The organism is Alcaligenes sp. Me129, from assembly GCF_050487245.1.
Lineage (GTDB): Bacteria > Pseudomonadota > Gammaproteobacteria > Burkholderiales > Burkholderiaceae_B > Alcaligenes > Alcaligenes phenolicus.
In genome coordinates this window covers 1-115,343 of record NZ_JBKQGX010000004.1, presented here as the reverse complement: position 1 = coordinate 115,343, position 115,343 = coordinate 1, and the positions used below count along the sequence as shown (strand labels likewise).

94 protein-coding genes, 1 tRNA gene and 3 riboswitches (1 of these 98 running past the window's edge) are annotated in these 115,343 nt (G+C 55.4%); of the genes, 42 read left to right on the top strand and 53 right to left on the bottom strand.

Annotated features, from left to right (window positions below; translation table 11 throughout):
* The 4 genes from rdgB to ACLPGZ_RS05985 form a co-directional block, all read right to left on the bottom strand.
* Positions 1 to 20: the beginning of an RdgB/HAM1 family non-canonical purine NTP pyrophosphatase gene (rdgB, locus tag ACLPGZ_RS06000; protein WP_009453909.1), read on the bottom strand. It extends 592 nt beyond the left edge of the window; 20 of the gene's 612 nt are visible here — the first part of the coding sequence; its start codon is at positions 18 to 20; its stop codon lies off the left edge, out of view.
* 153 nt (positions 21 to 173) lie between these two features.
* Entirely contained in the window at positions 174 to 911 is a 738-nt protein-coding gene (rph, locus tag ACLPGZ_RS05995; protein WP_026482596.1) for a ribonuclease PH, read from the bottom strand.
* A 29-nt stretch (positions 912 to 940) separates the two neighbouring features.
* Positions 941 to 3,562 (bottom strand): AAA family ATPase, encoded by a 2,622-nt coding sequence (locus ACLPGZ_RS05990; protein ID WP_427975074.1) that lies wholly within the window; start codon positions 3,560 to 3,562, stop codon positions 941 to 943.
* The gene (locus ACLPGZ_RS05985) at positions 3,552 to 4,670 is read right to left on the bottom strand and encodes a metallophosphoesterase family protein (RefSeq protein WP_035271529.1); all 1,119 of its coding nucleotides are present in this window, start codon (positions 4,668 to 4,670) and stop codon (positions 3,552 to 3,554) included. Before ACLPGZ_RS05985 ends, ACLPGZ_RS05990 begins: the two co-directional genes overlap by 11 nt.
* 147 nt (positions 4,671 to 4,817) lie before the next feature.
* Between ACLPGZ_RS05985 and ACLPGZ_RS05980 the strand changes: the two genes are divergently transcribed.
* Both ACLPGZ_RS05980 and nudC read left to right on the top strand, forming a co-directional pair.
* Positions 4,818 to 5,750: a YicC/YloC family endoribonuclease gene (locus tag ACLPGZ_RS05980; protein WP_035271528.1), complete on the top strand. Its 933-nt coding sequence runs from the start codon at positions 4,818 to 4,820 to the stop codon at positions 5,748 to 5,750.
* A gap of 609 nt (positions 5,751 to 6,359) precedes the next feature.
* A complete protein-coding gene (nudC, locus tag ACLPGZ_RS05975) occupies positions 6,360 to 7,121 on the top strand; it encodes an NAD(+) diphosphatase (protein ID WP_429641066.1) in 762 nt (253 codons plus the stop codon).
* Between the two features lie 8 nt (positions 7,122 to 7,129).
* On the opposite strand, the gene ACLPGZ_RS05970 is transcribed toward nudC, so the two are convergent.
* From ACLPGZ_RS05970 to ACLPGZ_RS05945, 6 genes are all read right to left on the bottom strand, one after another.
* Positions 7,130 to 7,585, bottom strand: coding sequence for a MarR family winged helix-turn-helix transcriptional regulator (locus ACLPGZ_RS05970; protein WP_009453901.1), 456 nt, complete (start codon positions 7,583 to 7,585; stop codon positions 7,130 to 7,132).
* 71 nt (positions 7,586 to 7,656) lie between these two features.
* Entirely contained in the window at positions 7,657 to 8,814 is a 1,158-nt protein-coding gene (locus ACLPGZ_RS05965) for an FAD-dependent oxidoreductase (RefSeq protein ID WP_429641065.1), read from the bottom strand.
* A gap of 10 nt (positions 8,815 to 8,824) precedes the next feature.
* Complete coding sequence (locus tag ACLPGZ_RS05960) at positions 8,825 to 9,817, bottom strand: VOC family protein (protein ID WP_429641064.1); 993 nt, start codon at positions 9,815 to 9,817, stop codon at positions 8,825 to 8,827.
* Positions 9,814 to 10,677 (bottom strand): alpha/beta hydrolase, encoded by an 864-nt coding sequence (locus ACLPGZ_RS05955; RefSeq protein WP_429641063.1) that lies wholly within the window; start codon positions 10,675 to 10,677, stop codon positions 9,814 to 9,816. The genes ACLPGZ_RS05960 and ACLPGZ_RS05955 overlap by 4 nt, the downstream gene beginning before the upstream one ends.
* A gap of 3 nt (positions 10,678 to 10,680) precedes the next feature.
* Positions 10,681 to 11,919, bottom strand: coding sequence for an MFS transporter (locus tag ACLPGZ_RS05950; RefSeq protein ID WP_429641062.1), 1,239 nt, complete (start codon positions 11,917 to 11,919; stop codon positions 10,681 to 10,683).
* 170 nt (positions 11,920 to 12,089) lie between these two features.
* Positions 12,090 to 13,214: an MFS transporter gene (locus ACLPGZ_RS05945; RefSeq protein WP_429641061.1), complete on the bottom strand. Its 1,125-nt coding sequence runs from the start codon at positions 13,212 to 13,214 to the stop codon at positions 12,090 to 12,092.
* A gap of 98 nt (positions 13,215 to 13,312) precedes the next feature.
* Here ACLPGZ_RS05945 and ACLPGZ_RS05940 point away from each other — a divergent pair, with 98 nt between their 5' ends.
* From ACLPGZ_RS05940 to ACLPGZ_RS05920, 5 genes are all read left to right on the top strand, one after another.
* Positions 13,313 to 14,080 carry an AraC family transcriptional regulator gene (locus ACLPGZ_RS05940; RefSeq protein WP_429641060.1) on the top strand — a complete coding sequence of 256 codons (768 nt, stop codon included), beginning with the start codon at positions 13,313 to 13,315 and terminating at the stop codon, positions 14,078 to 14,080.
* 83 nt (positions 14,081 to 14,163) lie between these two features.
* Complete coding sequence (locus ACLPGZ_RS05935; protein ID WP_429641059.1) at positions 14,164 to 15,480, top strand: M20 metallopeptidase family protein; 1,317 nt, start codon at positions 14,164 to 14,166, stop codon at positions 15,478 to 15,480.
* Between the two features lie 330 nt (positions 15,481 to 15,810).
* Entirely contained in the window at positions 15,811 to 16,068 is a 258-nt protein-coding gene (locus ACLPGZ_RS05930) for a hypothetical protein (protein WP_429641058.1), read from the top strand.
* A 9-nt stretch (positions 16,069 to 16,077) separates the two neighbouring features.
* Entirely contained in the window at positions 16,078 to 17,136 is a 1,059-nt protein-coding gene (locus tag ACLPGZ_RS05925; protein ID WP_429641103.1) for a M20 metallopeptidase family protein, read from the top strand.
* Between the two features lie 123 nt (positions 17,137 to 17,259).
* Positions 17,260 to 18,300 carry a methyltransferase gene (locus ACLPGZ_RS05920; protein WP_429641057.1) on the top strand — a complete coding sequence of 347 codons (1,041 nt, stop codon included), beginning with the start codon at positions 17,260 to 17,262 and terminating at the stop codon, positions 18,298 to 18,300.
* A gap of 58 nt (positions 18,301 to 18,358) precedes the next feature.
* Here ACLPGZ_RS05920 and ACLPGZ_RS05915 read toward each other — a convergent pair whose 3' ends face one another.
* From ACLPGZ_RS05915 to ACLPGZ_RS05905, 3 genes are all read right to left on the bottom strand, one after another.
* On the bottom strand, positions 18,359 to 18,808 hold the full coding sequence (locus tag ACLPGZ_RS05915) for an Hsp20/alpha crystallin family protein (protein WP_035273170.1): 450 nt from the start codon (positions 18,806 to 18,808) through the stop codon (positions 18,359 to 18,361).
* A gap of 192 nt (positions 18,809 to 19,000) precedes the next feature.
* Positions 19,001 to 20,533, bottom strand: a complete 1,533-nt coding sequence (locus ACLPGZ_RS05910) for a nucleobase:cation symporter-2 family protein (protein ID WP_115633641.1) — start codon at positions 20,531 to 20,533, stop codon at positions 19,001 to 19,003.
* Positions 20,534 to 20,588: 55 nt separating this feature from the next.
* On the bottom strand, positions 20,589 to 21,965 hold the full coding sequence (locus tag ACLPGZ_RS05905) for an 8-oxoguanine deaminase (RefSeq protein WP_060185046.1): 1,377 nt from the start codon (positions 21,963 to 21,965) through the stop codon (positions 20,589 to 20,591).
* Positions 21,966 to 22,418: 453 nt separating this feature from the next.
* Here ACLPGZ_RS05905 and fmdA point away from each other — a divergent pair, with 453 nt between their 5' ends.
* The 6 genes from fmdA to ACLPGZ_RS05875 all read left to right on the top strand — a co-directional run bounded on the left by fmdA (position 22,419) and on the right by ACLPGZ_RS05875 (position 31,613).
* Positions 22,419 to 23,618, top strand: a complete 1,200-nt coding sequence (gene fmdA, locus ACLPGZ_RS05900; RefSeq protein WP_021446607.1) for a formamidase — start codon at positions 22,419 to 22,421, stop codon at positions 23,616 to 23,618.
* Between the two features lie 57 nt (positions 23,619 to 23,675).
* Positions 23,676 to 23,963, top strand: a complete 288-nt coding sequence (locus ACLPGZ_RS05895; RefSeq protein WP_009453884.1) for an FmdB family zinc ribbon protein — start codon at positions 23,676 to 23,678, stop codon at positions 23,961 to 23,963.
* 241 nt (positions 23,964 to 24,204) lie between these two features.
* On the top strand, positions 24,205 to 26,442 hold the full coding sequence (locus ACLPGZ_RS05890) for a TonB-dependent siderophore receptor (protein ID WP_275424347.1): 2,238 nt from the start codon (positions 24,205 to 24,207) through the stop codon (positions 26,440 to 26,442).
* A 208-nt stretch (positions 26,443 to 26,650) separates the two neighbouring features.
* The gene (gene dsrO / locus ACLPGZ_RS05885; protein WP_035273177.1) at positions 26,651 to 27,409 is read left to right on the top strand and encodes a sulfate reduction electron transfer complex DsrMKJOP subunit DsrO; all 759 of its coding nucleotides are present in this window, start codon (positions 26,651 to 26,653) and stop codon (positions 27,407 to 27,409) included.
* A 9-nt stretch (positions 27,410 to 27,418) separates the two neighbouring features.
* Positions 27,419 to 28,450 (top strand): NrfD/PsrC family molybdoenzyme membrane anchor subunit, encoded by a 1,032-nt coding sequence (gene nrfD / locus ACLPGZ_RS05880; protein ID WP_088452847.1) that lies wholly within the window; start codon positions 27,419 to 27,421, stop codon positions 28,448 to 28,450.
* Positions 28,451 to 28,487: 37 nt separating this feature from the next.
* Positions 28,488 to 31,613, top strand: coding sequence for a tetrathionate reductase subunit A (locus tag ACLPGZ_RS05875; protein WP_239055658.1), 3,126 nt, complete (start codon positions 28,488 to 28,490; stop codon positions 31,611 to 31,613).
* A gap of 238 nt (positions 31,614 to 31,851) precedes the next feature.
* Here the strand turns inward: ACLPGZ_RS05875 and ACLPGZ_RS05870 are convergent, their stop codons facing one another.
* The 8 genes from ACLPGZ_RS05870 to ACLPGZ_RS05835 all read right to left on the bottom strand — a co-directional run bounded on the left by ACLPGZ_RS05870 (position 31,852) and on the right by ACLPGZ_RS05835 (position 42,832).
* Complete coding sequence (locus ACLPGZ_RS05870; RefSeq protein WP_115633637.1) at positions 31,852 to 32,829, bottom strand: Bug family tripartite tricarboxylate transporter substrate binding protein; 978 nt, start codon at positions 32,827 to 32,829, stop codon at positions 31,852 to 31,854.
* Between the two features lie 70 nt (positions 32,830 to 32,899).
* Positions 32,900 to 34,090 (bottom strand): tricarballylate utilization 4Fe-4S protein TcuB, encoded by a 1,191-nt coding sequence (tcuB, locus tag ACLPGZ_RS05865; RefSeq protein WP_429641102.1) that lies wholly within the window; start codon positions 34,088 to 34,090, stop codon positions 32,900 to 32,902.
* Between the two features lie 32 nt (positions 34,091 to 34,122).
* Positions 34,123 to 35,508 carry an FAD-dependent tricarballylate dehydrogenase TcuA gene (gene tcuA / locus ACLPGZ_RS05860; protein ID WP_429641056.1) on the bottom strand — a complete coding sequence of 462 codons (1,386 nt, stop codon included), beginning with the start codon at positions 35,506 to 35,508 and terminating at the stop codon, positions 34,123 to 34,125.
* A 267-nt stretch (positions 35,509 to 35,775) separates the two neighbouring features.
* Positions 35,776 to 36,699, bottom strand: a complete 924-nt coding sequence (locus ACLPGZ_RS05855; RefSeq protein WP_429641055.1) for a LysR family transcriptional regulator — start codon at positions 36,697 to 36,699, stop codon at positions 35,776 to 35,778.
* A 119-nt stretch (positions 36,700 to 36,818) separates the two neighbouring features.
* Complete coding sequence (locus ACLPGZ_RS05850; protein ID WP_429641054.1) at positions 36,819 to 38,153, bottom strand: sigma-54-dependent transcriptional regulator; 1,335 nt, start codon at positions 38,151 to 38,153, stop codon at positions 36,819 to 36,821.
* Positions 38,138 to 39,949, bottom strand: coding sequence for a sensor histidine kinase (locus ACLPGZ_RS05845; RefSeq protein WP_170978539.1), 1,812 nt, complete (start codon positions 39,947 to 39,949; stop codon positions 38,138 to 38,140). The genes ACLPGZ_RS05850 and ACLPGZ_RS05845 overlap by 16 nt, the downstream gene beginning before the upstream one ends.
* Before the next feature lie 71 nt (positions 39,950 to 40,020).
* Complete coding sequence (locus ACLPGZ_RS05840; RefSeq protein WP_060185035.1) at positions 40,021 to 41,343, bottom strand: dicarboxylate/amino acid:cation symporter; 1,323 nt, start codon at positions 41,341 to 41,343, stop codon at positions 40,021 to 40,023.
* A gap of 49 nt (positions 41,344 to 41,392) precedes the next feature.
* Positions 41,393 to 42,832 (bottom strand): aspartate ammonia-lyase, encoded by a 1,440-nt coding sequence (locus ACLPGZ_RS05835; RefSeq protein ID WP_115633633.1) that lies wholly within the window; start codon positions 42,830 to 42,832, stop codon positions 41,393 to 41,395.
* Positions 42,833 to 43,313: 481 nt separating this feature from the next.
* On the opposite strand from ACLPGZ_RS05835, the gene ACLPGZ_RS05830 reads away from it, so the two are divergent.
* Entirely contained in the window at positions 43,314 to 43,847 is a 534-nt protein-coding gene (locus tag ACLPGZ_RS05830) for an AAA family ATPase (RefSeq protein ID WP_115633632.1), read from the top strand.
* A 208-nt stretch (positions 43,848 to 44,055) separates the two neighbouring features.
* On the opposite strand, the gene ACLPGZ_RS05825 is transcribed toward ACLPGZ_RS05830, so the two are convergent.
* From ACLPGZ_RS05825 to ACLPGZ_RS05805, 5 genes are all read right to left on the bottom strand, one after another.
* Entirely contained in the window at positions 44,056 to 44,691 is a 636-nt protein-coding gene (locus ACLPGZ_RS05825) for a riboflavin synthase subunit alpha (protein WP_115633631.1), read from the bottom strand.
* A complete protein-coding gene (locus tag ACLPGZ_RS05820; protein ID WP_181900152.1) occupies positions 44,691 to 44,858 on the bottom strand; it encodes a hypothetical protein in 168 nt (55 codons plus the stop codon). Before ACLPGZ_RS05820 ends, ACLPGZ_RS05825 begins: the two co-directional genes overlap by 1 nt.
* Positions 44,843 to 44,987: riboswitch (FMN riboswitch) on the bottom strand. Its footprint overlaps the gene before it by 16 nt.
* A 58-nt stretch (positions 44,988 to 45,045) precedes the next feature.
* Entirely contained in the window at positions 45,046 to 45,795 is a 750-nt protein-coding gene (locus ACLPGZ_RS05815) for an SDR family NAD(P)-dependent oxidoreductase (protein WP_009458283.1), read from the bottom strand.
* 152 nt (positions 45,796 to 45,947) lie between these two features.
* Positions 45,948 to 47,240 (bottom strand): LLM class flavin-dependent oxidoreductase, encoded by a 1,293-nt coding sequence (locus ACLPGZ_RS05810; protein WP_035273191.1) that lies wholly within the window; start codon positions 47,238 to 47,240, stop codon positions 45,948 to 45,950.
* The gene (locus ACLPGZ_RS05805) at positions 47,237 to 48,019 is read right to left on the bottom strand and encodes a 3-oxoacyl-ACP reductase (protein WP_035273194.1); all 783 of its coding nucleotides are present in this window, start codon (positions 48,017 to 48,019) and stop codon (positions 47,237 to 47,239) included. The genes ACLPGZ_RS05810 and ACLPGZ_RS05805 overlap by 4 nt, the downstream gene beginning before the upstream one ends.
* A 50-nt stretch (positions 48,020 to 48,069) precedes the next feature.
* A riboswitch (TPP riboswitch) is annotated at positions 48,070 to 48,167 on the bottom strand.
* Between the two features lie 66 nt (positions 48,168 to 48,233).
* Positions 48,234 to 48,340, top strand: a riboswitch (TPP riboswitch).
* Between the two features lie 141 nt (positions 48,341 to 48,481).
* Between ACLPGZ_RS05805 and ACLPGZ_RS05800 the strand changes: the two genes are divergently transcribed.
* A complete protein-coding gene (locus tag ACLPGZ_RS05800; RefSeq protein ID WP_115633630.1) occupies positions 48,482 to 49,921 on the top strand; it encodes a sodium:solute symporter family protein in 1,440 nt (479 codons plus the stop codon).
* Positions 49,922 to 49,997: 76 nt separating this feature from the next.
* Here ACLPGZ_RS05800 and ACLPGZ_RS05795 read toward each other — a convergent pair whose 3' ends face one another.
* From ACLPGZ_RS05795 to ACLPGZ_RS05785, 3 genes are all read right to left on the bottom strand, one after another.
* On the bottom strand, positions 49,998 to 50,843 hold the full coding sequence (locus ACLPGZ_RS05795; protein ID WP_115633629.1) for an OmpA/MotB family protein: 846 nt from the start codon (positions 50,841 to 50,843) through the stop codon (positions 49,998 to 50,000).
* Positions 50,844 to 50,847: 4 nt separating this feature from the next.
* Positions 50,848 to 51,663, bottom strand: coding sequence for a motility protein A (locus ACLPGZ_RS05790; RefSeq protein WP_009454185.1), 816 nt, complete (start codon positions 51,661 to 51,663; stop codon positions 50,848 to 50,850).
* A 138-nt stretch (positions 51,664 to 51,801) separates the two neighbouring features.
* Positions 51,802 to 52,182 carry a flagellar protein FlhE gene (locus ACLPGZ_RS05785; protein WP_009454187.1) on the bottom strand — a complete coding sequence of 127 codons (381 nt, stop codon included), beginning with the start codon at positions 52,180 to 52,182 and terminating at the stop codon, positions 51,802 to 51,804.
* A 247-nt stretch (positions 52,183 to 52,429) separates the two neighbouring features.
* Here ACLPGZ_RS05785 and pbpG point away from each other — a divergent pair, with 247 nt between their 5' ends.
* The 6 genes from pbpG to ACLPGZ_RS05755 all read left to right on the top strand — a co-directional run bounded on the left by pbpG (position 52,430) and on the right by ACLPGZ_RS05755 (position 57,940).
* Positions 52,430 to 53,434, top strand: a complete 1,005-nt coding sequence (pbpG, locus tag ACLPGZ_RS05780; RefSeq protein WP_088452837.1) for a D-alanyl-D-alanine endopeptidase — start codon at positions 52,430 to 52,432, stop codon at positions 53,432 to 53,434.
* Between the two features lie 10 nt (positions 53,435 to 53,444).
* Positions 53,445 to 54,359: a LysR family transcriptional regulator gene (locus ACLPGZ_RS05775; RefSeq protein ID WP_035273204.1), complete on the top strand. Its 915-nt coding sequence runs from the start codon at positions 53,445 to 53,447 to the stop codon at positions 54,357 to 54,359.
* Between the two features lie 158 nt (positions 54,360 to 54,517).
* Positions 54,518 to 55,507: a Bug family tripartite tricarboxylate transporter substrate binding protein gene (locus ACLPGZ_RS05770; protein ID WP_021446611.1), complete on the top strand. Its 990-nt coding sequence runs from the start codon at positions 54,518 to 54,520 to the stop codon at positions 55,505 to 55,507.
* Between the two features lie 44 nt (positions 55,508 to 55,551).
* Entirely contained in the window at positions 55,552 to 56,511 is a 960-nt protein-coding gene (locus ACLPGZ_RS05765; protein ID WP_115633628.1) for a M14 family metallopeptidase, read from the top strand.
* A gap of 119 nt (positions 56,512 to 56,630) precedes the next feature.
* On the top strand, positions 56,631 to 57,524 hold the full coding sequence (locus ACLPGZ_RS05760; RefSeq protein ID WP_239055649.1) for an NRDE family protein: 894 nt from the start codon (positions 56,631 to 56,633) through the stop codon (positions 57,522 to 57,524).
* The gene (locus tag ACLPGZ_RS05755; protein ID WP_239055648.1) at positions 57,521 to 57,940 is read left to right on the top strand and encodes a carboxypeptidase-like regulatory domain-containing protein; all 420 of its coding nucleotides are present in this window, start codon (positions 57,521 to 57,523) and stop codon (positions 57,938 to 57,940) included. The genes ACLPGZ_RS05760 and ACLPGZ_RS05755 overlap by 4 nt, the downstream gene beginning before the upstream one ends.
* Here ACLPGZ_RS05755 and ACLPGZ_RS05750 read toward each other — a convergent pair.
* Positions 57,927 to 58,541 carry a tRNA-uridine aminocarboxypropyltransferase gene (locus tag ACLPGZ_RS05750; RefSeq protein WP_429641053.1) on the bottom strand — a complete coding sequence of 205 codons (615 nt, stop codon included), beginning with the start codon at positions 58,539 to 58,541 and terminating at the stop codon, positions 57,927 to 57,929. The genes ACLPGZ_RS05755 and ACLPGZ_RS05750 overlap by 14 nt on opposite strands.
* A 114-nt stretch (positions 58,542 to 58,655) precedes the next feature.
* Between ACLPGZ_RS05750 and imuA the strand changes: the two genes are divergently transcribed.
* The 5 genes from imuA to ACLPGZ_RS05725 all read left to right on the top strand — a co-directional run bounded on the left by imuA (position 58,656) and on the right by ACLPGZ_RS05725 (position 64,770).
* Positions 58,656 to 59,393: a translesion DNA synthesis-associated protein ImuA gene (imuA, locus tag ACLPGZ_RS05745; protein WP_239055647.1), complete on the top strand. Its 738-nt coding sequence runs from the start codon at positions 58,656 to 58,658 to the stop codon at positions 59,391 to 59,393.
* Positions 59,350 to 60,633 (top strand): Y-family DNA polymerase, encoded by a 1,284-nt coding sequence (locus ACLPGZ_RS05740; RefSeq protein WP_239055646.1) that lies wholly within the window; start codon positions 59,350 to 59,352, stop codon positions 60,631 to 60,633. Before imuA ends, ACLPGZ_RS05740 begins: the two co-directional genes overlap by 44 nt.
* On the top strand, positions 60,630 to 63,827 hold the full coding sequence (locus ACLPGZ_RS05735) for an error-prone DNA polymerase (RefSeq protein ID WP_239055645.1): 3,198 nt from the start codon (positions 60,630 to 60,632) through the stop codon (positions 63,825 to 63,827). Before ACLPGZ_RS05740 ends, ACLPGZ_RS05735 begins: the two co-directional genes overlap by 4 nt.
* Before the next feature lie 65 nt (positions 63,828 to 63,892).
* A complete protein-coding gene (locus tag ACLPGZ_RS05730) occupies positions 63,893 to 64,354 on the top strand; it encodes a GatB/YqeY domain-containing protein (RefSeq protein WP_009454206.1) in 462 nt (153 codons plus the stop codon).
* The gene (locus ACLPGZ_RS05725) at positions 64,351 to 64,770 is read left to right on the top strand and encodes a PaaI family thioesterase (RefSeq protein WP_009454207.1); all 420 of its coding nucleotides are present in this window, start codon (positions 64,351 to 64,353) and stop codon (positions 64,768 to 64,770) included. The genes ACLPGZ_RS05730 and ACLPGZ_RS05725 overlap by 4 nt, the downstream gene beginning before the upstream one ends.
* Before the next feature lie 129 nt (positions 64,771 to 64,899).
* On the opposite strand, the gene ACLPGZ_RS05720 is transcribed toward ACLPGZ_RS05725, so the two are convergent.
* Positions 64,900 to 66,000: an alkene reductase gene (locus ACLPGZ_RS05720; protein ID WP_009454209.1), complete on the bottom strand. Its 1,101-nt coding sequence runs from the start codon at positions 65,998 to 66,000 to the stop codon at positions 64,900 to 64,902.
* Between the two features lie 156 nt (positions 66,001 to 66,156).
* Between ACLPGZ_RS05720 and ACLPGZ_RS05715 the strand changes: the two genes are divergently transcribed.
* The 5 genes from ACLPGZ_RS05715 to ACLPGZ_RS05695 all read left to right on the top strand — a co-directional run bounded on the left by ACLPGZ_RS05715 (position 66,157) and on the right by ACLPGZ_RS05695 (position 70,297).
* Positions 66,157 to 66,810: a potassium channel family protein gene (locus ACLPGZ_RS05715; protein ID WP_239055644.1), complete on the top strand. Its 654-nt coding sequence runs from the start codon at positions 66,157 to 66,159 to the stop codon at positions 66,808 to 66,810.
* 3 nt (positions 66,811 to 66,813) lie between these two features.
* Entirely contained in the window at positions 66,814 to 68,181 is a 1,368-nt protein-coding gene (locus ACLPGZ_RS05710) for a TrkH family potassium uptake protein (protein WP_009454213.1), read from the top strand.
* Between the two features lie 132 nt (positions 68,182 to 68,313).
* Positions 68,314 to 68,514, top strand: coding sequence for a hypothetical protein (locus tag ACLPGZ_RS05705; RefSeq protein WP_223254031.1), 201 nt, complete (start codon positions 68,314 to 68,316; stop codon positions 68,512 to 68,514).
* A gap of 12 nt (positions 68,515 to 68,526) precedes the next feature.
* On the top strand, positions 68,527 to 69,201 hold the full coding sequence (locus ACLPGZ_RS05700; RefSeq protein WP_035273213.1) for a hypothetical protein: 675 nt from the start codon (positions 68,527 to 68,529) through the stop codon (positions 69,199 to 69,201).
* A gap of 154 nt (positions 69,202 to 69,355) precedes the next feature.
* On the top strand, positions 69,356 to 70,297 hold the full coding sequence (locus ACLPGZ_RS05695) for a formylglycine-generating enzyme family protein (protein ID WP_115633623.1): 942 nt from the start codon (positions 69,356 to 69,358) through the stop codon (positions 70,295 to 70,297).
* Here ACLPGZ_RS05695 and ACLPGZ_RS05690 read toward each other — a convergent pair.
* Genes ACLPGZ_RS05690 through ACLPGZ_RS05680 form a run of 3 tightly spaced genes read right to left on the bottom strand, consistent with a single transcriptional unit; the run spans position 70,294 to position 73,137 of the window.
* Positions 70,294 to 70,908, bottom strand: coding sequence for a helix-turn-helix domain-containing protein (locus ACLPGZ_RS05690; RefSeq protein ID WP_115633622.1), 615 nt, complete (start codon positions 70,906 to 70,908; stop codon positions 70,294 to 70,296). The genes ACLPGZ_RS05695 and ACLPGZ_RS05690 overlap by 4 nt on opposite strands.
* On the bottom strand, positions 70,898 to 71,971 hold the full coding sequence (locus tag ACLPGZ_RS05685; protein ID WP_035273217.1) for a YkvI family membrane protein: 1,074 nt from the start codon (positions 71,969 to 71,971) through the stop codon (positions 70,898 to 70,900). Before ACLPGZ_RS05685 ends, ACLPGZ_RS05690 begins: the two co-directional genes overlap by 11 nt.
* A 35-nt stretch (positions 71,972 to 72,006) precedes the next feature.
* Entirely contained in the window at positions 72,007 to 73,137 is a 1,131-nt protein-coding gene (locus ACLPGZ_RS05680) for an NAD(P)/FAD-dependent oxidoreductase (protein WP_035273219.1), read from the bottom strand.
* 452 nt (positions 73,138 to 73,589) lie between these two features.
* On the opposite strand from ACLPGZ_RS05680, the gene ACLPGZ_RS05675 reads away from it, so the two are divergent.
* The 3 genes from ACLPGZ_RS05675 to ACLPGZ_RS05665 all read left to right on the top strand — a co-directional run bounded on the left by ACLPGZ_RS05675 (position 73,590) and on the right by ACLPGZ_RS05665 (position 77,534).
* The gene (locus tag ACLPGZ_RS05675) at positions 73,590 to 74,948 is read left to right on the top strand and encodes a cytochrome c (RefSeq protein ID WP_115633621.1); all 1,359 of its coding nucleotides are present in this window, start codon (positions 73,590 to 73,592) and stop codon (positions 74,946 to 74,948) included.
* Entirely contained in the window at positions 74,941 to 75,855 is a 915-nt protein-coding gene (locus tag ACLPGZ_RS05670; RefSeq protein WP_115633620.1) for a c-type cytochrome, read from the top strand. The genes ACLPGZ_RS05675 and ACLPGZ_RS05670 overlap by 8 nt, the downstream gene beginning before the upstream one ends.
* Positions 75,856 to 76,196: 341 nt before the next feature.
* Positions 76,197 to 77,534: a D-serine ammonia-lyase gene (locus ACLPGZ_RS05665; RefSeq protein WP_115633618.1), complete on the top strand. Its 1,338-nt coding sequence runs from the start codon at positions 76,197 to 76,199 to the stop codon at positions 77,532 to 77,534.
* Between the two features lie 69 nt (positions 77,535 to 77,603).
* Here the strand turns inward: ACLPGZ_RS05665 and ACLPGZ_RS05660 are convergent, their stop codons facing one another.
* Positions 77,604 to 78,521: a cupin domain-containing protein gene (locus ACLPGZ_RS05660; protein ID WP_429641052.1), complete on the bottom strand. Its 918-nt coding sequence runs from the start codon at positions 78,519 to 78,521 to the stop codon at positions 77,604 to 77,606.
* A gap of 99 nt (positions 78,522 to 78,620) precedes the next feature.
* Here ACLPGZ_RS05660 and ACLPGZ_RS05655 point away from each other — a divergent pair, with 99 nt between their 5' ends.
* The 4 genes from ACLPGZ_RS05655 (at position 78,621) to ACLPGZ_RS05640 (ending at position 82,966) form a co-directional block, all read left to right on the top strand.
* Positions 78,621 to 79,616: a zinc-dependent alcohol dehydrogenase family protein gene (locus ACLPGZ_RS05655; RefSeq protein ID WP_429641051.1), complete on the top strand. Its 996-nt coding sequence runs from the start codon at positions 78,621 to 78,623 to the stop codon at positions 79,614 to 79,616.
* Positions 79,617 to 79,680: 64 nt separating this feature from the next.
* Complete coding sequence (locus ACLPGZ_RS05650; RefSeq protein ID WP_083053567.1) at positions 79,681 to 80,109, top strand: DUF2946 family protein; 429 nt, start codon at positions 79,681 to 79,683, stop codon at positions 80,107 to 80,109.
* A gap of 62 nt (positions 80,110 to 80,171) precedes the next feature.
* Positions 80,172 to 82,319 carry a TonB-dependent receptor family protein gene (locus ACLPGZ_RS05645; protein ID WP_429641050.1) on the top strand — a complete coding sequence of 716 codons (2,148 nt, stop codon included), beginning with the start codon at positions 80,172 to 80,174 and terminating at the stop codon, positions 82,317 to 82,319.
* Between the two features lie 170 nt (positions 82,320 to 82,489).
* Positions 82,490 to 82,966, top strand: a complete 477-nt coding sequence (locus ACLPGZ_RS05640; RefSeq protein WP_429641049.1) for a copper uptake system-associated protein — start codon at positions 82,490 to 82,492, stop codon at positions 82,964 to 82,966.
* Positions 82,967 to 83,065: 99 nt separating this feature from the next.
* Here ACLPGZ_RS05640 and ACLPGZ_RS05635 read toward each other — a convergent pair whose 3' ends face one another.
* Complete coding sequence (locus tag ACLPGZ_RS05635) at positions 83,066 to 83,350, bottom strand: hypothetical protein (protein WP_009454242.1); 285 nt, start codon at positions 83,348 to 83,350, stop codon at positions 83,066 to 83,068.
* 242 nt (positions 83,351 to 83,592) lie between these two features.
* Here ACLPGZ_RS05635 and ACLPGZ_RS05630 point away from each other — a divergent pair, with 242 nt between their 5' ends.
* From ACLPGZ_RS05630 to ACLPGZ_RS05615, 4 genes are all read left to right on the top strand, one after another.
* A complete protein-coding gene (locus ACLPGZ_RS05630; RefSeq protein ID WP_429641048.1) occupies positions 83,593 to 84,903 on the top strand; it encodes a ParB/Srx family N-terminal domain-containing protein in 1,311 nt (436 codons plus the stop codon).
* Positions 84,904 to 85,381: 478 nt separating this feature from the next.
* Positions 85,382 to 85,939 (top strand): hypothetical protein, encoded by a 558-nt coding sequence (locus ACLPGZ_RS05625; protein ID WP_429641047.1) that lies wholly within the window; start codon positions 85,382 to 85,384, stop codon positions 85,937 to 85,939.
* A gap of 296 nt (positions 85,940 to 86,235) precedes the next feature.
* On the top strand, positions 86,236 to 86,433 hold the full coding sequence (locus ACLPGZ_RS05620) for a hypothetical protein (protein WP_302356788.1): 198 nt from the start codon (positions 86,236 to 86,238) through the stop codon (positions 86,431 to 86,433).
* A gap of 36 nt (positions 86,434 to 86,469) precedes the next feature.
* Positions 86,470 to 87,192 (top strand): zinc ribbon domain-containing protein, encoded by a 723-nt coding sequence (locus tag ACLPGZ_RS05615; protein WP_009454248.1) that lies wholly within the window; start codon positions 86,470 to 86,472, stop codon positions 87,190 to 87,192.
* 95 nt (positions 87,193 to 87,287) lie between these two features.
* Here the strand turns inward: ACLPGZ_RS05615 and ACLPGZ_RS05610 are convergent.
* The 17 genes from ACLPGZ_RS05610 to ACLPGZ_RS05530 all read right to left on the bottom strand — a co-directional run.
* Positions 87,288 to 87,364: transfer RNA gene (locus tag ACLPGZ_RS05610), tRNA-Pro, on the bottom strand.
* A 213-nt stretch (positions 87,365 to 87,577) separates the two neighbouring features.
* On the bottom strand, positions 87,578 to 89,110 hold the full coding sequence (locus ACLPGZ_RS05605; protein WP_429641046.1) for a M81 family metallopeptidase: 1,533 nt from the start codon (positions 89,108 to 89,110) through the stop codon (positions 87,578 to 87,580).
* Positions 89,111 to 89,129: 19 nt separating this feature from the next.
* On the bottom strand, positions 89,130 to 90,311 hold the full coding sequence (locus tag ACLPGZ_RS05600) for a YgeY family selenium metabolism-linked hydrolase (RefSeq protein WP_429641045.1): 1,182 nt from the start codon (positions 90,309 to 90,311) through the stop codon (positions 89,130 to 89,132).
* Positions 90,302 to 91,237, bottom strand: coding sequence for an N-carbamoyl-D-amino-acid hydrolase (locus tag ACLPGZ_RS05595; RefSeq protein ID WP_060185009.1), 936 nt, complete (start codon positions 91,235 to 91,237; stop codon positions 90,302 to 90,304). The genes ACLPGZ_RS05600 and ACLPGZ_RS05595 overlap by 10 nt, the downstream gene beginning before the upstream one ends.
* A 150-nt stretch (positions 91,238 to 91,387) precedes the next feature.
* Positions 91,388 to 93,031 (bottom strand): dipeptide ABC transporter ATP-binding protein, encoded by a 1,644-nt coding sequence (locus ACLPGZ_RS05590; protein ID WP_429641044.1) that lies wholly within the window; start codon positions 93,029 to 93,031, stop codon positions 91,388 to 91,390.
* A gap of 24 nt (positions 93,032 to 93,055) precedes the next feature.
* The gene (locus ACLPGZ_RS05585) at positions 93,056 to 93,895 is read right to left on the bottom strand and encodes an ABC transporter permease (RefSeq protein ID WP_009454332.1); all 840 of its coding nucleotides are present in this window, start codon (positions 93,893 to 93,895) and stop codon (positions 93,056 to 93,058) included.
* Between the two features lie 27 nt (positions 93,896 to 93,922).
* Complete coding sequence (locus ACLPGZ_RS05580; RefSeq protein ID WP_009454334.1) at positions 93,923 to 94,864, bottom strand: ABC transporter permease; 942 nt, start codon at positions 94,862 to 94,864, stop codon at positions 93,923 to 93,925.
* Positions 94,861 to 96,459, bottom strand: a complete 1,599-nt coding sequence (locus tag ACLPGZ_RS05575; RefSeq protein WP_429641043.1) for an ABC transporter substrate-binding protein — start codon at positions 96,457 to 96,459, stop codon at positions 94,861 to 94,863. The genes ACLPGZ_RS05580 and ACLPGZ_RS05575 overlap by 4 nt, the downstream gene beginning before the upstream one ends.
* A 78-nt stretch (positions 96,460 to 96,537) precedes the next feature.
* Positions 96,538 to 97,782, bottom strand: a complete 1,245-nt coding sequence (locus ACLPGZ_RS05570) for a Zn-dependent hydrolase (protein ID WP_115633608.1) — start codon at positions 97,780 to 97,782, stop codon at positions 96,538 to 96,540.
* The gene (locus ACLPGZ_RS05565) at positions 97,779 to 99,026 is read right to left on the bottom strand and encodes a diaminopropionate ammonia-lyase (RefSeq protein ID WP_429641042.1); all 1,248 of its coding nucleotides are present in this window, start codon (positions 99,024 to 99,026) and stop codon (positions 97,779 to 97,781) included. The genes ACLPGZ_RS05570 and ACLPGZ_RS05565 overlap by 4 nt, the downstream gene beginning before the upstream one ends.
* Before the next feature lie 21 nt (positions 99,027 to 99,047).
* A complete protein-coding gene (locus ACLPGZ_RS05560; protein ID WP_009454338.1) occupies positions 99,048 to 99,893 on the bottom strand; it encodes a MurR/RpiR family transcriptional regulator in 846 nt (281 codons plus the stop codon).
* Positions 99,894 to 100,218: 325 nt separating this feature from the next.
* Positions 100,219 to 101,898 carry a hypothetical protein gene (locus tag ACLPGZ_RS05555; protein ID WP_429641041.1) on the bottom strand — a complete coding sequence of 560 codons (1,680 nt, stop codon included), beginning with the start codon at positions 101,896 to 101,898 and terminating at the stop codon, positions 100,219 to 100,221.
* Between the two features lie 3 nt (positions 101,899 to 101,901).
* The gene (locus tag ACLPGZ_RS05550) at positions 101,902 to 102,828 is read right to left on the bottom strand and encodes an alpha/beta hydrolase family protein (protein ID WP_427975188.1); all 927 of its coding nucleotides are present in this window, start codon (positions 102,826 to 102,828) and stop codon (positions 101,902 to 101,904) included.
* Positions 102,825 to 109,451, bottom strand: a complete 6,627-nt coding sequence (locus ACLPGZ_RS05545; protein ID WP_429641040.1) for a CapA family protein — start codon at positions 109,449 to 109,451, stop codon at positions 102,825 to 102,827. Before ACLPGZ_RS05545 ends, ACLPGZ_RS05550 begins: the two co-directional genes overlap by 4 nt.
* 1 nt (position 109,452) lies before the next feature.
* On the bottom strand, positions 109,453 to 110,712 hold the full coding sequence (locus ACLPGZ_RS05540; protein WP_080748105.1) for an HlyD family type I secretion periplasmic adaptor subunit: 1,260 nt from the start codon (positions 110,710 to 110,712) through the stop codon (positions 109,453 to 109,455).
* Positions 110,702 to 112,891, bottom strand: coding sequence for a type I secretion system permease/ATPase (locus ACLPGZ_RS05535; RefSeq protein WP_429641039.1), 2,190 nt, complete (start codon positions 112,889 to 112,891; stop codon positions 110,702 to 110,704). Before ACLPGZ_RS05535 ends, ACLPGZ_RS05540 begins: the two co-directional genes overlap by 11 nt.
* A 151-nt stretch (positions 112,892 to 113,042) precedes the next feature.
* The coding region (locus ACLPGZ_RS05530) for a BapA/Bap/LapF family large adhesin (protein ID WP_429641038.1) at positions 113,043 to 115,343 on the bottom strand (2,301 nt) is incomplete at its 5' end.

Genomic DNA, 115,343 nt, shown 5'->3' with positions numbered 1-115,343 from the left:
CGCTTGGATTCAGTGTTCATAAGTCGCAGCAGGCGGCAAAGCGCCCTGTTCAGTAAAAATGGCAAGGCGCCGTGCCAGGCAGTGTGTGCTGCATGGGACGGCGTCCCAATAGCGGTTTGTCTCGCTACCTGGCAGTGTCGCGCAGGGAGCAGGACAGACCCATTTCATCGCGATCAGCCCTGCAAGGCTTGTTTCTGGGCTTGCATCAGCTCGGCAATGCCCTGCTCGGCCAGATCCAGCAAGCGGTTCAAGGTGGGGCGTGCAAAGGTCTGGCCTTCGGCGGTGCCCTGCACTTCCACCAGATTGCCGCTGCCTGTCATGACGATATTCATGTCCACGCCGCAGGCGGAGTCTTCCAGGTAGTCCAGGTCCAGGACGGGGTTGGATTCGAACACGCCGACCGAGACGGCCGCCAGTTGATCCAGAATGGGCGAGGCTTGCAGCTTGCCCTGCTCTTGCAGGCTGCGTACGGCCAGGCTGGCTGCGACCCAGGCCCCAGTGATGCTGGCGCAGCGGGTGCCGCCGTCGGCTTGCAGAACATCACAGTCAATGTGAATGGTGCGCTCGCCCAGGGCTTTCAGATCAAAGACAGCGCGCAGGCTGCGGCCGATCAGACGCTGGATTTCCTGGGTACGGCCATTTTGCTTGCCACGGGCCGCTTCACGGTCCGAGCGAGTGTGCGTGGAGCGAGGCAGCATGCCGTATTCCGCCGTTACCCAGCCCTGCTCCTTGCCTTTCAGAAAGGGAGGGACTTTGTCGAGCACGCTGGCATTGCACAGAACATGGGTTTCACCCAGACGGATCAGTACCGAGCCTTCGGCGTGACGGGTAAAGCCGGTCACCAGTTCGATAGGACGGCATTGTGCAGCAGATCGACCCGAGGGACGTGCAATCGTAGCGTTTTCAGACAAGGCTAGGCTCCGGACAAAATTCAAAACGCCTATTGTACGCCTTGCGGGACGGGCCGTAGCGCAACACCCATGTCCATCCACTTATCGGCCTGGCAGGTGAAAAGCAGGATCTGATGGCGTTGGGCGGCGTCGTGAATAATGCGCTTCATCGCCCCCAGGCGATCGTTGTCGCTGTGGACCAGCACGTCATCCAGAATCAGCAAGGTGGGACGGCCTGCCTGTTGCAGCAAATCTGCATAGGCAAGACGGGCGATCAGGCCGATTTGCTCGCGTGCGCCAAAGCTCAAGCCGTCAATGTCGTCGGCCAGCCCTTGTCCGCTATCGCGTTGCAGCCAGCGTGGGGCCAGGTATTCGTCCAGCTCCACCCGTGCCTTGCCCAAAAGCAGACGCAGATAGTGGTTGATGTGCTTTTGCAAAGGCTCGTGCAATTGCTGGGTCAAGGCGTTGCGCTGCTCTCTTAGTACAGACAGCAACAGGCGCAAGGCCGCGACACGGCGCTCGTAGGTGGCGCAACGGCGCTGGCAGTCGTGCAGACGTAGCGAGGTCTGGTCGATCTGCTCTTCCAGGCCTTGCGCTCCGTGGGTTTCCAGCTTGGTTTGCACCAACTGCGCGGCCAGTCGGGCCTCGTTATAGCTTTGCTCCTGTTGTTGAGCGCTGCGCTCCAGACGTTGCAGGTCCTGCTCCAGAACCGAGACGGGCAAGGCGGCCAGCTCGGCTTCCAACGCCTTCTGATCGGCCAGTTGCTGCTCGCGTTGCAAGCGCAGTTGTCCCCATTGCTGCTCGCGCTCCTGCTGCGCTTGCTGGCGTTGCGGGTCAGCCCATTGTTGTTCCAGGCTATTGGCTTCAGCCTGGGCCTGCTCCAGACGAGCCTGGGTGCGGGCAAGGGCTTCGCGGGCATCATGCCAGTCGCTTTCCAGTGCGCGGTACTGCTGCTCGGCCATGGAGGCGGCTTGGGCGATACGGCCCAGTTCCGAGGCCTCGATGGCCTCGCCTTGCGGGCGTTGCGGGGCGATGCGTTGTTGAGCCGCCTGAACCAGACCTTGCAAGTGTGCTTTGCCTTGCGGGGCCAGCGCTTTCATGGAGCTGCGTAACAGCCGGTCCTGCTGCTCTTGTTCCCGATATTGCTCGCGGCGGCGTTCCAGCTCTTCCAGGCTTTTTCCGCCCAGTTGGCCAAGCGCCTGTGCGTATTCCTGCTGGGTTTGCGCCAATTGCTGCTGCACCTTGCCCAGATCGCGGCCGCCGGGAATGATGCGCAACTGGCCCATTCCGGGAAGCTCAATCAGGGTGCTGGCGCTAAGGTGGGCGCGGTGCTGGCCCTGAATGGATGCCCCATCCAGCAACAGGCTGGCGCCGTCTTGCAGTTCGATCTGCAATTCGGTGGAAATCGTCTCAAGTTGGTGTTGCAAACGCTGAATAAGCTGGTGCTGCTGGCGTAATTGGTCCAGGGCCTCGTCGCTGATTTTCAGCTGCACCAAGGCGGCCCCGCATTGCGCCAGTTGGGTTTCCAACTTGCCCAGTTCTTCCAGTTGCCCTTGCACCTGCTGCAATTGCTGCTGCGTGCCTTCAAAGCTGGCTTGATCTTGAAACCATTGCTGCCAGGTACGGGCGCGTTCCTGCTCCTGCAGGCTGGCGTCTTTATGGCTGCGCGCCTGCTCCAGACGCTGGTTCAAGCTGTTGAGCGTGCCCTGCTCTTGCTCCAGCTTGGCACTCAAGGATTTGACCTGCTCGGCGCGCCGGCTGCGTTGGCGAGCCCACTCCAGGTCGCGTTCCCCAGCTTGTTGGTAGAGCTTTTCTCGCTCGGCCAACATGTTCAGCGCCTGTTGCAGTTCCTTGGCCCGTTCCTGCAATTGGCGGGCTTGAAGTAACTGAACCTGCACTTGTTTGGCTTGCTCACGTAGCTGCTCCCACGGGCGCTTAGCCTCGGCATGGGCAATTTGCCTACGGGCCTGCGCCAGTTCGTCCACCCATTGCTGGTACTGCTGCAAGGCGGCTTGCTGGCTCTGTAACTGCTCTTCCAGCTCCTTGGCTTCTTTCTGCGCTGCCAGCCAGACGCCGCGTGGTTGTCCTTGAGCCTGGGTCACATATTGGTCCAGCTGTTGCTGGGCCTGTTCGATCAGATAATCCCCGTCTGCACTAGTCAAATCAGCGATTTCGCTACCCAAAGCCTGCTGCAAGGTGCCGGTGGCGTGCTCGACCGAGCTGCGCAAGTCCTGGCCCTGCCCTTGTTCAATCCACAAAAGGCCCGGCACGCCCCAGTTACGGGCCTGGCTGCTGCCTTTAGCGGCATACTCAAAGCCCATTTGCTGGGCCAGGTATTGTTCGGCCTCGTCATTGTCCAGATGCTGGTTACCGATGTATAAATCGCAGCGTTTGCGCTTCAGGAAACGCTTGCTCAGTCGCATGTCCTGGCCGTTCAGGCTGAAATCCAGCTCGATTTCCGGTGCGGCTGAAGAATCACCCCAAGGCAGGATTTTTGTCAGACTACCTGTGCCATAACGTTCGAAAAACACCGTGCGCAGGGCTTCGGCCAAGGTGCTTTTACCGGCCTCGTTCGGGGCGCTGATGATGTTCAGGCCCGGCTCCAGCTGGTCCAGTGAGACGGGCTGGCGAAAGCGCTTGAACTGCTCGACGCGCAGGGACTTAATGTGCATGACCACCTTCCTTATCGCGCAGCAAACCGGCCAGAATCAGCAAGGCATCTTCAGCGGCTTGCTGCTGGCTGCCGTGACGCAGTTCCTGCAACTGTTTCAACGCGGCCTGCAAGTAGCCATCGGCTTGCAAGGCGTCCAGATCCTCTTCAGAAGGTGCCAGACGCAAGGCCTCGCGCTGGCAGTCCCAGGCGCGGCAACGGGCTTGGGACTGCCCCAAAATATTTTCCAGACGCTCAAAACCGCTCAGGCTTAACTGACCTGATAGCTCCAGTTCCACCACGCTCTGATCCGCTAAGGCGTTCAGTTCCCGCTCCAGCAGGTCCAGATCCGTGTCGTCATTCAAATGGTGCTGGATACTGCGCCAAGGGTGTTGGGCAACCGGCAAGGCTTGAACCACAGGTGTTGCGCCCGGTTCGCTGATTTCCACCAGCAGAGCCTGGCCAGAGTCGTTATCCCGAAAGCGGTCCGGCTCGGGCGTGCCGCTGTAGTAGCAGCGCTCGTTAATTTTGACGGTGCCGTGCCAGTCCCCCAGTGCCAGATAGTCCAGTTTGGCGCGTTGTACGCGGTTTTGATCGATCAGGTTATGGCTGTCCAAATGCTCCAGCACCCCACTGACGCTGCCATGCGCCAAGCCCAGACGCCAGTAACCCGCCGGACTTTCGGCCTGATCGAACCAGTCGCTCAAGTCCTGATAAGTCTGGCGTTGTGTCAACGGCGCTGGCAGGACCGCAAGCTTGAGCTCGTCCAGCAGAAAAAGCTCCGGTGTATCAAGTACATGCACATAATCTGGAATGCAGTTCAAGCGGCGCGCGCGTGTCCAGACACTTTCGCTCAAGGCCGCGTCATGGTTGCCGGGCAGGAGCAGCCAGGGGCCGGTGAAACCCGCCATGGCATTGAAACTGCGGCGCAGATTGCGATCGCTCAGGGTTTGCGAATCAAAGACATCGCCCGCTACCACAAGCAGATCGGCGCGATGTTCGGTAGCCAGCGTTGCCAGCTTCTCAATGGCCTTGAAACGTGCCTCAGCCAGGGCGGCCGCGTCCTCCAGCTCGAAACGCGAATACTGGCGACCTATTTGCCAATCGGCTGTATGCAGGATTCGTAGCATGACTGCCCTTAGATTTGGTAAAAAAATCGGCCCTTACAGGCCTTGAATGCCTAAAGTATAGAGCTTTGTCGCGGCAAGAGGCGCGGCCAAAGCCGGGACCTGAGAGTACAATTGGCGGCTTTACTCCATTCTTAAAGTGACCCACCCATGATCCGTAGCATGACCGCGTTTGGCAGCGCCAAGGCCGAGTCCGAAGCAGGCACCATCAATATCGAGATGCGCAGCGTCAACAACCGCTTTCTGGACCTGAATCTGCGTTTGCCCGAGGAACTGCGTTTTGCGGAGAATCTGCTGCGCGAGCTGGCCGCCCAGGGTGTACAGCGTGGCAAGCTGGAATTGCGGGTCAACTTTGCCCGTAGCGGCACGGATCAGCAACGCAGCCTGGATATGGAGGCGGTGGAACGCACAGCACAGATGCTGCAAGTAGCACGCGTGGCCATTCCCGATCTGCCTGCACCCGAGCTTCATACCTTGCTGAGCAATCAAAGCGGCAATAATTCGGGCATGGATCCCGAAATCTGGCTGCCCATGATCAGCCAGGCTTTCGAGGCGGCCTTGCAGGATTTTCAGGCGACCCGAGAGCGTGAAGGCCAGCGGCTGGCACAAGCCATGCTGGATATTCGCCAGGACATGAGCGTCATTGTGGACGAGGTCGAGCAGCACCTGCCCTCGATCCTGACGGAGCAGAAGAACAAGATTGCTACTCGCTTGCATGACGCCTTGTTGCAAGCCAGTCCGGACGGTTTCGCCCTGATTTCGGGCGAAGAACTGTCTGCCCGCGTCGCGCAGGAAGCGGCTGTTTTCTCCCTGCGCATTGATGTGGCTGAGGAAATCGCCCGCTTGCGTTCGCATTTGACCGAGCTGGAGCTGATTCTTAACGGTGATACCAGCGTGGCGTCCAACAAGAAAAGCACGCGCCAAGGCAGCACTGGCAAGCGTTTGGACTTTCTGTTCCAGGAGATGAACCGTGAGGCCAATACCTTGGGTTCCAAGGCAGGCAGCATGGACATGACGCGCGCTTCTATCGACTTGAAGCTGTGTATTGAGCAGCTGCGCGAGCAGACCCAAAACATCGAGTAAACCAGCCAGTCCCTTATTTTCTGCCTGCCAGTATTTTTTTCAGCAGGTGCTGTCTGCTTAAACCGCGTGAAACCTCAGGTTTTATGGGGTTTTTTCAAGAAAACCGTCTTGCTCAGGCCAGGCGGTTTTTTTGTGGACTTTTCTGATCATCCTCAAACTCCCTAGGGCTATTTTTTCTGAAAGTGGTCTAGTGAAGCCAGGAATAAATACAGACGCTTTATAAGCCGCCTTAATATATAAAAATAAAATAGCGATTTTTAAAATAAAAAAATAAAACAAAAATAAGAAATGGTTTTTATAAATAATTAATCCGGTTTTAAAAGTTAAAAAAACGAATCACTGGTTTTAAATAAATTCATGCTTAATTATCTGTCTGCTAATTAGGTGGCTTGTCGGTTTTGTCCTGGGATTTTCTCGACAAGGCCAGGTAACACGTCACCTTTTTGACAGTTGTGTTTCTGGTTTTAAAACGGCGGTATTTTCTGGCCGCTGTCTGAATGCCCTGCTCGGCCCCTTGGGTTTTTCTCCGCTTTTTTCTGCCTCCGTCCTTCCCGTACAATAGCCAGCGCTGTGCTGCTCTTAGGCGGCTTATTAAAGGACAGAAAACACATGAATTTCATTTTTCGTGGAAATGAAATATTGGTCAGCAGCCAGGAAGGACAAGCCTTGATTCCTGCCAAACCCGCACTGGATTTAGCGCCGGCGCAATGGCATGCTCTTTTTCCAGGTGACGATTGTCAGGATTTTGCCTGCCACGTAGCGGCCGAGACCCCGGCTCCGGATGGCTTTACCTTCCGTCACTTGCGCGGCGTGCTGTCGCAGTTGGGAGATCAAGCCAGTATGGTGAATCGGGCTTTTCAAGTCTCGGAATGGGCGCGCAGCCATCGTTACTGTGGTGTGTGCGGTTCGACCATGGAGCGTGTGAAGCATGAACTGTGCTTTCGCTGCACCTCTTGTGGTTTCTCGGCCTATCCCCGCATCTCCCCGGCCATGATGGTACTGATCCGCGACAAGGGCCGTATCTTGTTGGCCAGTCACTCCACTTACGCGACGGCGCGCTACACGGCTCTGGCCGGGTTTGTGGAAGCCGGTGAAAACCTGGAAGAAGCCATTCACCGTGAGGTTATGGAGGAAGTGGGGCTGCGCGTGGACAATATTCAGTATTTCGGCAGTCAGTCCTGGCCTTTCCCACATTCTTTAATGGTGGCTTATACCGCCGAGTACGCCGGGGGTGATTTGCGCATTCAAGCTGACGAAATCAATGACGCGCGCTGGTTTGGCCCGGGTGACGCCCTGCCCGATCTGCCCCATACAGACTCCATTGCGGGCCGTTTGATTCGGGCCCATTTACCGGGCCAGGCCAAGACTTAAAGCGCGACTCAGGTCGCCAGATGGGCGGCGACATTGCGCAGCATACGGCCCAAATCCTCGCGCTCATTCGGATTGAGCACCGACAGAGCATCATCAATCATTTCTTTGGCGGCGGGCCAGACTTGCGCATAGCGCTCACGGCCCGTTTCGCTCAGGTACACACGCATATAGCGGCTGTCGTTTTCGTCCGTGCGGCGCTGCACCAATTCGCGTTCTTCCATTTGGTCAATCACCCGGCTCAAGACCGGCTGATGTACCACGATGGCCTTGGCAATTTCCCCGATGCTGCGCCCGTCCTTATCCCACAGGTACTGCAAGACCCGAAAGTGCACATAGGTCATATTGTGTTCACGCAAGGTGGTCGATCTTAGCGTTTGGTCCAACTTGTAGATAATGTTGGCCATCTGGAAGGCCAGATTGGTTTCTACGCTGCTGTCAGGGATGGAGACGGGAGTTTTGCTCATAATGCCTTGGGAGAGTCAATCCTGCGCTTGTCGCTCCATGAAATCGGAGCGACAAGCGGACCGTCAGTATACTAGCAGAGCTCTGCCTGGACGGTTCCCGTAGGCGTGTGACTGGCAGCGCGGAAAATCTGCGCGTAGCTCCAGGGATTGGCCATGGCAGAACGCACGACCTGAGTACGCACGGCATCGGGCAAGGCGCTGATCTCACCATATAGACAGGACCACTTCTGGCAGTGCTCTACAATCTCGCGCTCGTTGTTTTCCCAGGCTTCCAGGGCTTCGGGGATATCGCGGGCATCCTGCACCTTTTCCAGGAACGTGGCCAAAGCCAGGCCATTTTGCATGGCCATGCCCCCACCCTGCCCCAGGTTCGGCGGTTGAGCGTGGGCGGCGTCGCCCAAAATCGCGGTACGGCCACTGGACCAGGTTTTGCAGCGCGTCACACTGTAACGACCCCAACTGACCGGGCCATCTGCGCGTTCAATCAAGTGTGCCCAGTGTGGGAACAAGGCAGACCAGTATTCCTTGTCGATCTGGACATTGCTGGCACGCACATCGTCGTACGGGCACGTTAAGGCCAGATAGGTTTGGGTTTCGCTGACGGGCGTAATCAGCAAGCGATGCAGACCGTTCCAGTTCTCGATGTATTTTTGAGCGTCTTGCTCTGAGGTGTCGTCTGGCTTGCGGGTGATCATGGTACGCAAGGCCCCTTCGCGGGTTTGCTCGTGCACCAGTTCCAGACCGAGAGATTGGCGGATACGGGACCAGATGCCATCAGCACCCACGACCAGATCGGCACGTAAACGCTCGCCCGAGGCCAGTTGAACTTCGCCGCGTGCGCTGGCGGCGATGACTTCCACATTCGTGCGTACCTTTACGCCGGCGCGTTTGCCCGCTTGCTCCAGGGATTTCAGCAGTTGCGAGCGCATCACGGTAATCAGACGGCGATCGGGCGGTGTGGGGCCGCAATCAATGACCTCGTTACTCAGATCGCGCTGCTCAAAGTGACTACCGTAGAAAGCGCCTTCAATCGCTTGCTCGTACGCTCCCAAGGCTTTGAGAACGCGCAGGCCGTTTTCCCAGATATAAATACCGGAGCCATTGGCGCGCAATTCAGACTGGCGCTCCAGCACAGTGACATCCCAGCCGCGTTGAGCCAAAGCGGCGGCGGTTGCCAAACCACCCAGGCCACCGCCTGCGATCAAGGCACTTAGTTTTTTATCGGACATGCTGGTTTCCTTAAACTTGCGCCCACAAAGGCAAAGAGTGATTGCTATCCAGAACGCGGTCGCCAGCCAGAGTCACGTACCACTCGCTGAGCAAACCGTCGGGATCACGCAAGAAGAAAGCGCGCTTCCAGGGCAGGTTCACATCGTGAACGGGAGTGATGTTCCGGGCTTTCAGGCGCTCCAGCGTTTGTTCCAGATCCTGGACGCTGGCCAGCTCGAAACTGCCATGCGAGAAGGAGGCTTCTTCATCACGTACCAGGATCAGGCTGTAATCATAATTGGCCAGACCGGCACGCAAGTAGACAACCTGCTCGTTTTCATAAACCACTTCCAGACCACCGACCTCGGTATAGAAGCGGCGCATGGCATCCAACTGAGCGGTACGCAGCACGGCATGGGTGACTCGACGTGGTTGTACCGGGGCGTCGGCGACTGTTTCCAGAATGGGGTTGGAGTCGTAGCGGCCTTCGGTAAAAGGCTCCTGGCCTTCAGGATCCCAGCGACTGGTCAGCAATTCCATAGGGCCGCCCAGCACGCTGCGCCAGTCTTTAATGGTGTCGCAGTAGAACTCGTTGTAGTTGCCATCGGGGTCAAACATATAGACGCTATGGGCAACCTGATGGTCCACTGTCATGTCAATGTCGCGCCCCTGCTCTTTTGCGCGCTTCCAGCCGGTAACCAGTTCAGCTTCGTTTTCCAGCTCCCAGGCAAGGTGATTCAGACCGGGCTTCAGCCCAATTGTGCCGGGCAGTTGCAGCAGACCGTCACGGCCATACCGGTTCACGCCTTTAGTCGTTTCCATCATGCCCAGATCATGGGGCGTGTGGCCGGTGCCCAAAAAGGTCGCCACCAGATCCGGCTCGGTAAATTCCACTTTCAGGCCGCAGACCTGGCTGTAAAAATCTTCACCGCGTTGCAGTTCGTCAACCCACAGGTTGACGTGGCCCAGACGGCGGGGCTCAAAGCACGCGGTCTGGATGGAGTGGGAAGTTGCTTGTGTCATAGTTTCTCCTCCTGGGTATGACGATTCATGGTCTGCAACACGGCTAGCGTCAATGCGCTGTCGCTCTGCTCCAGATCCATCAAGACGTTGAAATGATTACGGTTTGGCACGGCCATGCTTTGCACCACGCAGCCCGCCAGCTCGCATTGGCGGGCGTAGTGACGGCTTTGTTCTTGCATGACGGCAGGTTCCAGTGCCCCCCAGGCCACCAGCACGGGCGTTCCCCTTGCTGGTGGGTGCAAGGCCGGGCTATAGCGTTGGGCTTGTTCTTCGTTCAGCTGCAGCCAGTCATTCACGGCGGTCTGCAAGAGGGGATGCAAATCCATGACGCCGCTGATAATGCTGGCGCTGTGGATCAGACGTTGTTCACGTCGGGTATCGGCCGCCAGCAACATGCCGCTTAAATGGCCCCCAGCCGAGCTGCCACTAATATGAATACGCTGTGGGTCGCCATTAAATTGCGTCGCGTGCGCGTGGACCCACTGCAAGGCGCGTTCGCATTGCGCCACGATCTGCGGCAGGCGGTAAGCCGGAGCCAAGCCATAGTCCAGGCAAATCACCGTGGCACCGGCGGCATGCAGGCTTTGCGCCATCATGGCCGAGTCATCCTTGGACAACATGCGCCAGTAGCCCCCATGAATGAACAGGTAAACCGGGGCGCCAGCCTGGCTGGCGGCATAGATATCCAGTTTTTCTGTCGGGTCATCGCCATAGGCGTGGGTGCTGAAACAGGCTTCCAGGGCTACACGAGCCCGTTCACTGGCCTGCTTGTAGGTGGCCATCTCAGCGTCAAAATCAGCCACCGAGGCCTGGAGCCGGTATTGCTCCAGGTCTGCTGGATCGAAAACAAGTTTGTTCATTGCTTATTCCGCCTGCGCCGAAGGCAAGCGATTCAATAGGAGGAAACCGATGAAAACCAGCACTTCCACCACCAGGAAGCTGCCAAAGGCCCAGATGTAGGAACCAGTCAGGCTCAGCAAGAGGCCCAGCAGGGACGGCGCGACAAAGGTGGCGAACACACCGCCCATTTCGGCATAGCCAGCAGCGCTAGGGCCCAGGTTCACGCCATAGCGCTCCCCCACGTAGCTGAAAATGGCGCCACCATGAAAGACCCCTACGCCGCAAAGAATGGCCACGATCAGCAGGCCGCTGTAGGGCAATGCCTGCCAGGCAACCAGAACACAGGCGCTGGCTGCCAGAATGGTCAACCACATGCCCACACGCATTACCCCAACACGGGTGAAGCGATCGCTGACATAACCGCCCAGAATCAGGAAGAAGACTTGGGACAAGCCCATGATGGTGCCGAACAAGGGAGCCTGTTCGGGGGCCATTTTCTGCACATCAATCAGCGCTGGAATCAGCCAGGTCGCGGTTGCCGCAACCGAGAACAAAGCCCCAAAAATGGCCAGAATGCCTACCCATATCCAGGGGCGTGCGGCGATGGAGCGCAACACACCGGCATCGGTTTTGATCTTGTCGTGTGGATCTTGATAAGGACCGGCGCGTACCACCAGCTGCGTGATTAAACAGGCACTTAAGGTCAGCCCGCCCAGGACCAGGAAGAAAGCACGCCAGCCATGGGCCATGGCGTAAGGCAAACCCAAGGCAAAGTCCAGGGTAATGGCCAGCGAATAGGCGGCCAGAATAATGCTCAGCACCAGACCCTGGCGGCGTGGCGCAAACCACTGCATGACGATTTTCATGGACCCGACCCAGACTGCAGAGTCAAAAAAGCCCACAACCAGACGCAGTAAAAATAGCTGCGTGAAATCCTGTGCCTGAGTCTGCAGCAGCATCAGCAAGCCGCTGCCACCCAAGCCAATCAGGTACAAACGGGCCGAGCTCATGGAGCGACCACGTGGTGCCCAGAACAACATGCCCAGTGCAAACGAGACACCGAAAGCACCCTGCACCAGCCCGGCTTGCGCGGGGCTCAGTGACAGGTCTGCCGAGACAATTTTGATAACAGCTGCAAAGCCGTAAAAGTCGGCCGCCAGGCACATTTCGCCCATCACGGCCATCAACAGCATGAGCAAGGCCACTGTGCCGCGTGGCTTGGCCTTGTCGAGCGGATTGCCCATAACCCCCTGTTCCACCATGTCATCCTCTCCTTTTGGATAAATGTTCAAGCTGAGTGTTTGTCAGGCACACTCTTCAATTGCTTTAAGCATGAAGGATTATGGTGATTTGGCTTAATCCATGTCAATACATATGTATTAGTATATACCCTATGATGAGGCGGCTTACGAATGGTGTATCAGGGTTTTTCTCAAGCCTTTTTCAGGGGCAAGGCCAGACAAATAGCGGCCAGCACAGCACAAACAACAGTCACGTCAGCCAGATTTCCCCACCAGGCCGACAAGGCCAAACCGATGCCTAGCAACAGGCTGTACATCAGGCCAAAGACAGCACCTGCCTTCCCTGCCACCGAGCGATAGTCCTGCAAGGCAGCCGACAAAAGATTGGGGATGGCGATGGCGTAGGCCAATGCCAGCAACATGGCCGGCAGCAGGAAAATCAGATGTGTTCCCGCCAACTCCAGGCCGGTAGCCGCCACGGCCAAAATCGAAATCCCCCGCCACACCAAATGCCGGGCACGGTGTCCTGCCGTCAGCCAGCGGCGATTCAGAAAAGCGCCCATAAAGGTTCCGGCAGCCAGTAAAAGGCCGGCCACCATCATGGGACGGTTATCGGAGCCCAGGCCTTCCAGCAGGAATGGTGCCCATTGGTAAAAGGAAAAAATCGTGACGTTGAACAGAGCCACCAGCATGGCGGACTGCCAAATTGCCGGGTCACGCAGCAAGCGGAACAGCACATTCACCATGCTGGCCTGGTTGTGTTGAAGCGGGCGGGTTTCAGGAAGCTGAAACAGGCAAGCGGCAAACAAGATCAAGGCCAACACGAACAGTCCCAGAAAGACGGGCATGAGATTTGCGCTTGTTGTCAGAGCGACGCCCATTGCCAGACCTAACAAGGGGCTTAATGCCAGAGCGGCACCTATGGTGCCAAAGATCCTGGCCAGATCTTCTGCCTGGTAGCGATCGCGCAACATGGTTTGTACACCGATCGAGCCGACCGCCGCTCCAAATGCACTGATCATGCGGGCAGCCAGCAAAACACCGAAGCTGGGGCTGAACACAGCCAGCAGGCAGCCCAGACCATAAACCGTCAAACCGGCCAGAACAGCGGGCCGACGCCCGGCCTTGTCGCATAGCCAGCCCCAGAACAGCACGCCTGCGGCAAAGGCTATGAAGTAGACCGATAAGGTCTGCCCGGCGCGGCTGGCCGACACGGAGTAACTGTCGGCGATCAGGGGTAAAGCCGGGCTATAGGCGGTTTCCACCACCTGCGGAAACATGATCAAGGCGATCATCAAGAATAGGAAACGAGACATGCAAACCACACTGAATTGGGAAAAAAGAATCAGCGTAAGTCTGGCTGGATTTTTCTATTACAAGTATTCTGATAAAAAACCCATGAAATCGGACAATCATGCCTTTTTTAGATGCTAATGATCCTTTTCCGGATCTGACGGGACGTCATGCCCTGGGTATTGCGGCGCAACTGGCGCAACACGACTCCGGTCTGCACCAACATCCTTGGGGGCAGATTTTGTACACCCGTAGTGGCTGCATCAGCGTAACGCTGGATCAGCAACTGTGCTTGCTGCCACCGGGGCGTTTGATCTGGATTCCAGCCTTGCTTCCACATCAGGCCCGCATGAGCGAACAGGTGGAGTACCGCTCTGTCTATCTGGACCCGGAGCATTACCCGGGCCTGCCCGAACAGGTGCAGATTCTGGCAGCGAATGATCTGTTGACAGCCGTGCTGGACCGCATAGCCAAGGCGGATCTGGATGAGGATTGGGACCGGCCTCCCGGCCTGCATATGATGCAACTTCTATTGAATGAGCTGCACCGTGCGCCGGATCAAGCCCTGTTTTTGCCCTTGCCGCAAGATACGCGCTTAAAGCGCATACCTATCGATACTTTGCCGCCCGCCTTGCATGTGCTGGCGGAATATCTGGGGGCAGGAGAAAAGACGATCAGCCGCTTGTTCAAGCGTGACACTGGCATGAGTTATCAGCAGTGGCGACAGCAATGGCGGCTGCTCAAATCCATTGAGCAGTTGTCTACGGGTGATGCCGTGACCAAGATTGCGTTTGATCTTGGGTTTGCCAGCGACAGTGCCTTTATAGCTTTCTTCAAGGATCAGATGGGAGAGACGCCAAGCCACTACGCCAGACAGCCGGTTACATAAGGCAGGATAAACACTACTTTGGATACTGATTGTTTAGGCACTATGATCGGCCCTCTACGACTACAAAAAGAGAGAGGAGCACAATGACATTTTCATTTCGCCTGAGTCTGCTTGCGGCTAGTTGTTTGATGGCTGGCACCGCCATGGCTCAAGCCAGTTCGAGTCTTGTAGATCAAGCCTTGAGCAAAGCGGATGCCCTTGAACAGCAAGTCATCGAATGGCGCCGCCATATTCACCAGAATCCGGAGTTGTCCTATCAGGAACACAATACAGCGGCCTATATCAAGGCCGCTCTGGAGACCATGCCCGGTTATGAAATTCAAACCGGCATTGCTCAAACCGGGATCAAGGCCGTTTTGAAAGGCGGCAAGCCGGGCCCGGTTGTCGCCTTGCGGGCAGATATGGATGCCCTGCCTGTGCTGGAACGGAATGACTTGCCTTTCAAGTCCACCGCCAAGGGGCAATGGCAAGGCAAAGAGGTGCCTGTATCCCATGCTTGCGGCCATGACACCCATGTCGCCATGTTGCTGGGAGCGGCAAAAGTCTTTTCCGATATGCGTGACCAGTTGCCGGGCACAGTGGTCCTGTTGTTCCAGCCTGCCGAGGAGCAAGGCCCTAGTACGCCGCTTAGCGGCGCCAACGCCATGATGAAAGAAGGAGTGCTGGACAAGCCCAAGGTGGATGTGATCATGGGTCAACATATTGGTCCGGCCTTTCCGGCAGGTAGCATTGGCTATCGTCAGGGCAGCATTATGGCCAGTGGTGATGTGTTTACCATTACGCTGGACGGCAAAGGCGGTCATGGCTCTTCTCCCTGGAGTGCTAGTTCCCCCGTAGTCGCCGCGGCGGAAACCGTAACAGCCTTGAATAACATCATCGCTCAGCGCACCAACCCTCTGGATGGGACGGCTGTCGTCACTGTGGGGGCCTTGCAAAGCGGCAATCGCCCTAACGTGCTGCCTGAAAGTGCTCATATTTCCGGCACGGTCCGCTCCTTGTCCAAGATGAACCAAGCCACGGCCCATGATTTGATCAAGCTTTATGCGCAGAACATTGCCAATAGCCATGGTTTGAAATCCACGGTGAAAATCGATACAGGTTATGAAGTTCTGATCAGCGATCCTGCGGTGACTCAGCTTGTCAGCCCTGCCCTGAATCAGGCTACTGATGGTGTAGGTGCCAAGGAAGTGCCGCCAGGCATGGGTTCGGAAGACTTTGGGGCCTTCTCCAAGAACATTCCGCTGGTGTTCTGGCGCTTGAATGCCTCGCCTTATGCGGACAAGCCTGGCGCTCCCAACCATTCACCCGAGTTCATGATTGACGAGAAAGCACTGCGTATCGGTACGCGTGCCTTGGTGGCCAGCTCGCTGACCTACATGATCGACAACAAGAAACCTTGATGGCTTTTGGGGCTTGAGATGGGCATGCCTTGCCCATCCTGCTCCGATACGTTGCCCAAAAAAACCGGCTCACTGTTGCAGTGGCCGGCTTTTTCTTGCTGGAGCATAGCGAAATCATTCTTGAAATCTGAACACGATTTCATTTTTTTTTGATTGTTAATGAATTCTTTTTTGGAATAAATCCATTTTACGGGATTCTTGTTTTAAATTAGGCAATTAACCATTAAAAATAAAATTTATTTATTTTCCTGTTTTATTTTTTCTTGAAATTAAATTTTTTATAGAGGTGCTATTATCGGCAGACCTTTAACCATGAAAGGAAGAAGCCTTATGACGCATCCATTTCGCTTAGGTTTGCTTGCTGTCAGTTGTTTCGTTTCAGGTCTTGCCATCGCTCAGCCCACTACCCCCACTCTGATTGATCAGGCTTTGCAGAAAGCAGATTTGCTGGAGCCGCAGATCATCAGCTGGCGCCGCCATCTTCACCAGAATCCCGAGTTGTCCTTTCAGGAACACAACACGGCCGCCTACATCAAGGCAGCACTGGACACCATGCCTGGCTATGTCATTCAGACCGGAGTGGGTTAGACAGCAGGCATTAAGGCCGTATTGACGGGTGGACAGCCCGGTCCGGTCGTCGCCTTGCGGGCGGATATGGATGCCTTGCCAGTCGAAGAAATCAACGATCTACCCTTCAAGTCCACTGCCAGAGGGTCATGGCAAGGCCAGGATGTTCCCATTTCTCATGCCTGCGGTCACGATACTCACATGGCCATGCTATTGGGGGCTGCCCAGGTGTTGTCCGACATACGTGCCGATTTACCCGGCACGATTGTCCTGATCTTTCAACCCGCCGAGGAAGGCAATCCGACACCTGGAGGGCCCACAGGTGCGCGCGTCATGATGGATGCAGGTGTCATGGAGTCGCCCAAGGCGGATGTGATCATGGCCCAGCATATCGGTGCCGGTTTTCCCTCCAAGGAGATTGGCTACCGCGAAGGAGTCATGCTGGCTAGCGGCGATGGTTTCAATATCTCTTTGCAAGGTGAAGGGGGACATGGTTCCGCTCCTTGGAGAGCCACCTCGCCTTTGACGGCTGCAGCCGAAATTGTGGTTTCTTTAAATAACATCATTGCGCAGCGTACCAATCCGGGTACCGGTACAACCGTTGTTTCTGTAGGCAAGCTGCAAAGCGGCTTTAAAGGCAATGTCTTGCCAGATACCGCGGTTCTTGAAGGTACTATCCGCTCCTACTCACCCAGCAACCAGCTTATCGCCAAGGATCTGGTCAAGCGCTATGCCGAGAACATTGCGGCCAACCACGATGTCAGCGCGACAGTGAAGATCAACAGCGGGTATCCCATTACCATCAGTGATCCTGCTACGACGGCGATGCTGTTACCTGCCTTCGAGCTAGCCGCTGACGGTGCCGGAGTACGCGAAACATCTCCAGCTATGGCGTCTGAGGATGTAGGTGTTTTTGCCAATGACATCCCTCTGGTTTTTTGGCGTCTTAACGCTACGCCGTATGCCGATAAACCTGGAGCGGCAAATCATTCACCCGAATTCCTGATTGACGAGAATTCATTGAAAATTGGAACCCGTGCATTATTGGCAAGCTCTTTGACTTATATGATCCAGAACAATAACCCTTAATTTCTTTTTCATTTCCTGATTCAGAACAAGTGCATATTAGTGACTTGTTCTGATGAATTAATTTCGTTTCCTCAAAGGCCGATTCGCTTTCATGGTGATCGGCCTTTTTTTAAAGGGATGGAGATGACAAAATTTTCTGATACTTCCGAACGCAGCCAAGATTTAAGCCAGGGGCAAGATAGTGGGGTTGAGTTGCTCAATCTGATCATGGCGTATTCCATTTCAACCTCGGTACGGGCTGCTGCCCAGTTAGGGCTGGCCGATCATCTGAGAAACGGGTCCAAGACGATTGACGAGCTGGCTCGCTTGACCCATACCCAAGGCATTCATTTACAGCGTATCTTGCGTGTCTTGTGTGCCAATCGAGTCTTTAGGGAACAGCCGGTAGATACCTATCAGTTGGACGAACTGGGTAAGCAAATGCTGTCTGACTGCCCTACCCGGCTGAAAGATGCGGCCCTGATGCTGACAGACGCCGCATTTTTGCACTGCGCCGGAGATCTGGCCAAGGCGGCGGCCGGCACCCCCATTTTCCGCGAGCGCTTTGGACATGGTTTTTTTGAACACTGGGAGGACAAGGCCATTCATGATGTTTTCCATCAAGGTGTCGCCGGGCTGTCCATGGCCTCTAATCATCTGCTGATCGAACAGATCGATGTTCCAGAAGGCGCTACGGTGGTGGATGTGGGCGGTGGTATTGGTGGTTTACTGCTATTGATTCTGCAACAGAACCCCAGCGCCTATGGGATTTTGTTCGATCAGGCCCAGGTACTGGATAATTCGGTGCTTCCAAACTTGAATCAGCCTGAACGCTGGAAACTGGTCAGCGGCGATTTCTTCGAGAGCTGCCCAGCCGGCGATATTTATCTTCTGCAGATGATCATTCATGACTGGAGCGATGAGCAAGGCATCACCATCTTGCGTAACTGCAAACGCGGTATGTCTGAAAATGGTCGCATTCTGATTCTGGAAAGCGTCATCGAGCCGAATAATCAGCCAGATGGCGGTAAATTGCTGGATCTGATCACCATGTGTGTGCTGGAAGACAGCCGTGAACGAACCCTGGCGGAATTTGAAGCTTTATTTGAGCAGGCTGGTTTGCGCTTGATACGCCGTATCCCCACAGCGGGCTTGTGTTCCATTCTGGAAGTGGGACACAAATAGTTCCCGCGCCTGAAAGAAAACCGCGCCTTGTAGGCGCGGTTTTCTTCGAGCATGCTTTTTAGCGGATTTCCAGCTTCTTGGCCCCTGCCCCACTCTTTTTCTTGGGCAGAATCAACTCCAGAACGCCGTTTTCACATTTTGCGCTTGCCTGGGCTTCATCAATGTCCTGAGCCAGGCTGAAACGACGTGTCTGCACCCCGTAATAGCGTTCACTGCGCAAGACCGTATCGCCGTCCTTTTCTTCCTGAGTCCGACGGCTTTCCACTCGGATAGAAACCACATTGCCTTCAACGCTGACATGCACGTCTTCCTTGTTGATACCTGGCACTTCCGCGCTGACTTGATAGGCCTCTTCGCTCTCGCTGACATCCAGACGAATGGCGGGCGGTGTATTTCCGGCCAGGGAGCCGACAACAGGAACGCGTCGGAAGATGTCTTCAATATCTCGCCACGTGTCCAGGCCTGCCAGATCACCAAAGGGATTAAAACGTGTCAAATTATTTGCCATGCTTGATCTCCATTTTTCCTTTGCTGAGCCCTGCTGCAATGGAAGGCGTGGGCTCGGTCGCCTACATAAAAGGAGATGAGGCTAGTTCCCGATATTTCAAGTGCTTAGCTAAAAAAAAACCGCCTTGCTCCCTAAAGAGACAAGGCGGCCAAAGGTACGATCTTATGTTCTTTTAGCAGTGTTTCTACTTGTTCAGGTACTGCTTAAACTCGGTTTCGTGTGCAGCACAGGGGACTGTTCCGGTGCGGGGTGCTCATCAGCAATAATCGGGATCTCCTTGCCGTCCTTGTCCATGACCTTGCCGTTTTCAACATAGTCCCCTTCGTTCAGATTGGCCACGTCCGAGACCCGCAGATAGCGGCCTCCACCCGCAGCAAACACAGAGGGCTGATCCGGATTGCCCAGGGTGAAATGGTTGAACAGCAGGTTCAGCACAATCGCCACCAGGGCTGCCGAGCTGATGCCGGAGTGGAAAATCGTCGCAAACCAGGTTGGGAAGTGCTCGTAGAACTTGGGAGCCACGATAGGAATCATGCCGGCGCCGATAGCGGTGGCGACGATGATCAGGTTCATATTGTTTTCGTAGTTCACCTTGGCCAGCGTACGGATACCGCTGGCCGCGACGGTGCCAAACAGGACCATACCCGCGCCACCCAGTACCGCGGGTGGGACAGCGGCAACCAGACGGCCCATGATGGGCAGCAAGCCCAGTGCGATCAGAATCAGGCCACCAAAGGCTACGACGTAACGGCTTTTCACGCCGGTGACCGCCACCAGACCGACGTTCTGGGCAAAGGCACTTTGTGTGAAAGAGCCAAATACAGGGGCGATCAGGCTGGAGAGCATATCGGCACGCAGGCCATCACCCAGACGACGAGCATCCACTTTGGTTTCGATAATGTCGCCCACGGCCAGAATGTCGGCCGAAGTCTCCACCAGCGTCACGATGATCACAATGAACATGGAGATAATCGCGGCAGTCTGGAAAGTGGGCATGCCAAAGTGGAACAGGCTGGGCAAGGCAAAGACCTCGCCTTCGCTGACGGCAGAGAAATCTGCATGGCCCATGGCGACGGCAATGACGGTGCCGATAATAATGGCCAGCAAGATAGACAGGCGGGAGATCGTGGCGCTGCCCAGCTTGCTGAGCAAGAGCACGATCAGCAAGGTCATGGCGGCCAGGGAAATATTACCTACGCTGCCAAAGTCCGGTGCGGAAGGATTACCGCCCATGGCCCAGAATGCGGCCACTGGCATCAAGGTCAGACCAATAGTCGTAATCACGCAGCCCGTGACTAAAGGCGGGAAGAACCGGATCACCCGTGAAAAGACCGGCGTAATCAGCAGCCCAAGCAGGGACGCGACAATGACTGCGCCGAATACCGCTGGCAAACCGCCGCCCGTACCCAAAATGGCGATCATGGTGGCTACGCCAGAAAATGATACCCCTTGAACCAGCGGCAGACGGCAGCCAAAAAACGGCACGCCCAGCGTTTGCAGCAAGGTCGCCAGGCCGCCCATGAACAAGCAGGCGGTAATCAGCAAGCCGGTTTCATTGGCAGGCAGGCCAGCGGCCTCGCCAATGATCAGAGGTACGGCAATAATGCCGCCATACATGGTCAATACGTGTTGAAAACCGTAGGCAAGATTCGCGCCCAGGCCCAGATTCTCGTCTTCGGGGCGCTGCGCAGTCGCTGCATCCGTCGCCCTAGCAGGTGTTGTCATTGTTTGTCTCCGAAAATAAATAGGCAGGGCTCTAGAGGCCCTGTCACTACCGAACTCAAGCTGTCGCTACGGTATCCAGCACCTTGTCGCGCAAACGACGCGCAGCGGCTTGATGGCGTTGCATCAGGTCTTGCAAATCAATGCCGCAGGGTTGGCCGTCAATCACACGCCACTGGCCGGCGACCATCACGCGGTCGGCCCGGTCTGCGCCGCAGAGCAGCAAGGCCGCCAAGGGGTTCTCAGCGCCGGAAAAGCGCAATTCATCCAGGGTGAACAAGGCCAGATCGGCCTGCTGCCCGACGTTCAGGCCACCGATGTCCTCGCGTCCCAAACAACGGGCCGAGCCTTGAGTCGCCCAACGGATAACGGCTTGATGGGTAACCTGGCCCGGCTCGTAGCGCAGCCTGCCCAGCAAGAGTGCCTGTCGCATCTCTTGAGCCAGATTGGAGTGATCATTGGAGGCCGAGCCATCTACGGCCAGCCCCACGGGTGCACCAGCGGCTTCCAGCTCGATGGTGCGGCACAGGCCGCTGCCCAAGACCATATTGGACGAGGGACAATGGGCAATACCTGTGCCTGCCCGGCCCAGACGCTGGATTTCTTCGTCGTTGAAGTGAATGCCGTGTGCCAGCCAGGTGCGATTGCTTAACCAGCCCTGCTGATCCAAATAGTCCAGTGGACGCATACCAAAGAGGCGCTCGCAGTAGGCAGTTTCGTCGTCTGTTTCAGCCAGATGCGTATGCAGGCGTACGTCCTCGCGTTCAGCCAGCTTGGCGCTTTCGCTCATCAACTCGCGGCTGACAGAGAAAGGCGAACACGGAGCCAGGGCCAGCGTGATCATCGCCCCATCCTCGCGTTGGTGATATTGACGAATCAGGCGCAGGCTGTCGTCCAGAATGGTTTGCTCGTCCTGTACGACGTTTTGCGGGGGCAAGCCTCCCTGATCCCGACCCACACTCATGGAACCACGGGTCAATGCGGCGCGTACACCCAGGCGTTGAGCGGTTTCAGCCTGGCAATCAATGGCATGTTGCAAGGCGCCCGAAAACACATAGTGGTGATCGGCCACCGTCGTACAGCCCGACTGCAACAGTTCCACCATGGCCAGCTCGCTGGCCACCTGCATTTGCTCGTCGTCCAGCCCGGCCCACACGTCATACAAGGTGGTCAGCCAGGGGAACAAGGGTTTGTTCAGCGCTGGGGTATAGGCCCGTGTCAGGGTTTGGTAAAAGTGATGATGCGTATTCACCAAACCGGGCAGCAAAACGTGCCGGGAGGCATCCCAGCTTTGGTCGTAAGCCTGCTTGGGCTGCTGACCGGCGGCCACTTTTTCGATAATGCGGCTATCTTGCACCAGTACGCCACCGGCAGCTTGTGCATCTGAACAGGCCAGTGGATTGCGAATCCACAGGATCGGGGAACGGCTAGTCATTATTGTGTCTCCTGCGTTTTATTGCTTTTTATTGTTGTCAGTTCGACTAGCCGACCTATATACCTGCTGTGATAAGGGTTATTTGGAGCCTGGGCTTAGCTGTACCCTTTTTCGCTCCAAGCCTTGAGTCCTGCTAGGGCATTCATGAACTCTTATGCCTTCTATAAGGTTTGTCGTATAGAGATCAGCCCGTTTTTTTACGGTATTCCGGGACATAAAAAATTTGCTCAAAATCAGGATTTATCCTCTGGACAAAAACCTGGGACTATTGTCCTTTAATCACTTAAAGCCTAAATCATTGACTCGCTTAGGAATTTATTTATTGGCATAAAAAAACATATAAACCCGCATATCCAAACATTTTGACCGTGCCTGTTCAGTCGTGTTAATTGTGTCGCCAAGCGCATTAAAAGCGCCGTTGTGCTGACCTCGCACACATTATTCGGAGAACACATGCAGCATATAAAAATCAAACCCGGCGCACCCCTGGCCGAGCAAGCTGAAATCGGGCACAACCGATGGCACCCTGATATTCCAGACCTGACCAGCGTGAAGCCTGGCGAGGAAATGATTCTGGAGTGCATGGACTTTCTGGACGCCCAGATCAAGAACACGGACAGCGCCAACGACGTACGCGACGTTGACCTGACCCGCGCCCACCCATTGACTGGCCCCATCCACGTAGAGGGTGCTGAGCCAGGCGATATTCTGGTGGTGGATCTGCTGGATATTCGCGCCATTACTCCTGTCGGTTTCTCCGGCATTTTTGCCAAGGAAAATGGCGGTGGCTTTTTGGCCGAGCATTTTCCCGAAGCCGACAAGGCCATCTGGGACCTGCATGGTGTTTACGCCACCTCGCGTCACATCCCTGGCGTACGCATTGCGGCCATGATGCACCCTGGCCTGATCGGCACCCTGCCCTCGCACGAACTGCTGCGCGAGTGGAACCGCCGTGAAGCCCTGCTGGTGCCCAAGGGCCACGCCAACCCGCCCGATGCCAAAACCGCTGTATTGCGCGGCGTTAAAGGGGCCGAGTTTGACCGCATGGCGGCTGAAGCTGCCCGTACCGTGCCTCCACGTGAGCATGGTGGCAACCTGGACATCAAGAACCTGACCATTGGCTCGCGGATTTACTTCCCCGTCTATGTGAAGGGTGCTGGCCTGTCCATGGGCGACTTGCACTTCTCCCAGGGCGATGGCGAAATCTCCTTCTGTGGTGCCATTGAAATGGACGGCGCAGCCCACCTTGGCTTTGATCTGATCAAAGGTGGCATGGCCAAATACAATCTGACCGCGCCTATCTATGTTCCAGGCCGCCACGATCCCAAGTACGATCAGTGGATGCACTTCACGGGCATCAGCGTGGAAGAAGGCGTCAACTACTACCTGGATTCTACGGTTGCATACCGTCAGGCCTGTTTGGCGGCGATTGATTACATCAGCCGCACCACAGACCTGTCGCGTGCGCAGGCCTACATGCTGCTGACAGCGGCGCCGGTTGAAGGCCGTTACGGCGGTGTGGTGGATCTGCCTAACAGCTCCGCTTCTCTGGCATTGCCTACCGGTATTTTTGATACCGATATCCTGCCCAAAGGTGCCTTGAATGACGCGGCCCGTTTTGGCCGTCCAGGCACACGCTGTAATTTGACCTGATCGGTCTCCGGCCCTGGCTTCGTCTTGGAGTCAGGGCTTGCTTTACTCGGATTTGCCATGCCTTTGTACGACTATCTTTGTAATCATTGCCTGCAACGCAGCAGCCATTTGCGCAGCATTGCCACCCGCAACGATCCCCAGACCTGCCCTGCTTGTGAAAAAGGCAGCCTCTTGCTGCAACTGAGCGCGCCACGACGCCTGTTCAGCAAAGCCAGCCCCACGCGCGGTCTGACGCCTCAACAAGCTTTGGCGGGCAATAATGTGACCGGGCCCGGCACTCGTTCCAGCACCCGGAATTCTGTCATCCATACCTGTATGGGCCCTGGCTGCAGCGTTTGCGCCTAAATACAATTAGCCCCTTTGCAACGCAAGCTGTCAGCCTTGACAGGCCGCAACATTAACGTCGGCGGGCGTAGTTCTGGCTGAATTTGCCCAGACGGATGTGTTGGTTTTACGAGATTCACGCTCGGTAACATGAAACATTCTGTTTATAATCAAGAATCAATCTCATTATTACTGGGTGTTCATTATGTCGGTGTCCTCGTCTCTCGCCGCTAAGCGCCAGGTGCCTAGCGGCGTATCTTTTATGCCTTTAAGCAGTCTGGCAGTGGCTTTATTGTTGGCCTTCCCCTATCAGACGCAAGCGCAAGAGGTCGAGGAGCTGGACCGCATCGTGGTCAAGGCCGAGCAGGAGCTCAAGCAGACCTTGGGTTCTTCCATCATTACCGCCGAAGACATCCAGAAGTCCCCTCCCGCCAACGATATCTCCGAAGTTCTGCGCACCATGCCGGGCGTGAACCTGACAGGTAACTCGGCCAGCGGCCAGCGCGGTAATAATCGCCAGATCGACATTCGCGGCATGGGCCCGGAAAACACCATGATTCTGATTGACGGCAAACCCGTCAGTTCACGTTCTGCTGTGCGTTTCGGCTGGCGTGGCGAACGCGATTCGCGTGGGGATACCAACTGGGTGCCTGCCGAGCAGATCGAACGCGTGGAAGTGCTGCGCGGCCCGGCGGCCGCTCGCTACGGCAACGGGGCTGCGGGCGGTGTGGTCAACATCATCACCAAGCCTACGACAGACAAATTCCAGGGCACCTACTCCTTGTATGGCAACTTGCCCGAACATAGCGATGAAGGCGCCACGCGACGCATGAGCTTTGGCTTGAGTGGCCCGATCAGCGAATCTTTGTCCTTCCGTTTGTACGGGAACCTGAACAAGACGGATTCGGACGATCCGGAGATCAATAAAGGACACCAGACCGAGCGTGGTGGTGCCAATGCGAACAGCTTGCCTGCTGGACGTGAAGGCGTACGTAACAAGGACATCAATGGCTTGCTGTCCTGGCGTCCTGATAGCCGCCAAACGGTGGATCTGGAGGCTTCCTATAGCCGCCAAGGCAATATTTACACGGGTGATACCCAGAATACGAATACCAATGACGAGGTCAAACGTCAGTTGGGCGACGAGACCAACAAGATGTATCGCCAAAGCTACTCGCTGACGCATCGTGGCGACTGGAATGATAAGACGAACTCCCTGGCCTACTTCCAGTACGAAAAGACGCGTAACTATCGTTTGCTGGAAGGCTTGGCCGGAGGGACTGAGGGTGCTTTTAATGATCCATCCCGAGTCAAGGATGGAGGTTTCGGCACAGCGGACCTGACCACCATGACGGCCCACGCTGAGGCCAGCCATCAATTCAAGACCGGTAGCGTCGAGCAATACGCCACTATCGGTATGGAGTGGGTTGGGCAGGAGCTGAACGACAAGTCCTCGGACTTGGCACAACGTAACCCGACCCGTATTCCTGGTGTCCCCAACAAATACAAACCCAAGTCGCGGGCGAATATTTACTCGGTTTTCGCTGAAAACAATATTTATGCCACCGACAAGACCACGGTTACCCCAGGTTTGCGTTTTGACTATCACGACAAGCATGGCAGCAACTGGAGCCCATCGCTTAACCTGACTCATGCCGTGACGGATAACTGGCTCTTGAAAGCCGGTATCGCCCGTGCTTACAAGGCGCCTAACCTGTATCAAAGCAATGACGGCTATACCTTGTACAGCCTGGGTAACGGCTGCTGGGGCAATACCACGGGCAGTAGCACGGGTTGCTTCCTGCAAGGTAATTCGGACTTGAAGGCCGAAACCAGCATCAATAAAGAATTGGGTGTCGAGTACGTGGGTGAGAACGGCCTGGGTGCCAGCCTGACCTACTTCCATAATGATTACCGCAACAAAGTAGAAGCGGGCCGTTTTGCAATCGATAGCTTCACGGCCTTGAACAATCAACAATTGATTCTGCAATGGGAAAACATTCCCAAAGCCGTAGTTTCGGGTTTGGAAGGTAACTTGACGCTGCCTTTGGCCGAAAACTGGCTGTGGTCCACCAACTTCACCTACATGATCGAATCCAAGAACAAGACTACGGGTGAAGCGCTGTCCACTATCCCTAAATACACGATCAATACGACTCTGGACTGGGATGTAAATGCCGATTGGTCCTTGCGCGCCAAGGCAACCTTTTACGGCGAGCAAAAGCCACCGAAGTACGACTACTACGGTCAGCCTTTGACAGGTTCTGCAACCGACAAGGTGTCCCCTTACGCCTTGTTTGGTCTGAGCACGCAGTACAAGATCAACAAGCACTTCCGCATCAATGCAGGGGTTGATAACCTCTTTGATAAGCGTCTGTTCCGTCGCGGCAATGCCATCGGCGTGAACCTGGGTACCCCCAATTACATCTACGGTGCTGGGGCCTACACATTCAACCAACCCGGCCGCACTTTTTTCCTGGGCTTAAGCGGAACGTTCTAAGCGGTTTTATCTACAACTCAGGTATATAGCGCCCCTCCCTTTCCTGGAGGGGCGTTTTTTTGTGCCCGAAAATACAGCCGAGCGTCAACATTTCAACCTTTAAATGTTCTTTTTGACCTTCATCAAGACCGGAACTTTGTATTCTTCATATGCTTATAACTACAAATAATGTAAATGGGTTCAACCCAAGCATAAAAAAGGAAAACACATGATTCCAAGCGCCGAGCCCAAAAAGGGCAAGCGACGTTTTCTTAAGGAATTGCTGGGCCTTAGTGCCGGGGCCACGATTATTCCTATTCAGCCTGTTCAAGCTGCCATGAACAGCCAGCCTCCACGACGTAGCGGTGGGAAAGATGGGGCCCGCTACGGCATGGTGGTTGATCTAAGAAAATGTATCGGTTGCCAGGCCTGTACGGTCAGCTGTTCTATTGAAAATGCACCGCCTATCGGGCAGTTCCGTACCACGGTTCTGCAATACGAGGTGCTCGATGAACAGCAGCAGGCGGCCATGCTGAGCCTGCCACGCCTCTGTAACCACTGCGACAACCCGCCCTGTGTGCCGGTCTGTCCTGTGCAGGCGACGTTCCAGCGCGAAGACGGGGTGGTGCTGGTCGACAACGAACGATGTGTCGGCTGTGCCTACTGTGTTCAAGCCTGTCCTTACGATGCCCGTTTCATTAACCATGAAACACAAACCGCCGACAAGTGCACCTTTTGCGAGCACCGCCTGGAAGTGGGCTTGTTGCCCGCCTGTGTGGAAAGCTGCGTCGGTGGCGCGCGCGTCATTGGCGATATGAACGATGAAACCAGCACGATTTCCCAGTTGCTCAAAGAGCACAAAGAGGAAATCCGCGTACTCAAACCCGGCATGAATACCAACCCGCATGTGTTCTACATCGGTTTGCCGGACGAGTTCGTCGATGGTGTGGATGGTCAGGCCAGTGTGCGTCTGACCAATCAGTTCTAAGGGGCCGCTATGTCTATTATCGAAATTCTGACCCCCGCCTATGAAGTTGCCTGGTTACCTTGGGCGGTCCAATATTTTTTCCTGGTCGGTATGGCCGCCACCAGCACCGTCTGGGTATGGCGTTGCGCATGGTCCAGCGATAGCGCCTTGCGTCGTCTGGAGCCCGCTCTGATGATTGTGCTGCTGTGCAGCAGCATTGCCGCTCCCGTGTCCTTGCTGGCTGACTTGCACCAACCCGGCCGCTTCTGGCATTTCTACGCCCATTTCACTCCCTGGTCGTGGATGTCGCTGGGTGCCGTACTGCTGCCCCTGTTCGTCGGCCTGTCCATGGCTAACGTGCTGGCCTGGTGGTTGAACAAACGTGTCCTGTGGCGCTGGTTGAGCCTGGCTCTGCTGGTTTCGGCCTTGTCGATTCTGGTTTACAGCGGTTTTGAAGTGATGGTGCTGCGTTCACGCCCCTTGTGGAATACCGTGTTCTTGCCCATCAACTTCGCGTTGACAGCTGCTTTGGCCAGTCTGGGCGCTATTTTGCTGGTTGCTCGCTTCTTGCCCGGTGGTGTGGCCAATCTGCCGCTGGAGTACGTACGCCGCTGGTCTTTGGGGGTGGTTCTGACCTTGATCGTCGTGGCCCTGTTCTGGGTCGGCTCCGGTCTGATGGGTTACAGCCATTCTTTCGGTTCGGCCTGGGAACTGTTCCAGAGTTACCCCGTATGGCGTTTGGGCTTCCTGGGTTCTTCCGCGTTTGGCTTGCTGTTGCTGTATATGCTCAGCCGTCCAATCGGCACCCTGCAAGGCAATCTTTATAGCTTGTTCTGTGCTGCTTTCATGCTCGGCTCGGCCTGGGTGTTTCGCTGGATTATTTTCATGGCGGTACAGGGTGTGCCCAAATACGGCGCCGGTTTGTACCTCTACACCATGCCCTTAGGCAGCGATGGTCTGCTGGGGATGCTGGGTGTGCTGGGCTTGTGTATTGCCTTGCTCGCCGCCAGCACCACCCTGCTCTCTCTGTTCCCGGCCCGCCGTTCGTCTTTGACGGCCTAGGCCCTACAGACTCACTAGCTTTCAGGTACTTATCGTCATGAGCAAGAAAAAAGAAACCCCTAACCTGTCGCGTCGACAGGTATTGACCCGCGGCGGTGCTGCTGTGGGTGGTCTGGCTGCCTTTGCGGCTGGTTATAGTGACACGGTAGTCAAGGCGGTCCAAGGTCTGGGCCAAGGTACAGCCGGTGTGCCAACCGCACACGCAACCCGTGGCAACTCCTTGCAGGCTGAATTCCGTATTGATCCGATCACGGGTCTGCTGGATACGCAGCCCGGCCAGATTGTGAGCCCGTCCAGTTGCCTGGGCTGCTGGACGCAGTGTGGTGTGCGCGTACGTATTGATACGGAGAACAACAAGATTCTGCGTATCGCCGGTAATCCTTATCATCCTTTGGCAACCACGCAGTCTGCTCCCATGGAGCAGCCCGTACGCGAGGTTTACGCCATGCTGGGTGGTGAAAACGGCTTGGAAGGCCGTGCCAGCGCCTGTGCTCGCGGTGCCTCCATGCTGGAACAGCACAGCAGCCCTTACCGGGTTCTGTCGCCGTTGAAACGCGTCGGCCCCCGTGGGTCAGGCCAATGGGAGCGCATCAGTTTTGAACAATTGATTGAAGAGGTCTGCGAAGGCGGCGATCTGTTCAAAGAAGGTCATGTCGATGGTTTGCGTGCGATTTGGGATCACGAAACCCTGATTGACCCGCAAAACCCCGAGTTCGGTCCATTGGCCAACCAGTTGTTGTTCACGGATGCCGCGAACGAAGGCCGTACGCCACTGGTCAAACGCTTTGCCGAGCAGGCTTTTGGCACGATCAACGTCAGCAACCACGGTTCTTACTGTGGTCAAAGCTTCCGTGTCGGTACAGGCGCTGCCATGGGTGACATCAAAGGTATGCCTCATGGCAAACCTGACTGGAAAAACGCCCGTTTTGGCCTGTTTATTGGTGCAGCACCGGCTCAATCCGGTAATCCCTTCCAGCGTCAAGGCCGTGAGCTGGCAGAAGCCCGTTCGCGTCCTGAAAACACCTTCAAGTACGTGGTTGTTTCCCCGATCTTGCCAACGTCGTCCAGCCTGGCCTCGGGTAGTGGCAACCGCTGGCAGCCTGTTCTGCCCGGCACTGACTTGTCCCTGGTCATGGGCATGTTGCGCTGGATTCTGGAACAAGAGCGTTTTGATGCAGAACACTTGTCCCTGCCCCATGCGCCTGCGGAGCAGGACGAAAATACCGCTTCCTGGACGAACGCCAGCCATTTGTTGATTGCGGATCCTGAGCATCCTGGTTTTGGCCGCTATTTGCGCGGTAAAGACCTGGGTTGGGAAGTAGCTGAAGGCACTGAATCGCCCTTTATTGTTCAGGACGAACAAGGCGAACTGCGCGCCCATACCGATCTGGATCGCGCGACGCTATTTGTCGACCGTACCGTTGAGCTGGAAGGCAAGGATGTACGTGTCTGTACTGCGCTGAACATGCTGCGCGAGCGCAGTCAGGAAAAATCCATTGCCGAATACGCCAAAGGCTGCGGCATGGACGAAGAAACCCTGATCGAACTGGCCCGTGAATTTACCAGCTACGGTCGCCAAGCCGTGGCTGACGCACACGGCGGCACCATGAACGGTTCCGGTTTCTACACGGCTTACGCGATTGCCATGTTGAATACCTTGGTGGGTAATCTGAACCTGAAAGGCGGTTTGGTGCTGGATGCGGGCCCATTTGGTCCTTTTGGCCCCGGCCCACGCTACAACTTTGCTCAATTCCCCGGAAAAGTGGCGGCTAAAGGCGTGTCTTTGTCGCGACATCGCTTCGCTTACGAAAAATCCAGCGAATTCAAGCGCCGCCAAGCGAATGGGGAAGCGTTGTACCCCGCTCCTGCTCCTTGGTACCCCGCTGTAGGTGCCTTGAGCAGTGAAATGATTGCATCAGGCCTGAATGGCTATCCATACACCAGCAAAGTGTGGATCAACCACATGAGCAACCCGGTCTATGCGATTGCTGGCTTTAAAAATGCCTTGCTGCACAAACTGAAAGACCCTGCGGTTCTGCCCTTGTCGATTTCGGTTAATCCCTTTATCAACGAAACCAATGCCTACGCAGACTACATCGTGCCAGACACGGTGACTTACGAAAGCTGGGGGGTTTCGGCACCTTGGGCTGACGTGATCGCCAAGTCCTCGACCCTGCGCTGGCCTGTGGTCGAGCCACGAGTGGATCGCACGGCTGACGGTCAGCCTATCAACCTGGAAAGTTTCCTGTTTGCAGTAGCTTTGCGTTTGGGATTGCCAGGTTTTGGTAAAGGCGTTCTGAAAGACAAGGCAGGCAATGCCCACGACTTGCTGCGCGCCGAGGATTTCTATCTGCGGGGCATGGCTAATATTGCCTTTGGTGCTGGCCGCCCGGTTGGCGACGCATCCGACGACGATATGCGCATCACCGGTGTGGATCGACTTTTTCCTGACCTTCAAGCGCGTTTGCATCCTGAAGAGCAGCGCAAAGTGGCGATGTTGTTGACACGCGGTGGCCGATTCGACCGAATCGAAAACGCCTGGAAAGGAAATCAGCTGAAAAATCGCTACAGCAATGCTTTGCAGATCTGGAATGAAGACCTGGCCAAGATGCGTCACACCATGACGGGTGAACGTCTTAGCGGTTGCCCTACTTGGTACCCCACTCGTTTGGCTGACGGCAGCCCAATGCGCAAGCATTTCTCGGAACAAGAGTGGCCATTGCTGATGAGCTCCTACAAATCCAATTTGATGAGCTCCATGTCCATCGGGATGTCCCGCCTGCGCCAGGTCCACCCGCACAATCCGATTTCCTTGAATCTGGATGATGCGAAGAACATGGGCATCCGTAACGGCGATCGTATTCGTGTCAGCACACCAGGTGGTGCGGTTGAAGGTGTTGCTTTGGTGCGTGGCGGTATTATGCGCGGGGCCATTGCAATCGAACACGGTTTTGGGCATACCGAACTGGGTGCGCGTTCGCACCAGATTGATGGTGAGGCCATGCCTCACTTGAACGATCTGGCTGCAGGTGTGAACCTGAACGAATTGGGTTTTGCTGATCCAACCCGTGGCAATGGCCAGGACAACGTCTGGATTGACTGGGTTTCTGGCGCGGCCGTGCGCCAAGGCCTGCCAGCAAGAGTGGAGAAGCTGTCGGCTTAAAAGAAACACACCTCCATCAAACCATTGTTCAACGATAAGGGCGCCGATTATTCTTTGGGATAATCGGCCTCATCCGTTAGTGAACCAAGTTTAATGGCCCAAATGGCAAGGGTCAGCCCTCGAGGCGATGCCCTCTACCCCAAGAACCTATTTCATGAACTGAATGGCTTGTGCTTTCACGAGTGCAGCCGCAAGCGTAGCAGCATTAGCCCATTCAGCTTCATGGATACAGGGGCTGTTACTCCCCTTTTAGCCCACGTTCTTGAATGGTCTGTTGCCACTGAGCCGATTCTTGTTCCATGAACTGGGTTAATTCTGCGCGGCTTGTCGGCTGAGGTGTTAAGCCATAGTCCAGCAAGGACTGACGCACTTCAGGATCGTTCAATACCTTGACCAGCTCCTGATTCCAACGCTCCTGCATATCCTCTGGCATCGTACCAGGCCCCAAGAATGCATACCAATTTAGTGCAATAAAACCAGGGTAGCCGGCCTCTGCCACTGTTGGAATGGTTGGCATATCAGCAGAGCGCTCCAAACCGGTTGTCGCTATTGGAATCAAGGCACCGGTTTTGATGTGAGGAGCCGCTGTCGGGGGAGCCGCAAAGTATGAAGACACACGTTCCCCGATGAGGTCTTGCAAGGCTTGACCACCGCCGCGATAAGGCACGTGTACCATTTCAACTCCAGCGCGCTGGTTGAGCAGTTCTCCGGCCAAGTGTGAGGCAGAGCCTGATCCGGACGAAGCAAAGTCGATAAGACCAGGCTCACTCTTGGCAAGCTCAATAAACTCGCCCAAGGTTTTTGCACCTATACCTTTATGCACAACCAGTACGTTGGGAAAATGTACACCACCCGACAAAGGAGCCAGGTCTTTGAACGGATCGTAAGGCACTTTCATCAGGTGTGGAGAAATAGTCATTGGCCCCACAGAGCCCAAGAGCAGCACCGAGCCATCATTATCAGCATTAGCCACTTGCTGATGCGCCAAAATACCGCCAGCGCCTGCTTTGTTCTGTACGACAACAGTCTGACCGATGTTGTCTCCCAGTTTTTTTGCAATCATGCGAGCTGCAGCATCGGCTGCTCCCCCGGCGGCAAAGCCGACAACTAAAGAAATCGACTTTTTGGGCGGAAATGTCTGCGCTTGCACAGATGAAGAAAGCAAACCTATTGATAAGGCGGCAATCGCAAAACAGGAAAAGGGACGAAAATGCATGATGCTCCTCTTGGGTCGTTATAAGTATTGTTGCGATGAAAATAAACGCGGTGCTTCAAGCCTGGCAGGGTCAGTCGCCACCGGCACGAATGGGGTTTGGCTGGCGCTTCTCTATGGCATGGCGCAGTAGCGATGCGCTACGGAAAATACCGTGAGCAAACTTGCCATAAGGCAAGGTGGCAAAGAGCGCCATGACCGCTCCGAGGTGTAAGCACAACAACAAACCCATCGCGGGTGTGGCACGTGCCAGCCATAGAGCCAATCCGCTGGTGCTGATCAAAAACAGCAAGGCGATAAAGCCTAGATCCATCGGTTTTTGCTTCTGATCGCCCTGTGCCGGGTCGCGACGCAAGTTCAGATAGCCTAAGCCGGCCGTGCCGATACAAAGGCTAACCCCTCCCACAGCCCCCAAGAGTTTGGGCAGACTGGGGAAATCGTAAGGAGCCACCATATCGAACAGATAGTGGTAGATCGTGCCCAGGCTGGTTGCAGCAAAACACAGCATGAAGCCATAAAAGGTCAGGTGATGAAATCGGCGGCGCGACAAGGTGTAAGCATCGTCCTCGTTATGGCATCCCTTCCCATGCCCTCCATCCAGATACTTGAGTTTGAGTACCGAATGGGTTGCCTCGGCAGCGGCAACCCTGCTGACAGGTGCGCCACTGGTGGCTGGAGTGATTTCCGTCCAAAAACCATGCACCCCTTTGCTTAACGCAAATACCGCAAATAGGAATACGGGTGCAAACATGCTTACCAACAGGTTGTGCGGGAATAGATTGTAAAAATCTCCAGCCAATGCTGCGTCCCAGAGCGTACCGTTGAGCGCCAAGGCCAGAACCAGGAATAAGGCCAAGCCCAAGGTCAAGGCAATCGACATCACCAAGCCGTTGCGCTCATAGAGCTTGCCCAGCCTTTTGGGCCAAGCATATTGGGTATAGGTTTGGGCACGAACCTTGGCCATCGCTTGCGGAACATTCACGGCAAATTCGTGAGGCGGTGCGTATTGGCAAGCGTGCAGGCACGCCCCGCAGTTATGGCATAAATTCGCCAGGTAATGAACGTCTGCCGGCTCGAACATCAAGCGGCGTGTCATTGCGGGAAATACCGCGCAAAACCCCTCACAGTAACGACAGGCATTACAGATCGTCATGATTCGATCAACCTCCTGCTCATGAGGCGTGTGGCGAACGGTGGGGCTGGGCGAGTGTGTGTGCAAACCGGTGTTGCACGCATCATCGATCAGTGTTTGAAGTGATTTCATGGGAGTCTCGGGATCAGGGTGCAATAGCGTTTTCATTGTCTGGCCGCCTGCGCAGCCTGTGTGCCTGCAATGCAGCCAAAGGTTGTTCCAATCGACATTCCCACCCCTGCTGTATAGCCTTGCCCCAGCACATTGCCCGCCATCATTTCCCCAGCCACAAACAGATTGCGGCTAGGCCGGTCGTTAAACCGTACGGCAGCTGTTTCGTCGGTGTGCAAACCCAAGTAGGTGAATGTCACGCCTGGGCGCAAGGCGTAGCCATAAAATGGGGGGGTGTCGATGGGCAAGGCCCAGTGCGTTTTGGCAGGCGTAATACCTTGGGTATGACAGTCGTCCAGCGCTGTGTGATCAAACCTTCCAACTTGGCAGGCCTTGTTGTAATCATTCAAGGTTTTCGCGAACGTCACCTCGTCCAGGCCAAGTTTGCGGGCCAGTTCGGGCAGTGTTTCAGCCTTTTGTCCAGGAAAAACAGGAGGCATGAATCTGCCAATAGCCTTGCTGTCTATGATCGAATAAGCAATCTGGCCAGGTTGTTTGGCCACCAAACGACCCCAAATTGCGTAGCGTTTGGGCCAGAAATCTTCTCCCTCGTCATAGAACCGCTTGGCTTGACGGTTGACTACGACCCCTAGGGACACGCAGTCAATACGGGTACAGATACCTCCGTCATACAAAGGGGCTCGTGCGTCAATTGCAACCATATGTGCTTGAGTAGGGTCGCCGATATGGTCTGCTTTGTGATCGTCGATCATGTGGCGCAGCAATGTTCCTTGATTGAAGCGCGTGCCACGAATCAGGAAATTATCCGAAGGCCACTCTCCAAACTCATTTTGTCCCCAGGCATCCCGTAACCATTCACGGTTAGATTCGAAACCGCCCGCCGCCAGTACACAAACTCGCGCCTGGATACGTTCTTCGCCGCTCCAGGCTGCGACAAACTGACCGTCCTCAATTTCCAGCCGGTCAACAGGCGCGTTATAGCGAATGTCCACCCCCAGGGCTTGAGCACTGCGGTAATACGCATTTATCAAGGCTTTTCCGCCACCCATGAAAAACGCATTGGTGCGAGCCACATGTAAGGCGCCCGAGAGCGGAGGCTGGAAGTTGACACCGTGCTTGCGCATCCAACTGCGACAGGAGCTCGTTGTGCGAATCACTAAACGGGCCAGATGTTCATTGGTTTTTCCGGCTGTCACTTTGAGCAAGTCCTGCCAGAACTCTTCCTCTGGATACGCATCGACCAGAACATCTTGCGGCGCATCATGCATACAGCGCAAATTACGAGTGTGTTGCGAATTACCCCCTCGCCATTCACGTGGAGATGCTTCCAGCAATAGCACACTTGCCCCTCCTTCACGGGCTGTAAGTGCGGCGCACAATGCGGCGTTGCCACCCCCAATAACAAGTACATCTATCATTTTTTTGTCCGTTTCCTGTGTGCTATTCGTGGTTTACGCGTTTTGCCACGATATGGAACGGGGTCTACTTTAGGGATGTGGTCTTGTCGACGCCAGTATGGTCATGGCTATAGGTGTTCACTAAAAGTGAAGGCTAAGGCCACAGGGAGACCTTGTGTGTTAAGCAGCGCAAAAGCACACTTCACTGTGAATGAGCGTGAGCAGAGCTAGAACGAGTGACAGTCAGCCGACTGAGCAGCTGTCGCTTTATGAGGAAAAATCTCTATTTCAGAGCAGCGTGGCTCCTGGCCAACGTGATTGCTGCACAAGTGAGCGCATTACATCAGCCAGCACGATCCGGGCCGCAAGCCCCGCTGGTGCTAATTCTTCGTCCGATAAGCTGGCGATCAGGTTACGGCGTTTGAGGGTTTCATGTGCTAAAGGCAAGCTCACTAAACGTTGATTGTGATTACGGACTACTGCTGCACCAGGTTGAACCGTTGCGGCATAGCCAGAGCACACCACATCCATTAGCAAGGCCAGGCCGTCAATCTCCACCACAACATTGGCCTCAGTGCCTTCGCGAAAAAATTCGGCATTCAACAATGCACGCAAGCCGTGGGAGGCGCTGGGCATGACAAGTGGCAGATTGGTAATATCACCCAGCGTCAACGAGTGCTCCACAGGCAACAAGTGGCGTTGATTGGGGTGGATGATAAGAAACAGGCGTTCATCCAAAATAGCTTGCGCACTCCAGGAGTGATGCCCTGCTGTATGGAACACCACCCCTAAGTCAATCTGGCGTCGATTGAGCATTTGAGAGAGATTGCCCGACAAGCTTTCAATCAGATGCACCCGTACATCGGGATAGCGCTGCTTCATGGCAGTGAGAAAAGGGACCGCCAGGACCGAACCGGTGGTCGGTGCCAGACCCACAGTGACTTGCCCAGACAACCGAGCGGCCTGTGCCGCCAACACGGCATTATCGGTGTGTCTCAAGGCCAATTGCGCTTCTTGACGAAACGCCAAGCCGGCTGCGGTGGGGGCCACGCCAGTCGATGTGCGCTGTAACAGACGCACGGATAGCTCCCCCTCCAGGCGGCTAATTTGCTGGCTAAGCGCCGAAGTGACAACCCCCAGATCCTGAGCGGCCTTGCCCATGCTGCCTAATTCCACCACACGCAAGAAATACCGTAGCTGACGCAGCTCCATAATAAAACGCCATAAAAAATAGGACGAAAACTCTGATCATAGTTCAATCAGAGCAACGGCTGCGTCTCCTGCACATGACAGGACCGATCAGCACAAACCGGAGCACTGAAAAAAGGAAATTAGGAAGCTAACAGACCGTACTTGCGAATTTTGTCGTGTAGTGTGCTTTTGGCGATGCCCAATTCCTGTCCGGCGCGGGTCAAATTATGTTGATGCCGTCTCAGGGCTTCGACGATCAAGGCACGTTCGACCGCTTCCACGGTTTGAACCAGCGAGGTGGGCACAACTGCTGACGCAGCTTGCTGACCGGGCAAGGCGCCGTTGACTCCCAGCACGCAGCGGTCCGCAAAGTTACGCAGCTCGCGCACATTACCCGGCCAATGCCAGGCCAGCATAGCTTGCAGACGTTCGGAGTCCGGCTCCAGTGCCGGGCGGCCATGCCAGGCCGCCGCCAACAAGGCAAAATGCTCGAACAACAGACCAATATCCTCGCGCCGCTCACGCAGGGGCGGCAGTGGCAAGGTCGCCATGTTCAGCCGGTAATACAAATCGTGACGGAACTGGCCTTGATCAGCCTGCGCCAGTAAATCGACTTTAGTGGCTGCAATGACCCGGCAATTGATGGCGATGGATTGATTCGAGCCTAGACGCTCCAGCGTACGTTCCTGTAAAACGCGCAATAGTTTGACCTGCATGACCATTGGCATGCTTTCAATTTCGTCCAGAAACAAGGTACCTTGGTGTGCATACTCTATCTTGCCGATCACCCGCTTGCCAGCGCCCGTAAAAGCGCCTGCTTCATGACCGAACATCTGACTGTCGAACAGACTGTCGGACAGTGCACCGCAGTTGACGGCCACAAAATTGCCCTCGCTGGTGTGCCCCACCTCGTGAAGGCAGCGTGCTACCAGTTCTTTGCCGGTACCGGTTTCGCCAAAAATAAGTACATCGGCGGCACTATTGCCCAGATTGCAGATTAGTTCACGTACCTTGGACATGACAGATGAGTTACCCAGAACACGCGCTTCAATGGATTGCTTATCCTGCAAGCGGCACTGCAAAGCTTCGATTTCAAAGCTCATTTGACGTTTATCCAGGGCGCGCGATACGACCTGTACAAAATGTTCGGGCGAAAATGGTTTCTCGATAAAATCATAGGCCCCCATTTTCATGGCCTGAACGGCCATCGACACATCACCATGGCCGGTAATCAGTACGACAGGCAAGTCGCTGTCCACGTGCTGCAGCTGCTGCAACAAGCTCATGCCATCGGCGCCTGGCAAACGCACGTCGGACACCACAATGCCTGGCCAAGCCTTGTGAAGGAGGTGCAAGGCCTGTTCGGCGCTTTCTGCCTCTTGCACCTGGATGCCTTCAAGCTGCAAGGTTTGGCTACAGCCCAGACGTACATTAACGTCGTCTTCAACGATGAGAACAGTCAGCCCGTCGTACATTTCTCTGCTCCAGGAAAGGGAAGCACAATGGTGAATACGGCACCACCACTTGGCAAGTTCTCTGCCGTCAGGCTGCCCCCGCAATGTTGGATAATACTCATCGAAATGGCCAAACCCAGGCCCAGTCCGGTACCACTGTCTTTGGTGGTGAAAAACGGTTCGAATAAATGCAAGCAGACCTCCTCGCTTAATCCCGGACCATTGTCTTGAACCCGGATCGCCACCTGCTGGCCTTGCCGCTGGCTGCTGATCTGAATGACGGGATGAGCGTTTTGCGTGGCCGCAGCGTCAATCGCATTGCTCAGTAGATTAACAATCACTTGTTCAAGGCGGTTGGGATTGCACAGCACCCTGCTCGCCTCGTCAGCCAATTGAACCTGTATCGTTGCGCGGTGTTGGTGAATGGAAGGATCCAGGATTAGCAGGGCCCGATCGATAATAGCGTTCAAATCCGCCAGCCCCGAATGACCAGGCGATTTGCGAGCAAATTGTTTGAGCTGTGAGGTCAGCGCGCCCATGCTGTCCACCAAATCATTGATGCGTTTCAAATTGGCGCGTACCGTATCCAGGTCGCCGCGCTCCATGAAGCGGATGGTGTTCCCTGACAAGGTACGCAGTGCCGTCAAGGGTTGATTCAGCTCGTGGGCCAGGCCGGTAGACAACTGTCCAATGACAGCCAGTTTGCCTGCGTGAATCAAGCCGGCCTGGGTCTCTTCCAACGTTCGAGTACGCTCCTGCACCTTGCGTTCAAGCTGAGCATGGGCCCGCTCCAGTTGCAAGCGCGCAAGAGCCCGATCACGCTGTTGCTGCCGGCGCAAATACCAACTGATTAATATGACAAAAAAGGACACGACACCCAAGGCCGCCAGGCCTGCGTACAGGCGAGCCATGGAATAGACCAGATCGGTGGGCAAAAACAGCGTCAAAGTCCAGCCGTTGGCACCAAACGGAAGTGTCTGAGCCAGCGACAGTCCGCGAACCTGATCCGCTGCCCCCGATTCCGTCCAGGCCTGCGACCAAGATACTAATTGTGCATCCTGGCTCAGCACTTTTTGGGTCAGGAGATCCAGTGGCACAATCGGTAAACCATTGTACTGGCGAGTCTCGCGCAGGTGCTGCTGCACATCTTCAGTTAAGGGTTGATTTGCTGTAAATTTCCAGGCGGGCACAGAGGACAAAATCGCCACTCCATAGTGATCGGAAACGATCACCGGCGCTTGAGCATGGGTCCAGGAATCCTGCAAACGATCAAGGTCCACCTTGATCACGGCCACTCCCATGACCTGCCCCGCCAGCGAGATGGGTGCTGAGATGTAATAGCCTGCCTCACCCCGGGTGGTCCCAACGCCAAAGAAGAAACCGGGCCGCCCTTGGTGTGCCTCGGAGAAATAATGGCGATAGGAAAGATCTTCCCCCAGATAACTGTCAGCCTGTTGCCAGTTGCTGGTCGCCAGAACGCGTCCCTGGCGACCAAGGATGTAAATCACGCGGGTCTTGGCACGCTCGTTCAAGCGCTCCAGATGACGGCTGACCTCGAGCGAGGACTGGGTGTTACGCTCCAAAAGCCCAACCACTGCTTGATCCAGCTCCAGCATCTTGGGTAAATATTCGTATTTCTCGACTTCGTGACGCAGTGTCAGCGCATACAAGTCCAGACGCTGCCGAGCCGTGTCCTGCAAACTGGCTAGTCCGAGCGCTTCGCCAACACGATAAGCCATCACGCCCGCTATGGCAGCCAGCGACACAATCAGCGCCAGTAACAGCAAGACTTTCTGAGGACGAAAAAATCGGGGCAAATGCATAAAACCGTAGCGGCCACTTACACGGGATTTTAGTAAACAGCCGCCACTCAGAGACAGGGGAGGCCTCAGGCAACGACAGGCACGGAGCCTGCCGCGGCTGCCTCCTTGGGCTGGAGCACGGATGGATCTGCCGCCCTGTTGTCTGACTCGTCGGGTGCGTCGATGGCGCCCTCCCATTTAGCAACAACGGCCGTGGCAATGCCGTTACCCAACACATTTGTCGCGGTGCGGCCCATGTCCAGAAAGTGATCAATGCCCATGATCAATAGTACACCAGCCTCGGGCAGCCCAAACATCGGTAAAACCGCGGCCACCACGACCAGCGCGGAGCGTGGCACACCGGCGATACCTTTGCTGGAGATCATCAACACCAGCAGCATAATAATCTGCTGTTGTAAGGACAGCGGCACGTCATACGCCTGTGAGATAAACAAAGCGGCAAAAGCGGTGTAGATCATGGAGCCATCCAGGTTAAAGGAATAACCCAGCGGAAGGACAAAGCCGATAACCCGTTTGCGTACACCGAACACTTCCAGCTTTTCCATCAAACGTGGATAGGCGGCTTCACTGGAGGCGGTGGAAAAGCCCAGCAACATGGGTTGACGGATTTCTTTGAACAGCGTGAATACACGGCCCTTGAGCACCAGAAATCCCGCAGCAAGCAGAATCAACCACAACACCACCAAGGTGGCATAAAAGCTGCCCAGGAATTTGCCATAGACAGCCAAAATACCCAGCCCTTCGGTCGTGATGATATTGGCAACGGCAGCAAACACACCTAGCGGCGCAAAGTACATAACGTAGTTGGTTACCGTCAGCATCACTGGCACTGCGCCCTCGATGGTTTGTGCGAGGGTGTTTGCCTGGGGATTTCCACGCACTTTTCCCAAGGCCAGTCCGAAAAATACCGAGAACACCAGGATTTGCAAAATCTCGTTCTTGGACATGGACTCAAAAAAGTTACGTGGCACAACGTGGGTCAGAAACGTTTTCAGGTTCAGTGCCGAGGTATCTACCCCCAAGTGAGCGGATTCAGCCGGCAAGGGGATGCCGACATTGGCACCTGGCTGGAAAATATTGGCAAAAATCAGCCCTACCGTCAGCGATACCAACGACGCCAACAGAAACCAGCCTACGGCACGGCCACCGATACGGCCGACAGTCGCGGCATCATCCATGCTGGCCATACCCGCAACCAAGGTGGCGAAAATCAGCGGAGCAATGATCATCTTGATCAAGCGTAAAAACATATCCGTCACCATGCCAAAGTAGCTGGCAATGGCATGAGCTTGTTCGGGGGTATCGGCCATTTTGTGGCAGATATAACCCACCACCACACCCAATACCATGGCAATCAGAATCCATGTGGTTTGCTTATTCAGCTTCATATGCTTATCTCCCTTGTCGGCCCGTGCACGGGCCGGTCCTTTTTTTTAATTAAAGCGTTTGCTCAAATTCGTTCAAGGTGCGTGGCGCGATCAGCAGTTCAGGCCGCAAGGCCTGAGCCAGTTCGTCCGCACTTAACAAGCCATGCTCCAGAATCAGCTCAGCCACTCCCTTGCCGGTTTCATGTGCCTGCTTGGCAATGTCAGTGGCCGCGGTGTAGCCAATCAACGGATTAAGCGCCGTAACCAATCCGATGGATTGGCTGACACTGTCTGCCAGGCGCTGAGGGTTGGCGGTGATCGCTTCCACGCAGTAGTCGGCCAGAATCATGCATCCGCGTTGCAGGTGACGCAGGCTCTTGTAGAGGCTGTGCGCAATAATGGGTTCAAACGCGTTGAGCTGAAGCTGTCCAGCTTCGGCCGCAAAGGAGACAGTCACATCGTTGCCAAAGACTTCAAAGGCAATCTGGCTGATCGCTTCCGGAATGACGGGATTGACTTTGCCCGGCATGATGGAGGAGCCCGCTTGGCGTGGTGGCAAATTGATCTCGCCGATGCCAGCGCGTGGGCCGCTCGATAGCAGACGCAAGTCGTTGCAGGTTTTGGACAACGTGACGGCAACTCGTTTCAACGCGCTGGACAATTGCACAAAAGCGCTACAGTCCTGGGTGGCTAGGATCAAGTCCGGTGCGCTGCGCAGGCTGATCCCCGTGTTTGAGGATAGTTGACGCGTGACCAGTTGGGCATAGCGTGGATCAGTATTGATCCCCGTGCCAATCGCGGTGGCCCCCAGATTGATTTCACACAGCTCTTGCATGGCCTCGGTCAGGCAAAGCCGATCTTTGGCAATCATGCCGGCGTAAACCGCGAACTCCTGCCCTAGGGTCATAGGGACCGCCTCCTGCAGCTGTGTACGCCCCATTTTCAATAACTCTTTGAAAGCGTGAGCTTTGCCCTCGAACGCTTGCTGCAAGTACTCCAAGGCAGTCAATAAACGGGCAGCGCCCTGATAGGCAGCCAGCTTCAAGGCCGTGGGGTATACATCATTGGTCGACTGCCCCAGATTGACATCTTCATTGGGGTGGAGGAAAGCGTACTGCCCACGTTCATGGCCCAAAATTTCCAGAGCACGGTTAGCGATCACCTCGTTCGCATTCATGTTGGTAGAGGTTCCCGCACCACCTTGGATCACATCCACCACAAAATGCTCGTGATGCTGGCCGGACTCAATTTCTCGGCATGCCTGCACAATCGCTTCTTTCTTGACGGCATTCAATGTTCCCAGCGCGTGGTTGGCTTGCGCGGCAGATGCTTTGATTTGTGCCAAGGCACGAATCAAATCGGGATAGTGTGAAATAGGTATCGCCGTAATAGCGAAGTTCTCAACAGCTCGCAGGGTGTGAATGCCAAAATACGCTGAGTCAGGTACGGGCCGAGTTCCTAGCAAGTCTTTTTCCAGGCGCGTGTGGGCTGTTGCGGTGCAATCAGTCATCTTATCTCTCCGTTTTATGTAGTACCCAAAAAATTGGGGTTGTTGTACCGGAGTTAAAAGCAACAACTGTGCCAACAATAAGGGATCACACTAGCCTATTGAAAAACAAGTCATTTTTTGCGCACTGATTGTAGAGACACTGACAATATGCTTGCTTCTGTTCGGATTTCTGAACACGACAAAATCAAAACAGACGGAAACCCGAACAGAAGTCATCGAACTGTGCGGCTGTGGGTTTTATCCTGCTGTATTACCATGCGGTTTCCTCTCAAAATCGCTCCCCTTTTTGTTGGAGACTTTCTTTTCAATGGCTGGAAGTTATTTCCGTTAATTGCATTTTATTTTCTATAATGGATACCATGGAGATAGGCGGTTAGGTGTTTGTGTACACCCGGATCGGCTTTATTATTCCTACATCCGGCTTCAGTTTCGGGGCTTGAACACGCCTGTACAAGTCTTCACCTTCTACTGACCTACTCTTATGAACCCTTTTGTCCTTCTCTCCGGCTGCTCTAGTGGCGGCAAATCTACTCTGTTATCCGAGCTGCAGAATCGTGGCTATACGGTTATCCAGGAACCTGGGCGACGTATCGTGCAGGAACAACTGACCAGCGGTGGCTCTGCCCTTCCCTGGCTGGATATGGAGGCCTTCCTGAATGAAGCGATAAAGACCGCGCAAGATGACTATTGCAGCGCTCCGAAAGATGGTGGCTGGGTGTTTTTTGATCGAGGCTTGATTGATGCGGCCGCAGCTTTGCAGGAATTAAAGGGAACGCCACTGCTGGATGAACTCAACAAGACCAGCCCTTATCATTCACAGGTATTTTTAACGCCGCCCTGGCCTGAAATATACGAGGCTGATCCAGAGCGTCGTCACGATATGAACGCTGCTTTGCGTGAGTATGAGCGGTTGAAGCGTGTTTATCCCCTACTGGGATACCAAGTGAGCCTGCTGCCCAAAACAAGCGTAGAAAAGCGTGCTGATTTTGTCTTGAAGACGCTAACTCAAGTGTGAGTACTGCTTTGTTATGCAAAGTGTCGATCACTAGAAGGAGCAGGTTCACACGGCTCTGTACTCCGCTTTCGGGCTGTGTTTCACTCCAGACTTTGTCCACAAGCCCCAAAGCATCCAGTACCGCAACAGACACAGTAAAAGCCCCGCATAAAAAAAGAGCCACCAGTCTTAAAACTGACAGCTCTTTTTTACTTCATTTGGGCGTCAATCAGCCCTTCAAACCAGGCATCACACGTGTCAACGTGCCTGCAACCGTACGCTCCAGCACATCGACCAGCACAACCGTCTGCTGATCCACTTCGATATTGAGCTTATCGCCCGCCTTGTAGCGGGAGAACGTCGTCTGGCGCAAGGTTTCGGGAATCAGATTGATGGTCACAACACCGTCTTCCACATCCGCCACAGTCAAGCTGCAGCCATTCACGCCCAGAAAACCACGTGGAAACACGTATTTCGCCCAATCTTCCGGCATCTGAAAACGCAGACGGTTACCGGCCTCGGTAATACTCAGTTCCAGCACTTCAGCCGTCGTTGCGATATGGCCAGCCATCACATGGCCGCCAATTTCCTCGTTCAGCTTGGCCGACCGTTCGATATTGACCAGATCACCCGTTTTGAGTGTGCCCAGATTTGTGCGCTCCAGCGTGACGGGAATCGCATCAAAGGTGACTTTAGGGCCGGAGATGCTGGTCACGCTCAGGCATGTGCCTTCCACGCTGACACTGGCACCCAGTTGCAGATCCACCAGCAGCTCGTCAGTGAAGTCAATTTCAAACTCGGTACGGCCCAGCTCGGCCCTGACCGCAGTAAGAGGACGAACTGCTTTAACAATTCCGGTATACATCAGCACGCTCCTTCGCAGAATTCATGCAAAAGACCAACGGCTAATGCAGGGGAGATTTTCAGATTTTTCATTTGAACGCATCCTTGATTAAACAATGCGTCCTCCGGGCAGCAATAAAACACGCCGCTGCCTTGATCACAAGGCAGCGATGCTTCATCTTCTTTCATCCGGACTCTGACCGTCGGCCCAGGTTTCTCACCTGATCTGCTGACCTTTCCCTGGCGGAAAGCGCTCGCGGGCTGGGGAGTAGCTCCCTTACCGCCGGTGGGGAATTTCACCCCGCCCTGAAGACGTTTGCAGTGTAAGACCGGAGCCCAAGTCTAATCAAGCCAGACTCGCGCCCGGTCGCCACGCTTAAGCCTTGCGATGCACGCTCAAGCCTGCAAAGCTTTGCGCCACTGGCATCAACTCGATGTAGTTGACGTTCATATGGGCAGGCGCGTTCATGATCCAGGCAATGGTATTGGCGATATCGTCAGGCGTGAGCGCATCCACGTTCTGGTACAACGCAGCGGCTTTGTCTTTATCGCCCAGACGCACAGTCGAGAAGTCCGTACCGGAACACAGGCCAGGAGCCACGGTAGAAACACGAACTGCGGTACCCGACAGGTCGGCGCGCAGGTTCAGGCCCAGTTGATGCACAAAAGCCTTGGTAGCACCGTACACATTGCCGCCTGCATAAGCGTATTCGCCCGCAGTCGACCCCAGATTAATGATGTGGCCCTGATTGCGCTTGACCATACCCGGCAGCAAAGCGTGCGTAATGTGCAGCAACGCGCTGATATTGGTGGCCACCATGGTGTCCCACTGATCCATCTTGGCGTCTTGCGCCTTGTCCACGCCCAGTGCCAGACCGGCATTATTGATCAGCACATCAATATTGGGAAAACGAGCTGTCAGATCAGCCAGAACCGCTTCTGCTCGCGCACGATCGGTCAAATCCACGCTGACCGGTACAAAACGCTCGCCCAGTTCGGCGGCCAGGGCATCGAGCTTGTCCTGGCGACGCGCCAGACCCAGCACGGTGTGTCCTTCAGATACCAATTTACGGGCAAGCGCAGCCCCAAACCCTGAGGAGGCCCCGGTGACAACGGCGGTTTTCATAGTGCGATCCCTATACAGCTCGCTGCTCGTTAAGCAGGCGACAATTAAAGCATTAAGGATAGCAAACTTCAGGCACGTCGTAGCCTCTTCACCCTAGGGAAAAAGCGGACAAATCCGTCTATGGAAATGCCCGCTTCTTTCTTGCTCTGGCATCAGGCGGCAGGCCGCTCCAGGCCCAGGTGGCCACGCAAGGTAGCGTGTTCGTATTCCTGACGGAACAGCCCGCGTTTTTGCAGAACCGGAATCACCTGCTCAACAAAGTCACGAATGCCATTGGGCAAGGAAGGCGGCATCAGGTTAAAACCATCCGCGCCTTCGTTGCGCCACCATTGCTCAATCTGATCCGCAATGGACTCCGGCGTACCGACCATGGTGCAGTGACCGCCGCCAGCAGCGATTCGGCCCAGCAACTGGCGCACTGTCGGTTTTTCCATTTCCACAATGCGCAGCATGGTGGCATAGCGCCCTTTGGGGCCTTTGAAGCTTTCCAGGGGCGGCAGTGGTGGCACTGGCGCATCCAGCTCCCAATTCATGCAGTCCTGGCCGACAAACATGCCCAGCTGACGCAAGGATGTCTCGGCGGGTAGCAATTCGTCCAGCTCTTGCTGCTTGCGGCGCGCCTCTTCCATGGTGGAGCCCACATAGGTCACCAAACCCGGCATCACGGGCACATCCACGCCACGGCCCGCTTCACGCACGCGTCGTTTGATATCGCGGTAATAGGATTGGGCCGAGGGCAAATCATAAGCCACAGCGTAAATAGCCTCCGCTTTGCGCGCCGCCAAATCACGGCCTTGCTCAGAAGCACCTGCCTGAAACAGCACCGGCTGGCCTTGCGGCGAACGTGGCAAGGTCAAGGGGCCATCCACCAGGAAGTGATCGCCCTTATGCAGGATCTGGCGAACCTGATCCACTTTGGCGTAATCGCCCTTTCTGTCCATGACCAAAGCACTGTCGCTCCAGGAGTCGAACAGTTGCAATGCGGTATCGACAAACTCTTCAGCCCGCGCATAGCGCCAGGCATGATCGGGCATGGCTTCGTAGCCGTGGTTACGCGCTTCCGAGTCAAACATGGATGTCACCACGTTCCAGCCCATCCGCCCATTGGATACATGATCCAAAGAGCACAACATGCGTGCCGCCACAAACGGCGTATAGAAGGTACTGGAAACGGTACTGATCAAGCCGATACGTTCGGTGGCTCTCGCCAGCGCAGCCATCATGGTCAAGGGTTCGAGGAACCAGCGCGGACCATCGGACACGTTATCGCTGGACTGACCATCGGCAAAAAAAATAGCGTCCAGCTTGCCGCGCTCGGCAATCTGGGTCAGCTCTTCGTAAAACCGAACATCGCCTAAACGTTCAACCTGAGAATCGGGATGGCGCCAGGCTGCTTTGTGATGCCCGCAGCCCATAATGAACAAATTGAAATGCAGCTGTCTCATCCGTTTTTCACCAACCCACCGTCAACAACCAGATTCTGTCCTGTTACGGCACGCGCCCACGGACCGGCGAAGAACAAGGCCGCATCGGCAAATTCCTCGGGCGTGGTCACGCGGCGCAAGGGTGTGCTGGCCGCAATCAAGTCAAACACCGCTTCGGGCGTGGCCGAGGACGCGTCGGTTGTACGCAGCAAACCACCGGAAATCATGTTCACGGTAATCTGATCGGGCCCCAGATCGTGCGACAAGGTGCGTGTCATGGACAACAAGGCCGCCTTGGCCGCAGTGTAATCGTGGTAAGGCACCACGGGGTTCTGAAACAGGTTCGTGCCGATATTGATAATGCGGCCAAAACCGGCCTGTTTCATGCCAGGCAGGGCGGCCTGTGTAGTGTTCAAGGCACCGCCCACAATGCCTTCCAGCTGCTGGTTCAGCTGCGTCCACGTCAAGGTATCGGCATGGGGACGGGCATCGCCATTGAAGGAGAACTCGGGCAAGGCGTTATTGACGACGGTAGTGATGGGCTGGCCAAAGTGCGCCTGCGCCTTGGCAAACAAGGCTTGTACCGAAGCCGCATCCGTCACGTCCGCTTGCACGGCCAGACATTGCTGCGGAAATTCGTCCGCTAGCGCCTGAGCGGCTGCTTCACTTTTCAGGTAATTGATCACAACTTTTGCGCCCTGGCCTGCAAAGGCGCGCACCAGGCAAGCCCCCAGGCCGCGTGCGCCGCCGGTGACCAGAACAAGTTGTTGAGAGAGTTCCGAGACGTGTTCCACAGACATGACATTCCTTGCAAGATTTCGGCGAGGATGTCGACCTGCTTGAGACGCAGGGCCATGGATTCGGACATCCCTTCGCCAGTATGAGCTGGATCAGGTTCGACGGGTTTTATCTCAGCCCTTCCCAAGAAGGACACCCCGTGCCGCAGGCAGACCATAGCATAAATCGGACTCAACCGTATTATTGACATTTGAAAGAAGCTCTCCTACTCTTCTAGCCTGTTCCTGGGGGAGTCCTTACGGGCTGAGACTCCGCATTCAAGCGGTAACCCTTAGAACCTGATCCGGATCATGCCGGCGAAGGGAAAGGAAACGCGGCCTGGCAGCCTGCCCGCTCTTGTCTGAGCGGCGCATTCACAAGCTCACACGCCCCATTTCAATCCCTCCATTTTTCTGCGCCCTGTTCTGGCACCCTGCCAGCCTGGCCGGTTTGTGCCTGTTCAAACAGGCTTTTGGGGAGATCTCATGCTGGACCAAAGTGCCACCCTCCTGTGGCTCATCGTTTTTTCCGCCGCTTTTGCCTTGGCTGGGGTGCTGTACGCCCGCCACTACAACAGTTCCCTGGAAGACTTTGTGGTGGCTCGCAACAGCCAAAGCTCGGTCGCTACCATTCTGACTTTATTGGCCTCTTCATTGGGTGCCTGGATTCTGTTTTCGCCCGCACAGGCAGCCAGTTGGGGCGGTTTAAGCGCTGTCATCGGTTATGCCATTGGCTCCATGTCGCCCCGTCTGGCCATGATTCCACTCGGCAAGCGCATGCGCGAATTGCTGCCTCGCGGCCATAGCCTGAGCGAGTTTGTCATCGCCCGCTACGGTCGTCCCATGTATGCGCTGACCCTGATCATCATGCTGTTTTACATGTTCATCTCCATGACGGCAGAAATCACCGCCATGTCCAAGATGATTACCTTGATTGCCCCGATTCCTTTATGGGTCACGGCCAGCATTGTGTTGCTGGCCACGCTGATCTACACCTCTTACGGCGGTTTGCGTGCCTCCATTTTCACCGACAAGGTGCAGATGTTTGTGATTCTGCCCATGCTGTTTCTGATCGTGATGTTCGGCTGGCAGGCGGTGGGCGGCCCGGTACAGTTGTTTAACAGCGTGAAACTGGAAGCCCCACGCCTGATCGAGCTTAGCGATCCCGTAGGTGTGAAGGCTGGCCTGACGTTCTTTGTCGCCATCTTGCTGACCGGCCTGTTTCACCAAGGTAACTGGCAACGTATCTATGCCGCCAAAGACACCAAGTCCATGCGTCGCGGCTTTTTGTTGGGCGGCTTGTTTGTAGCACCTTTCATTTTTCTGATGGGCCTGTTTGGCCTGGCCTTTGTCGGTCTGGGCTCGCCCGGTGACAGCTCCGTGGCCTTGTTCAATGTAATTTTGCCGCACGTACCTGTCTGGTTCCTGGTGCTGCTGATTCCGTTAGGCCTGTCCCTGGTCATGAGCAGTGCCGATACCGCAATCAGCGCTGTCTCCAGCCTGATTGCCGTGGACTTGAGCCGCATCATGCCGCATCGCAACACCGCTCAAATGATGAGTCTGGCGCGTTCCCTGATCTGGATTTGCTCCATCCCTGTGCTGTACGCCTCCTCACAAGGCTTTAGCGTACTGTACTTGTTCCTGCTAGCGGACTTGCTGTGCTCGGCAGCGGCCTTCCCGGTTTTCTTTGGCCTGTACAGCCGCCGCTACGATGGCTTTACGGCCACCATCAGCACCATCGGTGGTCTGGTCGCCGGTCTGGCCGTATTCCCGCGCCCCAATGGTCCTATGGATTACTTGCTGGAGTCCTTCTTGCTGGCCGCGATTGTGCCTGTCGTGATCAGTGTTCTGATCATGCCCTTGCGTCGTCACCTGCCCAAGTTCGATCTAGGGTCTCTGGCTTCCTCCACGCGCGTACTGGACTAAGTCAGATGCGCCGAGTTTCGGCTTGAAACAAAAACCCCGGTTTGTATGTTGCAAACCGGGGTTTTGTTTTAAAGGCTTATGGGACCGGGCTTTCAGGCTGTGCTTGGGGAGTCTGCACAATAATTTCAACCCGTCGATTCGTCGCACGGCCTTGCGAGGTGCCGTTATCCCCCAAAGGCCGGGTATCGGCATAACCGACAGCGCTCAGTCGCTGGCTGCCAATTCCGTTGGCTTCCATATAACGCACCACACTACCGGCACGCGCACCTGATAGTTCCCAGTTGGATGGGTAGCGATAACTACGAATCGGCACCGAGTCCGTATGACCTTCAATCACAATAGGATGGGTGGATTTCTGCAGTACGGCAGCCAGTTGGCGTAATACCGTCAAACCTTCCAGCCCCAGATCCGCACCGCCCGAGTTAAACAGAATTTCGCTATTGATACGAAAGCTCACGGATTGGTCGTTCATGACCACATCAATATTGTCGCCCAATCCGTCCAGATCCAGACCGTGATTGCCTTTGCCTTGTCCTTCACCCTGACCAGAGTCCGGGAAGAGGCCTGCCCCAGCAGGCAGCAAGCCGGCTCCGTCCTTGCCTGCTTGCGCCACGACCGTAGCCCCTCCCTGCCCTTGTCCCTGCGCCGCCGTTTGTGCCCGCTTACCCGCAAAGGACAGCATCACAATCATCAAGACCAGCAACAAGGTCATCATGTCCAGATACGTGGTCAACCAGGCTTCTTCTTCCTCGGGCACCGCCAGCCCTGGATCATTCCAGGGGCGGCTACGACGACGACTGCCCAGATTGCTGGCCAGTTGTTGTTCGATTTTGGCGCCGCGAGCTTGCTCCAGTTCCTTTTGCAAGGCTTTCTGGCGGTCAGCAAGTTCACCCAAAGTCAGGTCCTGCTCCATGTTTCCCATGGGATCAGCCCCGTTCCGGAGCCGGGTCCGCATCATCGTCGCGGCCGCCCCGGTCATTGATCTCGTCCTGATACTGAGCCATGAAGGAGTTCAGCGTCTCACGCATCAAGGCCGGGCCACGGCGCTGGCTCATCATGGACACACCTTGCATGATCATGTTCATCAGAACCACACGCTGTTCGGTACGACGCTCCAGCTTCACCGCCACGGGCTTGAAGACCAGATTGGACAGCAGCACGCCGTAGAACGTCGTCATCAAGGCCAGAGCCATTTGCTGACCAATAGACGTAATGTCGCCATCGCCCAGCAAAAACATCAGGTTGACCAGGCCAATCAGCGTGCCGACCATACCGAAGGCGGGCGCGAAGCTGGCCATCAAACGGAACAATTGCGCTTCTGCATGTTCACGAGCACGCAAACGGCTGATACGCCATTGCAAAAGGTCTTCAATATCTTCCTGGGGTGCCCGATCAATCACCAGCTGAACGCCGGTTTTCAGAAAAGGGTTGGCCACTTTTTCCAGTGCCTCTTCCACCGCGCGAATATCCCCCATCATCCACAGGCGGGAGATATTGATCAGCTCGTCCATATCCTGCTGGGTATACAGGCGTTCATTGCGCAGCACGGTGCCGATCAGACCAAAAATACGGACAACTTCGCTTAAGGGATAACTGATGAACGTCGCGGCCAAGGTACCTACCAGCACCACGGCCAGACTGGGCAGGTCCACAAACAAGGCGGGGTTTTCTGCCGTAAAAAACAAGATCACGGCAAACAGCAGCACGCTGGCTACGATGCCGATCAGAGTAGAGGGGTTCATGCACAAGTCCTGGTTATGGCCCGATGGGCATCAGGACTACATATCGGCAGTACGGCAGGTTTCTTTAGGCCTGGACTTTGAGGTGGATCAAGTACAAGAGTAATTAAATCGTTTATTGGGAAACCGCCTTATTTCAGGCTAGCGCTGGTAATTCACCCGTATCGAGGCCTGCACACGCACAGGCTCTGTGCTACCCGCCCAGCTCCACACCTCATGCACCAGCACAAAGCCAAGACGCGCATCCTGACCGGCAAAGGCCCTGGTACTTAATACCGAACCATTCATGTCCACACAGGAGCCGCCTTGCAAGCACAAACGGCTTTTCAGAATGGCGCGCCCATTGTGGTGATAACTGACTTCCACCTTGCCTATGCTTGAAGCCTGTGCTCGCACCGCCTCTGCAGGCAGGAAGCTTTGCTGGGTGCTGGGCGAGCTGGTGGTGATGGCATTGCTAAGCTGTTCCCCGTCCCAGGCCAAGGAGGCAGCATGACTGGCCAGCGGTAATGAAACCAGGACCATAGAAAGCAGGAATCGATTTAAAAAACTGTTTATAAAAACAGGTTTTTTATTATTTTGGACTTTCAGAAAAAACATAAGCTGTGTTTTTATACAGATAAAAGTAAGTTTCTTAATGATACCGCGCAGACATCTTAATTTTTTTTTAACTTTGAGCCGTAAGATACTAATATAAAGAGGATTTTTTCTGGTAGCATAAGCGCATAAATTCTCTCCGCCCTTCTGTTTCTCGCCTACCGGGAACTGAAAAATGCCTCAGACCAGAACAAATAAATTCATTCGACGTGCGCTATGTGTTTTATTTCTAGCGCCTTTTTCGATTTCGTCCTTTGCGCAGACACTGGCGCTGGCCGAGCCATCCACACTGGATGAAGCCACAGCCGCCATCAGCTACAACGTGCCGCATCTGGTTTTCGAGAAAAACCTGCAGCCTATCAGCTATAGCGAAAACGATAGCCGCCGTGCGCTTAATGCCCTTAAACACGACGCCCTGATCCAGCACGCGGCCCTGCGTTCGGAAATTGCCTTTGTGCAGGATCTGGAATCGTCTACTGTGCTGTACCAGAAAAACAGCGACGCCGTTCGCCCCATTGCCTCCATCTCCAAGCTGATGACAGCCCTGGTCGTGGCTGAATCCGGCCTGCCCATGGATGAAATGCTGGAGATCATCGACGAAGATGTGGACCGCGTCAAATATTCCAGCTCGCGTCTTAGCGTTGGCTCCAAACTGAGCCGTGCCGACATGATGCATCTGGCCCTGATGTCGTCGGAAAACCGGGCTGCCCACGCATTGGGGCGCAGCTATCCCGGTGGCTTGTCTGCTTTTGTGCGCGCCATGAATGACAAGGCACGTGCCTTGGGTATGCGCAATACGCGTTTTGTAGAGCCTACCGGCTTGTCCAGCGACAACGTATCCAGCCCGCGTGATTTGGTCAAATTGCTGACGGCCACCAGCCAGCATGCCCGTATCCAGCAATACACCACGAATGATCAGTACTCCGTGCAGCCTGTACGCGGTCGCCAACTGGTGTTCAACAATACCAATCGTTTGGTGAAAAACGCCAATTGGGATATTCAGGTCTCCAAAACCGGCTTCATCAACGAAGCGGGCGAATGCCTGGTGATGCTGACCAAGATCGAAGATCGTGAAGTGGCTATTGTGCTGCTGAACTCCTCGGGACGTTACTCGCGTATCGGTGACGCCGTACGTATCCGCGATCTGGTTGAAAAATCCAACGGCTTGGCCATGCTGTAAGACGCCCTTCGTGCCCCAGCTCAAACTGCTTGAAGACTTCGTAACCCTGGCTCGTGCGGGCAGTTTTGTTCGGGCAGCAGAGCAACGCCACGTCACACATCCCGCATTTGGACGCCGTATTCGGGCCTTGGAAACATGGGTAGGCACACCCTTGGTGGAGCGCAGCAGCCTGCCCATCACGCTAACGCCGGAAGGACAGGTGTTTTACAACACGGCCAATCAAGTGCTGGAACAACTGAACCGCGTTCGCCGGCAATTGCAGGCCTCGGATCAAGCCGGACAAGGCAGCTTGCGCATTGCTACCGGCCGTAGCCTGGCACGCACCTTGGTCACGGACTGGGTCAGCCGTCTGCAAAAAGGCAGCCACGCCCCTTTGTCGGCCCATGTGCCTATCGACATCAGCACCGGCATGATGGCCGATATGGCCAAGCTGTTGGCCCAAGGCAAAACCGACTTTCTGTGCTGTTATGAACACCCGGCCTTGTCAATTGAACTGCTGGCCGAGCAAGTGACGTATATGACCATCGCCACTGACAAATTGGTGCCTACCTGTCAGCGCCGCAAGAACGGCACACCTTTATATGAACTCAATGCCGATAGCGGACGCAGCATTCCTTTGATTTCATATTCAGGCGGCTTGGCCATGGCCCGCATTCTGGGCGACAAGCTGCACCACTTTCCCTATCCCCTGGTCAGCACGGTGCGTTGTGATTCGCTGGATACGGCAATGGGCTCGGTATTGAAAGGCATGGGCGTAGCCTGGTTACCCCTGTCCATGATTGCCAATGAATGTCGTCGCGGCACGCTGGTGCAATTGGGCGGCAAAGGCGACGAGATTGCCTTTGAAGTTCGTCTGTATCGCTCCCGAGCCCCGCTCTCGGATCTGGCAGAGTCCGTCTGGGCCTTCACCCAGCAGGGGCGATAAACACACAAGCAACCGAAAAAGCACGCCTATGTGCCGTAACGGCACATCGCAAGTAGCCGCAGCAGACACAATACCCTTTCATAACTAAGGATAAACAGGCCCGCAGCGCGCACACTGGCCGCTGCTTGGAAACCTATCCATCGAACGGGGAGCACATCATGTCTTTTTCTTTTCCCAAGCGCAGCTTGGTCCTTGGCATTCTGGGCGCCTGTAGCCTCTTGCAAGCCTCAATCAGCCACGCCGACACCTACCCCTCACGCAGCCTGACTCTGGTCGTGGGTTATCCCGCCGGAGGCAGCGTGGATCTGACTGCCCGCCTGTTAGCTGAAGAGCTGAGCAGCCGTTTGGGCCAAAGCGTCGTCGTGGAAAACGCAGGCGGTGCCGGTGGCACCATTGGTGCTCAACGCGTGCAACGTGCGGCTGCCGACGGCTATACCCTGCTGCTGGGTTCTACCAACGAGATGATCATCGCCGGCATGATCAACAAAGCCGTGCGCTACGACGGGCAAAAAGACTTCACGCCTATTGGCATGATTGCCTCCCAGCCCTTGTTGCTGGCAGCCTCCAAAGAGTCCGGTATTCGCTCCGCGGCAGACTATGCGCAAAAGCTGCGGGCAGCCAAACCGGAAGCCTTCAGCTTTGGTTCCTCCGGCGTAGGTACTACCTTGCACCTGGCCGGTGAAATGGTGAACGCCTCGACCGGCACCACCGCCATGCACGTGCCCTACCGTGGCGTCCCACCCCTGGTTTCGGATTTGATGAGCGGTCAACTGGATACAGCTTACCTTGTGCTGTCCTCGGGCCTGTCACAAGCTCGCGCAGGCGCCATCGTGCCTTTGGGCATTACCGAAACCCATGCCTCTCCTGCTGCCCCGGAGATCCCGCCCCTGGCCGATACGCCCGGCTTTGAAAAGGTCGACATCAACGTCTGGTTTGGTTTGTATGGCCCCAAGGATTTGCCTGAATCCGTCACCAGCACCTTGCGTCAGGCTCTGGACAGCAGCCTGCAATCGGCCAACTTGCAAGAGAAAATGCAATCCAATGGAGCCACGCTTTACGCCCCCGGCATGAACGCGGCAGAGTTCCAGGCCAAAGAGGTCGACAAATATGCTCGTCTGGTCGAACTGGCCAAGCTGCAAGCCGAATAAAACACATGCGCCCCGGCTAGCTGCTGGGGCGCTGGAGTCTTTCCATGCAATTTTCTCTTTCCTTGCCTGACATTCAAGAAGAGCGTCAGGGCAATACCGGTGTCCCTGGAATCTGGTGCCTGGACTCGGGCGAAGCGGGCCGTACCGTAATGATCAGCGCCCTGATTCATGGCAACGAACTTTGTGGGGCCTGGGCCTTGAAAGCCGTGTTGGCCAGTGGCCTGAAGCCCCGTCGTGGCAAGCTGATTCTGGCCTTTTGTAATTTGGACGCCTTTGATCGCTTTGATCCTGAGCAGCACGATGCCAGCCGCTACGTGGACGAAGACATGAACCGCGTCTGGAGCGATCAGAAGCTGGCTCAAACACAGACACGAGAGCAGCGCCGTGCACGAGCGATTTTGCCTTGGCTGGAACAAGCCGACTGGTTGCTGGACCTGCACTCCATGCATGAACCCAGCGCCCCCTTGTTATTGACTGGCACCTTGGCACGCAATATCGAGCTGGCCCGTACTCTGGGCGCTCCCGAGCATGTGATTGTGGATAGCGGCCATAAGGACGGCGTACGCATGCGCGATTACGGTCGATTCTCGGACCCTGAAGCCCATGAAGCGCGCTCCTTACTATTGGAATGCGGCTTTCATGGCGATCCTGATACACCGGCAATCGCACTGGACCTGATTGCCCGCTTTCTGCTCGCCTCCGAGATTGTAGAAAAAGAGGATTTGCCCTCGGACTGGCGTCGAGCGTCTCCCGATACGCAACGCGTTCTGCAAGTCACCCATGCGATTGTCGCCCCTTCCATGCAAGTCAGTTTCGATCAGAACTGGCAAGGCCTGGAAACCTTGGCCGATGCAGGCACGGCGATCGGCCAAGCTGATGGTCAAGCTTTGCTGACGCCCTACGATAACTGCACCTTGGTCATGCCTTCGCTGCGCCAGCTACGTCCGGGTGTCACCGTCGTACGTCTGGCCCAAAACTACGACGCCCTTTCCTGGACGCTTTAAACCTGGTGCCCAAGACCGGAACACCCAGCCTGAAGTGACACTCTCAATCCCGAGAAAAAAAGCGGAACTTGGCGGTACTTTGGCTACCAAAGCCTGCATAGCCATCCTACAATCGGCACATGTGCATCGCTTATATCGCCGTCGGAGTTAATGCGGATTGGCCGCTGATTATTGCTGCCAATCGCGACGAATATCATGCTCGCCCCAGCCAAGCGGCCCAACCTTGGCGGGACGAGCCCGATATTCTGGCGGGTCGGGACCTGCAAGCCGGGGGCACCTGGCTGGGCCTGACACAAAGCCGTGGACGGCTAGCCTTGCTGACCAATTACCGCGAAGCCCCCAGCAACAAAAACAGCAAGCAACGCTCACGCGGCGAGCTGATCCCCCAGTTTCTAAGAGACGAGCGCAGTCCCGCCGACTATCTGGAACAACTCGCCCAGGAAGGAGCCGATTACGCAGGCTTCAATCTTTTTGTGCTGGAATGGCCGGACAAGCAACAGCCTTTACGCATGGGCTATTACAGCAACCGTCATCCCAGTGACAGCCCGCACATGCTGGAACCAGGCGTACATGTTCTGAGCAATGCCTGGCTTAATACTCCTTGGCCCAAAAGCCTGTTCCTGAAAGAAACCCTGCAGGCACAGCATTTTGATGGCTCGCCACCAGCGGTAGAAGGCTTGTTTCAGGGTTTACGCAATCAGGAAGTCGCAGCCGATGCCGACTTGCCCCAAACCGGCTTAAGTCTTGAGCACGAACGCTTGTTAAGCAGCCCGTTTATTGTCAGCCCCAATTACGGCACCCGCTGCACCACCGTCATCACTATGAATCAGCGCGGACATGGAATGCTGCGTGAACGCAGTTTCAATCCGCAGGCAGAACCGACCCGTCAGCATGACTGGCCTTTGTTGTGGCCCAGCTTTCATCCTGACAGCCAGCCCCACCCCTCTCATAACAGCAACAGGGCCCCTGAGGGCCCGCTTAGCCACCTTACTTCAAGCAAGGAAACCTCATGAGTCCTCGTCTTTCATTGATCGGCATTGCCATGTCGCTGGCCTTATTGAGCAGCCCCATTGTGCACGCCCAGGAACTGCCCCCCAGCCAGCATTACGGTTCAACCGAATACATCAGCGGCGGCATAGGTAGTGATGAAGCCCAACTGTTTCGCATGGTGCGCAACACCTTTCCCTTGTCCGTGAACTTTTCAGCCAACCAGGGTGAGCGCGTCGGCTATATCTCCGATGTGCAGCTGGTTATCCGTAACAGCAACGACCAAACCGTGCTGAACAGCCTGATCGACGGCCCCTACTGCCTGATCCGTCTTGGCCCCGGCAATTACAAGGTATTTGCCACTTACCAGGGCCAGACCCAGGAGCGTCAGGCCACTATTGTTGAAGGCCAGCCCCGCGAACTGAACTTCACCTGGAAGTAGGATAGTTACGCTGATACGTATCCAGGCCCATGGCCTGGATTTGTTCTTCAATCAACTGCTCGAAGGGCCGGAGCAAAGGGCTGAAATCCCGCTCCGGCTCCATAATCTGCATCAGCCGGACAATTGCTTCCAAGGTCGACACAGCCTGCGGGTCGGGCGCTTTACGCAGTCTGTAGCGCGACGCCTGTCCTTCAGGCAATACCCAATACGGCAGGGCTTGCAAAACCGGATTGCTGTGCAAGATCAGGCGTGCCTTGCGCCAGGTGCCATCTGGCACCACGATCAGATCCGGCTTCTCCCCTGGGCCTGTTGAGCCCGCCACCTTGGCTTCTGGTCCCGGAAACAGCAAAACAAGACGATGCGCCTGTGCCAGCCGGGCCTCCAGCCCAGCAAACTGTTCTCCCACCCATAGCTCTGCCCCCTTCAAACCCAAATACGCCAAGCGCGCAGTATTAAGCGCATGCCGGGCTTCGGAATGGTGCTGCAAAATCAGCACAGGACACGCCGCTTCTATCGAAGGGATCAAGGGACACAAGCAACGAGCCAAGGGCCGCTGACACTGTGCACAGCGGCCTGGTCGGGTAGAAGGGGAAGAATTCATGCGAGAGCGCCAAACAGAAGGCCACAGTATATAAAAGTTCTGCTTTGAAACAGATGCCTGGTTTGCTGGCAAACAGATTTACTGTATATTTATACAGCAATCAGGAGCATACCTATGGCAAGCGCACTTCGTTCCCTTTTAGATCTTCACCCTTCCCTTTGGACAGGCAAGCATTATGCACATGCCGCAGGCACTTGCCTGCCCAGCGGGTTTGCCGCACTGGATGACGAACTGCCAGGAGGCGGCTGGCCTGTGGGCAGTCTGATCGAACTGCATGCACAGCAAGACAGCAGTGCCTTGTCCTTGTTGTTGCCAGCCTTGAATACGCTGCAGGCAGAGCGCTTGCGTGTTTTAATCGCCCCGCCCTATCAACCCATGCAACAACTGTGGCGTGGTACTCCTGTTACGAACGAGCAAAACAGCTCATCAGAAAACGCCTTGCCCGCCCGCATGCTCTGGATACGCAGCCAGCACCTGAACGATACCTTGTGGGCCAGTGCCCAGGCCTTGCGTCACGGCCACTGTGCGGCTGTGCTGAGCTGGCTGCCTGCCCATGTGCCTTTAGCGGCCTTGCGTCAACTACAGCTATTAGCCAGCCATAGCGACAGCCTGTTTTTTTGTTTACGTCCGGCGCACAGTCAGACCAACAGCCCCGCCCTTTTGCGTCTTGAACTTCAGACTCGCCAAGACCAGCAGGGGCAGCCCTGGCTGGATGTTCATATCCGCAAACGACGGGGGCCTCCGTGCAAGGACAGCATTGCTTTGGCCCCTCACCACACTCTGATGCCGCCAGCGGCCATTCCGTCTCATGTACCTGTGCCTGCGACTGCCCCAGAGCCTGCTTACGCCTGAGGCCAGCCCAAAACAGCAGAACGGTATTCAAGCCGTTCTGCTGCGCTACAGCCCCCAGCTGGCACAGGTTCAAGCCGATTTATGGGTACTGAATATCAGTGCCAGCATCCGGCTGTTTGGTGGTTTGCGTCGTCTGTACCAACAGGTCCGGGCTGACTTGCAAGCCATTATTCCCGAGCCCTGCCTGGCCCTGGCACCCACTGCCCGTGCGGCCTGCTTGCTGGCTTTATCCGGACGCAAGCAGCGCCGTTGTGCACGACGTTTACAGGCCTGTCTGAACCCGCTTCCCATCCACTTATTGGCTCCGCCTGCCGACCAGCTGCAATGGTTGCATAGTCTGGGCTGCCATACCCTGGGCCAGTTGCACCAACTCCCCCGCGATGGTCTATCCCAGCGCGGGCTGCGTGCCCTGCTGTTGCAGTTGGACCAAGCCTACGGCACACAACGCTGGGCGCTGGAATGGGTGCATGCCGCCCCGCAATTTACAGACAAGCTGGAGATGGATACGCCTTCCAATAACAAACCCACCGTCTTGCGGGCCGTAAATCGCCTATTGATCAAGCTGGAGGCCTGGTTGAATCAGTACCAGTTGGCTTGTGGACGCCTGGAGCTGGTACTACGCACGGAAAGATACAAGGACTACCCCACGACCACCCGCCTGGAGTTGCAAATGGCCCGGTCCTGCTGGCGTAGCCAGGACTTTTTGCCCGTATGGCAAGAACAGTTCCAGCAACTGCAATTACAGGCGGCCGTACAGAGCATGGTGCTGCAGGCACAGCAACTACACCCGCGCCAAACTCATGCCAGCAGCCTGTTTCCCGATGCGCGTCATTGGCAAGAGCAGGATCAACAACTGTTGGAGCGCTTGCAGGCCAGGCTGGGGGCTGAACAGATTTTGACACCTGCCGCCCAAGCCAGCTATTTGCCTGAACAAGCGAATCAATGGCTCCCCTTGTCCCGCAGCCAGCCCCCCGATGCGGACCGTCCGGCTTTGCAACGTCCATGCTGGATGCTGGACCCGGCTCAGCCCTTACAACACGATCAGCAATCCCCGCTTCTGGATCAGCAGCGCTTGCGCCTGGTTCAAGGCCCGGAGCGGGTACAGACAGGCTGGTGGAGCGGCACCGGGCATCAGCAGCGGGACTACTTTATTGCCCTGTGTCCGCAGGGACGTTTGTATTGGGTTTATCGGGACTTGAGCCAGGAGCATGCCTGGTATCTGCACGGAGTCTTTGGATGAAACCCCATATAGACCTGCTGTATTCCGAGCTGGACTGCCTGTCCAATTACAGTTTCTTGAATGGCGCGTCCCACCCCGAGGAGCTGATCAGCCGCGCTGCCGAATTGGGCTACAAGGCGCTGGCCTTATGCGATTACGCCTCCATGGCCGGTGTGGTGCGCGCTTATGCGCAGGCCAAGTTGCATCCGGAAATCCGCTTGTTGGTTGGAAGTCGGTTCCGCTTTACGGGGGGTTGGGACAATCAGCGCCCACAAGTCGCCAAGGCTGAGACAAGAACCTGCAACGACACTCAGACCCATGAGCTGCTGATTCTGCCGCGCAACAAGGAAGGCTACGGCAATCTCTGTCAATTCATCTCGCACCTGCACCAATCACTGGACTTGAAGCAGGAAGCCTCGATTGACTGGTCTTTTTTGCAACAAGCCCGCCAAGGTTCCCAACAACAGGTTCTGCCAGACTGTCTTGTCATCTACAAGCCGGCCTATGGCTTGGATAGCGAGCACATCCGTCTTCAAACACAGCATTTGCTGGACCTGTTTGCAGGCCGACTGTTTTTAGGCATCAGTCTGCATAGGCGCGATCAGGACATGCAGCATTTGCGCGCCGTCAGGCTGGCAGCGCAGGCATGTGGATTACGCTGTGCCGCGTTGGGCGGCGTCCATATGCACGTGCGCTCTCGCCAGCCTTTGCACGATACTTTGGCAGCCATACGCCTGAAAACACCTGTGCAAGAATGCGGCTGGTCCCTGGCCAGCAATGCAGAACATCACTTACGCAGTCGTTTCCAACTGGCCAATCTTTACCCGGCCGAACTGCGTGAGACCACCGATCACATCCAGGAGCTATGCCAGTTTTGTTTAAGTGAAATCAAGTACGAGTACCCGGTCGAGATTGTCCCGCCCGGTCTCAGTGGCATTGAGTATCTGCGACAGGAAACCGAGCGTGGCGCGCAAAAGCGCTACCCCAAAGGGATTAGCGACAGCTTGCGCACGCGCCTGGAAGAGGAACTCAGCCTGATTGCAGACCTTCAATACGAGTCCTACTTTCTGACTTTGCATGACATCGTCAGTTACGCGCGCAGTCAGGGGATTTTGTGCCAGGGCCGAGGCTCTGCCGCCAACTCGGCCGTGTGCTACTGCCTGGGCATTACTGAAGTTGATCCTGCCAGCAGCCATACCTTGTTTGCGCGCTTCATCAGCCGCGCACGGGCTGAACCGCCCGATATTGATGTGGACTTCGAGCATCAGCGTCGCGAAGAGGTTATTCAATACATTTACCGCAAATATGGCCGACAACGAGCAGCCTTAACAGCGGTGATCACCACCTATAGACGCCGCAGCGCCTTGCGGGACACCGGCAAGGCGCTAAGCATTCCTTCCGCCTTGATCGAGGCCTTGATTCAATGCGACCGTGCCTGGCTTAAAGACAGCCACATTCAGGATGAAGTCCTGGCACGCTTTCCCGAATGCCCGCCAGAGCAAGCGCATCAATGGTTGTCCTTGACCCGCCAGCTGATGGGCTTTCCACGTCACCTGTCCCAGCACCCTGGCGGTTTTGTAATTTCACAAACACCCTTGCACAGGCTGGTGCCGATTCAAAACGCCGCCATGCCAGGGCGCAGCGTTGTGCAATGGGACAAGGATGATCTGGATGTGCTGGGTTTGCTGAAAGTCGATATTCTGGCCTTAGGTATGTTGAGCGCCTTGCGTCGCTGTCTGGACAGTATCAGTCAGCAAAAAGGCAAACCATTCCACTTGCAAAACATCCCTTTGCAAAGCGCCAAAACCTTTCGGATGATACGGCGCGCTGACACCATAGGCGTGTTCCAGATCGAGTCCCGCGCCCAGATGAGCATGTTGCCACGGCTGCGTCCCAAATGCTTTTACGACTTGGTGGTGCAAGTGGCCATTGTGCGCCCCGGCCCCATTCAAGGGGGCATGGTGCATCCTTATCTGGAACGCCGTCGCGACCACAGCAAAGTTGACTACCCCGCTCCCGAAATCCGCCATGTGCTGGAACGCACCCTGGGCGTGCCTATTTTTCAGGAGCAGGCCATGGAACTGGCCATGGAGGCGGCGGGTTTTTCGGCTGACAAAGCGGACGCCTTGCGACGGGCCATGGCGGCCTGGCGTCGTCGTGGCGGCTTGGGGCCTTTTGAGCAAGAGCTGCTCGATGGCATGGCTGCCAAAGGTTATGCCCCCGAATTTGCCCAGCGCCTGTTCGATCAAATCAGCGGTTTTGGAGAATATGGTTTTCCGGAAAGTCACTCGGCCAGCTTCGCCAAACTGGCCTGGTTCAGCGCCTATCTGAAAGCACGTTACCCGGAGCACTTTCTGGCGGCCTTGCTGAACTCTCAACCCATGGGTTTTTACGGCCCCAGCCAATTGGTCCAGGATGCACGCCGTCACGGCGTTCAGGTCTTGCCTGTTGATGTGCAATACAGCCTGTATGACAGCCACGTGTGTTCCGAGCTTGGCGGCCCGCCTCAGGTACGTCTGGGCCTGCACATGGTCAAAGGCTTGAGCGAGCAAGGCGCCCAAGCCATCGTGAGTTACCGGCAAAGCCACCCGGACCGTACGCTGAATCTGGCCTGCTTGCGCCAGGGACTGGCCCTGTCAGCCCACGATCAGCAAGCGCTGGCCCAGGCCCATGCTTTACGCAGTGCTTATAGCCAACGCCGCCACAGTGTTTGGGATGCCCGACGCCCCAGTCAGGCAGGATTGCTTAGCCATGCTGAAACGCCGGAGCACACCCCGGATTTGCCACGAGCCAGTGTGGGGCTGGAAGTCTTAAGTGATTATCAGGCCGTGGGCTTGAGCCTGAATCGTCACCCCCTGTCCTTGCTACGCACACAGTTGTCCCCCTTGCGATTCTCCACCGCAGAACAACTCAACCAAGCTTGCCCGGATAGGCGGCTGGCACGGGCCTGCGGGCTGGTGACCACTCGCCAACGCCCCGGCACCGCCAAAGGCACCGTATTTGTAACGCTGGAAGATGAAACCGGCAGTGTCAATGTCATCGTGCGTGAAGAGTTGGCGCAGGCGCAATCTCAGGCCTTGCTTCAATCTCGCCTGCTGGGTGTCTATGGCGTCTGGCAACGGGATGGCAGCGTTTGCCATTTAATTGCCCGCCGTCTGGTATCCATGAATCACCTGATTGGTGATCTGGTCGCACGCAGCCGGGATTTTCAATAATCGGATTTTTCCCTACCCCCGCCCTGCGTTAAACTAGGGCTTTGCCCGTTCAACCAGGAACCACCATGAGTCAAACACTCAAAACCCGTTTAGCTGAAGATATCAAAACGGCGATGCGCGCTCGCGATAGCGGACGCCTGGAGACCTTGCGTTTTCTGCAAGCCGCGATCAAACAACGCGAAGTGGACGAACGTACCGAGCTGGGCGATGCTGAAGTAAGCAGCATCATTGAAAAACAAGTCAAGCAACGCCGCGAATCCATCCAGGCTTTTGAATCTGCTGGCCGTACCGAAAGCGCCGAGAAAGAAAAATCCGAATTGCTGATTCTGCAGGAATACCTGCCACAGCAAGCCGATAGCGCCGAAATTGATGCGACCATTGCCGATGCGATTACCCAGGCTCAGGCTGACGGCGCTCAAGGCCCCGCATTGATGGGCAAAGTCATGGGGCTGGTGAAAGCCAAACTGGCTGGCCGTGCTGATATGTCCCAGGTTTCCGCTCAAGTGAAGCAAAAGCTGAACCCATGAAGCATTTGCAGGCCGAACTGGCGCAGCCCAAACAGGACTTTTTCGGCACACATATCCCCCTGATGCAGCACCTGGGCCTGCAAACCGTTAGCAGCACCGAGCAGGAAGTGATTACTTTTCTGCCCTGGCAAGCCTGTAATGCCAACTCCCGTGCCGATGTGCACGGGGGCACCTTGATGGCGATTCTGGATTTCACCCTTAGCGCCGCCGCACGGGCACAACGTCCTGGCTCAGGAATGGCCACCATAGACATGAACTCGCAGTTTCTACTGCCTGCTCGTGGCGATGTCTGGTTCAAGGCCCAATGCCTGTATCTGGAAGGCGATACCGCTTACTGCGAAGGTGGCGGGTATGACGAGAAGGAACGCTTGCTGGTTAAAGCGGCAGCCACTTTTCGAGTGGTACGCGGTAGCTGAACATCGGGTGCAATACACCTTGGAAAATGGCACGCTGCCCCAAACTGCTACCGATCTACAATAAAGCCCATTAAAAAAGCCCGTATCAAACGGGCTTTTCTATTTCCACCTACTTAATCACAGGCAAGCTTAATGCGCCTGCAAATCCTCACCCACAGGCTGATCCCATTCCGGGTTGGATTTCAAAAATGGATAATCCGTATAGCCTTTAGGCCCCTGGGTGTAAAACGAATCCCGATCCCAGCCATTCAAGGGCGCACGCAACTGCAAACGCAAGGGCAAGTCCGGATTGGACAAAAAAGCCTTACCGAACGACACGGCGTCTGCCATGCCTTTGGATAAAGTGGTCTGTGCTGTCGGCAAATCGAAATGTTCGTTAGCGATAATCGCTCCACCAAACTGGCATTTGATCATGGGCAACAAGCTGTCCGAAGCCGGGCTTTCGCGCAGGAACAAAAAGGCAATATCACGGCGATCCAGTTCGCAAGCCACGTAAGAGAACAAACGGGCCGGATCGGAATCCTTCATGCCATGCAAGCCACCACGTGGGGACAAATGCACACCGACTCGGCCAGCGCCCCAAATGGCGACACAGGCGTCCACAATCTCCAACAGGAAACGAGCCCGGTTTTCAATTGAACCACCATACGCATCCGTGCGGGTATTGGAGCCATCATGCAGGAACTGGTCGATCAGGTAGCCATTGGCACCGTGTATCTCCACTCCATCAAAGCCGGCGCTCAGCGCGTTTTGAGCGGCAACGGCAAAGTCGTCCACAATATCGGCAATTTCTTCACTGCGCAGGGCACGCGGCACCACAAAAGGACGTTCCGGGCTTAAATGGCTGACCATGCCCTCACAGGCAATTGCGCTGGGCGCAACCGGCATTTGGCCATTCAGAAACTCCGGATCAGACACACGCCCCACATGCCACAACTGCAAGACAATACGGCCACCCTTGGCATGGACGGCTTCGGTAATCGTGCGCCACGCATCTACCTGTGCACTACTCCAGATGCCCGGCGTGTGGGCATAGCCCACACCTTGCGGCGATACCGAAGTGGCTTCGGCTACAATCAGCCCCGCGCTGGCCCGCTGGCAATAGTACATACGCATCAAATCATTGGGCATACGGCCCTCCGAGGCGCGTGCGCGTGTCATGGGCGCCATGATGATGCGGTTCATGAGTTCAATATCACCCAGTTTGATTGGATCAAACAAACTAACCATTGTTTTACACTGTCCACTATTGATGTTTCCGCCAGGGCTTGAACGACACGCGCCCAAGGGAATACCCGATAAGGGTTTTTACCAGATATGTCTTTATACCATCAACGCTTAATTTGGCTTGAAATTGTTTCAAGCATCAAACGGATCAAATAAGCTATGGCACAGTTCGCCGTCATAGGATTAGGCCGCTTCGGTTCGGCCTGCGCCCTGGAACTCATGAAAATGGGCCACTCCGTACTGGGAGTGGATACCAATCCGAAACTGGTCAACAAATATGCGGACCAATTAAACCGTGCCGTCATTGCCGATGTCACTGACCGCCAGGCTCTGGAAGAGCTGGGGCTGGACAATTATGACGTAGTTCTGGTTGCGATTGGAGCTGATATTGAATCCTGCCTGGTTTGCGTGGTTCACCTGAAAAGTTTTGGTGTGCCGACAATCTGGGCCAAAGCCATTTCCCATACCCAGCACTTGATTCTGGCCAAAATTGGTGTGAACCGGATTATTCACCCCGAAGAAGAAATGGGTATACGAGTCGCCCAAATGCTCAGCTACCCCATGGTCAACGATTACATTTCTCTGGGTAACGGCGATTATGTTGTGGAAGTCACCGCCAGCGACAATATGAACGGCCAGACCATCAAGGACATCTTGCGCGAGCAAATGGCCGACGTGCAGGTCCTGCTGGTCAAACGTCGTGGCAAAACCACCATCCAGCCCGATGCTGATTTTGCCCTGCATGCCAAGGATCTGCTGATCCTGCTTGGACAGCTGCAAGCACTTCGTACCGCCGCCCCCAAATTGGTCTGATGTATGCGCAACTGGCTGCCCAATAGTCTGACTCGCCGTCTTGAGGTCAATCCTCATACCCGCACCCTGAGCGCCAGCCCGCCACTGGTGCTGGCGCTGGGTTTTATGGCCCTGATTATTCTGGGCGCGATTTTGCTGAGCCTGCCACAAGCGGCTACGCCCCGGCTGGGGATTTTTCAGGCGCTGTTCATGGCTACCTCGGCCGTCACTGTCACGGGCCTGGCGGTCATTGATCCGGCAACAGACTTGACGCACTTTGGGCAAATTGTGCTGGCGCTGCTCGTGCAAATTGGCGGTATGGGCTTTGTGACCTTTGCCGTGATTGCCGCCATCACCATGCACAAACGTATCAGTGTCAGCCAGCAGGCACTGGCACTGGAGGCTTTTAATCAAACCAGCGTGTCCCGCATCCGCAGTACAGCCTTTCAAGTGTTCAAGATTGCTGCCCTGATTGAGCTGATCGCCGCCGCCATTCTGTTTCTGCGCTGGACCATTGATTTACCGTGGACCACAGCCCTTTATCGCGCCTTGTTCCATGCGGTCACGGCTTTCAATAATGCGGGCTTCTCGCTATTTCATGACTCCTTGATCCCCATTTCCGGGGATTTCGTGTCAGTCATGACCTTATCCGGCCTGATTATTTTGGGCGGGATTGGCTTTACCGTACTGGCTGACGTAGGCCAGAAAAAACGCTGGCAAACACTTTTGCCGTACACAAAGCTGATCCTGATCGGAACACTCATCCTGAACCTGATTGGTTTTTTCAGTCTCTGGGCGCTGGAATTCACGAATCCAAACACGTTGGGCATGCTGGGCCTGGGTGATCAGGCGCTGGCCGCCTGGATGCAGAATGCGGCCACCCGTACTGCGGGCTTTACCACCATGGACATTGCCAGCCTGCGCGACAGCACTCAGTTGACCCTGATTGTGCTGATGCTGATTGGTGGCGGCTCGCTCAGTACGGCCAGCGGTATCAAAATCGGCACCTTGATTGTCTTGCTGGCGGCGGTACGCTCCTACATCCGTCAACGCGAAGAGGTGGTCTTGATGGAACGCAGCGTGGCTCCGGAAACCGTACAGAAAGCCTTGGCCCTTTTCCTGATTACCGGCGCACTGTACTTCATCAGCGTCTTGCTGCTGACCTTGTTTGAGGACATGCCCATTACCAGCCTGCTGTTTGAAGCCGCGTCGGCCTTGAGTACCACCGGCATGAGTCACGGCATTACCCACAAGCTGTCCACGCCTAGCCAGATCCTGATCATGGTGCTGATGTTTGCAGGCCGACTCGGGCCTCTAACCCTGATTTACTCGCTGGCCACCCGCAAACGCAGCCGTATTCGCTATCCGGAAGGCAACTTCCAAGTGGGCTAAACCTGTCGCTAAACCACAGATATACAAGAAGTTTTAAGAAAAACGACTATTGTCACCGAATTTTGGTATGGTTAATGGATGTAAACATCGAACAACTACTGATCAGGATGCAGGCTTATGGATCACAGGAAGATGGCTACTTTAACCAAGCGCGCTGGCACCGGGCTTAGCGCGCTTTGCCGGGAACTGACCAGCCGTGGGATTAGCTACCACCCGCTGGTCGAAATGTATCAAAGTCAAATGGCCGTTATTGGTTTGCTCAGTGACGAAGTTGTCGCCCTGCGCAAAGAGCTGGACGATCTAAAAAAAGTAGTTAAGAAAAACGGCTCATGAGCCGTTTATTTTTTGCCTGCGATTAAGGCCCCCATTCCCCTGCCTACACCTCTTGAAGCGGCCCTGTCCACATCCATGACTGTCACCCTGCCCCGTTTTTGGCTGTGCGCCGCTTTAGCCTTGTGTTCTGCCACTGCCTACAGTCAAAACGATCGGGTTCTGTCTACACAAAAGCAGCCTGGCTCCCTTCCCGGCATTGCGCCTATCCCGCCTGCGGCTCCCGTTCTGAACTACGGGACGACCTTGTTCACGCCCGACTATCAGGGTGTGCGCCTGCATACTTACCTGGATGAATGGCAGCGTCAGACTCAGCTGGACTCCGGGGAACTGGCAACTCCGGCGCGTCAGGACAATCTGTTTATCGTCTTGCACTACCGCTACACCAACACCAGCCCTCGTCCACTGAATCCGCAGATCCATCGGCCACGCCTGTTTCTGGTTGACCCTTCAGGCCAGAAAGTAGCGCCCAATCAGCGAGCGACACAGGACTATCGCTACGCTCATGATCTGGACACGGTTGGCCCTGACAAAATCAACCCCTTGGTGAGCGTTTCGGATGTCGCAGTCTTTGAGATCAGCCCAGCCTTGTTTGATGCCACTCGCTGGCACTTTATGATCCAGGAAGGCCAGGCTATCCGCATTCCTTTGACGGTTGTCCCTGAAAAACCGTCTAAAAACGCCGAATAAACATAATAGACACCCCCTCCATACCAATAAATCATTAAACTCTGCGCTCAGACAGACCCGTCTTATAAACAGGCATGGAATAATACGGGGCCATATAAGCGAAATTAGTCGACAAAGCTCTCACCTCACATACGGTGAGAGCAAGGAAACAAGATTGCGTCATACCCCCTTTCGGATCAGCGCCACCCTCATCGTTGCCAGCGTCCTGCTCCTGCTGGTGCTGAGATCACTACCCACGCGCCCCGAACCCGGTCCTGAACTGATCCAGGTAGAAGGCGGCTCTTTTATGGCCGGCAATTTTCAGGTTCCCATGCGTAACTCCGACGGTGAGTTGTCCGTGCAATGGGTGGCACAGCCGGATCAGGGGGCTCTGGAGCCCTACCCGGTAGAGGTCAACGCCTTTTCCATCATGAAAAAAGAGGCAACTAACGCCTTGTACGATCGCTTCTTGAAGCAAACCAAGCGCCCTGCGCGCTGGCAGCCGGTAAAAGGCGATGGCGAACAGGTCGCCAATATGCCCTACGACGAAGCCGAAGCCTTTTGTGCCTGGTTAGGAAAAAACAACGGCCTGGACATGCGCCTGCCTACAGAGGCTGAATGGGAATACGCGGCCCGCAGCCGTGGCCAGCCCTTTCCCTGGGCAACCGACAACGGCCAGTGGCAGGCAGGCCGCAACTTGCCTGAGCAAGGCAATGAAGCAGACAAAAACAAGACGGGCGCCTTCCCACCCAATCCGCTGGGCATTCAGGATATGGCCAATGGCCTGCATGAATGGGTGATCTCAGACCCGACCCGGGATCCAGCCCACGTACGGATTTTCAAAGGCGGCAGCAATGAGGGAGCCAGCTCACGCCACACCATCCCCACACGCGGCATTGTCTTTCCCTTGTCGGAAGCGGCTATTGACGCCAAGCCCGAACTGGCTCGTCTGAAAGGCCGCCCAATAGGCACTGTGTATTTCCAGCACTCCACCGCGCGTTGTGTGGCCCCCTTGAAAACCAACGGCACGCCACCCGTATCGGCCACGCAAAACACCATCCTGCCACCGATTTTTGATGATGTGACGGACAAGCGCAAACCAAGCGACGAACCTTAAACAATCCCCGGCGGCAATCCACTGGTACAGACGGCCACAACCTTGGCGTCGTCTTCGCTGGTGGATAAATAGATATGTCCGATACCACTGTCAAAATACGCTGACTCGTGGGCTTCCAGAAACAGGGTTTCGCCAGTTTCAAACTGAATGGCAATAGAGCCGGACAGCACGATCACAAACTCCTGCCCAGAGTGACGGATATAGTCGTCAAACTCGCTGGCATCGCGTGAATCAATCACGGCCAGAATCGGATTCATGTGCTTGCCGCTGAGCTCGCCAAACAACAGGCCGTATTCATAGTTGCGGGTGGCATAGCCAGGGGTGGCCGTAGATTTATGGCTGGAAATGCCCACTTCGGTGGTGGGCAATGGCTGCGCAGTTTCCTGATCGGGAACGGCAAACAAAGAACCGACTTCAATATTCAGGGCACGGGCCAGGACCACAAACTTTTCATAGCTTAAAGTGACCTGCCCCAACTCTGCTTTGGAAATGGTAGATAGCGCCAAGCCAGTTTTTTCAGACAACTGCTTGAGTGTCTGTTTTTGATTATGTCGGGCTTGGCGCAGGCGGGTTCCTACCTGTTCCTTGCTGAGCAGTTCATTACGTAGCATTCCTGGATTGTAAGCGGCGCAAACGGAACCAGGCAATCAGAATCCAGGCCATCAAAACAAAGCCCAGGTAACCGAAAAACGGATATACCGTACCCACCAGATTGATGAAACCAATCTTGGCGCCCACCAGTCCCAGCACCCCGGCGATAGCTGTACCGATATTGAATTTACGGGTATTGGGCGTAAAAATCCGGGCCGAGAAGGAATACAGCACACCCACCGAGGTCGTCAGAATCATGGCGAAAATCACCACGGACATAATGGTTCCCAGCAGTTTGGACTGTTCAGTAGCCAGCATCAGCATGGGCAAGGCCGCCGAGCCAATCGTATCGATACGGCCAAACACACCGGCGCTGATCAGCACAATCAAAAAGCCCAGCAACAAGCCACCTACCAGTCCACCGAGCAAGGCATTGCGCCGAGAAGTCGCTTGCGCACCGGCAATCATCAGGAACGGCGCCCCCACCACCATGTTGTAGGACACGTACAGCAAAGAGCCAACCAGCCAATGCCCCGCACCTTGTGGTTTAGTCTGCGCAATCACATCCAGTTCTTCTAATGGCAAATCCCGCGTATTCCAGCTGTAAATACACAGGAAAATCATCATCAGAACCAGGATGGGCGTGACGCTGCCAATAAAGGCCATCACCCGATCCACGCGCAAGAACACAATCAGCACGGTAATCAGCATGACGGCGATACTGCCGTATTGCGCCGGCACGCCCCATTGCTGCTCCATCAGCGAGCCGCCACCAGCAAACATCACCACGGCAATCGCATACATGAAGAAGGTAATCATGATGTCGACCACCACACCCAGACGCGGCCCACAAATCAGATACAAGCCCTCTTTGAAGGAATGCGATACCGAAACCTGGCTAAGCTCCCCCACCGCCATGCCCAGTATCGTGAAGCACAGACCACTGACCACCCCTCCCAGCAGCCCCCAATACCCAAAGCTGCTGAAAAACTGCAATATCTCTTGTCCTGATGCAAAGCCGGCCCCCACCACCACACCGACAAAGGCCATCGCAATGCCCAGGATATTTTTTATATTCGACATGCTTTCTCCTCCGGGAGATCAAAGTGCTGCTGTTTTTATGTTCTGAAACGAGCGGGTGATACCACAGCCGGATCAATATTCAGGGCCTTCAAAGAATCGGGCAGATCCTGCTTTTGCAACAAACTGGCCGCCAGCAAGGACGCGCCTGCGGCGGTTTGAATCCCATAGCCACCTTGACCGGCCAGCCAGAAAAAGCCGGGGCAGTTTGCATCCTGACCAATCACCAGCTCACCATCAGGAGCAAAACTGCGCAGCCCCGCCCAAGTGTGGCTGGGACGACGGATACGGAGCTGAGTGCGCTCTTCAATACGGTAAATGCCGGTGGCCACATCCAGCTCTTCAGCCACGACATCATGGGCATCCACGTCGTCGGCATTGGCCGGTGAACCCAGCAACATGCCGGCATCGGGCTTGAAGTAAAACTCTTCGCCAATATCAATGACGGCGGGCCAGTCACGATGATCCACACCTTCGGGCGGCGAAAACAGGAAAGCGGAACGGCGTTTGGGTTGAATGCCCAAAGCCTGCACGCCACAGCGTTCTGCCAAGGTATCAGCCCAGGCACCCGCCGCATTGACCAGCACACGAGTGCGCAAACTTGCAGGCTCGGCGTTGAGCTGAACTTCCCAACATTCGCCATCCCACTTGGCCGACACCACTTCCGTATCCAGACGCAGTTTCACACCCTTGGCTTGTGCACCTTTCAGAAACCCTTGGTGCAAGGCATGCACATCCATGTCCTGACCCTGACCGTCATACAAGGCACCGGCCAACTGCGCAGGGTCCAGACAGGGCACCATGGCCAAGGCTTCTTCGGCACTCAAGCGGCTCACATCCAGACCTTGTTCATGCCAATCCTGATACTGGCTGTCCAGCAAATCCTGCTGATCGGCGGTCCCCACATACAGCACACCGCGCGGCAGCAAAATTGGCTGATCGCTAAAGCCCGCAGGTGGATGGCTGAAAAAATCATTGCCCGCAACAGTCAAGGCACGAATCGTTTCCGTACCATAGGTTTCAACAAACATCGCAGCCGAGCGTCCCGTGGAGTGATACGCAGCATGGGACTCTCTTTCCAGAACCAGCACTTGGGCACTTTCGGGCAAACGGTAGGCCAAAGACACGCCTGCCATCCCGGCTCCAACAATTACGTAGTCGTACACCATAAAATTCTCATATCCGATAATTGAGGGCTAATAGTAGGTCTTTCCAAGAAAAACATCCAAGAGGGTTTTTACTAGGCGGACACTTCGGGCTTGCTTGCAAGCCTTGTGTGGCGCCAGATCGAAGTCATTTCAGTTTAGATACAGGCCCTTGCATCTGGTCCAGTTGTTGCTGCTCCGGAAAACTGGAAGAACCTCACAGCTGACGGTTGAGCATCGCAAGCCTGTCCAAGCCTCTCATTCTTTTTAGTTCTCAATCTGCCATTTAGCCGCCATATAAGTGGCGCTTTAAGTTTGCAATCGCAACTCGCTATAAGCCTATATACATAACCCTTGAGTTAGATCAATTCTGCTCCGAACAACGGTTTCTTGCCTCCTGGGCTCTCTATACCATCCGTACTGAGTGTGACTCGAAGTTATTTGACGCATTTATTTAATAATTATGGGTAATGTCTATGAATGTCTTATCTAAGACCTTGATCCTTGCACTAGTGGGGTTGGGGGCCGCTTATGGTGGATCTCAGCTTATTTTGTCGCAACGCAGCATCGTCTCCCCCTCGGCAAGCACCATCAAGCTGGATGATGACGCCCTGATCAAGCAGGGAGCCTACGTCTCCCGCACCGGCGACTGCGTGGCCTGTCATACCGTTCCTGGCGGTCAAAAGTATGCAGGCGGCCTGGCCATGCAAACCCCGCTGGGAGCGATCTACTCCACCAACATCACACCCGACGAGGACACCGGCATAGGCAATTACACCCTGGACGAGTTCAAAACGGCCGTCCAGCACGGAGTACGCAAGGACGGCGCTGCACTCTACCCCGCCATGCCCTACCCCTCCTACTCGGTCATGAGCGACGAGGACATGAATGCCTTGTACGCCTATTTCATGAAGGGCGTTCCGGCGGTCAAACAGCAAAATGCCGAGCCCACTTTGCCCAAGCTCTTCCAGATGCGCTGGACCATTGCTTTCTGGCAATGGTTGTTTGCTCCCACTGATCAGACATTTGTGGCTGATGAAGGCCTGGATGATCTGAAAAACCGGGGGGCTTATCTGGTGCAGGGCCCCGGCCACTGCGGTGCCTGTCACACACCGCGCGGCGTGGCATATCAAGAACTGGCCTTGAGCCTGAAAGACGGCGACGACTATCTGTCCGGTGCCGTGATTGATGGCTGGCGCGCCAAGAGCCTGCGCGGCGAAGGTCGTGGCCTGGCCAGCTGGTCTGAAGACGAGCTGCTGGATTTCTTTGCCACCGGCCGTACCGATAAAGTAGCGGCCTTTGGCGCCATGACGGATGTGGTCGAACACAGCACTCAGTACATGACACCTCGGGACCAGAAGGCCATGGCGCAGTATCTGAAATCCCTGCCACCCGTCAAAGGTCGCAACCCCGAGATCCCGCACCAAGCGGATACCACTACGCAAACACAGCTGGATGGTCAGTACACCTCGCCCGGCGCCTGGTTGTATGCCGCCCACTGTGTGACCTGTCACCGGGCCGACGGCAAGGGCGTACCCCGTGTTTTCCCGGCACTGGCCGGCAACTCGGCTGTTTTTGCCAACAACCCGCAATCGGTCATTCAAGTGACCCTGGAAGGTGGACGCATGCCTGAAAACAGCGTCGACACAATGAGCTTCACCATGCCTGCCTTCCGCCATTTGGGCGACCAGGAAATCGCCGATCTTGTTAACTACATTCGTACCAGCTGGACCAACCAGGCCCCCACCGTGCAGGCGGCCGACGTTGCCCACATCCGCCAGTTTGTAGCCAATAAATCGCCCAATATCCTGCCTCAAGGAGCCAGCCATGAGTAAAGCCAAAACCCTGTCCGTTCTGGCTGTGGCCATTGCCGGTGTCGCAGCGGCAAGCTGGTATGCCTTTGCAGCCAGCCCCGCCCTGACGGGCCCGACCCCAGCCACGTATCCCATTATTAATGTGGAAAGCAAAGAGGTGGTGGGTCAATACACCATTCCTTCGGACCTGCTGATCGAGAAAGAACCAAACGCCGACGCCATTTTGTACGGCAAACGCCTCTTGAACGAAACACGTCGTCTGCTGCCCGACAATGTGGGCGCCGCCATGAACTGCAATAGTTGCCATATTGACCAAGGCAAAGCTCCGCGCGGTGCGCATTACATCAACAGCTTTGTCAGCTACCCGAAGGTCATGCCCCGCTCGGGCAAGATGGTGGACTTGGCCGGCCGCATCAATGGCTGTTTCATGCGCTCCATGAATGGCAAGGCCATAGCTGTAGACTCGCCGGAAATGCAAGGCATGCTGGCGTATATGAAGTGGTTGGCGCAAGGGGTTCAAGCCGGTCAAAAAGTCCAGGTGCCTATTGACGGCCCACTGGATCATGATCTGATCCCCAATCCCGAGCGTGGTAAAGCACTTTATGCGGTCCAATGTGCCAGCTGCCACGGCTTTGAAGGTCAAGGCCTGAAGGATGAACGCGGCAATATCGTATTTCCGCCATTATGGGGGGATGAATCCTTCAATATAGGCGCAGGTATGGCACGTACCTTCAAGGCCGCGGTATTCATCAAGTACAACATGCCCATGAGCGTGGCGTCGCACGGAGCCTGGGGCCAAGGAGGTGTGCTGAATGATCAGGATGCTGTGGACATTGCCGAGTACTTTACGCATATGCCACGGCCTGACTTTGCGGGCAAAGTGAACGACTGGCCGAATGGTAAAAAACCCAAGGATGCACGGTATTAACATCCGCGCTTCCTGATTGGATTAAAGCGTGCCAGACGCTTTTTCCAGAAGGTCTGCCCCCCCAAGACAGACACCCTTAAAGCCATTAACACTGCCCTCTTGATGAGGGCAGTGTTTTCCTGTTTCGCGAAGCACCGGCACTCAATTGCAGACTGTTTCCACCATTTTGGCTGTACTTCCAAGCCTGACAAGCAGACTGCGATAGTCATCACTTTCCGCCTTGCCCTCTCCTGCTCCTCCCTGCTCAATTCAAGCTCCTTGCCATCCCTATCATTAAGCGCAATCGTGTAGCATCGTTCCTCTCTCTATCCTTGAAACCCAGCTACTCATCAGGTGAACGCATGATCCATGGAAAAACCCTGGCGGCCTGGCAAGACAGCCATCCCCTTATCCGCGATCTGATCGCCCTGAAAGAAAGCACCTGGTTCAATCCAGCCATCGCCCCCACCGCCCAAGCCCTGGCAGATGTGGGACTGGACGCCAAGGATGTGCAGGCTGCCAGCGCGCGTCTGCAACGCTTTGCGCCGTATCTGAAGGCCGTCTTTCCAGATACCGCAACCAGCAACGGCATTATCGAATCCCCTCTCAAGCCCTTGCATCAGCTACGCCAAACACTGATTCAAGAAAACGTGCTGGAGCAGGCAGGGGCCTTGTGGCTGAAGGCTGATAGCGAACTTCCCATTTCCGGTTCCATCAAAGCCCGTGGCGGCATCCATGAAGTCCTGAAACATGCAGAGGATCTGGCACTGGAAGCAGGCCTGATCACGCTGACGGACGACTACAGCCAGCTGGATAGCGAACAGGCCCGTACTTTCTTCAGCCAATACTCCATCGCCGTCGGCTCCACCGGCAACCTGGGACTATCAATCGGCATCATGAGTGCCAAGCTGGGCTTTAAAGTCAGCGTCCATATGTCTGCCGATGCCCGCCAATGGAAAAAAGACAAGCTGCGAGCCAACGGCGTCAATGTGGTCGAGCACCAATCCGATTACAGCGTGGCGGTGGAGCAAGGCCGCGAACAAGCCTCCCAGGACCCGCGCTGCTACTTTGTGGATGATGAAAACTCCCCGGATCTTTTTCTGGGCTATGCAGTGGCTGCCGAACGACTGGCAGCACAGTTTCAGCAAGCGGGCATTGTTGTGGACGTGGACCACCCCTTGTTTGTCTACCTGCCCTGCGGCGTTGGTGGTGGCCCTGGTGGCGTAGCCTTTGGCCTGAAACTGATTTTTGGCGATGCCGTGCATTGCCTCTTTTCGGAACCGACTCACTCGCCTTGCATGCTACTTGGCGTCTATACCGGTTTGCATGATGAGATCAGCGTACAAGACTTCGGAATTGATAACGTCACCGCCGCTGATGGCTTGGCCGTAGGACGCCCTTCGGGCTTCGTGGGCAAAGCCATGCAGCGTCTGATCGACGGCTATTACACCGTCACGGACGAAGAGTTATACCGTTTGATGGTCATTGCCTACGAACAGGACAAGGTCAAACTGGAACCCTCCGCCCTGGCTGGCGTGCCCGGCATGGCGCGGGTATTGAACTCGCCTGAATATCTGCAGCGTATGAGTTTTACGCATGTTCAGCTGGAGAACGCTACCCACCTGGTTTGGGGAACGGGCGGCAGCATGGTGCCGGAGACGGAGTTTCAAACCTATCTGGATAAGGGGCGCAGCCTGTAAGCGGAAACAGACAGAACAGGCTCTTAGGCAAGGCTGCGCCTGTTCAATCTCCTGACGTAGGGCCGGACATCAAACTCCGGCTCTTTGCCTCTGCCGCCACACACCGGGCGAGACTCCTTCCAAACGGCTAAAAGCACGGCTCAGGCTGGACTCATTGTCATACCCCACCTGCGCGGCAATTTGCCCTATCGTCTGCGAACCGGCTGCCAACAAAAGCTTGGCTTTATAGATACGCCAAGCCGTCAAATACGCCAAGGGGGCTAGCCCGACAGCCGCCTTGAACAAAGCAGAAAAGGTGGACCGGGACAGCCCGATCAGTGCGCCCATTTCCTCCACCGACCACGGACGCGCAATCTGCTGATGCACAGCTTGCAAGACCGGGGCCATCCTGGGGTCTCGAATACCCGCCAACAGCCCTGCCCCCAAGGAGGCACAGTGCGATAAAGCCCGCAGCACCTGAATGAACATCACATCAACCAGACGGGCGTTAATCAGCTGAGTTCCATAATCCCGGCTTTGCGCTTCGGTTTGCAGCACATGCAGGATGCTTTTTATGGCGGCAGCATCTTCCGCCCTCAAGCGAGTGTGTACCAAGGGGCCAAGCGCACTGAACAGGGGTTCGGCAGCCAACTTGTTGAAAGCAAAGCGGGCCGTCACGATTTCAGTCAAAGCTCCATCGCCCCCATGGATGATCGGCTCATCATGCGGATACCGAGCCAAAGTCTCACAGGAAACCAGCGGACTTTCCTTGCCGTCACACAGCGAGAATTGCACCCCTGGTTGAACAAGCATGCAGGTGTCCGCTTCCAGCAGCACGGGATCGGCTCGCTGCTCTCCCTTCAAATAACAAGCCCCTTTGCTGACAATCAACAGCCGCGCATACTCGCCGGTGTCAAAGCTGACGCCCCAAGGCGCACACAGTTGGAAGCACGCATACAAAGCATGCTGCAAACGCATGCCATCCAGGATTTCATCAAAGGGGTTCATGACTATCAGACGATAAGACAGGAAAATCGGATTTTTAACTATAGATCGTCTGAAGCCTCAGGCCTAGCATGCTCCATGCAAGTATCAACAGGAGCATGCATGGACACCTACCGTTTTACACAATATGGCAGTTTGGACTACCTGGCACGAGGTCAGGAACCGCTTCCCGAACCAGGTCCCGGACAAGTGCGGGTTCAAGTCATGGCCTCGTCCTTGAACTTCAGAGACCGGTTGGTCATGAAAGGTACATTGCGCTATCCCACTACGCCAGGAGCTGTACCACTGTCAGATGCAGCAGGAATCATTGATGCCCTTGGCCCCGGCGTGCAGCGCTTCAAGTTGGGCGACCGTGTCATCAACAGTTTTTTCCCGAACTGGTTCGGTGGCCCAGCCTACGCAGGCCGGGAACAATATGGTGTTGAGCATGACGGCTGGCTGACTCAATACAAAGTCGTGTCGGCAGAGGCCTTGTCGCCTATGCCCGCCCATCTGAGTTTTGAAGAGGCAGCAACCCTGCCTTGCGCAGCCTTGACGGCCTGGTCCGCACTGGCCGGTATTAATGCAGGCGATACAGTGCTGACACAAGGAGCAGGTGGCGTGTCCATTTTTGCCATTCAATTGGCCAAGGCAATGGGAGCCTACGTCATCTCCAGCACTTCTTCAGACAATAAGTTCGACAAGCTGCTGCAGTTAGGGGCTGACCAGGTTTTCAACTACAAAGACACGCCAGAATGGTCCGAGCTTGTACGAGACTACACGCACGGCGAAGGCGTCAATCGTATTGTCGATGTCGGTGGTCCGGTGACAATTGCGCAATCCATCAAAGCGATTGCTGTAGGTGGGCAAGTGTCCTTGATCGGCTCCTTGGGAAAATCCGTGCAATCGCTGGATGTCATGGATCTGGTCTTTAGTCAAGCCAACTACAAAGCCATTGGTGTAGGTAGTCGCAGTGATCTGGAAGCCATGAATCGAGTCATTAGCCAGCACCGAATCCATCCGGTGATCGACCGGGTCTTCAATTTTAAAAACGCTCATGAAGCCTACCGCTATCTGCAAGAGCGCGATCGCTTTGGAAAAATCGTGATCCATCACTAATGACGGAGTCCGAGCATAAGATAAATCAAAGCTAATTGAGAAGCAGTTGTAATACAATCCCGCCATGTCTATCCACCGGCACTGCTCTCTCGCTAAGAATGGCATAGCCTGGCAAATTCTTTTTTGCCTGGCGATCCTGTCATTTCTAAGCCGTTCGCTGGTCCCGGCAGGCTACATGCCCGATAGCTCGGGTGAACAGAATGGCTTCTTTTCCGTCACGCTTTGCGCCCCCGGAGGAACGCCCAGCACGATCTGGATGAGCCTGACAGGACAGGCCGATCCGCCGCAATCCAATGAACACGCGGATATGCAGAAGTGCCCTTACGCACTGGTCCTGTCTCAAGTAGCCCTACCCAGCGCTGATATGGCAAGCCTGGATGTCCCGGTGGTTCACCAGCCTTTGTTGCTAGTACACCGTAATCAGAGCTTGCCGCCCCTGCCTGCCTTGGGGCCACCACTAGGGTCACGCGCTCCCCCTGTCAACCTTGCTTGATCTCTCGTCGTCGACTGCCGTATGTGCAGTCGCTTTTCAGCGAAGTCATTCAAGGTTTTTTTATGTCCATTTTTTGTGTTTCTGCACAGGCATGCGCCGTGCAGACCGCCCCTTTTTCGCGCTCTCGTCACTCGGCACAAACATCACCACGCACACGAAGCAGCGTCCTGGCTCTGACCTTGCTGTTTTCCAGCTCCTGGACCAGCCTTGCACATGCACAGACGCCAACACTGGCTCCCGTCATCGTCACTCCAGAGCGTGGTAAAAGTCTGACCGTTCCAGACCTGCAAAGCGCTCAAAAAACCATTGAACAAGTCGCGGGCGGGGTGGCGCTGGTGCCCGAGAGCGCCTGGCGTGACACTAAGGCCGCCACCGTCAAAGACATGCTGGACTACACACCCGGGGTGTTTGCACAGCCCAAATGGGGAGATGATGCACGTCTGTCCATACGTGGCTCGGGTCTGTCGCGGTATTACCATCTGCGCGGCATCAGCTTGTACCAGGATGGCATTCCATTAAATGACCCGGACGGCAGCAGCAATTTTCATCGCATCGACCCTACAGCCTACCGCTATACCGAGGTCTATAAAGGCGCCAATGCCTTGCAGTACGGAGCCGCTACTTTAGGTGGAGCCATCAACTTCGTCACCCCCACCGGCCACGATGCCGACACCTTTCAAGGACGTCTGGATACCGGTAGCTTTGGCTGGCGGCGCGTGCAACTTGGCAGCGGTTTTGCGGGCGAGAAGCTGGATGGCGTGATTTCCGGCTCCTGGCAAACTCAAGATGGCTACCGAGAGCAAAGTGCTGGCCATTCCTTGCGAGCCAGCGCAAACCTGGCTTGGCGGCTTTCAGACCGGTCAGAAACCCGTTTTTACTTGAGCGGCTATCAAATTCACCAGGATATTCCCGGCTCGGTCAGCCGCGATCAGGCTCTGAATAATCCACGGCAAGCTGCCAAAGCCAATAAAGAGCACGACTGGCAGCTCAACCTGGACGGAGGCCGCATTGCCAACCGCACAGTGCTGGTCATGGGAGAGACTCAATACGAACTGGGTGGCTGGTTCGAGCAAAGCTCACTACGGCACCCTATTTATCAGTTTGTTGATAGAGACACGAGCAGCTACGGCGCTTACGGCAGGCTGGTCAACACCAGCCCGCTTGCAGGCAGAGACAACCGCTTCACGCTAGGCTTGACTTGGTCGGCAGGCAAGACTGATGCTCAAAACTCTGTAAACGTAGAAGGCAGACGGCGGGAGAAGCTGTCTGCCAGCAAAGACAGGGCCAACAACCTGAGCGCCTATGCCGAAAACGCCTGGAGTCTTGGTTCGGACTTATCCCTGATTACCGGCCTGCAGTACATGCACGCCCAACGTAAGCGTCAGGACTTGTATAACGGCGGCCTGCCCGCCACCCGATCCGGGGACAAGAGCTACAACTTTTTCAATCCCAAATTAGGCCTGTTATGGGATGCAGGTCCGCAGTGGCAAATCTACGGCAATATTTCCCGCAGCGCCGAGCCGCCAACTTTTGACGACATGACGTTCTCGACCCGCAATGATCTGGATCGTCTGCAAGCTCAACGTGCCACCACCTTCGAAATAGGCACCCGGGGGGAAAACGGAAACGTGGCCTGGGACGTCTCCCTGTACCATGCCCGCGTCAAAAACGAGTTGCAATGCATCAGCGCGCCCTGGAACATTTGCGACAAAACCGTCAACGCAGATCGCACAACCCATCAAGGCATAGAACTGGGTGTGCAGTGGACGGCCGCTCGTGGCTTGTTGGTGCAAGGTCTGCAAAGTGACAGCCTGGACATCAAAGGCGCCTACACCTACAGCAACTTCAAATTCGACAATGATCGGGACTGGAACAACAATCAAATGCCCGGCGTACCCAAGCATTATCTGCGGGCAGAGATTATCTACAAACACCCGTCGGGCTTTCACATTGGCCCCAATGTGGAATGGGTGCCCCAGGCTTACTACGTGGATAACGCCAATACCACCAAGACCAGCTCCTATGCCTTGCTTGGCTTGCGAGCCGGATGGGAACGCGGCCCCTACTCCTTCTATATAGATGGCCGCAATCTGACAGATCGTCGATACATCGCCAGCGCCAGCATTACGGACTACGCCACAACCTCTTCGCCCTTGTTCGAGCCGGGCACAGGGCGATCTGTCTTTGCTGGTGTGCAGATCCAGTATTGATCCCGCTTTTTTTCATCTTGTTAAGAGGTTCGTCATGCCCGTCAAATCGCGGCTATCGCGCTTTACATACCGGATCACTGCCTCTTGGCTGCCCACAAGTCAGCTAGGCACTCAGCTCGGGGCGACAGCCCCACCCTGTCTTTTATTAGCTTGAGAAACAAGGAGTCCTTATGAAAACCGCTTCACAACATCACCAGACCTTCAAAGTGGCACTCCATGGGCTTTTCTTCGCCATGGCTTTATTCATCTTGTTCGCTATGTTCACGGGCATGGCTCACGCTGCACCATCAGAGGCCGATCGCATCTCCCAAGCCATGAAGGCGATTTGGGACAGCCCCGAAGCCCCTCTTGTGGTGGAGCCTATCGTAATCGAGGGTGACTACGCCCTGGCGGGTTGGACGCAACTGACACGTGGTGGTCGTGCGCTATTAAAGAGTCGTCATGGGGAATGGAATGTTCATATGTGTGGTGGCGATGGCTTGAACGATGTCGAGACTCTAACCATGGCAGGCATGAGCGCTGAAGCGGCAGAACGCCTGGTCAAGAACTCCAGCGAGGCTGAAGCCAAACTGCCCGCCGAGGTCACCGCCAAATTCTCCACCTTTGGAGACAATATGGTGGTGGATCACAACCATCAACCCGACTAATCCAGGAAGGAGAACCCGCTGCGCAAGGACTGAGTCAACAAGGAATCAGTGCACCGGGCCGGATCGCCGGGCCGCCGGGCCGCCGGATCGCAACTTGCCCTACTCAGTCTGAGTGTGGTCATGCCCGCACTGTCCACACTTCTTGCGCGGAAAGGGCGAATAACTGGTGAACAAGCTCTGGCTACCCATGAACGGCGACAAACCGCACTTTGGGCAAGTAAAAACGGTCATGGCTACCAAGCCCTGGCCCAGAATATAAAAGCCAAAGACTAAAAACCCGAAGGTCCCCAACACACGGTCGAACACAGGCAGCCCAAAATACAAGGCGACCAGGAGCAAGATATTGAACAAGGTGAACAGCCAGGCTTTTTTGTAGAGCGACATTAATGACCTTTTAAAACCAGCTCCCACAGCCAGGAAGTGATTTAGCGATTTAATTCAAGCGTGGACAGTTTACGGGATTCAGTCCGCATGGGAGAGGACTGAGCAAGCTGGTCACAATTTCGCCCCGGCCGTGACAAGCAGGCAGCTATCCCGCACAAGCGATGAATGTTTCTGAATGCAATGTTCCGGCAATACCCATCCCTCATGATCTAGGATCTTCCAACAAAATCCCATTACGGACCATGAACCTCGCTTCTTTGCCCTCTCTTGTCCCAGCCCGACAACAGCTTCTGCGTGCCCTGGGTATCGCCCTGCTGCCCTTGGCCTTGGCAGCCTGCGACAGCGGCTCCAGCACAGGCGGCAGCCACTCCCCCGAAGCCCCCGTCGTGACGCCACCCGTCACTGAAGACCCGGAACCACCTCGCAACACCGCCTATCTGGACAGCAAGGCAGGCGATGTCATCAAGGTCCGCATCGAAGAACTGCATCCCACCCAAGCGGCCATTGGCTACGATCAGGTTTACTACAAGCTGGGACGCTGGCAAGGCGATCTGGATCGGCCCACCTGGGCTAAGGACCCCAAACAGCAACTGGACTACCTGAATCGCACCATCGGCAAGAAGTTTGACGACTACTGCGAGGATATGGGCGGAACCGAACGTGCTCAAAAATTTCTGACCATCGCTGAGGCTCAAGCTGCCCGCCTGGACCAGCCCACCACGTATCTGTGCAAAGACCCTCTGGGCTCGCAAACAGCAAACCTGAAAACCGTGGTCGTAGGCTGGGACGGCAATCTTTATCTGACCGATGGCCACCACACCTTCTCCTCCCTGCGCGAAATCCCGGACGGCGGCCCCAAACTGCCCGTCTGGGTAAAAGTCAGCGCCAACTACAGCGACATCCGCGAAGCGTCCGCCTTCTGGGAGCGCATGAGCAAAGAGAAACTGGTCTGGCTGCGTGATGGTGAAAACCAGGCTATTACTGTCGAGCAACTGCCCACCCGCGTTGGGCTGGCCAACGAAAAAGAAGCCGGTGGCATGCAGGAAGATCGCTATCGCTCCCTGGTGTATTTCACCCGCGACCTTGCCTATAAAAACGGCAAGCTGCCTGAATACGCAGAGTTTCTGTGGGGCGACTGGCTGCGCCGCCAAGCTTCCGAGGGCCAACTGCCCAAGCTGGACGAATACCAGATGGCCCCACCCGCCACACCGGCCCAGATTCTGGCGGTGAGCACCTTGAACAAGACCTTGAAACCCGGTGGTTCAGACGACAGCTACGCGGCTGCCGTGCGCGATGCAGCCTTGAAAATGACGGCTCTGAAAGACACGGATCTGGTCTTTGAAGACCGTGATGCAGCAGCTTTAGGCCGTATCGTCCTGGAACCGGACGCTGCCAGTGACTCCGACACTAAAACAGCGCGCGACACCCTGGAAGAACTGCCACGCAACGACGTCAAATCTGACGGTAGCCCACGGGGTGCAGGAAAGCTGTGGTTTGCAGTGAACTACCGCAATTGCGGCAAGCCTGCGGCGGGGACTTGCTGGGGGTGGTAATACAGCTAGTCAGGACCTGATCAAATAAAAAGCCCGCAATGCGGGCTTTTTAAATAGCTAGACGCACCGCAACAACTTGGACTATCCCCACTCTTGAGACAAGCGAGCAATCCCTTTCACCAATACTCATCAAATCAAGAAGAATGCGTCCATCGCCATTCAAGAAAAAAATAGCTATGATCGACAGGCTATTGATTAAGGGAACAACAAATTACCCTATGAAATAACATCAAGAAATTCATAAGGCGCAACGATTTACTGCGGAAAAAATCAAGAAAAACATCCTGAAATCTCATGCCCCTATCAATCTTGAGAATATAAATCGAACGAACAAGCAATGACGACGAACGCAGTTCAAGCTTTGAGGACTTTACACAAGAAAAATTAAGCAAAAGAAGAAAAGGAGCAATTCGGCTCCTTATTTTTTAGAAATCAAGTAACAGAATTTTAGTTTGATAGAGGAAGGTGAGATAGCGTTATGAAAACAATCGCAGTTTTAGCTCTTTCGACCGTATTGGTTGGTTGTTCTACTTATGCTGTTCCACGATACAGCATCTCTACCGATACAGTAGTCGCTCTACGGGCTGTTGGCGATGTAAAGGCCAGTGTTGGGGACTTCCGTAACGACAGTCCCACAAATAAAGACAGTCAGCCTAGGGAAATCATGTGTCGTGCAGTCGGGCCCATCAAAACACCTGATGGAGAAAGCTATGCCGACTATGTTCGCAAAGCGCTAATTAGCGAATTGATCATCGCAAATATTTATGAAAAAGAATCCACCCTTGAACTTACAGGCAGGCTGACTACCCTGGACTTTGACTCCATGGGCGGAACATGGACAGTGGGTATGGAACTTAGCTCTTCAAATGGAAAGTCAATTGCCGTCAACAACACCCATAAATACACCTCCAGTTTTTATGGTGAAACGGCATGCAATCAAACGGCACAGGCAGGCTTGGGTGCCATTCAGGATGCGATCCGCGCACTGGTTACCCACGCGGATTTCAAAACACTTCTGGCGGAAGAATCCAAGTAGGCCAAACACAGGCACACAGCCTCCAAATCATCGGTCTGACAGGGTTGGCCTCAATCCTTGCACAAGGTACACCCTGGAAAGCTTTCTGCAGCACAGACACCATTAAAGAAGCCAGGAGCCACCTGGCTCCTGAGCTTTACAAGCAAATCATCATTGGAGAGATTATGAAGATGAGAACAGCCTTGATCGGAGCCACTGCTTTTTGTATGTCATCAGCCGCGTATGCTGCTGAGCTACCCCGATACGACCCAAACTCCTACTGTGAAAGCGTCTCCGCTGTTTCAGGAGGTTCGGCAATGATCGCAAACGAATGCATCAAAATGGAGCAGACTGCCTACAACAACTTGAAAAGAATTTGGGAGTCTGTCCCTAGCAAGACAAGCACTTATTGCGACCGCGTGGCACGCACGACCGGCGGCAGTTATTCCATTTTAGAGAGCTGCATCGAAATGGAAATAAGCGAATCCGGTGCTCCCCAAAAGTTCCAGTTTTAAAACAGTCACTCCAAATAGATAAGCGGCCGTACGCAGATGACCAATCAAGCTCAAAACTCCCCCATCATTCTTCATGAATGCACCGTCCTGGGCGCTCCCGGATTTCCGTTTCTACCCGGCGATAGTGTCAATCTCGTTTTTGAAGGTGACACGGTAAGCTGCAACTCGGCTACCAGAACCATCCCCTTCTCTCTAATCGAAGTGGCCGATCTCTCTGTCAATGGTCCCGGCACAGTCGTAAGCGGCGGAGGTTTTATTGGAGGTGGATTCGATGTCGATGGGGCACTGACCGGGATGGCAATAGCAGGTGTCTTGAATGCCTTAACCAGCAAGAAAACGACACAAACATTTATTGTTTTGACCACGAACTTTGGTGAACTCCATCTGCACTACAGCCTGATGGAACCCGCAGCGCTACGCATATTTCTGGGCGGTATCTTTGTCCGCCTGCGCTTTCTGAACACCCAATGGCGCCATGAAAGAGCAAGAGTGATCGAGGATCAACTGATCAGCGGCACAATTTCCGACGCAGAAGCAGAAACCTTCAAGGCAAGACTGCTCTCTTCGCCAAATTGGCCAGACCCGGCTCTGGAAGCAGAACAAGCGCGTCGGGAAAACAAGCGGCTTGCTGACCTCGGTCCTAAAGGCACATGTCCAAATTGCGACCAAATAATCCCTTTGCTCAGCGAAACCTGCCCGCATTGCCGGGCGAATTTTGGAGAATACGCCTCCTGGAGCGTTATTCCTTTGAAAGCCTGATCCTGCTCTACCCGCCATTGGCGGGTACATCCCATAAAACCACTACAGCAATAAAAAAAGGTCTACAGCAAAAATGCTGTAGACCTTTTTAAATTTGGTCGGAACGGAAGGATTTGAACCTTCGACCCCTTGCACCCCATGCAAGTGCGCTACCAGGCTGCGCTACGCCCCGAAAGAATTAAACTATAACCCTGTTCTTCCTTTCTTGCAAGTGTTTTTTAGATTTTTTCTTTCGATTCGAGATTATTGATAGTTAATCCCGGTGCCGATTGAAATCCACACTTGTCTGAACAGGCGGTCTGATTTTCGAAGCTCATTTTACCGAGCTAATCCGCATCAAAACCGTGAAGGCAGGAGTATACCTACTTGGGTAAAAAATGCAAAGCTATTGTGAACAGGCCCGCCCTTCTGATTGCATGATTCGCCATTGAGACAGGCTGGGGCCACCGGGATACAGCAGTCGCTCTGCCGGCAAGCGTTCCCATGGCAGGTCTGTCGTGCGCATGGAAACGCCTCCCGGGGCGGCTCCGACAATGATACGGTCACTGATACAGCCAAAGTCCGCCCTGAAATGTACAGCGCTTTTCAAGACCAGTATCTTCATTTGCTCCGGCTCTATCCCCACAAAACGGAACATGCTTTGATCTGCCATTTGCGACTTGTAGGAGGCCAGAACGATACGCACGCCCTCTATGCGCAAACAGGCACTAGGCCCCAGGTTCATGGCACAACCTGCGTAGTACGGGCCGGTGGCGGAGAACTGACCATCGGATACGGACTCGATATAGAAGCGTGCATGCAAGGGCATATCACCGGGAACACCGGATTTACCCCCCAGGGACAGCTCGATGCTTTTACCGGCCCCTGCCTGGTGGACCAGAGCAGCGCTTTCCGGATCCACGATCAAGCCTAAAGCCGCATCGGATACCTTGGCTTTCAGCAAGGCACGCAAGAGCCCACAGGTATCGGAGCTAGCACCGCCGCCGGGGTTATCGTGGGCATCGGCAATAATCACCGGGCCTTTGCCGGGATGACTCAGCGCCCATTGCACAGCTTCGTCCGGTTCGTACAGCTTGCCTTGGAAGCCTTGGGCTTTATCAAGCACCTCATCCAGAAAGCCTGCCAAACGGCTATCGGCTTCTTCCTGCGTCTGCGCATAGGCCCACAAAACCGCTCCGCATTCGGGCACGTCCGCAGCAGGAAAGCCCATGGCGAAGGACACGCTCCCCTCACCTTCTATTTCTTCCAGCGATGACAAGTGACGGTACAGGCTGGCAGCCGGTTCCATCTCGGTGCTTTGCCAGATCGCCGGGATCAGGAAGGGCAGTCGATGCCAGGCCAGTTCCGGGCGACGACCGCTTTGCAGACAACGCATCAGCGCCTGGAAAGTCCGCTCGCCCGTTTGCCCCATATCCACATGCGGGTAAGTTTTGTACGCCACCAGCATATCGGCCTGCGCCAGCATGGTGTCGCTGACATTGGCGTGCAAGTCCAGACTGGCGACCACCGGTACATCCGGTCCCACCATCTCGCGCACCAGAACCAGCAAATGCCCTTCCCCATCATCGCGATGCTCAGCTACCATGGCGCCATGTAAATCCAGATACACCGCATCCACGGGCAGAACTTGCTCCAGGCGGTACAGAATCTCCGCCACGATTGCCTCGTAAGTCATTGCCTCGACGGGCGCGGAAGGACTGGCGGCGGCCCACAGTAGCGGGACGCACTCGACCCCGGCTTGTGCGGCGGCGGCCATAAACCCGGCTGCGGGGATGTTGGCACCACGCAAGGCAGGCTCAATGGCCTCGGCGCGGCACATACCTGGCCAGCCGCCCCCATGCTCAAAGTCCGCCATCGTTGCCATGGCCGGGCCAAAGGTATTGGTCTCGTGCTGAAAACCCGCTACTGCAATACGCATCACTTGTCTCCGATTGCTCTTACGCTTGTCCCGCCAGTTGAAGGCAAAGCTGTTCGTAAATGTCCTTGGCCCCCAGAACATCATCGATAGCCACCGACTCATCCGCCGTATGCGCCTGCGCTTCCTCGCCCGGTCCCAGACCGATGGTGGGAATGCCACGTCGCCCGGCGGACTCGGAGCCATTGGTGCAAAACCACCAGGTATCCATTTCCACCACACGCCCAGCTTGCTGGACCGCTTGCACCATGGCTTGCGCCAAAGGAGCCGACTCATCCAATCGCCAGGCGGGCAAGTCCCGCTCCGGGCTGGCCTGCTGGCCTGTATAGGTTTGTACCTGACTGTCCACCAGTTCCAGCGAAAAGCCCTCCACGCCTGCCGCTTGCAAGCATTGCTCCATTTGCTTGAGTACCGATTCACTGCTTTCCCCCACCAGGGTGCGGCGATCAAAACGCACGATAACGGAAGAAGGAATCAGCGAAATTGAAGGATGCGGGTCGGAAATAATGTCAGTGGGCACCAACAAGGCTTGGCCGACTTGCGCATCCTTGGGCAAATCCAGTGTCTGCAAAGCAGAAATAGCTTTGGCTGCTGCCTGAATAGGATTCACCCCCAGATGAGGCAAGGCTGCATGCGCTGGACGGCCTTGCAGACGCAACAGAATCTCCTGCCGCCCTTTCTGCCCAACCATGATGCGCAAACGCGAAGGCTCACAAATCACCACGGCACCGGGCGTGCATTGTTCCAGAGCATGAGACAAGGCATAGCCTTCGATCACTTCCTCCATCACGCTGGCAGACACGGCAATACGCTGTTTCAAGGCGCCGCTACGAGCCGCTGCCGCCGCGCCACACAGAGCAGCGGCCAAGCCTGCCTTCATGTCACTGGTGCCGCGCCCATACATGCGGCCATCCTTGATCTGCGCTCCAAAAGGCTCCACCGTCCAGGTTCCAGCAATAGGGACCACATCCATATGAGCATCGAATAACAGCGCCAGCGGGGCCTGGGCCGGGCCCACAAAGCCCAGCACCGAACCTTTTTCATCAACACTGATTTGATCAAAGCCCAAGTCCCGCATGACTTGCTGCACAAAGTCCGCCATGGCCTGTTCCTGCCCGGACAGGCTGGGAATGCGCACAAAGGCCTGTGTCAGGCTGACGGCGTCCCAGGCCAGATCCATTTGCTTGTGTTCGCTCACGCCCATGGCACCACCGCTCCACGTTGCGAGCTGATCAAACCATAAGCCTCTGGTCGACGATGACGCTCAAAGTTGAAGGTCGTGCTTTTGTAGGAATGGCACAGATCCAGATCGCAGCGGGCAATGGCCAGCTCGTCACCCTTGGTCGAGCAAGCCGCGACAATCTCGCCAGACGGTGCAATGATGGCACTGCCCCCAATCATCTCGATGCCCTCTTCGCTACCCGCCTTGGCCACGCCCACCACCCAGGTGCCGTTCTGATAGGCCCCGGCCTGCATCACCAGATGGTTATGGAACATGGACAGGTCGTCGTGCTCGGGTGCGGGCGGATTATGAACCGGCGTGTTGTAGCCCAGCATGACCATTTCCACGCCCTTCAAACCCATGACGCGGTAGGTTTCTGACCAGCGGCGGTCATTGCACAAGGCCATGCCCATCACGCCCCCAAAGGCCGACCACACGCCGAACTCGTGGCCGGGTTCAAAGTAGTATTTCTCCAGATGCTGGAAAGCACGCCAGGGCTCGTCCTGGCCATGACCGGGCAAATGCACCTTGCGATACTTGCCCACAATCGTGCCGGTTTTATCGACCAGAATGGATACGTTAAAGCGACGCTTTACGCCGTTTTCAATGACCAGCTCGGCATAGCCCAGGTAGAAACCTATCTGCAATTTGGCAGCGGCATCAAACAAGGGCTGGGTGTCCGGCCCCGGCATCTGGGTTTCGTAAAAACAATCAAAATCGGAAATATCCTCGCTGAACCAGCGCGGGAAAAACGTGGTCAGTGCCAGCTCGGGAAACACCACCACATCAACATCCATTTTCTTGGCCTGATACAAATGGGCCAGCAAGCGGTCAACCACCTGCTTCTTGGTTTCGTTGCGCGCGATAGGACCCAGTTGGGCCGCAGCTACATTGACAAACCTGGACATGAAATATGAACTCCATCAACAATTAAGATCCGCCCTGGGCGGGATTCGGAACGCCCGGCCCCTCTCAATCAAGGGCCAGAAATCGAAAACAGACTGCGCGCCGGGCTGCGCACAAGGCTCAGCCCCCAGCTGCGCTGACACGCGCATCAATCAGGCATAAGCACAAAAATTCTGAAAATCCCAATGCACACCGGGTGCGGATTCCACCAGTTCACGGGTGTAAGCCTGACTAGGCTGGCTAATGACACGGCTTGGGTCCCCGGCCTCCACAATCCGGCCTTTTTGCATCACCACAATGCGATCGGAAATCTGCGCGGCAACACGCAAGTCATGGGTAATGAACAGGATGGCAACGCCGGTTTTGCGCTTGATATCGACCAGCAACTTGAGCACCTGCTCTTGCACCAGCACATCCAGCGCCGACACGGATTCGTCCGCAATCAGCACATCCGGCTCCATTACAATGGCGCGGGCCAGGCATAGTCGCTGCCGTTGGCCGCCCGAGAATTGATGCGGATAGCGCTCCAGCACATCGGCATCCAGGCCCACAATGGACAAGACCTCGGTCACGCGCTCAATGGCGACTTTGGGATCTACACCGATGTTGTGCATGCCCTCGGTCAAAGACTGGCCAATCGTCACGCGAGGGTTCAAAGAGCGATACGGGTCCTGAAACACGATCTGCACTTTGCGCCGCTGCGCCAGACTGCGATCCTTGCAGGCGGCGGGTAAAGTTTCACCGTTCAGAGTAATCTGCCCGGAACTGGCCTCAACCAGGCCAATAATGCAGCGCGCCAAGGTGGACTTGCCCGAGCCGGACTCCCCCACGACGCCCAGCACTTCATCTCGGCGGATATCCAGATTGATGTCGCTGAGCGCATGCATCTTGCGACCTTTGGAGAACCAGCAATCCGAGCCATAGACCTTGCCCAAACCACGGGCGCTCAGCACGATCTCGTTTTGCACTTCCTCTTTTGCAGGCGGATGCACATTGGGAACAGACGCAATCAGGGAGCGGGTGTAGGCTTCTTTGGGGTTGGACAGAATCTGCTGACACGTGCCCATCTCCACACTATCGCCACGCTTCATCACCAGAATCCGGTCAGCAATATCGGCCACCACACCAAAGTCGTGCGTCACAAAAATGACCGAGGTGCCGCATTCGCTTTGCAGTTCCTTGATCAGGCTTAGAATCTGCTTTTGCGTGGTCACGTCCAACGCGGTGGTAGGCTCATCCGCAATCAGCAAACGTGGCTGCAAGATCAGGGCCATGGCAATCATGATGCGCTGGCGCTGACCGCCGGACAGCTCATGCGGATAGGCCATGAAGAGTTTTTCCGGCTCCGGCAAACGCACGCGCTCCAGCATATTGATCACACGCTGGCGACGCTCCTGCCGGGAACTGCTCTTCTCGTGGATACGGATCACTTCGTCGATCTGCTCGCCCACCCGCTGCACCGGATTCAGCGCGGTCATGGGCTCCTGAAACACCATGGACATGGCCGAAGCCCGCAAGGACAGCAAATGCTCCTTGTTCATGGTCAGCAGGTTCTCGCCCATCAGCTCGATACTGCCTTGGCTGACACGCAAGGTATCGGGCGGCAACAAGCCCATGATGGCAAAGGAACTCAAGGATTTGCCCGAGCCGGACTCGCCCACAATGCAGAGGGTCTCGCCTGCATACACATCAAAGCTGAGCTTGTTCACCAACTGGCGGGGATTAGTCGCTTTAGTTTCGATGCACAAGTCCTTCACCGACAAAACACAGTGGGGCTTGGTCGTAGAGGTATTCATTGTTATGTCTCCTGCCCTCGTCATTTACAGCCGTGTGACCAGCTTGGGATCCAGAGCATCGCGCAAGGCGTCGCCCAGGACGTTGATACTGAGAATGGTGATGGACAGCACAATGCCGGGGTACAGCACGATGCCGGGAATCAGCTGAAAGTACAGGCGACCTTCGGCAATGATGTTGCCCCAGGAGGCCATCTCGGGAGGGATGCCCGCCCCCAGGAAACTCAAGATCGCTTCCAACAACACCGCCGAGGCAAACACGTAAGTACCTTGCACAATCAAGGGTGCGAAGGTGTTGGGGAACATATGGCGCGACAAGATCACGTAGGCCGAAGTCCCTACCGTCATGGCCGCTTCCACATAGGGCTCGGAACGCACGCTAAGAATCACGCCCCGCACCAACCGTGTCATGCGTGGGATCTCCGGGATGGCAATGGCGATCAGGACCGTGGTCAGGCTGGCACCGGACACCGACACCAGCGCAATGGCCAGCAAGATGCCAGGGATGGCCATCACACCATCCATCACTCGCATGATGACGGCGTCCAGACGGCGGAAGTAACCCGCCAGTGAACCCAGAATCACGCCAAAGAACACGCTGATGGCCAGGACACCGAACCCCACCATGAAGGACACTTGCGCCCCATACACCACGCGGGAATACAGATCCCGACCCAGTGCATCCGTCCCCAGCCAGAACTGCTCGGAAGGCGGTTGCAGACGCACGCTAGGGTCCAGTTGGGTAGGATCTTGCGTACCCAGAAACGGGGCAAAGATCGCCATGGCGGCCATCAGGATCAGGAACAGCAAGGCGGCACGGGCCGAATTGCTGGCGACCACTTTCTTCAATTTGTTGAGCTTTTGCATATTGTTCTACCTGTAAAAAGCGAGGGCTCAATAATCGATACGGGGATCGACCAGCATGTAGGAGATATCAATCAGCAAATTCACCCCTACATACACCAGCGAAAACAGCACGATCAGGCTCTGAATCACCGTAAAGTCGCGCGACAGCACCGCATCCAGCACCAAGCGCCCCAGCCCCGGAATGTTGAAGACCGATTCGGTCACCACCACCCCGCCGATCAGCATGGTGATGCTGATGCCGATAATCGTCAGGATGGGAACTGCCGCATTGCCCAGGGCATGACGTGTCAGGACACGACGCTCGTTCAAGCCTTTTGCACGGGCGGTGCGGATGTAGTCCTCGTTCAAGGTGTCGATCACACTGGTGCGCACAATGCGGGTAATCAGGGCGATGTACACCGTACCCAGGGACACCGCCGGCAAAATCAAATGCCGCAGGTGTTCCCACAGGCCTTCACTCAAGGGCTTGTAGCCCTGTACCGGCAACCAGCGCAGCTCCAGCGAAAACAGCAGGATCAACAAATAAGCCACGATGAATACCGGCACGGAAAAGCCCGCCACCGACCCTGCCATCACAAAGCGATCCAGCGACTTGCCTCGATACCAGGCCGAGCACACTCCTAGCGGAATGGAAATGGCCAAGGTGTAGGCCAGGGTCAACAAGGTCAGCGAAACCGTAGGTCCCAGACGATCCAGCACCAGATCCTTGACCGGGCGGCTGGAGATCAGGGACGTGCCAAAGTCCCCTTGCACCATGCTGCCCAGCCATTGCACGAACTGCACCGGCACTGGCTGGTCCAGCCCCATCTGATGACGGATTTCCGCGATCTGTGCATCCGTCGCGTTATCCCCCGCCACCAGAACAGCAGCATCGCCATGTGTCATGCGCAGGACCACAAAGATCACTAGCGCCACAATCAGCAATACCGGGATGGTGGCCAGTACGCGCTTGAAAATAAGCCCAATCATCGCTTCTCCACATTCCAGAAGACCGGAACCGGCGTTTGCAGAAAGCCATTCAGGTTCTTGCGCACGGCGCTGACCATCTTGAACTCACCCAGAGGGACGATCACACCTTCATCCATGATGTGTTTTTGCAAGTCCGTGGCCAAACGCCCCAGCTCGGACTCGCCACTGGCGCGGGCAAATTCCATGCGTGTCTTTTCAATGGCAGGGACATCCGGCCAGCCAAACCAGGCCTTGTCGCCGTTGGAGGCCACCGCCATGAAGCTCAGCGGATTGCTGACATCCACCAGCCCGGAATAGGTGGTGATGATGCTCCAGCCCCCCTCTTGCACGGGACGCTTGGAGGTGCGGCGAGTCTGCACGGTTTGCCAGTCCATGGCTTCCACATTGACGGTGAACCCGGCATTGCGCAGTTGCTGGGCAATCACCGGCACCACGGGCGAAGTCAGGAAGTCGGTGGGATGCAGCAAGACCACGGGCTCGCCCTTGTAACCGGCCTGCTCCAGCCGCTTTTTCGCACCGGCAGCATCCCCCTTGAAGTAGGCTTCAGAACCGGCTTGTGACGGGAAAACGCTGTGGCATCCAAACACGGCACCACACGTTTCAAAGTATTCCGGGTTGCCCACTTGCGCCTGCATCAAGGGCTTCTGGTTCAGCGCCATCATGGCGGCCTGACGCACTTGCTTGTTATTGAATGGCGGCTGCAGGAAGTTAAAGCGCATTTCAGTCTGCGCGCCCCGAGCCGTAGAAGCATTCAGAACAATGTCCGACTCGTTTTGCAGCAAGGGCAAGAGGTCCAACTGAACCTGATCGATCACATCAATCTCGCCACTGCGCAGCGCGTTCACCCCGGTCATGGCATCGGGCATGGCGACCCATCGCACACGATCTACCTTGACCTGCTTGCCACCGGCCAAACCGCTGGCAGGCTCATTGCGGGGCACGTAGTCCGGGTTTTTCTCGAACAAAGCCTGCACACCTGGGCGATATTCCTTCTCCACAAATCGGAATGGTCCCGAACCCACCGTAGAAGTAATCGCCTGACTGACCGGCGTGCGTGCCACCTCCTTGGGCATGACAAACAAGGGCAAGGAACTGGGTTTGCCCATGGCGCGCAACGCGATGTCGGTCGGGAAAGAGAACTGCATCACAAAGGAGCGGTCATCCACGACCTCCATCTTGGTCAGGAACTCCGTCATGATCTGGCCCATCTTGTCCAGCTGAATCCAGCGCTTGATGGACTCGACCGCATCTTCAGCCGTTACGGGCGAGCCGTCATGCCAGCGCAGGTTCTCACGCAAGGTCATGGTGTAGGTCTGGCCGTCCTCGGACACTTTCCAGCCTTCCAGCATCTGGGGTTTGACCTGCCCCTGCGCATCTTCCGCCAGCAAGGTGTCGTACACCATATAACCGTAGTTACGCACAATGTAGGAGGTCGTAATGACCGGGTCCAGGGAGCGCAGTGGCGCTTCCATCACGGCGGTCAGCGTGGTTTGCGCACTGACGGCCGCAGGGGCAATCGCCGTGATGGCAAGGGCAGCCCAGACAGCGGCTAACGATTTGGCAGGACGCAAGCGGTCCTTAAGCAGGTTGCTCATGTTTTGTCTCTCCAGGTAGTTAAAAGCGGTCCGCCTTTGCTCTTGTGGCGGCGGTCCCGTCATCAGGGGGGTTACTGCTTATTCACGGGCCAGCTCCACCAAGGTCGATAGCAGAATCGAACATCCCGCTATCAGGTCTTTATCGTGGGTAAACTCTGCCGGGTTGTGGCTCAAACCACGTACACTCGGTACAAAAATCATGCCTGTGGGGCAGGAGCGAGCCAGCATCTGCGCATCGTGCCCGGCACCGCTGGGCATGCGCTTGACCGAGCAGCCCAGATCCTTGGCGTGTTGCTCGACCTTGCTAATCAAGCGTTCATCAAACTGCACCGGATCAAAGCGGGCCAAATGGCGATGCTTGATCTGCACACCCTCACGCTCGGCCGCCTGTCGGGCAAAATCCAGCACTTCCTGCTCAGCCTGATCCAGGCTGGCCTTGTCCACATTGCGCAAATCCACGGTGAACACGGCTTTGCTGGGGATCACATTGACCAGATTCGGAAACAGCTCGCAGCGCCCTACTGTGCCCAGTTGCGGCGGGCCGTAACGCTCAGTCAACTGGCGTACAAAACTGCCAATTTGTTGCGCCACAACACCGGCGTCATGTCGCAAATGCATGGGCGTGGTGCCAGCATGGTTGGAGACACCTTGCACCTCGAACTCCAACCAGCAAATCCCTTGCACGCCAGTCACGGCACCGATATCAATGCTTTCATGCTCCAGAACCGGACCTTGCTCAATATGCAGTTCCATATAGGCATGCACATCAGGTTGGCCGCAAGGCATGGAACCGGCGTAGCCAATACGCTCCAGGTTCTCGCGCACGGTCGTGCCATCAATGCCCACGGTGTCCAGCGCCTCTTGCAAGGACAAGCCACCTTGAAACACCAGACTGCCCATCATGTCCGGAGCAAAGCGCGCTCCCTCTTCATTGGTAAAGGCCACCACTTGCAAGGGACGATCCAGTTGCACATCGGCATCATTCAAGCTGGCCACAACTTCCAGTCCAGCCAGCACGCCCAGATTGCCGTCGTAGCGTCCGCCAGTTCGCACGGTATCGATGTGCGAACCCGTCATGACCGGCGCCACATCCAGACGGCCAGCGCGTGTCCCGATAATGTTGCCGATCTGATCAATCTCCACACTCATGCCCAGATCACGCATCCAGCTGACCACCTGATCGCGGCCCGCCTTGTCCTCATCCGTCAGGGCCAGGCGGCAGACGCCGCCCCCGTCGATTGCACCAATCTGCGCCAACTGCGCAATACGCTGCAGCAGGCGTTCGCCATTAATGGCTAAACAAGTGCTGGCTGGGCTGTTCATACTGGCTCCTGAGCCAGCACTTCTTTGGCGCTCATACCGACAATGCGCTGATACAGCTCTGCATCGGTATCGCCTTCGCTGGCAAAAAACATAATTTGGCTGTTTTCATCAATACCCAATGCCTGACGCCAGTCCGCTTGCTCGCACGCAGCCATGCAAGCCGCCACACCGGCCACGGCAGACTCACCCGCCACAATCGGCGCATCACCTTTATCGGCACGGGCCAGACGGCGCATGGTTTGCAAGGCGGCATCGTCTTCCAGCGTCATATAGGCATAGGTGCCGGGATCCAGAATTTCCCAGGCCAGCAAGGAGATTTCGCCGCAAGCCAGACCGGCCATCACCGTATTCAAATCACCGGTGACCGTGACGGGCTTACCTTGAACAGCACTTTGGAACAGGCAATCGGCCTTGTTGGGTTCCACCACAATCAAGCGGGGACGCTGCGCTCCCAGACGCTCCCACATATGGGCGCATACAGCGGCAGCCAAACCACCCACACCACCCTGAATAAAGACGTGAGTCACCGGCTTGCCCGAAGCAATCTGATCCAGCGCTTCCTGCACCATCACGGTGTAGCCCTGCATCACATCCTTGGGCACATCCATATAGCCCGGGTAGGACGTATCGGACACCACAAAATAGCCATGCTCTTTGGCATCTTCAGCAGCCTGGCGCACCGAATCATCGTAATTGCCGGGCACGCGTACTACCTTTGCCCCGTAAGAGGCAATGGCCTGCTCACGACCAGTACTGACATGTTCATGGATATAGATCACGCACTGACAACCGGCATTCTTCGCCCCCCAAGCCACCGAGCGGCCATGATTGCCATCGGTCGCGCAGGTCACGGTCAAACCAGCAATAAAGTCCTTGTGGGCAGGACTCTTCAGATCATCCAGCGTCAGGCTGGCATTGCCGGTATGAGCTTGCAACTGACGCAACAGCAAACGATTGACGGCATAAGCACCGCCCAAAGCCTTGAAGCTGCCCAAACCAAACCGACCGGCCTCATCCTTGTAATACACCCCACCCACCTTCATCTGCGCGGCCAGACCGGGCAAATGACGCAAAGGGGTAGGCGCGTAACCGGGCCACTGCACAATGCTGGCCTGAGCCTGCTCGAAGGCGGCTACCGACAAAATCGATTGCAAGGAAGCGTCGTATTCCTGGCTGTCCTGAACGCAACGAGGGTTCAGATACAGTTGCACCGCGCCTTGCTCCCGAACGGCATGTTTGTTCATGTCTGCTCCACTTTTATGGGTTTAATTATTGGACTTCAAGTCCTGAAAACTGCGATGGATGGATTCAATCTTCTGCAACTTACGGGCAACCTGCGTCTCGGCCTGCAGAGCCACCCGGCTGACCAAGTAATTGATCAGGCTGAGCGTGCCGGTATGCGAGTCAAACAAGTACTCCCCGCGTGTTGCCACCGTGAATGCGATGTCTTGCGAACGCAGCAAGGAGCTTTCCAGGCCATCCGTCAAAAAAGCCATCTGTACCGACTCGCCCCGCAGATGCTCCACCAAGGAAGGCAGGAGCACCGAGCGGCGACGAAAATCCATCACCAGGGCCAGATCCCCTGCTTCCACATCGGCCAGTTGCTCGGTCAGATGGGCCACCGTGCCCACCGCCAGATGCACATCCGGGCGCAGTTGCTGCAGTAAAGAGTGGGCGTAGCACGCCAGGATCTGGCCATTGCGGAAACCAAACACCCAGATGCGTCGTGCTTTCAGGGCGGCTTGGGTGAAGTTGTCCAGATGCTGTTCAGTAATGTTCTGGAAGGTCGTGGAAATGTTCTGTACGTCTGCATTGATAAACGGCGTCATATCGGCCTGAATACCGCTGCTGGACATGGAGTGCAGACGCTTGAAGGGAGCGCCGTCACCCATTTGCTCGCGGGCCGTGACCCGGAATTCGTTAAAGCCGTTAAAACCCAGACGCCGGAAAAAGCGCACCGCGGTAGCCGCCGATACACCTGCTTTCTCGGCCAGTTCCTGGGCGGAGTAAGTAGCCAGCTGCCCCATATGAGACAGGACCACATCGGCCAACCGCCGCTCCGCGCTGGGCAGGACATCGAGAATATCCAGGATCGAATCTTTGATGACCATGACACAACCTAAAATTGAAATTTGTTTTTCAAATAATACTTAATAAAATTTTAATTTCAATTATAGATGCGATGATTTGGCTCCGTATTTACCCTTGGAGATAGAAAAAAGGGAAAAACAGGGAAGATTGAAGCCCGCCAAGAACGGCTTTAAATAAGGGCTTCAGGTAAAAACAAGGTGTAAACCCTTGCTTGGAAAGTTTCTGCCACCTGAAAGTGAAATCGCAAAGCCCATGATGAAATTTAAATTTCATCATGGGCTTTGGTAAGAGGAATTTCAGTACAAGAGCCGCCAGCAGAAGCCACAAAACGCCTATTCAGTGGACCTATTCTGCTGGCAGTAAAGACAAACAGCGCGTAATCAGAATATCGGCCATGGACAGGTTCTTGGCCACACTTCGGAACCAGAGCGCATAAATCTGGCAAGCCAGCATGGCATCCTCAAGATCAACCGCCAACAACTCACGTCGATACGCGGATGCCTCTTGCAAAGCTTGTCGCATCACGGCAGGTGATGTTGCCGACGGCCACCCCGCCCCCGCAGGCATCCATTGCCATCGGCTCCAACTCATCAACCAATGTTGACCCGCCGGACTGCGTGCCACTCGTCTACCCAACAAGCTGGGCAAGACCAGTTGCCCTGGCAAGGCCTCCAAACGCTCTGAAATCAGAACCTGCTTGTCCCTAAAGCGGTCCAGGCGTTCTCTTGCTGCCTCGTCCTCGGCCATCAGAAGACAGGCTTGCCAATCCAGCTCCTTGAACCAGCGCTCATGCAAAGGAGCATTCGCGCGCTCGTAGCGCGCCTGCAAGTCCTCGGAAATCGAACAGGCCAACAAGCGCGTACGTAAAGATGTCCCGCATTTGCGTTTTTCCGACTCACTTAACCATTGCGCCTGCGCTTCCCATGGCCAGATCAAGGCCTGCAAATCCTTGTCCTGATGCACAGCCAGCAAAGGCGGAACAGGCCAATGCGGCAAGGCTTGCTCCAGCAAGGTGCGTTCATGCTCGCCTACCGTTTGCCGACTGGCATCGTAAAGCTTAAGCAGGCTGGTGCTGCTGTGATCCCCTGCTGGTTCCTGAAGTAAGGACACATAAGCGGCATGCCCCTTTTCCACCAGAAAACAGGAGGCCTGCTTGACCTGTCCTTTCAAGCCCAGAAGTGTCGTCAACTCCGTCAAGCCGGTATAGGGCACAGACAGATCCTGGATGTACTTCTGCAAACCCAAGGGCTCTTGAATGGCTTTAGCGCCTTGCACACGATCAGGCAGGAACAGCAGAAACACCTGCTCCTGATTTTTCCAAAGCAGTTGTACACGCAGCAAGGAGGTAAATAGCTGAATCAGCATCTGCCTGCAGGCAATCACGCAGATCACAATCCACACAAGCGCCGGAGCCTGCACATAGGGATAGGTAAAGACAATCCAGGCCAGTACAAAAATGAAACCTAAATGCCAACCGTATTTGGACAGGCCCTCTGCCTGCACCAGCACTCGAAACGCTGGGTAATACCAGGCCAGAACAGCCAATAACGAGCACACCAGCAAATACACGGTCATTCCCAAAGCTAGCGAGGGATACACCCACAAGAGCAAGAACAGCACCGCCAACAGCAAAATACTGGACGACAGCAAGCGGGCCAGAATCATGAAGTACTTGCGTGTCTTGCCTTGGTACCCGATGGGCAAGCCGATCTTGGCATGCGCATCCAGCAGCTTTTGCGCGCCATGCTTTCCGACCTGCCCAATGGCCCATTCACATAAAACGTGCACGACAAAAGCCGCCAGTACGATCAGGCCAATCGCCATCACGGGTTGATCAGCAATCAACCAATGCCAGCGCACCGAACTGCGGCCATCAATGGCGGTCAATAACTGCCAGGGCAAGACCAGGCTGATCAGCAAGGCGGCCAGCGAGCACAGGACTAGAAGCACGATCAGAAGCAGGCTGCCTGCGGTGTAGCGGGCTAAAGAGTAATAAACACTCCAAAAGTGCTTAAGCGCTTGCATACCTTAGTTTCCGGCGCACCTTATGGCCAACTGACTGGAACCACTGCCTAGCAAATTGTGATACGAAGGCGCCTTGCCTTCCATTTCCACTACATCAACACGGTGCCCATAACCGCGCAGCATCCAGGCGAACTGAACCTGCAGATGGAATGGCGTATTGGTATCCCGAGGATCACCAACGATATACAGCTGACGAGTGTCATCAGGCACCACACCCTGAACATGGAAAACAGGGTCATAACGATCAAAAATTCGCTGGCTCGCCGCATTAAAGTCCAGCGAACGATGTCGACTCATGCGCCACAAAATGTTCCTGGCCATATAGTTGTACGTACCTGAACTCATGACAGCGCACTGTATATCGTCTCGTCCCATTGTCAGCAAAGACGCAATCACGGTAGCCCCACCACTATGCCCCAACAGAACCAGCTTTTTAACGCCATAGCGCCTCTTGAGTTCATCCAAGGCCCGGCCTAAAACCACAAACTCTTCTTGATAACGACGCTTTCGATGGTCACCGCTGGAACCGTACGTCCCTGGCCTGGCCATGACCAGCCATGGCCGACCAGCCAATGCCGCTTGCTTTTCGGCATAGGCTTGTTGCGCCAACAAGGTATTGTTTTCAATATCCTCGGGCGCTTGCCGCAAGGACTTATCCCTATCGCCATAAAATTGAACGATAAGCACCTCGGCCTTCTCCAACTGCCCTGCCGCAAAATATCGAATGCACGCAGGCCCCACATCCCCTTCAACCCACAAGTAGCTAGGCGCATTGGGGCACTGCTGGCTATTAGCCTGGGCACTCCACGCCAAAGGCGCCTCGTCCACGGCGACCGTATACGCCCAAGCTGGCTTGACAGAAAGTCCGGCCATCAAAATAGCGAACACGCCCGCCCGGACACGGGCTTGTAAAACGTAGCGCCCTTTCATGCATCCACCAGTTCAAGAGAAAACGCATGCGTCAACAGGGCGTGCACCACATCACGTCCGCCTTGGCTAAAGCAGAAGCGGGCAAACAGAGGGTCAGTCGTCACATCGACGACATGCCATTCTTGTTCATCTGCCGACTTCCGCACCGACTGGGCTCGAATACTGAAACCGAGGTGCACCGGTCCATACATGGCCTGCCTAAGTTGGCTCGCAACCCGAGCCCAGCTGCCATGTACCTGTTCCGTGCAGTCCACGTACGCTTTTGCATCATCCTGTGGTTGCGCAAGAGCCGCCACAATCGAGTTGCCCACCACAAAAAAGTGGAACTCGCTGCCACTTACCTGCGCCTCGCAATACATAGGCCGAAGTTTGCGGCTGAGTTTGTCCCATTCCTGCTCGAAGGCTTTTCCGTCAGACTTGTTAACGGCATAGGAAAGCAGGTTGCCCCTCTTTAGATTAGGCTGAACAAGCATCTCCGTCTTTTTCGAGCATACATATTTCCACGCTTCCGACACCTGCTCAGGCTTGAACAAACGGCCTGCGGGAACCGGCAAAGCGGCACGCTTCAACGCCCTTAAGGTCCAATCACGATCATTGCTGGCACGACGTGCCAACGAACGACTTAAGGAGCACAAGCCCTTCTGAAAACCCAAGCGCTGACTCTCGGACGAAACCACGGTCAGGGTTTCACTAATGGCATCCAGCTTCAAGCCCAAGGCCAAGGCCGAACGACGCAGCAAACTCACTTGATCTCTCTGGCCTGCTAGCTCATTTGCAAGATTCTCGTCAAACAGAGGAGCAGGCTCTATCTGAACCGGACCAGTCTGCCTGTTGGCAGTCATGTATTCCCCACGCTCTATAAACTCCAGCAACTTCAAAGGGATATTGACTGCCTTGCCATAGACATTGAAATAAGGGCTGGTCGTGCCGCAGTTATAGTTAATTTCAAGAATAGCGATATTGCCCGGTTTGCCATCGCCCTTGAAATCCTTGATCAGTACATCAAAGCCCAACAAGGTCGCACCAGGGATGGCCGCCGCAGCCTGCTCAATGCAACGAATAATCCGTTTATCGATCTGCTCAGTCAGATTGACGCTATCGCCCCCCATGCCCAAGTTGGACACTGAGCTTAAACGGACATGCTCTCCTGCCGCTGGGACATCCGACAGCTCTCGCCCTTGCGCAAGAAAATAGTCAAAGTTACGAATGGGATAAATCCCCAAAAGCGGGTTTAGCATCCGGTGCTGATTCTTCGTGTCGATCAGTTCCTGCACGGTGCTGCTGCCATCGCCCACTACAAAAGCAGGTACCCGACACATAGCCGCCGCATACTGACCACCTACCGTGATTATTCGTACCTCATCGCCCTGTACAAAATCCTCTACCACCACACGCCGCGCACCCCGCTCGGTCGCCAGACTCCAGGCACGATCAAAAGCCTGCCTTCCTTCAATATTGGTGCTGATCCCCTTCCCGCCCGAGCCTTGAACAGGTTTGACAACCTGCGGGATACCCCGCTGCTGCAAATAGTTGAAGGCCTTTTCCTTATCTGTAAACTCCGCGCCTTGAGGGCATGGAAAACCGTAATACTGCAAGAACCGCTTGGTTAAGCTTTTGTCGGCCGTCAACGCAAAAGCGAACATCGAACCCGCCGGATTATTCTGTGAAAAATACTCTGTACGGCCCCCATCAGGCAGCGTCACACTAAAGACCAGTCCCCGCTCCGAACGCACTGTGCAAGCTTTTTTAACTGCGTAATGGCTAACAACCGTCCGCACAATATCGCCCTTCCAGCCCAGAAAAGGAGAGTCCTGGAACAGGTTTTCTCCCTGTGCCACCACCTCCTGAATAATTTGCTGGTTAGCGGGCAGGTCGGACTTTCCCAGGATTTCTCCAATCGTCCCGAAGTCCGAGTCTCGTCGAGACCCCTTCAATAGCACCAAGTCGCCTGTGCGAATTTCCTGATGCAGAAACTCAAGGACTTCAGCTGCATTCTGGCAATGCGGTCCTAATAAGGAAGCAGGCAACTTGTTGCGCAAGGCCAGCATTTCCTCGCCCTGTGTCACAACAAGAGAAAAACCGGTTTGCATGACAGGCTCAGCCAAACCGGCATGCAGTTGCTCAGCCATATCCCCTAAATGAACAATCCGGCCCAGTACGGCTATTTTTCGGCCAGTAACCTCCATGGCGCCCACCACAGAAAACGCATTAATCATCGACAACACCTCTGCGTTATAGCTGTCGTCAATCAAATCAAATGTGCGATCTCCCAGCGAGGCACAGATACGCTGCAAGCGCGCATGCGGCAACTGATAAGCCTCAACCCCCTCTCGACAATCCTCCAGGTGATACCCGGTTGCCAAAGCCGCGGCGATTGCGGCGGCGGCATTGTGCCTGCCCCCCACGCCAGGAACAGGCACTCGGATTACTGCGGTATCCGTCCCATAGGTGAATTTGATGAGCGAGCCCGACTCATCCTCTGACACCAGCTCCAACAGCAGTCCACACGTGCTGGACTCCCCGTACACGATGACCTGGGAGGCAAAGTTACGTGCCTGCTCCAAAATGTATTCAAAATGAGGGAGGTGCTCGCCAATCACAGCGACGCCACTATCTTGCAGGGAATCAAAGACTCTGGACTTCCAATGGGCAACATCTTTCAGGCTGCGAATATTGGCATTGGTTTGTGATAAACCGACCTCCGTCAAGATCGCCACCGTCGGCTTTAGAAGGCGGGTGACCGGCCCCCGTTTCATCCAGAGTGCACTTTGCGCGACCTCAACAATCGCCGCAGAATAGTCTTGAGCAAGGCTGGCCAGCAATGCGGGCGCACCAACACGCGAGTTGTAGTTATCAATACTGGCCAGAATCTTCCCGCCATGCCCTTGCAAAATGCCTTTGAGCATATCGGAAGTTGTTGACTTACCAACTGTTCCCGTCACAGCAATCAAAGGGCCGGTATACCGTTGACGGGCCGCCAGACCTAGTTCTATCAAGGACTTGATCGGATCTGCTACATAGAGCACAGGGAAATCTGCCGGTAAGCCCTGCACAGGCTTGCTGACAATAGCACCAACCACTTTGCCGCAAACACGAGCCAGGACGCGGTGCCGGTCAAAATTCCTGGCAGGCATACTGGATTGCTCATGCCGTTGTCGATCAAACGAATCGTGAGCAACAAACAAGCTCGGACCAGGCAACATATCAATATGCTTTTCGCCGGCGACAAGGGACTTTACATACCAGCCCTCTGGAGGCTGAACCAACCAAATGCCCCCTGTAACCTGAGCCAGCTCGTCGGCCGTCCATGTCTTGTCTTGCTCATCCCTGCGAGTGATAGCCGGATAGTCCGTGCGATATGTGTGCAGCCCTTTTTCAGGGCGTAGCTCTTCATCTCTACCTGGAATCGCCAAATGCACCACGCGCGGAAGTTTGACCCGCGCGAAAGCCGCCTCGGCACTCTTTAATCCCACTTCCAATTGAAGGGGGACGTTCTTGAGTTTGGGCAAGTACGGGGGACGCAGACTATAGAAGTCTCGGTATATTTTCCCCGCCTGCCAGCGAGAGGTCGGCATCATCCAATCGCAAGGATCATGATCCATGGCAATCCCCCATGGGCTCATGGAAGTGCGCCGTACGGGAGCTGCTCGAAAGTCCAGGCGAAAATCCGTTCCAACCGCCTCATCAGCAGTCCAGAATGACTCCACCCACAAGCTCGTACGGTGAGTAATCACCGAGGGCGAAACTCGCAGCCCTAGCAAACGCAAAGGGCCAATCTTTACCGGAGGAATAACAGCATCTTCCGGAACCTGCGCTACCGTCCACTCCTTATTTTCGGGTACACGCAAGGATTTTGCTCTGCGAGGCGCCGGAGTGGCTGCCAAATCAACAGTGCGCGGGGCGCCTCTGGCCGTCAGCACCAAGTCCACATAAACAGTGCCATCTTTGGTGCAGTGGACGGCGGTTCCTTGTGACTCACACAATTGGGCATAACGACGGGCGGCAGCGACAGCAGCGTCTCCCTCCAAACATAGGGTTTGTCCAAAGCCGACGCCGACTGGAATAAAGCTCACCCGCTTCACCCCCCTGGCATTGATCTCCAGCTTGAATACCCCGGAATCCACAAAATCCTGCCGGATCGCATCAAATAACAGGTCACCCGCATCGTGGATAATCGGGCGCCCCTGATAGATCTCTATACCTTGCAGTACGTGAGCCGACGACCCAAGAACCGCATCCGCTCCGGCATCAATCACAGCACGCGCCGCCGCCACATCTTGCTCTGCCGGTTCGTCCGCCAAGTTCGCTCCATAGTGCACCGCAACCAGCACAACATGGGCTTGCTTGCGAGCCGCTTTCACCAAAGGAGACAAGGTCTTTCTAATCAGGTCTGGATCATCAGGCGCAAGATAGGCCGTCCCAGGCTCCGCCTCCTTCGCAGCGAAACGATGCTGAGTCATATCAATTGCAAATACCGCAACGGTCAGGCGGCCCGCTTTTGCAAAAAAAGGTTTGAAGGCTTGTCTGCGGTTCGCACCACTTCCAGCGTGAGCAATAGCCATGGCATCCAATAGCTCTGCCTGCTGCAGCAAGGCCTGCCCACCATAGTCACCCGCATGGTTATTCGCGGTGACTACCGCGTTCACCCCTGAGCGCAACAAGACTTCCAGCATTTCGGGTCTGGCCCTGAAGTAATACGGCCCCCCTTCCCCTTTGGAAATGCCTTGTGCGCCCTGTGTCGCAATAACGCATTCCAAATTAACGATAGACAAGTCCGCATCCCGCAAAGGAGGAACCTGCAAGACCTTGTCAGCGCCCAATTCTTTAGTTCGGTAATGCTGGCGCCGTCCCAAGTTCACGTCCCCGCCCCATACAATCGACGGGCCTACATCTTCCGGCGTGTCGACAAGAGGTCCTGCTGCCAGCTGTGGGGTCCCTATAGAGAGTCCGATGCCCTGGGATTTCAAATACGTCAAATACGCCACATACCCCGACAAATAGTGCTCAATATCATCAATCCGCACCCGGAAACTATGATGACGGATAAAGAAGCCATTCAGGATACGTGCCGGATTCTTGAAGTACATGGCCAGCTCAGGCCAAAAGAAACCATCCAGCAAGCTGCGGGCGCGTATTTCCAGTGCCTGATAAAAAGTGTCCAGCGGGAAGCCATCAAGCATGGCCTGGATCTGAGGATTGGCGTCAGACTGCATGCGCACAATCATGCGCTGGGCCGCCATCATCAATTCCAGCAAGGTAGGAAATGTGGTGATGCGGTTTTGTACAAAGTCCAGATAACCGTGCACATTGTCCAGGCCAAACTGGTAGTAGCGCGGCTCCGGTTTGTACAAGGTCAATTCGTTGACGCAGTAGCTCAACCAGTGGTCATGCGCCTTCCAGTGCTCGGCCTTGATGAAGAAATCAAAAGCCTTTTCAACCGTGGACAACCAGCGGGCATCGCGGGTCAAACCATACAGGCGCATCAGGCCAAAGGCGGCCTCACCGTCGTAATAAATAATCCGGTGTTCGTCCTTCAAGGACAGATCGGGATAGTTCAACACATGCACAAAGGACCCGGACTCAGGGTCTTGCATGAAAACAATACCCAGCGCCAATTGTTCCAGCAAAGGCAGGTACCGCTGATCGCCCGTCAGCTCCGTATATTTCACCAGGGCCAGCAAACAAACAGCATTTCCCCCCAGCTTGATCTCATCGCCTGTGTCCACCAGAAAAGCGGCAGTAGAACCATCAGGCAGGCTCATTACCTTGATCAGGCTTTCAGTCAGATACTGCAAGGCGCGTTCAATCGCCTGCTTCTGATTGTCCAATCCCGTGACTTCCCATCCTTCCAGCAAGGCATAGGTGGAGCTGGCATGACGCAAGGCGTTGTAAGTGGGAATTGCACGGTCAAAACATGGAAACCAGCCATAGTGATACTGGCCAGTTTGTTTAACTTGCTCAGCCAGATACTGGGTACTGGCATCAATGGTATGACGCACACGCCCAGGCCCCCAGTCCAGCACCTTGCGGTAGCCACTGTGACGGCCCTGGTGTTCTATCTCATGCACGTCCTGGCCATCGCTGAACACGGCCATCGTCTTGAACCGCCAGACCGTCTCCTCGGGGTTTTGTGGCCAATCCAGCGCCTGACCAAAACGCAGGCGGGAGTAATGGGCCAGATTCACCGCATTGGGTGTGGCCTCGCCCAGCTTGCCGTCATACAGAATTGCGTTGGCGGCCAGTTCCTGCTCCAAAAACGCGATTGAAAAATCTGCCTTGAAGGACAGGCCAAAACGAAAGTAATTACGCTTGGACAGACTCATGCGTTCTTGTTGATCGGCCCAGCTATACGCCTCTACCCGATTTACCAAATCCACACGCAACCATAATGCGGGCTTATCCTGCCCGGCCATCCAGGTGTTCAAGGTCTGACTGCCCTGCTCCCATGCCTGCTCAAAACTCTGCCCTTGAGAAATCTGCACATGGGCACGCTCCTGGCCATTGCAAACGCTGAAAAACAATACGCAAGCTGGTACGCCTTCTGGCAAGTCGCTCACCGGCTCGGAAGCCAGTTTCGTCGCTAATAGCGGCTTACATTGATTCAATAAAATAGACAGGCTCATCTCAACGCTCCCGCAAGGCTTCCTGCGCACGATTAATAGGCTTGATCAGGTACTCAAATACCGTTTTTTCGCCTGTTTTGATGTCTACCGTGGCAATCATCCCCGGCACAATGGGGTAACGAATGCCGCTTTTCTCGTTCACCAAGGCGTCATCAGTGGTACGGATAAAAGCGCGGTAATAAAAAACTTCGGGTTTGATTTCGTCCTGAATCGTGTCGGGTGACACAGTCACCACCTCGCCATTCAAGGCGCCATAAATGGAGTAGTCATAGGCTGTGACTTTGACCTTGGCTTCCAGACCTGGCCGGATAAAGGCAATGTCGCGCGGCGAGATACGTGCTTCCACCAGCAACTGATCTTCCATAGGCACAATCACCATCAAGCGGCCATTGGGTGGAATCACCCCACCTTGCGTCGTCACTTCAATATCTTTCACCACACCGCGCACGGGCGAGCGCAAAGTCAGGCGGGACAGCGAGTCCGAGCGTCCACGAATGACCTCTTCCAAAGAGTCCGCCTCGGCCTTGGCACGCGCCAGCTCTTCGCGCGCTTTCACCATGTATTCGGCTTGCCGCTCGGTAATCTTCAAACGAATTTCCGACACCTGACGTTGCAGCTTGAGTACGTCCACATGGCTGGCAGCCCCGGCTTTAGCAAGCGACTGGGTCAAGCGCAATTCTTCGCTGACAATACCCAAGGACTGCCTCAAGCCTGATATGGATTCATTCAAGCCAGCCTGGCGCGTGTTGTACAAGCGCGTTTCGGCCTGAATCAACGAGGGGAACTCGTTCAAGGACTGCGGAAAGCTCAACTTGGTGCCGTTCACTTCAGCTTCCAGTCGTGCCACGCTGGCTACTGCCGCCCTGTGTTTGGCCGCACTTTCACCGACGTTCGCTTCTGTTTTAGTCAGATCCAACTGCGCCAGAATTTGCTGCGGCTCCACAATGTCGCCCTCGCGCACATAGAGATGGGAAATAATCCCGCCCTCCAGGGACTGAATAACCTGCTCACGCGAGTTGGGAATGATCTTGCCGGTTCCCGAGGAAACCTCTGTCAACTCCGCAAAGTAGGCCCAGGCAATCAACACCACCAGGAGCAAACCAAAGAACCAGATAATGCGGTTGGAGCGCACAATCTGCGCTTCGCTTACATCGTCCTGATACTGGTGCTGATCCCGATTGGGGTCAAAGAGCAAAACCGCGTCCAGACTTTGATCCGACTTATCCGAGCTCTTGGGCTTGTTTGAGTTCTTAGTTGTCATTGGCGGGCTCCTGCTTTTTCTTTGCGCCTTGAGCCAGCTTGTCCAGCACGACTTGTTTCTTGTCATCCATCACGATCTTGCCGTTGCTGACCACCAGAATCCGGTCCACCAGCTCCAGCATGCGCAGCTTGTGCGTGGCCATAACCAGGGTCTTGTCTTGTGCCCAGTGATGAAGGTTACGAATAAAGTGCCGCTCGCTGGCGTCATCCATGGCCGAAGTAGGCTCGTCCAGCAACACCACATCCGGATTGGCCAGAATCAGGCGCGACAGGAGCAAGGCCTGACGTTGTCCGCCCGACAGGCCTTTCCCACCCTCGGTCAAGACATGATCAAGGCCGGTAGGCAAACGTTGAATGAACTCGATGGCACCGGTCATGGTCAGAGCTTTCAGGATGTCCTGATCGCTGGCCAGCGGCGCACCCAAGGTAATGTTGTCGCGTATGGTTCCGTAGAACAACGATGCGCTCTGACTGAGCAAGCCCATATCACGCCGCAAATCTGCCGTATCGATATGCGCCAGACTGACGCCCTCTATCGTGGCGGTGCCTTCAGACGGGATCAGCAGACCGGACAACACTTGCAGCAAAGTCGATTTACCCGCCCCGTTACGTCCCAAAATGCCAATTTTTTCACCCGCCCGAATCTGCAGATCTTTAATGGATAAAGCCACAGTGGGATTATCGGCGCGGTAGCTGACCTGGCAATCCTTGAACACATAGTTGCCACGAACATTGGCAACATGAATGCGCCCTTCCTCCACTGCGTCATCGTCGGTGGGCAAGCTCATGAGTTTGTCGATTGCACCAATGGCAACTTTGGTTTGCTGCCAACGGGACAGAACACCAGTCAGCTTGGCCATCGGCCCCAACATGCGTGTCCCCAAAATAGAAGCGGCAATCACCGAGCCCGTGCTCAGTTCACCATCAATCACCTTGAAGGCACCGAACATCACAATGACAGCAAAGACCGAGCCCTGTACCGCACTGGTCCAGCTACTGAGCCAGCTATTTAGAGAACGCAATTTCAATGCTACGTCTGCACTGGCCGCGTTGAAGTTATTCCATTGATTCTGGAAACGCAGCTCGGACTGTGTCGTCTTGATGTCCTCATAGCCTTGCACCGCTTCCACCAGAATTGCATTGCGCAAACTGGCCTCGCGAGCAGATTGACTGGCGTACTGGCGCAAGCGCGGTTGCGCCAGCAAATTAGGCACAATCATCAGCACCACAGCCACCAAGGGCACCCAAACCAGACTGCCCGCCAAATACCAGAACACCAGGCAAAACAGCAAAAAGAACGGGATATCGACCAAGGAGGTCACCGTTGCCGAGGTCAGCATTTCACGAATGCTGTCCAATTCGCGCACCTGGGCAATCAAGCTGCCGGTTGATTGTGGCCGGTCGCTATTACGGATACGCAACACACGACCATATACCCGGTCGGAAATGCGCAAGTCTGCCCGTTTACCCAGCATATTGATGACCTTGCTGCGGGCAATTCTGAAGGTAAAAGAGAACACCAGGGCCACCATCACCCCGCTAAACAACACATACAAGGTGGGATAGGACTCGGCCGGAATCACCCGGTCATAGACCTGTCTGGTAAACAGAATCCCGGACAGCCCCAATACATTGATCAAGAAGGACGCCACAAACAAATGGGAGTACGGGCGCCAGTCGCTAAAGACGATTTGCTTGAGCCAATGCTTTTCAAAAGGTTTGACGTAGTCATCCACGCGGGCATCGGCCACGGCATGAACAGGCCGCATCACAAACGCCGCCCGCACATTGCTCAACAGATCCGCAACCGCCACTTCGCTAAGCAAACCTTCATCACCGCTATAACGGATACCCAGCAAACCGCCTTCATTGATCTGTTCAACCACCCCGACCTGGCCGTTTTCAAGCTGCACCAGCAAGGGCAGACGCCAGATATTCAGATCGCTTTCACTTAAGGTGACGGGTTTGACATAGAGGCCCGCTTCTTTCGCAAGGCGGCGCAGCACATAGGCAATGTCCCGAGTTTTCAACCAATTGGCTGTCAGCTCCAGATTCTGGGGCGAGACATCCAGGCGGTAATGCCTGGCTATGGACAGAACAGCGTCAATCCAGGGTTTGTACAAATCCTGGGGCCTGGCCTCGGAGGCTGAGGCAACAGATACGGCTTCCTGCAATGGCATGCATTCATCCTTGTGAAATACAACGATCAAACGTCTTGTCAGTGACCTGCGTACAGGGCAGTGAAAAAAGGTCTGCCAATAGACAATCGCTGCATAGGCAGCGCAGACAGAAAAGCACTGGGCTTTGCAGCCCAGTGCTCCCGGTGATGAATTAGCCTACAAGGCTGTGCTCATCCAGCTCGTCAATGACGGGATCAACATCGACTTCCGGTACCAGCAGTTCTTCTTCGCTGATGCCTTCAAACGAGATTGGCTCGCCAGCGGCTTGGCCAGACTGCTCCTGTTCATCCTCCAATGCGCCCAGATCAACATCAGTGTCCTCGGTACCTTGAAGCTCAATGCTCTCTTCAAGAACTGGAGTCTCTTCTGTTGTCTCTGACGTATGGTCTTCAACGTTGTCCAAGGACAAGACGGATTCATCTGCACCCATCTCGTCAAAGTCAGCGCTAAAGGCGGACGCTTCAGGAACATAAGGACCTTCACCGCGCTCAACGCCCACCGTCAGGGTGGCGTTAGCCTCCGTGCCGTTTGGATGCTCCAGACGGTACTCAAAGACGTCCTCATGGCCAATCTCATCCAGACTAGATTTAGGCTGGTAGGAGTAGCTGCCGTTTGTGTTGATCGTCAACGTGCCATGCAGACCTTCCACTGTCGTTCCATTCACAACCTCCACAAAGGCGCCGTTGGCGTCCTTGATCAGGAACTTGGTGTAGGTCGAAGCCAGATGATCGTCGGCCAGAACATTACCGCTCGCGCCGTGAATGTTCTTGACGACATACTCATCCAGATGCGTGACCGACTGAGTCTCGTAACCCAGCTCCAACTTGCCGCCCGTGCCTGTCCCTCTACGCTGATACGTTGCCGTAACGGTGTAGTTTCCAGCCTCAAGCCCTTGCAGCATTTCCTGAACACTCAGGTTGCTGAACAGACCACCCGAACCCGTGTAGGTCTTGGAATATCCACCAGGACCGGTCACCGTCACCTTCAAGCTATCGGTAACAAGAAGCTCGTCAGGTGAAGAAGCCGTGATCTTGACGTTAGCTTTGCTGTTTGGATCAACCGTAAAGCTGACCGATGTGGTCTTGGTAACCTTTCCAGCAAGGATTCCGCCAATATCTTGGCTAGGAGCTTTCGCGCTAGGTCCACCTTGGGTCACACGGTAGTCACTGTCGATAACAGCTTCACCCGTGTTGCTGTTGGCAACCAAGTCAACTTCAGCTGGCTGAGACGGATCTTCGGGCCAGATCAGGCCTTGGCCGTCACTGTCGATACGTATGTGGATCGTGGCGGTGCTGGTTGAATTGTCAGCAGCCTTGATCGTGTACTCGAAGGTTTCCACCTTGCCAATACCGGAGCCATCAGCGTTGTTTGGCGTGTAAATAAACTCACCATCTGCACCAATGGTCAGCTTGCCGTACTTACCTTCAAACGTCGTTGTACCGTTGGCACCCACTTGTTCCCCATTGATATGAGTCACTTTGGCGCCTTCGCCAGCAGCGTCGTTATCGAGCACATTGCCGCTTACTGGTGTTGCCGTGTAAGAACCAGCTTCCGTGTGGTCATAGAACGTTGTCGAGCCGTGAACCTCGGTTTTGCTCACCAACTTCAGGCCACGCACAGCCGCGATCACCTGATACTCACCTGGGGGCAGGTCATGAATCGTGAACTTGGCCTTGCCACCAGAGAGACCAATGATATCGATCAAACTACCAGAGCCTGATTCTTCCAGAACCTTCCAGTTGCCGTTCCCATCCTTGACACGCAACTGAACCTTGACGTTCTCAAGCAAGCCAATCGCGGAACCCGAAGACACACTAATTTCGCTGGTAGCAGTCTCGCCTTCACCCACCTTGAAGCTGAAACGTGGAGCACCGTCAAAGAAGGCATCCCACAAACCGCCGACATCGATAATCGACCATGCGTCATCGAACTGGACCTTGGTTCCCAATTCGGTTGGTTCAATGTTCAGCTTGGCACTGAAGTAGTCGTCTGAGACGTCAGCGTCGGCATCCGCGTCGGCGTCAGCATCCGCATCGGCATCGGCATCGGCGTCTGCATCCGCATCGGCATCGGCATCAGCATCAGCGTCGGCATCCGCATCGGCGTCAGCGTCGGCATCCGCATCGGCATCAGCATCGGCGTCAGCATCTGCATCTGCATCTGCATCTGCATCGGCGTCTGCATCCGCGTCGGCGTCTGCATCGGCATCAGCATCAGCATCAGCATCGGCATCCGCATCGGCGTCAGCATCAGCGTCGGCGTCTGCATCGGCGTCAGCGTCGGCATCCGCATCGGCATCAGCATCAGCATCAGCATCGGCGTCAGCATCAGCGTCTGCATCCGCATCAGCGTCGGCGTCGGCGTCAGCATCGGCATCAGCATCCGCATCGGCGTCCGCATCCGCATCGGCATCAGCGTCGGCATCGGCATCAGCATCAGCATCGGCGTCGGC

Coding starts and splice junctions, on each gene's coding strand:
- ACLPGZ_RS05990 (WP_427975074.1), bottom strand. CDS start 3,562: ATGCACATTAAGTCCCTGCGCGTCGAGCAGTTCAAGCGCTTTCGCCAG.
- ACLPGZ_RS05985 (WP_035271529.1), bottom strand. CDS start 4,670: ATGCTACGAATCCTGCATACAGCCGATTGGCAAATAGGTCGCCAGTAT.
- ACLPGZ_RS05980 (WP_035271528.1), top strand. CDS start 4,818: ATGATCCGTAGCATGACCGCGTTTGGCAGCGCCAAGGCCGAGTCCGAA.
- nudC (WP_429641066.1), top strand. CDS start 6,360: ATGAATTTCATTTTTCGTGGAAATGAAATATTGGTCAGCAGCCAGGAA.
- ACLPGZ_RS05970 (WP_009453901.1), bottom strand. CDS start 7,585: ATGAGCAAAACTCCCGTCTCCATCCCTGACAGCAGCGTAGAAACCAAT.
- ACLPGZ_RS05965 (WP_429641065.1), bottom strand. CDS start 8,814: ATGTCCGATAAAAAACTAAGTGCCTTGATCGCAGGCGGTGGCCTGGGT.
- ACLPGZ_RS05960 (WP_429641064.1), bottom strand. CDS start 9,817: ATGACACAAGCAACTTCCCACTCCATCCAGACCGCGTGCTTTGAGCCC.
- ACLPGZ_RS05955 (WP_429641063.1), bottom strand. CDS start 10,677: ATGAACAAACTTGTTTTCGATCCAGCAGACCTGGAGCAATACCGGCTC.
- ACLPGZ_RS05950 (WP_429641062.1), bottom strand. CDS start 11,919: ATGGTGGAACAGGGGGTTATGGGCAATCCGCTCGACAAGGCCAAGCCA.
- ACLPGZ_RS05945 (WP_429641061.1), bottom strand. CDS start 13,214: ATGTCTCGTTTCCTATTCTTGATGATCGCCTTGATCATGTTTCCGCAG.
- ACLPGZ_RS05940 (WP_429641060.1), top strand. CDS start 13,313: ATGCCTTTTTTAGATGCTAATGATCCTTTTCCGGATCTGACGGGACGT.
- ACLPGZ_RS05935 (WP_429641059.1), top strand. CDS start 14,164: ATGACATTTTCATTTCGCCTGAGTCTGCTTGCGGCTAGTTGTTTGATG.
- ACLPGZ_RS05930 (WP_429641058.1), top strand. CDS start 15,811: ATGACGCATCCATTTCGCTTAGGTTTGCTTGCTGTCAGTTGTTTCGTT.
- ACLPGZ_RS05920 (WP_429641057.1), top strand. CDS start 17,260: ATGACAAAATTTTCTGATACTTCCGAACGCAGCCAAGATTTAAGCCAG.
- ACLPGZ_RS05915 (WP_035273170.1), bottom strand. CDS start 18,808: ATGGCAAATAATTTGACACGTTTTAATCCCTTTGGTGATCTGGCAGGC.
- ACLPGZ_RS05910 (WP_115633641.1), bottom strand. CDS start 20,533: ATGACAACACCTGCTAGGGCGACGGATGCAGCGACTGCGCAGCGCCCC.
- ACLPGZ_RS05905 (WP_060185046.1), bottom strand. CDS start 21,965: ATGACTAGCCGTTCCCCGATCCTGTGGATTCGCAATCCACTGGCCTGT.
- fmdA (WP_021446607.1), top strand. CDS start 22,419: ATGCAGCATATAAAAATCAAACCCGGCGCACCCCTGGCCGAGCAAGCT.
- ACLPGZ_RS05895 (WP_009453884.1), top strand. CDS start 23,676: ATGCCTTTGTACGACTATCTTTGTAATCATTGCCTGCAACGCAGCAGC.
- ACLPGZ_RS05890 (WP_275424347.1), top strand. CDS start 24,205: ATGCCTTTAAGCAGTCTGGCAGTGGCTTTATTGTTGGCCTTCCCCTAT.
- dsrO (WP_035273177.1), top strand. CDS start 26,651: ATGATTCCAAGCGCCGAGCCCAAAAAGGGCAAGCGACGTTTTCTTAAG.
- nrfD (WP_088452847.1), top strand. CDS start 27,419: ATGTCTATTATCGAAATTCTGACCCCCGCCTATGAAGTTGCCTGGTTA.
- ACLPGZ_RS05875 (WP_239055658.1), top strand. CDS start 28,488: ATGAGCAAGAAAAAAGAAACCCCTAACCTGTCGCGTCGACAGGTATTG.
- ACLPGZ_RS05870 (WP_115633637.1), bottom strand. CDS start 32,829: ATGCATTTTCGTCCCTTTTCCTGTTTTGCGATTGCCGCCTTATCAATA.
- tcuB (WP_429641102.1), bottom strand. CDS start 34,090: ATGAAATCACTTCAAACACTGATCGATGATGCGTGCAACACCGGTTTG.
- tcuA (WP_429641056.1), bottom strand. CDS start 35,508: ATGATAGATGTACTTGTTATTGGGGGTGGCAACGCCGCATTGTGCGCC.
- ACLPGZ_RS05855 (WP_429641055.1), bottom strand. CDS start 36,699: ATGGAGCTGCGTCAGCTACGGTATTTCTTGCGTGTGGTGGAATTAGGC.
- ACLPGZ_RS05850 (WP_429641054.1), bottom strand. CDS start 38,153: ATGTACGACGGGCTGACTGTTCTCATCGTTGAAGACGACGTTAATGTA.
- ACLPGZ_RS05840 (WP_060185035.1), bottom strand. CDS start 41,343: ATGAAGCTGAATAAGCAAACCACATGGATTCTGATTGCCATGGTATTG.
- ACLPGZ_RS05835 (WP_115633633.1), bottom strand. CDS start 42,832: ATGACTGATTGCACCGCAACAGCCCACACGCGCCTGGAAAAAGACTTG.
- ACLPGZ_RS05830 (WP_115633632.1), top strand. CDS start 43,314: ATGAACCCTTTTGTCCTTCTCTCCGGCTGCTCTAGTGGCGGCAAATCT.
- ACLPGZ_RS05825 (WP_115633631.1), bottom strand. CDS start 44,691: ATGTATACCGGAATTGTTAAAGCAGTTCGTCCTCTTACTGCGGTCAGG.
- ACLPGZ_RS05820 (WP_181900152.1), bottom strand. CDS start 44,858: ATGAAAGAAGATGAAGCATCGCTGCCTTGTGATCAAGGCAGCGGCGTG.
- ACLPGZ_RS05815 (WP_009458283.1), bottom strand. CDS start 45,795: ATGAAAACCGCCGTTGTCACCGGGGCCTCCTCAGGGTTTGGGGCTGCG.
- ACLPGZ_RS05810 (WP_035273191.1), bottom strand. CDS start 47,240: ATGAGACAGCTGCATTTCAATTTGTTCATTATGGGCTGCGGGCATCAC.
- ACLPGZ_RS05805 (WP_035273194.1), bottom strand. CDS start 48,019: ATGTCTGTGGAACACGTCTCGGAACTCTCTCAACAACTTGTTCTGGTC.
- ACLPGZ_RS05800 (WP_115633630.1), top strand. CDS start 48,482: ATGCTGGACCAAAGTGCCACCCTCCTGTGGCTCATCGTTTTTTCCGCC.
- ACLPGZ_RS05795 (WP_115633629.1), bottom strand. CDS start 50,843: ATGGGAAACATGGAGCAGGACCTGACTTTGGGTGAACTTGCTGACCGC.
- ACLPGZ_RS05790 (WP_009454185.1), bottom strand. CDS start 51,663: ATGAACCCCTCTACTCTGATCGGCATCGTAGCCAGCGTGCTGCTGTTT.
- ACLPGZ_RS05785 (WP_009454187.1), bottom strand. CDS start 52,182: ATGGTCCTGGTTTCATTACCGCTGGCCAGTCATGCTGCCTCCTTGGCC.
- pbpG (WP_088452837.1), top strand. CDS start 52,430: ATGCCTCAGACCAGAACAAATAAATTCATTCGACGTGCGCTATGTGTT.
- ACLPGZ_RS05770 (WP_021446611.1), top strand. CDS start 54,518: ATGTCTTTTTCTTTTCCCAAGCGCAGCTTGGTCCTTGGCATTCTGGGC.
- ACLPGZ_RS05765 (WP_115633628.1), top strand. CDS start 55,552: ATGCAATTTTCTCTTTCCTTGCCTGACATTCAAGAAGAGCGTCAGGGC.
- ACLPGZ_RS05760 (WP_239055649.1), top strand. CDS start 56,631: ATGTGCATCGCTTATATCGCCGTCGGAGTTAATGCGGATTGGCCGCTG.
- ACLPGZ_RS05755 (WP_239055648.1), top strand. CDS start 57,521: ATGAGTCCTCGTCTTTCATTGATCGGCATTGCCATGTCGCTGGCCTTA.
- ACLPGZ_RS05750 (WP_429641053.1), bottom strand. CDS start 58,541: ATGAATTCTTCCCCTTCTACCCGACCAGGCCGCTGTGCACAGTGTCAG.
- imuA (WP_239055647.1), top strand. CDS start 58,656: ATGGCAAGCGCACTTCGTTCCCTTTTAGATCTTCACCCTTCCCTTTGG.
- ACLPGZ_RS05740 (WP_239055646.1), top strand. CDS start 59,350: ATGTACCTGTGCCTGCGACTGCCCCAGAGCCTGCTTACGCCTGAGGCC.
- ACLPGZ_RS05735 (WP_239055645.1), top strand. CDS start 60,630: ATGAAACCCCATATAGACCTGCTGTATTCCGAGCTGGACTGCCTGTCC.
- ACLPGZ_RS05730 (WP_009454206.1), top strand. CDS start 63,893: ATGAGTCAAACACTCAAAACCCGTTTAGCTGAAGATATCAAAACGGCG.
- ACLPGZ_RS05725 (WP_009454207.1), top strand. CDS start 64,351: ATGAAGCATTTGCAGGCCGAACTGGCGCAGCCCAAACAGGACTTTTTC.
- ACLPGZ_RS05720 (WP_009454209.1), bottom strand. CDS start 66,000: ATGGTTAGTTTGTTTGATCCAATCAAACTGGGTGATATTGAACTCATG.
- ACLPGZ_RS05715 (WP_239055644.1), top strand. CDS start 66,157: ATGGCACAGTTCGCCGTCATAGGATTAGGCCGCTTCGGTTCGGCCTGC.
- ACLPGZ_RS05710 (WP_009454213.1), top strand. CDS start 66,814: ATGCGCAACTGGCTGCCCAATAGTCTGACTCGCCGTCTTGAGGTCAAT.
- ACLPGZ_RS05705 (WP_223254031.1), top strand. CDS start 68,314: ATGGCTACTTTAACCAAGCGCGCTGGCACCGGGCTTAGCGCGCTTTGC.
- ACLPGZ_RS05690 (WP_115633622.1), bottom strand. CDS start 70,908: ATGCTACGTAATGAACTGCTCAGCAAGGAACAGGTAGGAACCCGCCTG.
- ACLPGZ_RS05685 (WP_035273217.1), bottom strand. CDS start 71,971: ATGTCGAATATAAAAAATATCCTGGGCATTGCGATGGCCTTTGTCGGT.
- ACLPGZ_RS05680 (WP_035273219.1), bottom strand. CDS start 73,137: ATGGTGTACGACTACGTAATTGTTGGAGCCGGGATGGCAGGCGTGTCT.
- ACLPGZ_RS05675 (WP_115633621.1), top strand. CDS start 73,590: ATGAATGTCTTATCTAAGACCTTGATCCTTGCACTAGTGGGGTTGGGG.
- ACLPGZ_RS05670 (WP_115633620.1), top strand. CDS start 74,941: ATGAGTAAAGCCAAAACCCTGTCCGTTCTGGCTGTGGCCATTGCCGGT.
- ACLPGZ_RS05665 (WP_115633618.1), top strand. CDS start 76,197: ATGATCCATGGAAAAACCCTGGCGGCCTGGCAAGACAGCCATCCCCTT.
- ACLPGZ_RS05660 (WP_429641052.1), bottom strand. CDS start 78,521: ATGAACCCCTTTGATGAAATCCTGGATGGCATGCGTTTGCAGCATGCT.
- ACLPGZ_RS05655 (WP_429641051.1), top strand. CDS start 78,621: ATGGACACCTACCGTTTTACACAATATGGCAGTTTGGACTACCTGGCA.
- ACLPGZ_RS05650 (WP_083053567.1), top strand. CDS start 79,681: ATGTCTATCCACCGGCACTGCTCTCTCGCTAAGAATGGCATAGCCTGG.
- ACLPGZ_RS05645 (WP_429641050.1), top strand. CDS start 80,172: ATGTCCATTTTTTGTGTTTCTGCACAGGCATGCGCCGTGCAGACCGCC.
- ACLPGZ_RS05640 (WP_429641049.1), top strand. CDS start 82,490: ATGAAAACCGCTTCACAACATCACCAGACCTTCAAAGTGGCACTCCAT.
- ACLPGZ_RS05635 (WP_009454242.1), bottom strand. CDS start 83,350: ATGTCGCTCTACAAAAAAGCCTGGCTGTTCACCTTGTTCAATATCTTG.
- ACLPGZ_RS05630 (WP_429641048.1), top strand. CDS start 83,593: ATGAACCTCGCTTCTTTGCCCTCTCTTGTCCCAGCCCGACAACAGCTT.
- ACLPGZ_RS05625 (WP_429641047.1), top strand. CDS start 85,382: ATGAAAACAATCGCAGTTTTAGCTCTTTCGACCGTATTGGTTGGTTGT.
- ACLPGZ_RS05620 (WP_302356788.1), top strand. CDS start 86,236: ATGATCGCAAACGAATGCATCAAAATGGAGCAGACTGCCTACAACAAC.
- ACLPGZ_RS05615 (WP_009454248.1), top strand. CDS start 86,470: ATGACCAATCAAGCTCAAAACTCCCCCATCATTCTTCATGAATGCACC.
- ACLPGZ_RS05605 (WP_429641046.1), bottom strand. CDS start 89,110: ATGCGTATTGCAGTAGCGGGTTTTCAGCACGAGACCAATACCTTTGGC.
- ACLPGZ_RS05600 (WP_429641045.1), bottom strand. CDS start 90,311: ATGGGCGTGAGCGAACACAAGCAAATGGATCTGGCCTGGGACGCCGTC.
- ACLPGZ_RS05595 (WP_060185009.1), bottom strand. CDS start 91,237: ATGTCCAGGTTTGTCAATGTAGCTGCGGCCCAACTGGGTCCTATCGCG.
- ACLPGZ_RS05590 (WP_429641044.1), bottom strand. CDS start 93,031: ATGAATACCTCTACGACCAAGCCCCACTGTGTTTTGTCGGTGAAGGAC.
- ACLPGZ_RS05585 (WP_009454332.1), bottom strand. CDS start 93,895: ATGCAAAAGCTCAACAAATTGAAGAAAGTGGTCGCCAGCAATTCGGCC.
- ACLPGZ_RS05580 (WP_009454334.1), bottom strand. CDS start 94,864: ATGATTGGGCTTATTTTCAAGCGCGTACTGGCCACCATCCCGGTATTG.
- ACLPGZ_RS05575 (WP_429641043.1), bottom strand. CDS start 96,459: ATGAGCAACCTGCTTAAGGACCGCTTGCGTCCTGCCAAATCGTTAGCC.
- ACLPGZ_RS05570 (WP_115633608.1), bottom strand. CDS start 97,782: ATGAACAGCCCAGCCAGCACTTGTTTAGCCATTAATGGCGAACGCCTG.
- ACLPGZ_RS05565 (WP_429641042.1), bottom strand. CDS start 99,026: ATGAACAAACATGCCGTTCGGGAGCAAGGCGCGGTGCAACTGTATCTG.
- ACLPGZ_RS05560 (WP_009454338.1), bottom strand. CDS start 99,893: ATGGTCATCAAAGATTCGATCCTGGATATTCTCGATGTCCTGCCCAGC.
- ACLPGZ_RS05555 (WP_429641041.1), bottom strand. CDS start 101,898: ATGCAAGCGCTTAAGCACTTTTGGAGTGTTTATTACTCTTTAGCCCGC.
- ACLPGZ_RS05550 (WP_427975188.1), bottom strand. CDS start 102,828: ATGAAAGGGCGCTACGTTTTACAAGCCCGTGTCCGGGCGGGCGTGTTC.
- ACLPGZ_RS05545 (WP_429641040.1), bottom strand. CDS start 109,451: ATGAGCCTGTCTATTTTATTGAATCAATGTAAGCCGCTATTAGCGACG.
- ACLPGZ_RS05540 (WP_080748105.1), bottom strand. CDS start 110,712: ATGACAACTAAGAACTCAAACAAGCCCAAGAGCTCGGATAAGTCGGAT.
- ACLPGZ_RS05535 (WP_429641039.1), bottom strand. CDS start 112,891: ATGCCATTGCAGGAAGCCGTATCTGTTGCCTCAGCCTCCGAGGCCAGG.